This window comes from uncultured Massilia sp., from assembly GCF_913773735.1.
Lineage (GTDB): Bacteria > Pseudomonadota > Gammaproteobacteria > Burkholderiales > Burkholderiaceae_D > Telluria.
Window position 1 is genome coordinate 169,012 of sequence record NZ_CAJYEB010000037.1, and the last position, 86,577, is coordinate 255,588.

Consider the following 86,577-nt stretch of genomic DNA (forward strand, 5'->3'; position numbering starts at 1 on the left):
AAACCTTGACGGTGTAGGTACTGCCGTCCACGGGCGTCACGGCGAGGCTGCTGCCGGTGGGGCCGGTGACCGTGAAATCAGTCGCATCGACATTCTGCACCGTTTCGCTGAACGTCACCTTGTACACCAGTTCGTCGGCATTCGTCACGCCGGTCGCGGACGTCACATACTCGATCGACGCGACGGTCGGCTTGGTGGTGTCGCTCGGCGGCGTACCCGATGTCGCGATGGTGATGCGGTCGTAGAACAGCCACAGGTGTCCGTTGGCCCGGGTGGTATCGACCGCGCTGACGCGTACCTCGTCCACGTTCCCAAACACGTTCGACGGCAGGTCGGCGCTCGTCACCAGGCCGAAGGGGACATCGACATAGCCGACCAGCTGGCCATCCCGGTAGCCGGAAATGCGGGCCTCCGTGGCAGCCTCGGCGCCGTAGTCGCCCAACAATATCTGGGTGAACCCGAACTCTTTCCCGTCGCGTTCCTTGATGACGAAGGAGCCGTCGCCACCGTCGGGATCCAGGTCGGGGTCGGTGTTGTTCGGATTGCTCGTGTAGGTCTTGTAGTTGCCATACACGCCGCCGTTGCTTCCCGAATCGATATAACTCAGGTGATACCCGGTCGGCTGTCCGTTCATGTCGCCGCGATACATCTGGATGACCAGTCCCGCGACGTCGTCCGATCCGAACTCGCCGTCGGTGACCGTCGCCCCCATGTCGGTATAGTCGGGCGTGTTGAAATCGATGGTTGTCCCGGTCGCCGGCATGCCCAGCGTGCCCGCGTACGCCGCCAGCGCGCCGTCGCTGCCCAGCGCCGCCGTCTGGACATGGCCAACCGCCGCTTCCAGCGTCCAATCGCCGCCCAGCAGCGCGCTGCCGGTCAGGTCGGTCGACGCGGCCACGTCCGCCCCGGTCGCCGCGGCCAGCGCCGCGATGAAGGACTGGCCCTGCGCGCCCTGCGCCACGTCGCAGCCGTACAGCAGCACGTCGGCATCGGCGGCCAGCGCGGCGCGGATGGTGCCGAGCGCGTCGCCGTAGGCGCTCAGGTTGTCGAGCGTGACGTGGGCGTTGCCCAGGTCGAGCGCGCCGGCGCTGCCGTGGCTCAGGACGTGGATGGCGTCGACGCCGCTGCGCCCCGCCAGCACCTGCGCGATCTGCTGCAGGCCATCCTGGGACGCATCGAGCAGGACGACGTCGGTGCCAGCCTTGACGGCGGCCACCAGCTGCGCGAAGTCGGGAAGGGAACTGTCGATGAAGACGATCTCGTTCTTGGCGACAGCGCTATCGAGGGATGCGGCGGAATTGGAAACGGACACGTTGTGGACTCCAAGTGCGATAAATGAAATACAAGGCATCCATATTTATTTTGTTATCACAATGCCTTGCCAGCCAGAAACTTATAGACTATAAACCCGGGTCTTTTCTTCAGCAACACCAAGAGTTAAAAATCTTCGGAATCTGTCTTTTTTTCGGATTTTCCGCTTTCTTCCGCCACTACCTCACGACGTCGGCGTAGTTGAACGCCAACTTGCTGCCTTTCAAGTCATGCCGGCCGCTGCCAGATGCGCTTCGACCCGGCGTATCCGTTCCGGCTGCTCTCCTGTCAGCAGCACAAAAGGAATGCCGCGCTGCACCAGTACCGCCAGCAACTGCTCGTGCACACGCTGCCGTACTGCCTCGGACTCGCGCATCAATCCATCCGGCACCCAGGGCACGTCGGTCCCCGCCACGAAGGTCAGCGCATAGTCGTGCGCCGCCTCCAGCGCCAGCAGCGCGTCCGGCACGCGGCCCCAGTAGATGCGGCTGTACACGGCCGTCATCAGCGGCGTGGTGTCGCAGATCAGGACGCGGCGGGCGCGCGGCAGCAGCAGCCGCTCGCGTTCGCGCTGGGTGCGCGCGATGCCGAGCTGGTCGTCCTCGCGCGGCACGCGGCCGTGCGTGTCGACGAACTCGCGCAGGTATTCCGGCACCCACACGGTGCCCAGGCGCGCGGCCAGCGCCTGCGCCAGCGTCGACTTGCCGGTCGATTCCGCGCCCAGGATGGCGATGCGCGCGGCCGCCGTTCCCGCACCGGCCGCCATCAGCGCGCTCCCGCGCGCGCCGCCGCGCTCCAGGCGCGCAGGCCGAGCACGGCCAGGACCACGAACAGACCGTACAGCACGGCCGTCAGGTACAGCGACTTGTGCAGGTACAGGCCGACGTAGACGATGTCGACCAGGATCCAGACGTGCCAGTTCTCGACCTTCTTGCGCGCCGTGAGCAGCGTGCCGAGCAGGCTGCCCGCGGTCAGGAAGCCGTCCAGGTGCGGCACGTCGGTATCGGTGAAGTGCTTCAGGAAGGACGACAGCAGCACGAAGCCGGCCGCCCACCCCGCCAGCGACCAAGCCAGCGCGCCGCGCTCCAGGCGCGTGACCGCCAGCGGCGCGCCGTCGCCGCCGCGCCGCCACTGGAACCAGCCCCAGCCCGCCGTCGCGATGAACACGCCCTGCAGGCCGGCATCGCCGTACAGGCGCGCCTCGACGAACACGAACGCATACATGGCGGACGAGACGATCGCGAACAGCCAGGCCCAGTGGTTGCGGCGGATGTTCAGCACGACCGTCGCGATCGACAGCGCGAAGGAGAACAGTTCCAGCAGGGTCGTGGAAAAGCCGGCGAGGTCGATGGGGTCGTTCATTGCGGGTCCGGGGTCGAGGTCAGCCGGCGATTATCCGAGCAGTACCGGGTTTATGCAAGCCGCCCCCCTGTCCGGTTCCGGACAGTGCTGCCCGCCAGCGGGCACCGCGCCGGCCCCGCATGCGGGCATCCCACTGGGAGGATGGGGCTGGCACGGCGCTTGCAATACCCCCGTCATCGTCATTTCGTCGCGCATCATGGACCAAGCCATTTCCCTCGACATCCTGCGCCGCCGCCGCCACCTCCGCCTGGCCGCCGGCGCCCTGCTGCTCGCCTGCCTGGGCGCCGCGCTGTGGGGCATCAACCGCCTGGTGCGGCCCAGCGTGGCCGCCGCCGACCTCGTCATCGCCGAAGTGCGGCGCGGCAGCGTCGACAACACGATCGAGGCAGCCGGCGTCGTCATTCCCGTGCACGAGGAAGTCGTCACCAGTCCCGGCGCCAGCCGCGTGGCGCGCGTGCACGCCAAGCCGGGACAGCGGGTCGCGCAGGGCGACGTGCTGCTGGAACTGGACGACCGCGACATCCGCCTGGCGCTCGACGCGCTCCAGGAGCAACTGGCGCAGCAGGAAAACCGCATCGTCGGCCTGGCGCTGGAGCGCGACCAGAAGCTCAAGCAGACCAGGAGCGCCATCGAGCTGCTGGAAATCGACCTGCAGTCGGCGCGCGCGCGCCACGAGCGCAACCAGAAGCTGCGCAGCAGCGGCCTGGTGTCGGGCGAAGACCTGCTCACGGCCGAACTGAACGTGCGGCGCAACGAGATCCAGCTGCGCCAGCAGCGCGAGCTGGTGGAAGACACGCGGCGCAGCACCGCCAGCAGCATCGCCGCCGCCAACCTGCAGAAGGACATCCTGCAGAAGCAGATCGCCCAGCAGGAACGGCTGCTGGCGCAGACGAAGGTCGTGGCGCCCTTTTCCGGCATGCTGACCACGCTGGTCGAGGAAGAAGGCGCCAGCGTCGCCGCCGGCCAGCTCGTCGCGCGCGTCTCGGAACTGGACAACTGGCGCGTCGAGGCCACGCTGTCGGACTTCCACGCGCGCCAGCTGGCGCCCGGCCAGCCGGTGCGCGTGACCCAGAACGGCGACGCCGTGGACGGCAGGGTCCGCACCATCCTGCCCGAGATCCAGAACGGTTCCATCAAGCTGCTGGTCGACCTGGACCAGCCGCGCAATGCGCACCTGCGCAACAAGATGCGGGTCGACGTCAGCGTCGTCACCGCGCGCCGCGCCGATGTCCTGGTGATCGACGGCGGCCCCGCCTTCAACGGCATGGGACGCCAGCCGGCCTTCGCGGTGCGCGACGGCCACGCCGTGCGGACCACGCTGGACCTGGGCGCCAGCGACGGCAAGGTGGTCGAGGTGGTGGCCGGGGGGCGCGCGGGCGAACGCTTCGTCGTCGCCGGCACCGAGGCCTTCAAGGACCTGGACGACATCCGCATCTCCCCCTGATTCCAACGAGAGGACAACCATGATCAGACTGGACAAAGTCAGCAAGACCTACCGCACCGACAAGGTCGAGACGCTGGCGCTGAAGGACATCGACCTGCACGTGCGGCAGGGCGAATTCGTCGCCATGATGGGCCCGAGCGGCTGCGGCAAGAGCACCCTGCTCAACCTGATCGGCCTGCTGGACCGGCCGGGCCAGGGCACCATCGAGATCGGCGGCACGCCGCTCAAGCGCTACGCCGACCGCCAGCTGGCCAGGCTGCGCAACCGCACCTTCGGCTTCATCTTCCAGCGCTTCCACCTGATCCCGGACCTGCGCGTGATCGACAACGTCGAACTGCCCCTGCTCTACCGCAGCGTGAAAGGCGCCGAGCGCCGCGGCCTGGCGCAGGCGGCGCTGGAAAAGGTGGGCCTGGGCGCGCGCCTGGACCACTACCCGAACCAGCTGTCGGGCGGCCAGCAGCAGCGCGTGGCGATCGCGCGCGCCATCGTCGGGCAGCCGCAGGTGCTGCTGGCCGACGAGCCCACCGGCAACCTGGACAGCCGCATGGGCGCCGAGGTCATGGACATCCTGCTCAAGCTGAACGAGGAAGGCACCACCGTCGTGATGGTGACCCACGACGAGCAGGAAGCGCGCCGCGCCGACCGCATCGTGCGCGTGTTCGACGGCCAGCTGGTCGCGTGAGGAGGATGCCATGCTGAGGAATTACCTGCTGACGGCCTGGAAGGTGTTCATGCGCCGCAAGCTGTTCACGGCCATCAACCTGGCGTGCATCGTGCTGACGCTGGTGGTGCTGATGGTCGTCAGCGCCCTGCTGGAAACCGCGTTCTGGCCGAAGGGCGTGGAAGGCCGGAGCGAGCGCATGCTGCAGGTCTACTCGATGTACAGCGAAAGCGCCGACGGCAGCGCGACGCGCACCACGCATCCCGGCTGGAAGACCATCGACCGGTATTTCAAGACGATCCCCGGCATCGAACGGGTGTCCGCCTTCACCATCGCGTCCAAGGTATCGGTCTACCAGGACGGGAGGGTGAGCGAGGTGGACATGCGCCGCGTCGACGCCGACTACTGGCATATCCTCGACTTCAAGCTCCTCGCCGGCCGCCTGCCCGGCGTGGACGACGAACGCGCCGGCCGCATGGTGGCGGTGCTCAACGCGACCACGGCGCGCCGCCTGTTCGGCGACGGCGCGGCGCCGGGCCGGCGCATCGTCGTGGGCGGCCAGGCGTTCACCGTGATCGGCGTGGTGGCCGACGTGCTGCACATGAACGCCTACGCCGACATCTGGGCGCCGGTCGCGACTTTTCCCTCGAGTAACTACCTCAGCGAGGAAACGGGCAACTTCTCCGCCATGCTGCTGGCGAAGGATGCCGCCGACCTGCCGCGCATCCGGCGCGAGGTCGCGCGCATCGGCCAGAATTTCGTCAGCGACGACCCGGCCACCTGGAAGATCACCCGGTTCTGGGCCGACAGCAAGATCGACCTGTTCGCGCGCGAACTGCTCGGCAACCATCACCGGCCCGATTCGGGCGCCGGCGAGCTGCTGGCCTCGATTGCCGTCGCCATGCTGCTGTTCATGCTGCTGCCGGCGCTGAACCTGGTCAACCTGAACATGGGCCGCACGCTCGAGCGCAGCACCGAGATCGGCGTGCGCAAGGCCTTCGGCGCCACCGGCGTGCAGCTCGCCGGCCAGCTGGTGATCGAGAACATCCTGCTGTGCCTGGCCGGCGGCCTGCTCGGCCTGGCCTGCACGCAGGGCGCGCTGTGGCTGCTCGAACGATCGCGCCTGATCCCCTACCTCGACGTCGACGTCGACCTGGCGGTGTTCGGCTGGGGCCTGTTGCTGGCCTTCGTGTTCGGCCTGCTGTCCGGCCTCGTGCCCGCCTGGAAGATGTCGCGCCTCGATCCCGTCCATGCCCTGAAAGGAAATGCCTGATGCTGCGCCACCTGTTGACCCTGACCTGGAAGCGCAAGACCAGGAACCTGATGCTGAGCCTCGAGATCCTGCTCGCCTTCGCCATCGTGTTCGGCATCGCCGCCTTCGCGCTGCGCTACCTGCAGCTGTACCGCGAGCCGGTCGGCTTCGACGGCGCCGACGCCTGGTCGGTCACGCTGCGCACCGACGGCGGCGACGAGGCCATCCCCGCCGACATCTACGCCACGCTGCGCCGCGCGCTGCTGGAACTGCCGCAGGTGCGCGAGGTCGGGTTCGCCGCCTATGCCCCGTACACAAACGCGACCTGGACGACCAATTACACGTCCTCGCAGACGCAAGCCAGCGTGGCGACCAATCTGTTCGAGGCGAGCGACGGCGTGGCGGGCGCGCTCGGCATGCCGCTGCTGCGCGGACGCTGGTTCGGCGCCGAGGACGAGGGGGCCGCCGTGGCGCCCGTGGTCCTGAACCGACGCCTGGCGGCGGCCCTGTTTCCCGGCCAGGACGCCCTCGGCAAGCAGGTATCGCGGCGCGACGGTGGCGTCACGCACACGCTGCGGGTGGTCGGCATCGTCGACGAGTTCCGCAACAAGGGGCCGTTCATGACGCCGACGAACTTCATCATGACGCGCTTCGCGCCGCTCACCGGCAAGTCGCGCGTGCGCACGATCCTGCTGCGCGTCGCGCCCGGCACCCCGCGCGCCTTCGAGGCGGCGCTGAACGCGCGCCTGAAGCTGGTGCGCAACGACTGGACCTACGAGATCGCGCCGCTGGCGGCGCTGCGCGCCACGCAGATGAAGGAACAGCTCGTGCCGCTCGCGGTCGTCACGGTGATCGCCGGCTTCGTGCTGCTGATGGTGGCGTTCGGCCTGTTCGGCGTGCTGTGGCAGAACACCACCCAGCGCATCCCCGAGATCGGCCTGCGCCGCGCGATCGGCGCGCGTGCCGGCGACATCTACCGCCAGATCGTGGCCGAGCAGATGCTGCTCAGCTCCTTCGCGATGGCGCTCGGCCTGCTGCTGCTGGTGCAGCTGCCGCTCACCGGCGCGCTGGGCGCGAGCCTGGACTGGAGCGTGTTCCTGGCCGCGGCGGGGCTGTCGATGGCCGTGATCTATCTGCTATCCTTGCTTTGCTCGCTGTACCCGGGCTGGCGCGCGAGCCGCCTCAGTCCCACGCAAGCGCTGCACTACGAGTAACGGGAACGGAAGCGGATGCATCACATGGAATCACAACGCAGGCGGCGCATCCTCGTCGTCGACGACGACGGCGCGGTGCAGGTCTCGCTGGCCCTGCTGCTCAAGCAGGCCGGCTTCGACGCCGCCTGCGCCGACGACCCGCAGGCCGCGCTGGCGCAGCTGGCGGCCGGGCCCTTCGACCTGGTGCTGCAGGACATGAACTTCTCGCTGCAGACCAGCGGCGAGGAAGGCCTCGCCCTGCTGGCCCGCATCAAGGCGGCGCATCCCGGCCTGCCGGTGCTCCTGATGACGGCCTGGGGCTCGATCGCGCTGGCGGTCCGCGGCATCCAGGCCGGCGCCGCCAACTTCTTCACCAAGCCCTGGGACAATGCGCGGCTGGTCGAGCTGATCGAGGCCACGCTGCAACTGGCGCCCCCGGGCGACGGCGACGGCGCCGATGCGGGGGCCGCGCCGGCGCCGCGCCAGGCCCGCGCCGCGCTCGACGCGCGCTTCGACTTCGGCGCCATCGTCGGCGAGCACCCGAAACTGCTGAAGGTGCTGGAAACGGTCGGCCAGGTGGCGCGCACCCGCGCGCCGGTGCTGATCCTGGGCGAGAGCGGCACCGGCAAGGAGCTGGTGGCCGACGCCATCCACCGCAACAGCCCGCGCGCCGCCCGTCCCATCGTCAAGATCAACATGGGAGCGATCGCCTCGTCGCTGTTCGAGAGCGAGATGTTCGGCCACGTGCGCGGCGCCTTCACCGACGCGAAAAGCGACCGCAAGGGCCACATCGGCAGCGCCGACGGCGGCACCCTGTTCCTCGACGAGATCGGGGAACTCAACCGCGGCGACCAGGTCAAGCTGCTGCGCGTGCTGCAGGACCAGCGCTACCAGCCCGTCGGCGCCAGCGCCAGCCTGCAGGCCGACGTGCGCGTGGTGTCGGCGACCAACCGCGAGCTGGCCGAACTGGTGGCCGCCGGCGAGTTCCGCGAAGACCTGTTCTACCGGCTGAACCTGATCACGATCCGCATGCCGCCGCTGCGCGAGCGGCGCAGCGACATCCCGCTGCTGGCGCGCCACATCGCGGCCAGGGTCGCCGAGGGCTACGGCCTGGAGGACGTCGCGCTGGCGCCGCCGGCGCTGGACTGGCTGGCGGCGCAGCCCTGGCCGGGCAATATCCGGCAGCTCAAGCAGACGGTCGAGCGCACCCTGCTGCTGGCCGGCTCGGCGCGCCTGACCCAGGCCGACTTCCAGGCCACCAGCGCCGTCGACGAGGGCGCGCACGGCGGCCGGCTCGGCGTGGACGGCATGACGCTGGAACAGGTCGAGCGCCACATGATCGAACAGGCGCTGCAGCAGCACGACCGCAATATCTCGCGCGTGGCCAGGGCCCTCGGCCTGTCGCGCGCCGCGTTGTACCGGCGCCTGGAACGCCACGGCCTGGACGGTGGCGAGGACCGGAGCGAAGCGCGCGGCGATGACCGCAGCGATGACCGGGGCGATGACCGGGGCGATGACCGGGGCGGCGGGCGTGGCGAGGGCCGCGGCGCATGAGCCGGCCGCCCGCATGACGCTGCGCCACCGCCTCGCCGCCTACCTGGCGGCGCTGCACCTGCCGCTGTTCGGCTGCGCCGCCCTGCTGCTGCCCGACCATCCGGCCTGGTTCGTCGGCGCCGAGACACTGCTGCTGGCCAGCCTGGCGCTGGGCTGGCGCCTGCTGCGCCAGGCCCTGGCGCCGCTCGACTACACGCAGCGCTTCCACGACCTGCTGCAGGACCAGCAGTACGCCAGCCGCCTGGCGGCGCCGCGCCTGGGCGAACTGGATGGCCTGGTCGACACCTTCAACGCCATGCTGGCCGCGCTGCACCGCGAGCGCCTGGCCATCGGCGAGCAGCAGGGCTTCCTCGACCGCCTGCTGGAAGCCACGCCGCACGCGGTGCTGGTGTTCGACTTCGACGGCGCCATCAGCCTGCTCAACGCCGGCGCCGCGCGCCTGCTGGGCCTGGAGGCGCCGCTCGGCCGCCCGCTGGCGGCATGGGCCGCCGGCAGCGGCGGCTTCGACCCCGCGCTGGACGCCCGGGCGCGCGAGCGCAGCCGCGAACTGGTGGCCCAGCTCGACGCGCTGGCGCCGGGCGAGAGCCGGCTGCTGACCGACACCGGGGGCCGGCGCTACCGCGCCCAGCGCGGCCGCTTCTTCGACCGCGGCTTCGCGCGCGACTTCCTGATGATCGAGGAACTGACGGCGGAACTCGAGGATTCGGAGCGGGCCACCTATGCGCGCCTGATCCGCGTGCTGGCCCACGAGGTGAACAACACGGTGGCCGCTACCCGTTCGGTGCTCGATTCGCTGCTGACCTACCGCAGCCAGCTGGCCGAGCGCGACGCCGGCGACTTCGCCACGGCCATCGTCGCCGTCAAGCGCCGCAACGTCAGCCTGGGCGAATTCATCGAGCGCTTCACGACGGTGGTCAAGATGCCGGCGCCGGAACTGCGTCCGGCCAGCCTGCGCGCGGTGATGGACGACATCCTGTGGCTGAACCGGGACCAGTGCGCCGGGCGCGGCATCCGGCTCGCCTGGTCGCGCTGCGACGACGTGGCGCCGCTGGCGCTCGACGTCCAGCTGATCGAGCAGGCGCTGCTGAACATCGTCAAGAACGCGATCGAGGCGATCGACGCGCGCAACGCCGCCGACGGCACGCGCGGCGGCGCCATCCGCATCGAGCTGGCCGGCCGCGACGACCGCGGACGGGTGCGGCTGTCGGTGATCGACTCCGGCGGCCAGCTCGACGCGGCCGCCGCGCGGCGCCTGTTCACGCCCTTCTACACGACCCGCAAGGGCGGCCAGGGGATCGGGCTGATGTTCGTGCGCGAGGTGCTGGTGCGGCACGGCTGCGCGTACGCGCTGGCGCCCGGGGACGATGGGGAGACGCGCTTCGACATCTGGTTTCCCGCTGCCGTGACAATGTGAGATTTTCTCGTACGTACGCCTCGCTATACTGGTGTCGCCTTGTTGCGGATCGATAGCCGGAGACTTCCGATGCCATTGCGCGTTTCCTTGTCTTTTCCCGTTTCCTGCGCGCTCCTGCTGGCGACGCTTCCCCTGTGCGCCCGCGCCGCGCCGACGGTGCCGCTGGACGCCTTCGTCGGCCAGGAAATGTACTCGCGCCCGCGCCTGGCGCCGGACGGCAGGCACATCGCCGTGACCGTGCAGGTGCCGGCGGGCGAACGCACGGTGCCGGTACTGATGACCTATACCCTGCCCGACATGAAGGTCAGCGGCGCGATCCGGCTGCCGCTGTTCACGGTGCCGGTCGACTACCAGTGGGTCACCAACGAACGCCTGGTGGTTGCCAAGGGACTGGAGCTGGGCTCGCGCGAGAAGCCGGTGGCGAGCGGCGAACTGCTGGCCACGGACCTGGATGGCAAGCGCCAGGAATACCTGTTCGGCTACCGCATGTACGCCGCGTCCTCGCGCGGCACCCGCTACGGCGACGACGACGCGTTCAGCTATCTCGAGTTCATCCCGCGCGAACGCAACGGCCACGCGCTGGTCACCAGCCGGCTGTGGGATACCCGGCACTCGCTGCTGTACGATACCGACACGCGCAACGCCAAGCGCAAGCTGCTCGCGGACCTGCCGCTCGACGGCCTGGGCTTCCTGGTGCAGAACGACGGCACGCCGCGCTTCGCCTACGGCAGCGGTACCGACAACGAGCCGGTGCTGTTCCGCCGCGACGCCGCCGGCGGCGCCTGGGAGCGCATGCAGACGTCCGGCACGCGCTACCTGCCGCTGGCGTTCTCGCGCGACGACCGCCAGCTCATGGCCATGGTGTCGAAGGATGGCGAGCCCGATAGCGTGGTCCGCGAAGACCTCGCCACGGGCAAGCGCGTCACGCTGTTCGCCGACCCCGTCGCGGCGCCGCAGACCCTGCTGTTCGGCGCCGACTACGACCTGCCGTTCGGCGCCGTGTCCGGCACCGGCGTCCCGCGTGTCGTGTACTTCGATGCCGACGACGCGAACGCGCGCCTGCACAAGCTCCTCGCCCAGCAGTTCCCCGGCAGCCAGGTCGGATTCGATGGCTTCAGCGACGACGGCAGGCTGACGCTGTTCCACGTCTCCAGCGACCGCGATCCCGGCTCCTGGTACCTGTTCGACAAGACCAGCGGCAAGGCCGACCTGCTGTTCTCGTCGATGGAGGCGATCTATCCGGACGACATGGCGGAGCGCCGTCCGATCTCCCTGCGCGCCCGCGACGGCCTGGAACTGCACGGCTTCCTGACGATGCCCGCCCATGCTCCCGGCGTCCGGCCGCCCCTGGTGCTGCTGCCGCACGGCGGGCCGCACGGCGACCACGACACCTGGTTCTTCGACGTCGACGCGCAGTTCCTGGCCAGCCGCGGCTACGCGGTGCTGCAGGTGAACTACCGCGGCTCCTCCGGACGCGGCCCGGCCTTCCGCCAGGCCGGCTACCGCGAATGGGGCGGCAAGATCCAGGACGACCTGGTCGACGCGGTGCGCTGGGCGATCGCCCAGGGCGAGGTCGACGGGGAGCGCGTGTGCGCCTACGGTACCAGCTTCGGTGGCTATGCGGCGCTGATGCTGGCCGCGCGCGCGCCGGGACTGCTGCGCTGCGCGGTCGGCTACGCCGGCATCTACGACCTGAACCTGCTGGCACGTACCGACGAAGCCCGTGCCGACGAGCGCATGGCCAACGCCGTCGCGCGCTACGTGGGCACCGACAAGGCCGAACTGGACCGCTTCTCGCCCGTCGCGCAGGCGGCCCGCATCACGGTGCCGGTCCTGCTGGTCCACGGCGGCAAGGACAAGCGTGCCCCGCTCGCGCACGCCGAGGCGATGCGCGCGGCGCTGGCGCGCGAAGGCCGCCCGCCCGACTGGTTCCTGGCGCCGACCGAGGGCCACGGTTTCTACGACACGGCGAACCGGGCCGAGTTCTACCGCCGGCTGGAAGCCTTCCTCGGCAAGCACATCGGCAAGGCGAAATGAACGAGGCCGCACCGGGAAGCTTCCGGTGCGGCCTCGGCGGACACGCGGGGCTCAGGCCCCGTGGCGGCGGGCGTCAGTGCTTCGGATACTTGATCGTCATTTCCTTGAGCAGGTTGTCGGCATGGTCGACTTCCTTCATCACCCACAGCATGTAGCGGATGTCGACGTGGATCGCGCGCGTGATCACCGGGTCGAAGTACCAGTCCTTGGTGATCGACTCGTAGGTCGAATCGAAGTTCAGGCCCACCAGCTCGCCGCGCTTGTTCATCACCGCCGAACCCGAGTTGCCGCCCGTGGTGTCGGCGCTCGACAGGAAATTCACCGGCACGGTGCCCAGTACCGGATCCTTGAACTGGCCGTAGCGCTTCTCGCGGATCGCCTGCAGCAGCTTGGACGGCGCGTTGAACGGCTCCTTGTCGGTGGCCTTCTCGACGATGCCCTGGACGGTCGTGAACGGCCCCTTGACCAGGCCGTCGCGCGGCGAGTACGGCGCCACGGTGCCGTAGGTGACGCGCAGCGTCGAGTTGGCGTCCGGGTAGACCGGCTTGCCCTGCGACGTCTTCCAGGCGATCACGGCTTCCATGTACTGCGGGATCACGCGTTCCAGGTTGCCGTCGACTTCCTTGCGGTGGTTTTCGAGCGCCATGCCGGTGTCGTGCAGGCGCACGGCCAGCTGGATGAACGGGTCGCCCGACTTGCGGAAGGCGTCCGGATCCTTGCCGATCCAGGCCAGGCGCTTGCCCGTGTCGGCCAGCTCGGTCGCCTTGTACATGGCGCCAATCGCGTCCTGCTTCGGCAGCAGCGCGTCCAGGCCCTGCGGGTGCGCCCGGGCGTCGATCTTCGCGTAGCGGTTCAGCGCGGCCTGCCAGCGGGCCTGGTCGACGCTCGGCACGAACGACTGTTCCAGGCGGCTCAGGCGCGCCTTGATGAAGGACAGGTCGCGCTCCTGGTAGCCGCCTTCGCGCTGGGCGTCCGGCTTCTGGCGCTCCAGCGCCAGGCGGTACAGGGTGCGGGCGCTCTTGAGCAGGTCGCTGTGCGTGGCTTCGAGCCAGGCGGCTTCCTGCTGCGAACCGGCCATGTCGGCGCCGATGGCGGCGTCGAGGTCGGCCAGCAGCGTCTTCGCGCCGCTGCCGTGCTGCTGCTGCCAGGCGCGGAACTCGGCGTCCTGCACGTCCTTGATGGCGGCGATGTCCTTGCGCGCGAAGCCGTCCAGCAGGCCCTGGGTCTTCTTCAGCACGTTGTTCAGGCTTTTCGCCACGCTGGCGTAGCGCACGTCGTAGTTCGGGTTGCCCATCGTGGCGGCCGAGATCACCGACAGGTCGGCCGTGATCGACGCCACCTTGGCCGGGTAGTCGACGTCGCGCGCGAAGCGGATCTCGGACGGCAGCTTGTAGCGGCTGGTGCGGCCCGGGTAGCCGGCCAGCAGGATCGGATCGCCGTTCTTCAGGCCCTCGGCCGAGACGACGAGGAAGTCCTTCGACTTGTACGGCACGTTGTCCGGCGACGGGTCGGCCGGGCGGCCGTCCTTGCCGACGTAGGCGCGCAGGAACGAAAAGTCGCCGGCCTGGCGCGGGAATTCGTAGTTGTCGATGTCGCCGCCGAAGTTGCCGACGGCGTCGGCCGGCGCGTACACCAGGCGCACGTCGCGGATCATCAGCTGCTTGATGCGGTAGTACTCGCCGCCGCGGTGGAAGGCGGGGACCGAGCAGCGGTAGGCCTTGTCGCTTTCGCATTCGGCGACCAGGGCCTTGATGCGGCTCGCGACCTGTTCGTGGCGCTCCTTGCCGGACAGGTTGGGCGCCAGGCCCTTGAGGACGCGGTCGGTCACGTTTTCGACCTTCTCGGTCACGTAGACCAGCGAATTCGGGCCGCCCGGCAGTTCCTCGGCGCGGGTCCTGGCGAGGAAGCCGTTGACGATGTAATTGTGTTCCGGCGTGGCGTTGCGCTGGATCGCGCCATAGGCGCAGTGGTGGTTGGTGACCACCAGGCCGTCGGGCGAGACGAACGAGGCCGAGCAGCCGCCCAGCGAGACGATCGCGCTCATCGGATGCTTGGACAGGTCGGCCAGTTTCTCGGCCGGGATGGTGATGCCGATGCGCTTGAGCTCGGACTTCAGCTGCGGCAGCTGGTGCGGCTGCCACTGGCCCTCGTCGGCGCAGGCGGAGGCGATAACCCCCATTGCCGCCACGGGCAGGACGATGGATTTGAACAAGGTGGTCCCCAGGTTGAATGTGAAGCGAGCGGGGAGTATATCCGCCCTGCTTATAACTGGAAATAACTTTGTCACACAAAACCACGCGACCGGCGGCCAGCGGCGCCCTGCGGATCGCGCTAGAATAGCGGGTTCCGCCCCGCAGTCTCCCCATCCGCCATGCAACGTACGATCGAACGCACTTCCGCCCTCTTGCGCCGCCTGTCGGTGGACACCTTCACCCTGATGCTCCTGTGTACCGTGGCGCTGGCCAGCGTTCTGCCCTGCTCGGGGCCGACCGCGGTGGTGCTGGGCGACGTGACCACCGCGGCGATCGGCCTGCTGTTCTTCCTGCACGGCGCCAAGCTGTCGCGCGCCGCCCTGCTGTCCGGCCTGACGCACTGGCGCCTGCACCTGCTGGTGCTGGCCTCGACCTTCGTGATGTTCCCGCTGCTGGGCCTCGCCCTGAAACCCCTGTCCGGCACCATGCTGACGCCCGAGATGTACATCGGCGTGCTGTTCCTGTGCACCCTGCCCTCCACCGTGCAATCGTCGATCGCCTTCACTTCGATGGCGCGCGGGAACGTGGCGGCGGCCGTGTGCAGCGCCTCGGCCTCGAACTTCGTCGGCATCTTCGTCACGCCGCTGCTGGTGAGCGCCCTGATCGTGCGCGGCGCCGCGGACGGCTCCTCCTGGCACGCCATCGTCACCATCGTCGAACAACTGCTGCTGCCCTTCGTCGCCGGCCAGTTGCTGCGCCCGTGGATCGGCGCGTGGATCGACGGCCACAAGCCGATGCTGCGGATCGTCGACCAGGGTTCGATCCTGCTGGTGGTCTATACCGCGTTCAGCGAATCGGTGAACGAGGGCCTGTGGCACAAGCTGTCGCCCGCCGCCCTGCTGACGCTGGGCGTCGTGTGCGCCGCGATGCTGGCCCTGGCCCTGGCCGTCGCCACCTGGACCAGCCGCCGCCTGGGCTTTTCGCGCGAGGACGAAATCACCATCGTCTTCTGCGGCTCGAAAAAGAGCCTGGCCAGCGGCGTGCCGATGGCAAAAGTCCTGTTCGCCCCGAGCGCGCTGGGCATGGTCATCCTGCCGGTGATGCTGTTCCACCAGATCCAGCTGATGACCTGCGCCATCCTCGCCCAACGCTGGGCCCGTCGCCCCAACTGACCCACCGCAAACCGGGGTCAGAGCCGGGGTCAGAGCCCGATTTTTAGCAATATCTGTGGCGCCATTTCCAAAAACCGGGCTCTGACCCTGGCTCTGACCCCGGTTTGGGGTTTGTCAATTGGTGTGCCAGCCGCCGCCCAGGGACTGGATCAGGGCGATGGCCGTCGTCTGGCGGTCGGACTGGACCTGGATCAGCGAGCGGCGCGCGTTCAGCGCCGTGACCTGGGCCTGCACCACCTCCGAATAGCTCACCTGCCCCGCCCGGTAGCGGTTGGTCACCTGCTGCTCGACCTTGGCGGCGGCCTCGGATGCCTGGCGCCGCAGTTCCTGCTGCTGGGCCAGCACGCGGGTCGCGGCCAGCTGGTCTTCGACGTCGGCGAAGGCGTTCAGTACCGTCTGCCGGTAGTTCGCCACCGATTGCTCGTGGGCCGCGCGCGCGCCGGCCACGCGGGCGCGCGTGGCGCCGGCGTCGAACAGGGTCTGGGCGGCCGACAGGCCGAACGACCAGGCAGCCGCCGAGGCGTTGAACAGGTCGCCGACCCGGCTCGCCGCCGTGCCGTACGATGCGGTCAAGCCGATGTCCGGGAAGTAGGCGGAACGCGCGATGCCGATCTGTTCGTTGGCGGCGGCCACGCGGCGTTCGGCGCCGGCGATGTCCGGGCGCCGCTGCAGCAGCGTCGACGGCACGCCGACCGGCACGTCCGGGACGGTCACGTTCCACGGCGCCGGCGCCAGCGCGAACTCGGCGGGCGCCTTGCCGATCAGGACCGCGATCGCGTGCTCGAGCTGGGCGCGCTGGTTGTCCAGCGCCAGCAGGTCGCTGCGCGCGGTCGCCAGCTGCGTCTCGGCCTGGTAGACGTCCGAGTGCGGGATGATGCCGACGTCGTAGCGGTTCTGGGTGATGCGCAGCTCGCGCTCGTAGCCTTCGATGGTGGTGGCCAGCAGCTGGCGCTGGGCATCCGCCGAGCGCAGCGCCATGTAGTTGGCGGCGAGTTCGCCCTGCGCCGACAGGGTGGCCGCGGCCAGGTCGGCGGCGCTGGCCTGGGCGCTGGCGCCGGCCGCGGTCACGCCCGCGCGCAGGCGCCCCCACACGTCCGGCTCCCAGCTGCCGCCGAGCGACAGCCGGTAGTTGTTGGCGACGTTGCCGCCGCCCCCGCCGATGATGTTGCCGTTGGGGTCGACGGTGGCCGCGCGGCCGCCGTTGCGCGTGCCCGAGCGGGTGCCCGAGGCGCTCAGCGACACGGCCGGGAACAGCGTGGCGCGCTGTTCGGCCACCAGCGCGCGCGCCTGGGCGTAGGCGGCGACGGCCGCCGCCACGTTCTGGTTCGAGACCTCGACCTGGGCGGCCAATTCGTTCAGCACCGGGTCGTCGAACAGCGTCCACCACGGGCCGCGCTCGAGCGCGTCGGCCGGCGCCGCCGGCACCCACCCCTGCATCTCCTTGAAATTCGCCGGCGCCGGCGTGGCCGGCACCTGGTAGGCCGGACCGACCGCGCAGCCGGCCGCCAGCACGGCGGCCAGCAGCATGGCCAGGGTCGAACGGATCGGCGGGGTGTTGCGCTGGACTGCTTTCATGCTTGTCTTGTTCATGGCTGGGTAGTGAGCGAAGGCTGGTCGCCGGCCGGATGGCGCACCAGGTGGTGCTCGTCCGGGTTGCGGGTACGCAGCTTGTCGAGGTAGACGTAGACGACCGGCGTGGTGAGCAGCGTCAGCAACTGGCTGGCGACCAGGCCGCCGATGATGGCGATGCCCAGCGGCTGGCGCAGCTCCGAGCCCTCGCCGAAGCCGATCGCCAGCGGCAGCGCGCCGAGCGCCGCCGCCAGCGTCGTCATCAGGATCGGGCGGAAGCGCAGCAGGCAGGCTTCGCGCACCGCCTCGGTGGCGGACAGGCCGCGCGCGCGCTCGGCCTCGAGCGCGAAGTCGATGATCAGGATCGCGTTCTTCTTGACGATGCCGATCAGGAGGAACACGCCGATCAGCGCGATGATCGAGAACTCCATCTTGAACATCAGCAGGGCCAGCACGGCGCCCACGCCGGCCGAGGGCAGCGTGGACAGCACCGTCACCGGATGCACCAGGCTTTCGTACAGCACGCCCAGCACGATGTAGATGACGACGATGGCGGTCAGGATCAGCAGGGGTTGCTGCTGGTTCGATTCCTGCGCCTGCTTGGCCTGGCCCTGGAAGCTGCCGCGCACGTTGACCGGCATGCCGATGTCGGCCTCGGCCTGGCGCACGGCTTCCTGCGCCTGCGACAGCGAGAAGCCCTGGGCCAGGTTGAACGAGATCGTCGTGGCCAGCTCGCCGTCCTGGTGGTTGACGGAGCTGGGCGTCGAGCGCTCGGCGAAATGCGCGATGGCCGACAGCGGCACCATCGTGGTGGCGCTGGTCGACAGCGCGGCGCCGCTGGACGGGTCGCGCGCCGCCGTCAGGTTCGACGGGCTGGACGGCGTGCCGCCGCCAGCGCCGCTGCCGGACACCGGCGTGGTGGCGGCGCCCGCCGTGGCCGTGGCGCTGGCGCCGATGGCCGCGCCACCGGTGCCGGTCGCCGTGGCCGCCGTGGCCCCCGCTGCCGTCGTGCCGGACGTCGCGGCGGCGGTGCTGCCGGTGGCCGCCCTGGCCGGCACGTAGACGTCCTTCAGCGCCTCCGGCGACTGCGCGTACTTCTGCGCCACGCCCATGATCACGTGGTACTGGTTCAACTCGTCGTAGATGTTGGCGACCTGGCGCTGGCCGAAGGCGTTGTACAGCGCGTTGTCGACGTCGCGCGCGCTGATGCCCAGGCGCGCGGCGCTCTGCGTGTCGATCTGGACGTAGGTCTCGACGCCGTTCTCGGCCTGGTCGGTGTCGACGTCGGTGAGTGCCTTCTGCGTCTTCATCGCATCGGCCAGGCGCGCGGCCCACTGCTTGAGGTCGTTGCGGTTGTCGCTCTTGAGGGTGTACTGGTAGGTCGAATTGCTCTGGCGTCCGCCCATGCGCAAGTCCTGTACCGGGTTCAGGAACAGCTGCACGCCGGTCACCTTGGCCAGTTTCGGGCGCAGGCGCGCGATCACGGCCTGGCCGCTCTCGCCCTTGGCGCGCTCGCTGGCGGGCTTGAGGTTGAGGAACATGAAGCCGCCGCCGGCGCGCCCGCCGCCGGTGAAGCCGACCACCGTGTCGACCGCCGGGTCGCTCTTGATGATGTTCACGAGCTGGCGCAGCTTGCCCTGCATGGCCTGGAACGAGATGCTCTGGTCGGCGCGCATGCCGCCGTTGATCTGGCCGGTGTCCTGCTGCGGGAAGAAGCCCTTGGGCGCGGCCGCGAACAGGAACACGTTCAGGCCGACCACGAAGGCCAGGATCACCATCACCAGCCACTTCATGTCGAGTGCCCAGTCGAGCGCGTGCTCGTAGGCCTTCAGGGTGCGGTCGAAGCCGCGCTCGGACAGGCGCGCCAGCAGGCCCGGCTTGCGCTCGATCTTCTCGCCCGGCTTGAGCAGCAGCGCGCACAGCATCGGCGTGGTGGTCAGCGAGATCACCAGCGAGATCATCACCGCCACCGACAGCGTGACGGCGAATTCGCGGAACAGGCGGCCGACCTGGCCGCCCATGAACAGCAGCGGGATGAACACGGCCACCAGCGACAGGCTGATCGACAGCACCGTGAAGCCCACTTCCTGGGCGCCCAGCAGCGCGGCCTTGACCCGGTCCATCCCCGCCTCCACGTGCCGGCTGGTGTTTTCCAGCACCACGATGGCGTCGTCGACGACGAAGCCGGTGGCCACCGTGAGCGCCATCAGCGACAGGTTGTTGAGCGAGAATCCGATCATGTACATGACGCCGAAGGTGCCCAGCAAGGACACGACCGTGGCCACGGCGGGGACGACGGTGGCGCGCACGCTGCGCAGGAACACGCTGACCACCAGCACCACCAGCAGGATCGAGATCACCAGCGTCAGCTCGATCTCGTGCAGCGAGGAGCGGATCGAGTTGGTCCGGTCCGAGGCCACCCGCATGGTCACGTCCTGCGGCAGCTGCGCCTGCAGCGACGGCAGCAGCGCGCGCACGCCGTCGACGGTCTCGATGACGTTCGCACCCGGCTGGCTGGTCACCAGCACGATCACCGCCGGCTCGCCGTTGAACAGGCCGAGGGTGTTGATGTTCTCGACGCCGTCCTGCACGTCCGCGATGTCCTGCAGGCGGATCGCCGCGCCGTCGCGCCAGGCCACCACCAGGCCGCGGTAGTCGGCGGCCGTACGGCCGTTGGTCGGGGTGTTCGCCTGCGAATAGATCTGCAGGCGCATGCCGTTGCCTTCCAGCGCGCCTTTCGGGCGGTTCGGGTTGCTGGCCTGGATCGCCGCGCGCACGTCCTCGCTGGACAGGCCGTAGCGGTTCATCTGGTACGGCACCAGGTCGACGCGCACCGCCGGCAGCGAGCCGCCGCCGATCTCGACGTCGCCCACGCCCTTGACCTGGGCCAGCTTCTGCTGCACCAGGTTCGACACCTCGTCGTAGACCTGGCCGGGGCTGCGCGTCTTCGAGGTCAGCGCCAGGATGATCACCGGCGCGTCGGACGGATTGGCCTTGCGGTAGGTCGGGTTGCTGCGCAGCGTGGACGGCAGGTCGGCGCGCGACGCGCTGATCGCGGCCTGCACCTCGCGCGCGGCCGAATCGATCTGGCGGTTCAGCTCGAACTGCAGGCTGATGCGGGTGGAGCCGTTGCCGCTGTTCGAGGTGATCTCGTTGACGCCGGCGATGGTCGCCAGGCGCCGTTCCAGCGGCGTGGCCACCGAACTGGCCATCGTGTCGGGACTGGCGCCCGGCAGGTTGGCCGACACCGAGATCGCCGGGAAGTCGACCTGCGGCAGCGGCGACACCGGCAGCACGAAGAAGGCGCCGATGCCCGCCAGCGCCAGCCCGATGGTGAGCAGGATCGTCGCGATCGGGCGGCTGACGAACGGCTTCGAGAGGTTCATGCGCCGACCCCGCCGCCCGCCGGCTTGCCGCCGCCGGCGCCCGGGCCGGCCGGCCTGGCCGGTTCCTGGCCGCCCCAGCGCCGCGCCAGGCGGTCGAACACCAGGTAGATCACCGGGGTCGTGTACAGCGTGAGCATCTGGCTGACGATCAGGCCGCCGAAGATGGCCAGGCCCAGCGGCCGGCGCAGCTCGGCGCCCTCGCCCCAGCCGAACATCAGCGGGATGGCGGCGAACAGCGCCGCCAGCGTGGTCATGATGATCGGGCGGAAGCGCAGCATCGCGGCCTGGTGGATCGACGTGCGCGGGTCCTTGCCCTCGTCGCGCTCGGCCTCGATGGCGAAGTCGATCATCATGATCGCGTTCTTCTTGACGATGCCGATCAGGAGGATGATGCCGATGATGCCGATCACGCCCAGGCCCTGGCCGCTGATCATCAGCGCCAGCAGGGCGCCCACGCCCGCCGAGGGCAGCGTCGACAGGATGGTCAGCGGGTGGATGTAGCTCTCGTACAGCACGCCCAGCACGATGTACACGCAGACCACGGCCGCCAGGATCAGCCACAGCTGGTTCGACAGCGAGGCCTGGTAGGCGCCGGACGCGCCCAGGAAGGTCATGGTGACCGAGGCCGGCAGCTTGATCTCCTCGGCCGCCGCGCGGATCGCGGTGACGGCCGTGCCCAGCTTGACGCCGGAGGCGGTGTCGAAGCCGATCGTCGTGGCCGGGTACTGCGCCACGTGGGTGATCTGCAGCGGCGCGGCCTGCTCGGTGACGGTGGCGATGGCCGACAGCGGCGTCGGCGCGCCGGAACCGGTGCGCAGCTGCAGGTTCTCCAGCGCTTCCAGCGACATCTTCTGGTCCTGGCGCGCTTCCAGGATCACGCGGTACTGGTTGGTCTCGGTGAAGATGGTCGAGACGATGCGCTGGCCGAAGGCGCTGTACAGCGCGTCGTCGATGTTCGACGCCGTCACCGACAGGCGCGAGGCGCTGTCGCGGTCGATGTTGACGTAGGCCGCGGCGCCGGTGGCGCCGGCGTCCGTGACCACGTTGCGCAGCTCCTTGCGCCGGCCCATCGCCTGCGCCAGCTTGCGCGACCATTCGGTCACGGTGGCGGTGTCGGCGCCCTCGATCGACAGGCGGTACTGCGTGGGGCCGCTCTCCGCGTCGATGGTCAGGTCCTGGGTCGGCTGCAGGTACAGCGTGGCGCCGGCGACGTTGCGCGCCACCCGCGCGCGCAGGCGTTCCATCAGTTCCTCCTGGTCGTCGCGGTCCTTCTTCAGGTTGATCAGCATCGTGCCGGTATGCAGCATGGTGTTGTTGGCGGCGTCCACGCCCACGGTGGAGCTGAGCGAGGCGACGTCGGGATCGGCCAGCACCTCGCGCGCGACGGCCTGCTGCAGCTCGGCCATGGCGGCGTAGGAAATCGCCTGGCGCGCTTCCACGCGCGCCTGCAGCTGGCCGGTGTCCTGCGTCGGGAACAGGCTTTTCGGGATGAAGGTCCACAGCAGCGCCGTCAGCACCAGCGTGCCCAGCGCCACCAGCAGGGTCAGGCCCTGGCGCGCCAGCACCCAGGTCAGCGAGCGGTCGTAGTGGTGGATGATGAAGTCGAACTGCTTCTGGAACCAGCGCGCGAACCGGCTCTCGTGCGACTTGTCGTCGCTCTTGAGCCAGCGCGCCGACATCATCGGCACCAGCGTCAGCGAGACCACGGCCGAGATCAGGATCGTGATCGCCAGCGTGACGGCGAATTCGCGGAACAGGCGCCCGACCACGTCGCCCATGAACAGCAGCGGGATCAGCACGGCGATCAGCGACACCGTCAGCGAGATGATGGTGAAGCCGATCTGGGTGGCGCCCTTGAGCGCCGCGTCCATCGGCTTCTCGCCTTCCTCGATGTAGCGCGCGATGTTCTCGATCATGACGATGGCGTCGTCGACCACGAAGCCGGTGGCGATGGTCAGCGCCATCAGCGACAGGTTGTTCAGGCTGTAGCCCAGCAGGTACATCACGCCGAAGGTGCCCACCAGCGAGATCGGCACGGCCAGGCTGGCGATCACGGTGGCGCGCACGCTGTGCAGGAAGGCGAAGATCACCAGCACCACCAGCAGCACGGCCAGCACCAGCTCGATCTGCACGTGCTCGACGGAGGCGCGGATGCCGGTGGTGCGGTCGGACAGCACGTCCAGGTGCATGGCCTGCGGCAGGCTGGCCTGCAGCTCGGGCAGGCGCTCCTTGATGGCGTCGACGGTGGCGATCACGTTGGCGCCCGGCTGGCGCTGCACGTTCAGGATGATCGCCGGCTTCATGTTGGCCCAGGCGCCCAGCTTGACGTTCTCGGCGCTGTCGACCACCTGCGCCACCTCGGAGAGGCGCACCGGCGCGCCGTTGCGGTAGGCGACGATCAGGTTCTTGTAGTCCGGGACCGTCAGCAGCTGGTCGTTGGCGTTGATGGTGTAGGCGCGCGCGGGGCCGTCGAAGCTGCCCTTGGCGCTGTTGGCGTTGGCGTTGGTGATCGCGGTGCGCAGCGTGTCCAGGCCCAGGCCGTACGAGGCCAGCGCGTCGGTGTTGGCCTGGATGCGCACGGCCGGGCGCTGCCCGCCCTGCAGGGTGACCAGGCCCACGCCCGACACCTGGCTGATCTTCAGCGCCAGGCGCGTATTGACGAGGTTCTGCACCTCGGTCAGCGGCATGCTGTCGGAGGTGATGGCGAGCGTCAGCACCGGCGCGTCGGCCGGGTTGACCTTGGCGTACACCGGCGGCGCCGGCAGGTCGGTCGGCAGCAGCGAGCCGCCGGCGTTGATGGCGGCCTGCACTTCCTGTTCGGCCACGTCGAGCGTCTCGCCCAGCGTGAACTGCAGCGTGATGACCGAGACGCCGGCGGCGCTGGTGGAACTCATGCGCTGCAGGCCGGCCATCTGGCCGAACTGGCGCTCCAGCGGCGCGGTGACGGTGCGCGCCATCACTTCGGGACTGGCGCCCGGATACAGCGTCTGCACCTGGATGGTCGGGAAGTCGACCTGGGGCAGCGCCGACAGCGGCAGGAAGCGGTAGCCCACCAGGCCGGCCAGCACGATCGCCAGCATCAGCAGCGACGTGGCGACCGGACGGCGGATGAACGGGGCGGAGGGACTCATGCGGTCACCTCGCCATGCGCTCGCCGGGCACGCGCTTCCATCCGTCGCCCCCGCGCAGGCGGGGGTCCAATTTCCGCGCGCATCACGGCTGCGCATGCGAAATCGGGTCCCCGCCCGCGCGGGGACGACGTGGTTCCGGTACCTCTCATTGCGCGGCCCCTTCCTGCTGCTGGCGGCGGCGGTGCTGCTGCTGGCCCTGCTGGCCCTGCGCCCCCTGCGCGGCGGCGCCCTGCTGGCCCTGGCCGCGCGGACGGTCGCCCGGCAGCGTCACCTTGGCGCCGTCCTTGAGGCGGTCGGCGCCCTCGGTGATCACGGTCTCGCCGCCCTGCAGGCCCTCGACGACCTGCACGCGGTCCACGCCGGCCTGGCCGCGCTTGACGGTGCGCAGCTTGACGGTGCGGTCCTGCGGATTGAGCACGTAGACGAAGTCGCCGTTGGCGCCGTGGCGCAGCGCCGTCACCGGCACCGTGATCGCGTCCTTGATGACGTTCACCGTCAGGCGGATGTTGACGAACTGGCTCGGGAACAGCGTCGAGGCGTCGTTGGTGAAGCGGGCCTTGGCGCGCACGGTGCCGGTCTGGGTGTCGACCTGGTTGTCCAGCGCCATGAAGCGGCCGGTCGCCAGTTCTGTCGTGCGGGTGCGGTCCAGCGCCGTGGCCGGCAGCGTCGCGTTCGCGTTGATGCGCTGCTGCAGCGTCGGCAGGTGGTCCTGGGGGACGGCGAATTCGACGTCGATCGGCGACTGCTGGGTGATCACGGCGATGCCGTTGGCGTCGCCGCTGCCCACCAGGTTGCCGATGTCGACCGTGCGCAGGCCCACGCGGCCGCTGATCGGCGCGCGCACCTGGGTGTAGCCGAGGTTGATCTGCGCCACGCCCTCGGCCGCGCGGTCGGTCTTGACGGTGCCTTCGAGCTGCTTGACCAGCGCCGCCTGGGTGTCGACGTCCTGGCGCGCGATCGAGTCCTGCTCCAGCAGCGTCTTGTAGCGCGACAGCAGCAGCTTCGCGCTTTCCAGCTGGGCCTCGTCGCGCTGGCGCTGGCCGGTGGCCTGCAGCAGCGACATCTGGGCCGGGCGCTGGTCGATCTGCGCCAGCACCTGGCCTTCCTTGACGAGCTGGCCCTCGGTGAACAGGATCTTCTGCAGCACGCCCGAGATCTGCGGACGCACGGTGGCCACGGCCGCCGGCTTCACCGTGCCGAGCGCGTCGAGCAGGATCGGGATGTCGGTGCGCTCGGCCTTGCCCACGCCGACCGTGGTGGCCGGGAAGCCGCCGCGCCCGCCGCCCGGGCCGCCAGGACCGCCCGGCCCCGCCCCGGGTCCGCCGGCGCCCCGCCCTCCCGGACCGGCGCCGGGCGCCTGGTGCGTCAGCTTCCAGGCCAGCACGCCGAGGCCGACCATCGCCAGGATGGCGACGATGGTGCCGATCACGCGCTTGCGGCGCGTATGCGCGGGTTTGACGGGGGTCTTTTCCTTGTCCGGGGAAACGGTCGAATCCATTGAGTAGTCCTTGGCGGGCCGAATGTTCAAAAGCACAACAATTATTTCTGGAGAATGTAGCACGGGGCGCCCGGTATTTATGTTTCGTAACGTACCGATAGACCAGTCTTCCCGCCACGAAAACGGCGGGCGCCACGCCCTGCGAACAGCCTTCTTAACATCGATTTACACGGAAGCCGGCGACAAGCCGGCAGATCCATGCAAAAAGCGGGCGAGGATGCTTCCCTCGCCCGCCCGTCCGGCATGCTGGAACGTATGCATGCCGGCCAACATCCTGTTACAAACGCGAAGACGGCACGCGCGTCATGGCGCCTCGCACAGGCAGTGGGTCACGGCCGCGAACGGCTGGCGGCGGTCCGCCACGTCGGACAGCCAGCCCAGTTCCTTGCCGATGCCGGCCGCGGTCTTGCCGGACAGCGCGCTGGCGGCCAGGTCCGCCGGCAGCAGGCCCAGCTTGACCTGCACGTTCAGGGCCTGCACGTCCGAAAAGCCCATGCGTTCGAGGACGCGCTCGGCGAACGAGGTCGGGCGCTGCGCATAGGCGACGCGGAAGTCGTCGCCCAGGTTGGCGCGCTTGGCGGCCGAGCGCAGCGCGTCGCCGTAGCTGCCCAGGCGGTCCACCAGGCCGCGCTCCTTGGCCTGGGCGCCGGTCCAGACGCGGCCCTGCCCCACTTCGTCGATGCGCTCCGGCGTGGTCTTGCGCGCCGCGGCCGCCTTGGTGGTGAATTCGGCGTAGATGTGGTTGATGCTGGCCTGGACCAGCTGGCCGAAGCGCGGATCGAGCGGGCGCAGCGGGTTGTAGGCGTCGGCCAGCCAGGTGGTCGTCACGCCGGCCGTGTGGATGCCCAGCTTGTCGACCACCTTCTCGGCCGTCGGCAGGATCGCGAACACGCCGATCGACCCGGTGACCGTGGACGGGTCGGCGATGACCTCGTCGGACGCCATCGACATCCAGTAGCCGCCCGATGCCGCCACGTCGCCCATCGACACCACCACCGGCTTGCCGGCCGCGCGCGTCAGTTCCAGCTCGCGCCGGATCAGCTCCGAGCCGTAGGCGCTGCCGCCCGGCGAGTTCACGCGCAGCACCAGCGCCTTGATCTGGTTGTCCTCGCGCGCCGCGCGGATCAGGTTCGCCGTCGACAGGCCGCCGACCATGCCCGGGCCGCCGTTGCCGTCGGTGATGTCGCCGGCCGCGACCACCACGCCGACCGCGTCGCCGAAGGCCTTGTCCGGATGGCGCGCCACGTATTCCTGCCAGCCGACCTGGCGGAAGCTCTTGTAGCTTTCCTCGTAGACGCCGCGCTTGACCATCAGGTCGCGCACCTCGTCGCGGGTCTTGATGCCGTCGACCAGCTTCCAGTCCAGCGCCACCCTGGCCGCGTTGCCGTTGGCGTCCGCCATGCGCTGCGGCAGTTCCTCGATGCCCTTGGCGAGCGCGCCCGCCGGCAGCTTGCGCGCCTTCTCCACCTCGACCATGTAATTGGTCCACAGCGCGTTGTACAGGTAGCTGTCCGCCTCCTGGGCCGCCTGCGACGGGCCGTTGCCGATGTAGGGCTCGGCGAAGCTCTTGTAGGTGCCGACCTTCATCAGGTTGACGGTGACGCCGACCTTGTCGAGCGCGTCGCGGTAGTAGTTGCGGTGGCGTCCGAAGCCCTCGATCATCACCATGCCCATCGGGTGCACGTAGACTTCGCTGGCGTGCGCGGCCACCAGGTAGCGCTTCTGGTCGAAGCTGCCGCCCCAGGCCACCACGGTCTTGCCGGCCGCCTTCACACGCTCGACGGCGGCGCCGATCTCGCGCAGCGACGCCAGGCCGCCGCCGTCCATCTCGTCGAGCAGCAGCACGACGCTGTCGATGTTGGCGTCCCGGGCGGCGCTGTCGAGGGCGTTGAGCACGTCGCGCAGCTGCACCAGGCGGCGCGCGTTGCCGCTCACGCCGGCCACCAGCGAATCGCGCACGCTGCCGGCGCGCTCCTCGACCAGCTCGCCCTTCAGGTCGAGCACGAGGGCCGTCTTGGGCGACAGCGGCTTGATGCCGCCGCCGAACAGCGCCCACAGGATCGCGACCACGACCAGCAGGAACAGCAGGTTGAACAGGAAGCGGCGGGTCGCGTCCAGGCCGCGCCAGAACGCGCCGACGCCGCGGCGCAGGGCGGACTTGGGCTTGGTGGTAGTGGTGGTCATCGATTCTCCACGAGTGAACATACGGTTAGGCGGCAACTGGCGCCGGGCTGGCGCCGGCCCGGCGCGAGATCGCGAACAGCCCGGCGAATACCAGCGCGCCGTTGACGATCAGGAGTTCCAGGCCGAGCCGGTAGCTGCCCAGCAAATACGATTGATAATGTTCCAGCAAAGCGCAAAGGATGGGCGCACCGATGGTCACGAACGGCACCAGGCGGTCGTTCAGGGCGCGCTTCGTCGCCATGCCGAAGGCGAACAGGCCGAGCAGCGGGCCGTAGGTATATCCGGCCACCTTCAGCACCACGCCGATCATGCTCGGGTCGTCCAGCCACTTGAACACCATCACCATGACCAGGAACAGGAAGGCGAAGGCCAGGTGCACGTGGCGGCGCAGCCGGACCTGGCCGGCTTCCGACAGGTCGGCGCGACGCTTGATGCCGAGGATGTCGATGCAGAAGGTGGAGGTCAGCGCCGTGATCGCGCCGTCCGCGCTGGGGAACAGCGCCGAGATCAGGGCGATCAGGAACACGATCTGCACGGCGGCCGGCAGGTGGCCCATCACCACGGCCGGGAAGATCCGGTCGCCCGTGGCCGTCACGCCGGCCAGCGGCGCGTACAGGTACAGCAGGCCGCCCAGGAACAGGAAGGCCGACAGCACCACGACCAGCACGGCGGTCAGGCTCAGCAGGTTCTTCTGCGAGTCGCCCAGCGTCTTCACCGAGATCGTCTTCTGCATCATCTCCTGGTCCAGGCCCGTCATGGTGATGGTGATGAAGGCGCCGGCCACGATCTGCTTGAGCCAGAAGCCGGGCGCGTCGACGTCGGTGGTGAACACGTGCGCCAGCCCGCTTTCCTGCATCCGGCCCAGCGCCTGCGGGATCGACAGGTCCAGTTCGCCGAGCAGGAACCAGGCGCAGGCGAACAGGCCGAACAGCATGCAGGTGGTCTGCAGCGTGTCGGTCCAGACGATGGTCTTCACGCCGCCCTGGTAGGTGTACAGCAGGATCATGCCGAGGATGACGAACGTGGTCAGCCAGAACGGCACGCCCAGGCTGTCGAGGATGATCGACTGCAGCACCGCCACCACCAGGTACAGGCGCGCGGTGGCGCCGAACAGGCGCGACAGGATGAAGAAGCCGGCCCCGCTCTGGTAGGCGCGCCGGCCCAGGCGCACGTCGAGGTAGTGGTAGATCGAGGTCAGCTTCATGCGGTAGTACAGCGGCAGCAGCAGGTAGACGACGGCGATGTAGCCGATCACGTAGCCGATCAGCACCTGCAGGTAGCCGAAGCCGTCGCGCCCGACGGCGCCGGGCACGCTGACGAAGGTGACGCCGGACAGCGTGGTGCCGACCATGCCGAACGCGACCAGCATCCAGTTGCTGCTCTTGTTACCGATGAAGAAACTGTCGTTGTCGGCCTTGCGCGACGTGAGCCAGGCGACGCCCAGCAGCAGGGCGAAATAGGCGATGAGGATGCAGAACAGCAGAGCGGGGGACATGCGGGGAATCCATGGGACGTTGTCTTATCGCCCAGCAATATACACCGAAGACGCGGGTGCGACCACGCCAAAGGCCCGGCGCGCCGCCGGCGCCGTCAAATGCCCTGCGCCGGCGCCCGCTCGAACGGGCCGATGCAGGTTTCCAGCGTCTCGTCCTGGCACATCACGAAGCGCGCGCCGGACGGGTGGAAGCGGATGTAGTTGGTGGTGCGCGATCCCGGCCGCATGACCTCGCCGGCGCAATCCCGCTTGCCATTGTCCTTGACGACCCTGTCGTCGTACTTGTAGAAGCCCTTCGCGCTGGGCTGCTCGGCCACGGTGAACTCGCTTTCCGAGATCTCGGCCGCGCTGCGCACCAGGGTGGTGCCATCGCCGCGGAAGTGGTAGGTCTCGGCACAGCCCAGCTGCGGGATGCTCAGCATCCAGATGCCGAGCAGCGGGTGGGTGGCGGACGGGCCGGCCGGGGCGGCCCGGACAGGGGCTGCGCAGGCCAGCATGCAGGCGAGGATGGCGGCAAGCCTGCCGCGGGAAGATGAACCGGACCGCGTACGCATCATGGTTTCCTTCGCTGGGAACGACGGCGCCCCGTCGCCCCGGCCTGCGCCGGGGCGACGGTATTCGAGTTGTCATTATGGCACACGCCCCGGCGCGGGGCGCGCGCGACTTCCCGTCAGCCGTTTTCCGGCGGCGTCTTCGGCTTGGCCGGGCGGCGCGGGGCGCGCGCGGCCGGCTTGCGCGTCGGCGCCTTGTGCGGCGGGCGGGCCGATTTCTTGCGTGCCGGCTTGCCGGCCTGCGCGTCGTCGGCGTCCTCGCCTTCGCCGTTGCCCTCGCCTGCCGGCGGCGCCGCGGCCTCCTCGTCCGCCGCCGCTTCCGGCGTCGCGGTCATGCCCGGCGCTGGAGCGGGCGCGGGCGCGGGCGCAGCATCAGGGGCGGCGTCCGGGGCGGCCTCGGTCGGCGCGTCCACCACCGCGGCGGCATTCTTGCGCGCGGCCGGCTTGCGCGGCGCGCGCGGGGCACGGCGGCGTTCCTTCGCCGGGGCGGCCGGTTCCGCGGGCACTTCCGCGGGCACTTCCGCGGACGACTCCGCAGCCGATTCGGCAAGCGGTTCGGCCACGGCTTCCGGCCGGATGCCGGACGGTGCCGCGTCGGCGGGCGGGGCCGCCGGCACGACGGCTTCGGCGAGCGCCGCTGCCGCGGCTTCGTCGGCGCCGCCCGCCGCGGCCGGCGCCGGCTCCTCGGCCAGGTCCGGCGTCGGCGCCGGCCAGGTCGCCTGCGCCTCGTCACCGGCGGCCTGCTCGCGGCCCTTGCGGCCGCGCCCGCCGCGGCGGCGCGGTTCGCGGCCGCCCGGCGCGGCCGGTGCAGCCGCTGCGGTCGATGCGGCGGCCGGCGCGGCCAGGTCGGCCACGACGTCCAGCACGGTCTCCTCGGCGGGCGCCTCGGTGCTGTCCGCCACGGTCGGCTCCGGGGTCTCGGACTCGTTCGCCACGCCCAGCGCCTCGCCCGGGCGCGCATTGCTGCTGCGGTAGACGTAGGTGCCCGATTTTTCGTCGCGGCCGAATTCGAACAGGCCGCGCGTCTGCGCCTCCTCCAGCAGGTTGCCGAAGGTGCGGAAGCCGAAATAGGTCTCGTTGAAGTCCGGACGGCGGCGCTTGAGCGTGTCCTTCAGCAGCGACGCCCAGATCTTGCCGGTGTCGCCGCGCTCGGCGACCAGCGCGTCGAAGGTCTCGACCACCATTTCCAGCGCCTGCAGCTTGCGCGTTTCCATCTCTTCGCGCTTGCGGTTGTTCTCGTCCGACGGGCGGCGGTTCTGGGCCGGCTGCGCCTTGCGCTCGTCGCGCTTGGCGGCGGCGCGGCGGATCTCGCGCACCAGGTCGTCGTAGAAGATGAATTCGTCGCAGTTGGCCACCAGCAGGTCCGAGGTCGACTGCTTGACCCCGACGCCGATCACGCGCTTGGCGTTCTCGCGCAGCTTGGACACCAGCGGCGAGAAGTCGGAGTCGCCCGAGACGATGACGAAGGTGTCGACGTGCGACTTGGTGTAGCACAGGTCGAGCGCGTCGACGACCATGCGGATGTCGGCGGAATTCTTGCCGGACTGGCGCACGTGCGGGATCTCGATCAGTTCGAAGTTCGCTTCATGCATCGTGCCCTTGAAACTCTTGTAGCGGTCCCAGTCGCAATAGGCTTTCTTGACGACGATGCTGCCCTTGAGCAGCAGGCGTTCGAGGACGGGCTTGATGTCGAATTTTTCGTAATTCGCATCGCGCACGCCGAGCGCGACGTTCTCGAAGTCGCAGAACACCGCCATGCTGATGTTTTCTGAAGATGAAGCCATGATTGTTGTTGTGTAGTGATGGGTGGACAAGCTAGCCGGCGAATTATACGCAACAACGGCACCGGGGCCGTCGATACGAGGCGTGCGCGGCCATGCCGCCCCGCCGGGCCGCCGCCGCGCCCCCTGCCGCCGCCCGCGCGCGGGTCAGGCCAGCCGGTCCAGCGTGGCCTGGTCGGGCCGGCCGTCGAAGAAGCGGTCCAGGCATTCCTGGAACACCGCCTCGTCCGGCGCCACGTCGGCGAACAGCGTCATGCTGGAGTGGAATTTCAGGTCGTCCGGATGGCCGAAGATGGCGTCGACCGGTGCGCCGCCATGGCGCGCCACCGCCGCCGCGCAGGCGCGCAGGCGCCGCCCCAGCACCGGGTGGGCCAGGTAGGCGGCCGCCTCGTCGCCGCTCCCGATCGCATAGGCCTGCGCCATCGCGCTGCTGCCCAGGCCCGCGACCTGGGGAAAGATGAACCACATCCAGTGGGTGCGCTTGCGCCCGGCCTGCAGCTCGGCCAGCGCGGTCTCGTACACGCCGCGCTGGGCGGCGACGAAACGTTCGAGATCGAATCGGGTATCCATGCCAGTATCCTCCTGCGCCGCATCCTACCCCTGTTGCGGCGTCCATGTTCTTGCTACAGTGACGCGCCATGAGACCCGACCACCTGCAGCTCCTGCTGACCCGCGACATGCCGTTCGGCAAATACAAGGGCACGAAGATCGCCGCCCTGCCCGGCCACTACCTCGCCTGGTTCGCCCGCACGGGTTTTCCGAAGGGGGAACTCGGGGAATTGCTGGCCCTGATGTACGAACTCGACCATAACGCCCTGCGCGGGCTGCTCGATCCGCTGCGGCGCTGAGCCGCGACGATCGATTTTTTCGATCGCAAGCCGCAAAACAACTCGTTTTTCATCCCGCCGCGTCCCGCCTATACTGGCATCCATGGACAGCGACGAAGCGGCGGCAACCGGGCCGCGGCGATGTCGCAAAAAATCGAACACACACCAAGGAGCGCATCATGATGGAAGTACGCAGGAGCGAAGAACGGGGCGGCGCCCACCACGGCTGGCTGATGTCGAAACACAGCTTCTCGTTCGCCGACTACTACGACCCGCGCCACAACGGCTTCGGCCCGCTGCTGGTGATCAACGAGGACCGCGTCGCCCCCGGCGCCGGCTTCGGCACCCACGGCCACCGCGACATGGAGATCATCTCCTACGTGCTGGACGGCGCCCTCGAGCACAAGGACAGCATGGGCACCGGTTCCGTGCTGCACTATGGCGACGTGCAGCGCATGAGCGCCGGCAGCGGCGTGCGCCACAGCGAATTCAACGGTTCCAAGACCGAGCAGGTGCACTTCCTGCAGATCTGGATCCAGCCGAACGTCAAGGGCATCGCGCCGAGCTACGAGGAAAAGCACTTCTCGGCCGACAGCAAGAAGGGCCGGCTGCGCCTGATCGCGTCCGGCGACGGCCGCCAGGAGTCGGTGCTGATCCACCAGGACGCCGCCATCTACGCCGCCATCCTCGACGAAGGCGACAAGGTCGAGCACGCGCTGGAACCGGGACGCCTGGCCTATGTCCACGTGATCCGCGGCGACGTCAGCGTCAACGGCGTGCCGCTCAAGGACGGCGACGCGCTGAAGATCGGCGCCGAGAGCCGGATCGTGCTGGAGCACGCCGAGGCCGCCGAACTGCTGCTGTTCGACCTGCCGGGCGAATGAACCGGCAGTGCGCGGCGCTTGCGCAAACGATCGCCGCCGAAATGTGAAATCGCAAGGCGGGCGGATGGGTATAATGGGATTTTGACACCGCCCCCGCCCATCCCGCCATGCGTGCCCAACCCAGCGTCCTCGTCGTCGAAGACGACGTCCACATCGCCCACGTCCTGAGCTTCATGCTGGAGCGCCAGGGTTACCTGGTCACCCACGCGGCCGACGGCCGCGTCGCGGTGCAGCACGTCGTCTCGCAGCCGCCGCCGGACCTGGTGCTGCTCGACGTGATGCTGCCCTACGTGGACGGCTTCGAGATCGTCGGCCTGATCCGCGCGCAGGCCGGCTGGGAAGGCGTTCCCGTCATCATGCTGACCGCCAAGAACACCGAGCGCGACACCGTGCGCGCGCTCGACGCCGGCGCCAACGACTTCATCATCAAGCCCTTCCAGCCGCAGGAACTGCTGGCGCGGCTGCGCCGGTTCCTGAAACCGGAGGACTGACGTCCCGCGCCGCCCGCCGGCGCCCGGCCCGCGGCATCCTCGCGCCCCTCCTGCCGAGGAACTGCTAGTATGCATAAAAAACCGAAACTACGTATGCATACGGAACCGCAACGCGATACCCGCCACCGCGCTACGGAAGTCATACAGCGCCGCTTCGACGACCTGCTCGACCAGCTCCCGGCCGGCATCGTCGTGCACGATGCCGACGGCCGCGTCCTCGCGGCCAACCGGCTCGCCCTGCACCTGCTGGGGCGCGACCAGGACGCGGTCCTCGGCCTGCCGGCCCATGCGGCGACCTGGCGCTTCCTGCGCGCCGACGGCAGCCCGATGCCGCAGGAAGACTACCCCGTCAACCGCGTGCTGCGCGACGGCGGCAAGGTGTCCGACCTCGTGGTCGGCGTGCCCGGCGCCACCCCCGGCGACACCCGCTGGATGCTGGCCGGCGCCTATCCCGAGGTGGAGCAGGAGCGCGTGCGGGGCGTGGTCGTCAGCTTCACCGACTGCACGGCCCTCAAGCTCGCCGAACAGTCGCTGCAGAAGTCCGAGCAGCGCCTGCAGCTGGTCCTGCGCGGCTCCACCGACGCCCCCTGGGACTGGGACCTGGTCAGCGGCGAGACCTATTATTCGGAGCGCTGGTGGGAACTGGTGGGCTGGCGTCCGGGCGAGCTGGAACCCGACCCGTCGGCGTGGCTGCGCCTGATGCATCCGGACGACCAGCCGCGCGTCACCGCCTTCCTGGCCGAACTGCTGGCCACCGAGCGCCAGGGCTATGCGATCGAGTTCCGCCTGCGCCACCGCGACGGCCACGACGTGCCGGTGCTGGCGCGCGGCTACGTGCTGCGCGACGACACCGGCCGCGCGCTGCGCGTTTCCGGCACCACCACCGACCTCACCGAACGCAAGGACGCCGAACGGCGCATCTACGAACTGGCCTTTTTCGACCACCTCACGGGCCTGCCGAACCGCCGCTTCCTGGTCGAGGAGCTGGGCAAGATCCTGGCCAGGAGCGGCCGCTCGCGCCAGCTCGGCGCGCTGATGTTCCTCGACCTGGACAACTTCAAGCTGCTCAACGACACGATGGGCCACGACGTCGGCGACATGCTGCTGCGCCAGGTCGCCGCGCGGCTGCGCGGGGCCCTGCGCGACGCCGACCACCTGGCGCGCCTGGGCGGCGACGAATTCGTGGTGGTGCTGGAAAACCTGGGCACGACAGCGCCCGAGGCGGTGGCCGAGGCGCAGCGCGTGGGGCGGCGCATCCTCGACGCGCTGGCGCCGCCGTTCGACCTCGGCGCCTGCCGCTGCGCCAGCACGCCGAGCATCGGCGCGACGCTGTTCGACGACAACCGGACCGGCATCGACACGCTGCTGCGCCAGGCCGACCTGGCGATGTACCGCGCCAAGGCCGACGGCCGCAACACGCTGCGCTTCTTCGACCCGGGCATGCAGGAGGCGGCCGCGCGCCAGGCACTGCTGGACGGCCAGTTGCGCGACGGCGTCGCGCGGCGCCAGTTCGTGCTGCACTGCCAGCCGCAGTTCGCGCGCGACGGCCGCCTGGCCGGGGCCGAGGCGCTGGTGCGCTGGCAGCGCGACGACGCCGGCGACGGCGCCCCCGCGCTGCTGGGCGCCGGCGAATTCATCGGCCAGGCCGAGGCGTCGGGCCTGATCGTCCCGCTGGGCATGCAGGTGCTGGAAGACAGTTGCCGCCTGCTGGCGCGCTGGGCCGCCGACCCGTGGCTGGGCGCGCTGCGCCTGTCGGTCAACGTCAGCGCGCGCCAGCTGCGCGAGCCGGGCTTCGCCGACGCGCTGGCCGACCTGCTGGCGGACAGCGGCGCGCCGGCCCACCGGCTGACGCTGGAACTGAGCGAGGACGCTCTGGCCGCCAATCCGCCGGGCCTCGCGCCGCGCATGGCCAGGCTGGCCGAGCTGGGGGTGCAGTTCGCGCTGGACGGCTTCGGCAGCGGCGCCTCGCCGCTGGCGCGGCTGCGCCGCTGGCCGTTCGCGGCCCTGAAGATCGGCAGCCAGCTGACCGGCGGCGACCGGCCGCTGGTCGAGGCGATCGTCGCGCTGGCGCGCAAGCTGCGCCTCGGCATCGTCGCCGAGGGCGTGGAAGACGAGGCGCAGCGCATCTTCCTGGCCGAATGCGGCTGCGACCTGCTGCAGGGCTACCTGCTGGGGCGACCGGTGCCGGTGGCGGAGTTCGAGCGCCTGTACGGCGCCGGGCGCCAGCCCTGAGCGCAAGCCGTGCCGGACGGATTCCTAGCCCGCCGCCGGCAACTCGACCCAGAACGTGGTCCCCTGCCCCTCGACGCTGTCGAAGCCGATGGCGCCGCCGTGCTGCTCGACGATGGCCTTGCAGATCGACAGGCCCAGGCCGGTGCCGCCCTTGCGGCGCGAGTCGGCGCCGTCGGCCTGGGCGAAGCGCTGGAACACGCGGGCACGGAAGGCCGGCGGGATGCCCGGGCCCTGGTCGGCCACCGACAGGCGCACGCGCCCGTCCTGCGCGTCGAGCCGGGTCGTCACCGTGGTGCCGGCGCCGGAAAACTTGATCGCGTTCGACAGCAGGTTCGTCAGCACCTGGGTCATGCGGTCGCGGTCGACGGCGGCGCAGGCCTGCGCCGCGCCGGCACCGGCGGCGCACGCGAGCGTGACGCCGGCCGTGCCGGCCAGGCTGGCCATCGACGCCACCGCATCCTCGGCGACCGGCAGCACCGGCTGCACGCGGCGCTCGAGCGCCATGCCGCCGGCTTCCATCTTCTGGATGTCGAGCACGTCGCCGATCAGGCGCACCAGGCGCCCGGAACTGGCGTTGGCGATGTCGACCAGCTGCTTGGCGTCCGCGGGCAACTCGCCCGCGATGCCGTCGGCCAGCAGGGCCAGCGAGGCGCTGATCGAGGTCAGCGGCGTGCGCAGCTCGTGCGAGACCGTGGACACGAACTCGTTCTTCAGGCGCTCGACTTCCTTGCGCTGCGAGATATCGTGCATGAACACGCCGAAGAAGGCGTCGGTCTCGGCGCCGCCGCCGGCCAGCGTCATGGTCATCTCGGCCTCGATCTCGCGCCCGTCGCTGCGCAGCAGCGTGCGCTCGACGCGCTGGCCCAGCAGCTCGAGCTGCCCGGTCTCGCGGAAACGGCGCAGCAGCGCGCGCGAGCGGGCGCGGAAGCGCTCCGGCATGATCAGGTCGGCCGCGAGCCGGCCCAGCGCTTCCGCGCGGCCCCAGCCCAGCATCGCCTCGGCGGCCGAGTTCCAGTCGCAGATCCGGCCGTGCAGGTCGATGCCGATGAAGGCGTCCTGCGCCGCCTCGATGATGGAGACGATGCGCTGCTCGCTGGCGCGCACCGTGCCCAGCGCCTGCTCCAGCTCGTTGGTACGGCGCGCCACGCGCTGCTCCAGCGTCGCGTTCAGCTGCTCCAGTTCCTGGCCGCGCCGCACCAGGCCGGCCACCAGGCCGTTCAGCGTGCGCCCGAGCGCGCGCACCTCGCGGTAGCCGCGCGGCACCGCGATGCGGGCCGTCTCGCCGGCGCGGATGCGCTGCGCGGCGTCCGCCAGCTCGTCCAGCGGCCGCGTGATGCGGCGCGCCAGCGCCACCCCGGCCAGCGAGAACAGCGCCGCCAGCAGCACGCCGGCCGCCAGGCCGTACTCGCGCAGCCGGCGCACCGGCGCGTAGGCGTCCTGCTGGCTCTGGCGCACCAGTACCGTCCAGCCCAGGCCCGGGTAGTCGCCGTAGCCGCGCCCGCGCGCATAACCGACCAGGTAGGCATTGCCGTCGGGCCAGCGCTCTTCCACATAGCCCCAGCGTCCGGCCGCGCGCGCAGCGTCCAGGCTGCCCAGGGCGAGCTGCTTGCCGGCGGTGTCCGGCGGCCCCAGCAGCACCTTGCCGGCGGCGTCGACGATCAGGGCCTCGACCTGGCGGCGGCGGGCGATGCCGGCCATCATCGAGCGCTCGACGTCGCGCGCCCATTGCCACGACAGGTGCGCGCCGAGCACGCCGCGCACCGTGCCGTCGTCGTCGCGCACCGGGAAGGCCACGTCGACGAAGCGCCAGGGTTCGGCCTGCTTCGGCAGCAGCTTCGACAGCAGCACGGCCTCGTGCACGTCGCCGGCGTGGACGCCTTCGAGCGCGTTGCGGAACCAGGGCCGCTTCGACACGTCCGCGCCTTCCAGCAGGCCCTGCGCCGATGCCTGGACCAGGCCGTCCATGCCGGCCACGCCGATCCAGCTGTAGTAGTCGTAGCTGGCCTGCACGCGTTCCAGCGCGCGCCGGCGCAGCGCCTGCGGCGCGCCGGGGCGCAGTTCGCGCAGCTGGGCGATCAGGGCGACTTCGCGGTAGCGTTCGAACATGCCGCGGTCGAGCTTGTCGGACGTCTGCATCGCCAGTTCGGCCAGGCCGTTGCCGATGCTCGATTTCACCTGTTCGGTCGCCTTGCGCTCGATGACGGCGGTCAGCACCAGGGTCAGGACGATCGACATGGAGGTGAAGGCGAGCGCGAGCCAGGCGCCGAGGGCGCGCGGCGTCATGCGGCGCAACAGGGTCAGGGGTATCAGCATGGGAAGGCGGGATTGGAATCGGCGTCAGCCTAGCACAGCTTGATGCCCGGCGGAATCGTCGATCGGTCGATGCTGCATCGAATTTCCAAAATACAACTGTTGTAATTTCCCGATCGAAACCCATCTGCGTGGCAGGCGGACGCCCGCGGCCCGGCAGGACGGTCCGGGGCGCCGCCGCCGGAACCGCACGGCCATGTCCGATTTCCGGTAAACTCGCCATTTACGCCAGCCATCACGACAGTTCCAGGAATCGCCATGCAAGACAACGCCACCATGCCCGCCAGCCTCGTCGACTACGTCACCTCGTGCACCCTGCCGACCCCGTGGGCGCAGTTCACCCTGCACGCCTTCGTCGAGCATGCGACGGGCAAGGAGCACCTGGCCATGACCCTGGGCGACCTGTCGACCGGCGCGCCGCCGCTGGCGCGCATCCATTCGGAATGCCTGACGGGCGACGTGATGTTCTCGCAACGCTGCGACTGCGGCGCCCAGCTCGAGACGGCGCTGCAGCGCATCGCCGAGGAAGGCCGCGGCATCCTGTTGTACCTGCGCCAGGAGGGCCGCGGCATCGGCCTGGTCAACAAGATCCGCGCCTACCGCCTGCAGGAAGCCGGCGCCGACACGGTCGAGGCCAACCTGCAGCTCGGCTTCCAGGCCGACGCCCGCAGCTACGAACTGGTGCTGCCGATGCTGGAGCAGTTCGGCATCGAATCGGTGCGCCTGATGACCAACAACCCGCGCAAGATCGCCGCGCTGGGCAAGTTCGGCATCCGCGTCGCCGAGCGCGTGCCCCTGCTGGTCAACCGCAATGCCTTCAACAACAGTTACCTGAACACCAAGGAAGCCAAGCTGGGTCACATGATGACGCCGGCGGTGCCCACCGAAGCGACGCCGGTCGGCGAAGCGTAACGCCCGCCGCGGGCGAATCTGGCAGGATGGCTCCCATCTCCTGCCAGCACGAGGGATGGCATGCGCCCCGCCCTGTCCACGTTTGCGTTCGTCCTCGGTCTGGCCGCCCTCGCGGCCCCGGCGGCCGACGCCCCCTCCGCCCAGTCCGGCGAACCCGCCGCGCGGCCATCCGCGCAGGCACTGGTGACCCCGCCGGCCACGCCGCCCGCCACCACCCCGCCCGCGCCCGGCCCCGGCGAGACCGAGGGGCCGGCCGTGCTGCCGGCGCCGTCCTCGTCGGCCCAGCGACTGTATGCGGCCGCGCGCGGCGACCTGCTGCAGATCCGCATGCTGCTGCGCAACGGGCGCAGCCAGTCCAGCGTCGGCTCCGGCTTCCTGGTCTCCACCTCGGACCTGGTGCTGACCAACTACCACGTGGTGTCGCAGATGGCGCTCGATCCCGACGTCTACGTGGGCGAATACGTCGACGCCGACGGCCGTAGCGGCCCCGTCGAGCTGCTGGCCGTGGACGTGCTGCACGACCTGGCCGTGGTGCGCGTCGGCCGCAAGGGCAGCGGGGTCTTCGAGGTGCCGGCGCATCCGGTGGCGCTGGCCCAGGGCCAGTACCTGTACTCGCTCGGCAATCCGCTCGACCTGGGCTTCGCCATTTCCGAGGGATCGTACAACGGCGTCGTGCGGCGCAGCTTCTACGAGCAGCTGGTGTTCACCGGCCCGATCAACGCCGGCATGAGCGGCGGCCCGAGCGTGACGGCGTCCGGCATGGTGGCCGGCATCAACGTCGCCAAGCGCCGCGACGGCGAGCTGGTCAGCTTCCTCGTGCCGGTCGGGTATGCGCAGGACCTGCTGCGCAAGGTGGCCGCGCAGGCCCGTCCGCCGCGCGACTTCAATCCGCTGATCGGCCAGCAGCTGCTGGCGCACCAGCGCGAGATGGTCGACCGCCTGCTGGACGCGCCGCTGGCGATCGAGAGCATGGGGCCGTACCGCGTGCCGGTGCGCGAATCGCAGCAGTTGCGCTGCTGGGGACGCTCGAACTTCCGCGCCGAGGCCGCGTACACGCTCGACAGCGTCAGCTGCGCGATGGAGGCGGCGATCTACGTCTCGGACAGCCAGCAGACCGGCCACGTGTCGATGACCCACCAGTACCTGCGCTCGGCCAGCCTGCATCCGTTGCAGTTCGCCCTGCTGGCCAGCGAGCGCTTCCGCGTGGACCGCCTGGGCGCCAGCCGCGACACCCGCCTGACGCGCCCCTCCTGCACCGAATCCTTCGTGCACACGGCCACGCTGCCGCTGCGCGCCGTCGTCTGCGTGCGCGCCTACCGCAAGTTCGCCGGCCTGTACAACTTCACGCTGCTCACGGCCAGCACCGACGACGCCCGCGCCAGCCTGCAGAGCCGCCTCGACCTGGCCGGCGTGTCGTATGCCAACGGCGTGCGCGCCACGCGCGCCTTCCTGGCAGCGCTCGGGCGCGCGCACCGGCCGGCCGCGCCGCCATGACGGACGCCGCCGGGATGGACGGCCCCTGGTTCGTCGAACTGCTGGCCCGCAACGGCGACGTGCTGCAGCGCCAGCGCGTCGACGCCCTGCCGCTGCGCATCGGGCGCGGCTACGACAACGACCTGGTCCTCGACGACGACTACGCGGCCGCCCGCCACGCCGTGCTCGAACGCGACGACGCCGGCCGCCTGGTGCTGCGCGACCTGGGCAGCCGCAACGGCATCGTCGTCGCGGGCCGGCGCCGCCAGCACGTGGCGTTGTCCGGCGACACCGTCGCGCGCATCGGCCACACGGCGCTGCGCGTGCGCGCGGCCGGCTTCCCGGTACCGCCCGAGCTGCCCGACCGCACGCTGCACGCCTGGGAAGGCGCGCTGCCGGGAGCGGCCGGCATCGCCCTGGCGGCGGCGCTCGCGCTGCTGGCCGGCTGGCTCGGCGACACCCAGTACGACGCGGCCGCGCGCTACGTGGCGGCGCTGGCCCGGGGCGTCGGCGCGGCCCTGCTGTGGAGCGGCGCCTGGGCCTTCGCCAACCGCCTGTTCGGCCGCCACGCGCGGCTCGGACGCCACCTGTTCATCTGCGGCTGCGGCCTGGCGGCGCTGGCCGGCTACGCGCTGCTGGCCGGCACCCTCGGTTACGCGTTCTCGTTCGAGGGCTTCACCCGCCATGCCTCGCACGTGGCGACGCTGCTGGTGGCCGGCACGGTCTACTTCCACCTGTGTACGATCCTGCCGCGCGCGCGCCTGCGCCACCGCCTGCTGTGCGCCGGCCTGGCGCTGCTCGGCTCCGGCCTGATCCTGGTCGCCAACGTGCAGCGTAGCGGGCGCCTGGCCGACGAACTGTACATGTCGGTGCTGCTGCCGCCCGGCGTGCGCCTGAGCCGCGACCGCGGCGTCGACGAATTCATGCGCGACGTCGAGGCCATGCAGGCGCCGCTGCGGCGCGCGCGCGGGCAGGACGACGAGGACTAGGACGAGGACGAGGGCCAGGATCAGCGGCGGCCGGACGCGCCGGGGCCGCGGTCCTTGCCGGCGCTCCCGCCGTCGGGTCACGCCTGGCGCGGCAAGGTCACGACGAAGGTGCTGCCCTTGCCGTGCCCCGCGCTGTGCGCGTCCACCCTGCCGCCATGGCGTTCGACGAGCTGGCGGACCAGCGCCAGCCCCAGTCCCAGCCCGCCTTCGGCGCGGTCCGGCGCGCGCGCGCCCTGGGCGAACGCGTCGAAGACCGTCGGCAGCAGCTCGGGGCCGATGCCGATGCCGTCGTCGCGCACGCGGATCTCGACCGCGTCGCCGGCGTAGCGCAGCGCGACGTCGATCGCGCCGCCCGCAGGCGTGAACTTGGCGGCGTTGGCGAGCAGGTTCGCGACGACCTGCACGAGCCGCCGGTGGTCGCCCGCCACGTAGGCCGGCCCGTCCGGCAGGTCGGCGGTCAGGCGCTGGCGCCGCTGCGCCGCCTGCGGCGCCGACTGTTCCAGCGCGTCGCGCACCACGGCCAGCACGTCGACCGGCGCCATCTCCAGCACCAGCTGCCCGCGCCGCACGCGCGCCAGGTCGAGCAGGTCGTCGACGAGGTGCGTCATGTGCGTCACCTGGCGTCCGATGATGTCGCTGGTGCGGCGCAGCTGGACGGGGTCGCACTGTCCGCGCCGCAGCAGTTCGGCGGCGGCGCGCACCGGCGCCAGCGGATTGCGCAGTTCGTGCGCCAGCAGCGCCATGAAGTCGTCCTTGTTGGCGTCGGCCGCGCGCAGCGCCGCCAGCGTCGACTGGCGCAGCGCCTCGATCCGCTGCAGCATCAGGGCGACGTGCCAGCTCACCGCCGTGAACAACGCGATCGTGCCCCAGATCAGGCAGGCGATGACGGTCCCGGTATCCGCGACGTCCAGGCGCAGGGCCAGCACCGCCAGCGCGCCCAGCAGCAGCGGCATCGCCAGCACCGCCGCCAGCAGGCGGCGCACGGCCCGGATGCTCGGGTCCGCGCCGGTGACGGCCGACATGATGCCTTGCGCCGGCCGCAGCGCCAGCGCGCCCAGCGCGACCAGCGCGATGCACAGCGTCGTCGGGATCGACGTCCCCCTGCCGGGCAATACCTCGTACAGCAGCGTATCGTGAAAGACGTAGCCCGCCATGACCAGCAGGGCCAGCAGCAGCATGCCCAGCGCGATCCACTGCCCTTGCGCGACGAAGGCGGCATGGCCCAGGCACAGCAGGCAGGCCGCCCCCGCCAGGAAGGCCAGCGCGGTGAGCTGCGCCGACAGGCCGACCGTGGCCGCCAGCGGCGCGGGCATGGCGCCGGCCAGGCGCAGGCCCAGCGCCGCCGCGGCAAGCGCCGCCAGCAGGATGGCCGGCAGCCGGCCGGCCGCGCCGTGGGCCTGGCGCAGGATGGCGGCCGCCGCGAGTACGACCATCATGCCCGTCATCGGCACCATGGGCTGGAACCCCGGGACCGCCGTCGCCAGCGATTCGATGTGGACGAACCAGCCGAAGGCGCTGAGGCCGGCGATGAGGACGCAGGCGCGCGCGCAGGCAAGGGCGACGATGGCGTGGGGTTTGTCGATGCAGGACCTCGCTGGAAATATCCCGAGTCTACCGCCGCGCGGCGCCGGACGGCGCGCGCTTCCGGGCGCCGCGGCACGCCGGCGTCGGCGTCAGCCGGCGCGCACGCCGGCCAGCACGGACTGCAGCACGCCCAGGTCGAGCGGCTTGACGAGATGGTGGTCGAAGCCCGCCGCCGCCGAGCGCCGGCGGTCCTGCTCCTGCCCGTAGCCGGTGACCGCCACCAGCGTGAGCCGCGCGCCGCCGGGCGCGGCGCGCAGCCGGCGCGCCAGTGCGTTGCCGTCCATGCCGGGCAGTCCGATGTCGAGCAGGCAGGCGTCCGGCGCGAACGCGGCCGCGCGCGCCAGCGCCGCCTGCGGATCGTGCTCGACCGCGACCGCGTGGCCGTCCGCTTCCAGCAACAGGGCCAGCATCGTGGCCGCATCGACGTTGTCGTCCACGACCAGCACGCGCAGGGGGCCCGTGCCCGTGCCCGCCGCCGCATCCTGCGCGTCGGCGCCGCCGTCGTCCGCCTCCGATGGCGCGCGCGGCAGGCGCACGGTGAAGGTGCTGCCCCGGCCCGGCCCGTCGCTGCGGCAGCACACGGTGCCGCCGTGCAGCTCGACCAGGCTGCGCACCAGCGCCAGCCCGAGTCCGAGGCCGCCCATCGCGCGGTCGGACGTGCGCTCGCCCTGGGAAAACAGGTCGAAGGCGCGCGCCACCAGGGCGGGCGCCATGCCGATGCCGTCGTCGGCCACGGCGATCTCGATCTCGTGCGCGTGCACGGCGGTGCGCAGCACGATGTGTCCGCCCTCGTCGGTGTACTTGGCGGCATTGGTCAGCAGGTTGGTGAGCACCTGCACCAGCCGCTTCTTGTCGCCGACGACCAGCGCCGGCCCGGGGGCCTGCAGCACGGCCAGGTCGTGGCGGCGCGCCTGCACCAGCGGCGCCACCTGCTCGACGGCGTCGCCCACGATCCGGCCCACGTCGAGGCGCGCGCAGTCCAGCTCCACCAGGCCGCGGGTGACGCGCGAGACGTCCAGCAGGTCGTCGATCAGGTGCGTCATGTGCTCGACCTGGCGCCCGATGATGCGGCTGGTGCTGCGCAGACGCTCCGGGTCGAGGCGGCCGATCTGCAACAACTGCGCGGCGGCGCCGATCGGCGCCAGCGGGTTGCGCAGCTCGTGGGCCAGCATCGCCAGGAACTCGTCCTTGCGGCGGTCGGCCTCGCGCAGTCGTTCGGCCAGCTTGCGGTCGCCGATGTCGAGCACCACCGCCACCACGCTGCGCGGCGCGGCGCCGGCGTCGACCCGCACCGGCGCGACCGCCGTGCTGGCCCAGGCCGCCGCGCCGTCGTCGCGGCAATAGCGGTTCTCGACCGTGAACGGCGCGCCGTCCGCATCCAGCCGCGCGAGCCGGGCGCGCATGTCGTGCGCGTCGTCCGCGTGCACGAAGTCGAGCAGCGAACGGCCCAGCAGGGCCGCGCGCGCGTGGCCGACGATGCGGCAATAGCGGTCGTTGACGCGCACCAGGCGCCAGTCCATGTCCGCCTCGGCCACGCCGGCGGCGTCCTGCTCGAACAGCGAGGCGACGTGGGCCTGGCTCTCGCGCAGGGCCGCGCGCCCGCGCTCGGCCTCGATTTCCCCCTGCAGCGCCTGTTCGCGCGCCAGCGCCGCGCGGCGCTGGCGCGCCAGCGCGATCGCGCCGTCCACGCGCGCGCGCAGCTCGCGCGCGCTGAACGGCTTGACCATGTAGTCGTCGGCGCCGGCGTCCAGGCCCTCGACGCGCGCCTCCTCGCCGGCGCGCGCCGACAGCAGGATCACGACCACGGCGCGCGTGGCCGGATCGGCGCGCAGCGCCTGCAGCAGGGCGAAGCCGTCCAGCTCCGGCATCATCACGTCGCTCAGCACCAGGTCGGGCAGCGGGCCGGCGCGCACCGCCGCCAGCGCCGCGGCGCCGTTGCCGACGGCCCGCACGCGGTAGCCGGCGTCGGCCAGGATGCGCGTCACGTAGGCGCGCATGTCGGCGTTGTCGTCGGCCAGCAGGATGCTCGCGCCCGCGGCCATGGGCGCCAGCGCGCCGTGCGCGACGGCGTCGTCCTGCCCCACCCAGCCGAGCGCCTCCTCGATCCAGGCGGCGGCGTGCGCGGGCGCCGGCGCGGCGGGCGCGGCGTGGACCTTCTGGTCCGGCAGGTGGGCGTGGCCGAACGGGATCCGCACCGTGAAGACGGTGCCGCGGTCGACGGCGCTGCGCACGGCGATCGTACCGCCGTGCAGCTGCACCAGCTCGCGCACCAGCGACAGGCCGATCCCGGTTCCCTCGACCGAGCGTCCGCGCTGGCCCTCGATGCGGTGGAAGCGGTCGAAGACGCGCGCCAGCTCGTCCTGCGCAATGCCGACCCCGGTGTCCGTGACCGCCACTTCGGCGGCGCCGTCGCGCGCGCGCACGGCGACGCCGATGCGGCCCGCGAGGGTGAACTTGAACGCGTTCGACAGCAGGTTCAGCACGATCTTTTCCCACATCGCCCGGTCGACCCAGACCGGCTCCGGCAGCGGCGGGCAATCGACGTCCAGGCCGAGGCCCGCCTGCGCGCAGGCCGAGCGGAAATTGCTGGCCAGGTCCGCGCACAGGGCCGCCAGGTCGGTCGGCACGAAGCGCGCGTCGTCGCGCCCGGCCTCGATGCGGCTGAAGTCGAGCAGGCTGTTGACCAGCCGCAGCAGGCGCTGGCCATTGCGTTCGACCAGCCGCAGGCGCTCGCGCATGTCGTCGTCGGCCGTCTCCAGCAATTCGGCGAGCGGACCCAGCATCAGCGTCAGCGGGGTGCGCAGTTCGTGGCTGGCGTTCGAGAAGAACACGGTCTTGGCGCGGTCGATCTCGGCCAGCTTTTCCGCGCGGCGCTTTTCCACCGCATAGGCTTCGACGTTCACGAGCGCGGTGGCGATGTGCGCGGCGGCGCGCTCGAACAGGGTCGCGTAGTCGCGGTTCAGGCGCCGCCGCGGACTCAATCCCGCCACCAGGAAGCCGTACGGCGCGTCGCGGCGCGCGCTGAGGATCGGCACCACCAGCGCCTGGTCGACGGGTTCCGGCCAGGGCGTGCCCGGCCGCGGACCGCCGGGGCCGCGCGCCAGGCCGCTCACCGGCACCGGCGCGCCGCTGCGCAGCGCCGCGGCGAACGGCCACGGCCCGCCTTCCAGCGCGGCCTGCGGCGGCGCCAGGGCGGCGCCGGCGTCGCCACCCTGGCCCGCCAGCGCCAGCGTCCCGCTGGCGGCATCGAACAACCATGCCTGCGCGAACGGCGCTTCCTCCGGCATCGCGGCCAGCGTGGCGACGGCGACGGCGCAGGCGTCGCGCGCGTCGCGCACGTTCGACGTGTTCTCGGAGACCTGGCGCAGCAGGCGCTCGCGGCGCTCGGCCAGCACGCGGTCGGTGGTTTCGGTCACGGCCGTGAAGATGCCCTCGACCGTGCCGTCCTCGCCGCGCACCGGCGAATAGCTGTAGTAGAAGTAGCACTCCTCGACGTAGCCGTAGCGGTTCAGCGGCAGCAGCTGGTCCGCGGACCAGGTGGCCTCGCCGGTGTCCATCACGTGGTCGAACATCGGGCCGATGATGTCCCAGATTTCCGCCCAGACCTCGATGCCCGGCCGCCCCAGCGCCCACGGGTGCTTGCGTCCCGGCACCGGCGCCCAGGCGTCGTTGTAGATCAGCGCCCGCGTGGCGCCCCAGTACAGCACCATGGGGAAACGCGACCCCAGGCAGATGCTGACGGCGGAGCGCAGCGCCGGCGACCAGGCGTCGATCGGGCCGAACGGCGTGGCCGACCAGTCCTTGGCGCGGATGAGTGCGGCCATTTCGCCGGGAAAGTGCAGGAAAGGATAGCGGGAGGAAAAATCGTCTGCCATGGCGTCGTACGGTGGTTGCTGGGCGCGCTGCCAGTCGACAGCAAAGTCCGGACGAAACGTCGAGACAGCCGGTATTTTGTCATAACTCGTCGCGCCGGCAACCGCGGCGGGCCGCCGCCGCATTGACACCCTGCCGATCATTCGCCATGATCGAGCGATGTCCGCCCTGCGCCGCCACGCCATCCCCATCCTCGCCTGGATCCTGTTCTGGGCGCTGATGACATTGGTGGCCGTGCAGGACTACATCCGCAACGAGCATGGCACGGACTACTGGAAGCCGGTGCTGTGGGAAGGCTCGTCGGCCGTGGTCACCACGCTGCTCGCGCTGGCGCAGCTGCGCTTCTCGCGCGCCGACGACCGCCTGCTCGGCACGCCCCGGCGCTGGTTCGCGCGCCAGGCGCGCTGGCTGCCGCTGTACTGGATCGCGTTCGTGCCGCTGGCCTTCGGCATCCGCCATGGCGTGTACGCGCTGGTCGGCGCGACCTACCACCACGATCCGTTGCCGCGCCTGTTCCTGTACGAGTCGATGAAGATCTCGATCTTCGTCGGCCTGTTCACCGTGATCCGCTTCGGCATCCAGTCCTGGCGCGCGCTGCTCGACGCCAGGCTGCGCGCCGAGCAGGCCAGCGCCCTGCTGGCGCAGGCCCGGCTGGAGCGCCTGGGCCGGCAGATGCAGCCGCACTTCCTGTTCAACGCCCTCAACACGGTGTCCGCGCTGATGCATACCGACGTCGACAAGGCCGACGCCACGCTGGTGCAGCTGGCCGACGTGCTGCGCGCCACGCTCGCGCTGGGCGAGCGCCACCAGGCGCCGCTGGCCGACGAGCTGGCGCTGGCGCGCGGCTATGCCGGGGTGATGGCGGCGCGCTTCGCCGGGCGGGTCGAGCTGTCCTGGCACATCGACGACGCCCTGCTGGCGCGCCCGGTACCGGCCATGAGCCTGCAGCCGCTGCTCGAGAACGTGTTCAAGCACACGGTCGAACGGCGCCGCGGCCCGGTGCGCATCGCGGTGGCCGCGGCGCGCGACGGCGCCGACATCGTGCTCAGCGTGGAAGACGACGCGGGCACGCTGGCGGTCGCGCCCGCGGCCGCCGGCACGCAGCAGGCGGTGGCGGTGGCGGGCCATGCCGGCGGCATCGGCCTGTCCAACCTGCGCGCGCGCCTGCAGGCGCTGTACGGCGAGCGCGCCGGGCTGGCGCTGCGCGATCGTGCCGGCGGCGGCGTGCGCGCCGAGGTGCGGCTGCCATGCGCATCCTGATCGTCGACGACGAGGCGCCCGCGCGCGCCCGGCTGCGGCACCTGCTGGCGCAGCAGGACGGCATCGCGGCCGTCGACGAGGCGTGCGACGGCGTCGACGCGCTGGCGCGCATCGCGGCGTTCCGGCCGGACGCGCTCCTGCTCGACATCGAGATGCCGGAACTGTCCGGCATCGAACTGGCCGCCTCGCTGCCCGAGCCGGCGCCGCTGCTCGTGTTCGTGACGGCCTGGGACCGCTACGCCCTGCAAGCCTTCGACGCGCGCGCCATCGACTACCTGCTCAAGCCCTGCGACGGCGCGCGCCTGGGACGGGCGCTGGCGCGGCTGCGCGAGCGCCTGCGCGAACGCGCGGCGGCGCGCGACGCCGGTGCCGGCACGGCGGCGCGGCCGGACCTGCCGCGGCCGGACCTGCCGCTGCCGGACCTGCCGCTGCGCAAGCTGCTGGTCGGCGAACGCGGCGGCACGCGCATCGTCCCGGTCGCGGACATCGGCTGGATCGAGACCGCCGACAACTACGTCGCGCTGCACACGGCCGCCGGCAGTCCGCTGCTGCGCCAGACGCTGGCCGGCCTGCTCGACCGCCTGGGTCCCGGATTCGTGCGCTGCCACCGGCGCGCGGCCGTGCAGCTGGGCTGGATCGAACGGGTCGTGGCGCGCGACAAGGGCGACGGCGAATTGCTGCTGCGCGGCGGCGCGCGCGTGCCGTGCAGCCGGCAATACCGGGCGCTGGTGCTGGAGCGGCTGCGCGCCACGCAATCCGCTTGACGTCCGAATATGATGGCAATAATATGAGCGTCATCATATTTCATCGGACGCGCCCATGCCCACCGACGCCAGACAACACCGCCGCCACCAGTCGCATGCGCGGATCCTCGATGCCGCCGCGCAGGCGCTGCTGCGCGGCGGGGTGGCCGGGGTCGGCGTGGCCGACGTCATGCGCCAGGCCGGCCTGACCCATGGCGGCTTCTATGCCCATTTCGCCTCGCGCGAGGCGCTGCTGGCCGCAGCGCTCGAGCATGCCGGGCGCCAGGGCATGGAACGCATCCGCGAACGCATGCGCCAGCGCATGGCGGAGGGCGCGACACCGCTGCGCGCCCTGGTGGAGGAATACCTGTCCGACGCGCACGCCTGCGCCGACGGTGCCGGCTGCCCGGTGGCCGCGCTGGCTTCCGACATGACGCGCTGCGCCGACCCGCTGCGCGACGCCTCGGCGCGCAGCGTCCATGCCCTCGTCGCGCTGGCGCGGCAGGCGCTGCCGCCCGGCATGCAGTCCGGCGCCGCCGCCGTCGCGGCCGCGCTCAGCGGCGCGCTGCAGATGGCGCGCGTGCTCGGCCAGGACGGCGGCGGGCCGGCGCTGCTGAGCGACTGCCGCGCCGCCCTGCTCCTGCAATACGAAGGCGCCACGCCCGCATCCTGAAGTCGTTCGCCCGGCCGGCACGGCTGCCGGCCCTGTTTTCACCCCAAAATATGACACCCGTCATATTTTTTAACCCACTTCCGTTTTAAGGAACTGCACCATGAAACTCGAACATGCCGTCGTCTTCGTCACCGGCGCCAACCGCGGCCTGGGCCTGGAATTCGCGCGCCAGGCGCTGGCCCGCGGCGCCCGCAAGGTCTATGCCGGCGCGCGCGATCCCGCCACCGTTACCCTGCCCGGCGTCGTGCCGGTGCGCGTCGACATCACCGACCCGGCCCAGGTGGCGCAGGCGGCCGCCGACTGCGCCGACGTCACGCTGGTGGTCAACAATGCGGGCATCGCGCTGATGGGCGGCAGCCTGCTCGACGCGGCCGGCAACGACGGCCTGCGCCGCATGCTCGACACCAATGTGTTCGGCCTGCTGAACGTCAGCCAGGCCTTCGCGCCGGTGCTGGCCGCGAACGGCGGCGGCGCCCTGCTGAACGTGCTGTCGGTGGCAAGCTGGATCAGCACGCCGGCCCTGGCCGCCTACGCGGCGACCAAGTCGGCGGCCTGGAGCGTCACCAACGGCCTGCGCATCGCGCTGCAGGAGCAGCGCACGCAGGTGCTGGGCCTGCACGTCGGCTTCGTCGATACGGACCTGACCCGTGGCATCGACCTGCCCAAGCTGGCGCCGGCCGAAGTGGTGGACAAGGGGTATGCGGCGCTGGAAGCCGGCGCCAGCGAGGTGCTGGTCGACGAGCTGTCGCGCAACGTCAAGCGCGGCCTGTCGGCCGAGCCCGGTATCTACCTCGACGCCGTGCGCCGCCCCGAGTGAGGGTGGAGGAACGTGCGCGCCGGTGGCGCGCACGCCGGGCGGACATGCCCGCCCGGCCTGGCGCCGGCGCTTACTTGGCGGCGTCCTGGATTTTCTCGCCGGCGCGCTCGATGCCGCGGCCGGTCGCCTCGGTGGCGTTGCGTGCGCCTTCCTTGACGTTGGCGGCGGCTTCGCGCGATTCCTGGCGCACTTCGGCGCCGGCCTGGTCCATCTTTTCGCCGGCACGCTCGGCGGCGGCGTCGATCTTCGCGCCGGCACGGTCGGTGGCGGCATCGATGCGCTCGCCCGCGCGGTCGGCGGCGGCGTTGGCGTTGGCGGCGGCTTCGCGCGATTCGGCCGCGACTTTCGCGCCGGCGTCGTCGACGGCCTTGCCCGCTTCCTGGGCCGGACCCATGCCGTTATTGTTGTTGTCGGCCTTGTGGCAACCCGCCGTCAGGGCGGCGACGGCCAGCAGCATGCCGGCGATGGTGGTCTTGGTCATGGTCTTGGTCATGGTGTGGTGGATGGTGGTGGCGTTCATGATGTTCTCCTTGAAGAATGTTGTAATTTAGATTACACCTTTTTAAAAAAACGCGGCTCACGATTTGCGCGCCACCCGTCACGGCCGGCGCGCCGCGCCGGCCGTGCCCCGCCGTCAGTGCGTCGCCGCGTTGTGCTGCGCCTGCTGGTCGCCCGGTACCGCCGCCGCCCGGCCCGCCTGCATGCGGGTCGCCTCATGGTCTTCGCCATTGCCGGCGCGCTGGAACGGGTCGGCGGCGCGGCGCGGCGCTTCCGGCTCGGTGCGGATGGCGCGCTCGCCGTCCGGGGCGGCGCTGCGCGCGACTTCGTCGGCCACGGCGCGCGCCGTGCGCGTGGTCTGCTGCACGTGCTGCTCGGCGACGCGCGCCAGGTCGACCTGGGCGTCCGCGGCCAGGCGCGACACGTGCTGCTGGTAGGCGCGCAGCCGGTCGGTGGCCGGCTGGGTGCGCGCCGCGGCGGCGCTCAGCAGTTCGTCCTGGCGTTCGGCCGCGAGCATCGTCTGGCCGGCCAGCGCGGTGTCTTCGAGCATGCCCTGCATCAGCTGGATGTTCAGGTCGCACATCTGCTGGAAGGACTTGAACACGGACTTCGACATGTCGTTGAAGAAGGCGGTCTGGGCGTCCAGGTGGGTACGCACGGCCGGCGTCATGGATTGCGGAAACGGGTACATGGTGCCTCGTCGATGGTGGTGGAAACGGTGGATGGGCCGCGGCCCGCGCCGATCGGCCGGGTGCGGAAACGAGCTCACAGCCTAAGGGCGCACGGGGGTCGTCCCTTGATCTGGACTAATCGTGCCGGGTACTGGCGTGATCCTTGCATGGGGTAAAGCACCTGAACTCGTCCGGGAGCCCCCGATGTTTTTGCCTAACGATGTGATTCAGTATGTCGCCCCGGTGCGCACGATCCGGGTGCTGTGGATCGACCGCCAGCGCGCCCTGGCCTATACCTTCGAACTGGGCCTGCCGCACAGCCAGCCGCGCACGGTGGCGCTGGCCGCGCTGGTCGAGGACGTGCAGCAGCAACGCGCGCGCCTGCTGCTGCAGGATCCCTATGCGGCCCCGCCGCCGCCGCCGCTGCTGCCGCAGAAGCACCGCGACCTGCAGGCCCGCGCCTGGGACATCGTCAGCGCGCTGCAGGCCCAGGCGCCGCAGCTCTACCAGCCGCGCGAGCGCGCCCTGATGGTGGCCCGCTGCGCCGAGGAGCACGGCATGTCGCGCCCCAGCGTGCTGCGCTACCTGCGCCGCTTCTGGGAACGCGGCCAGACGATCGACGCCCTGCTGCCCGACTACGGCAACTCGGGCGCGCGCGGCAAGACGCGCGGCGCCAGCGCCGGCGTCAAGCGCGGGCGGCCGCGCAAGTCGGGCGACCATCCTGGCCTGAACGCCGATGCCGACATGCGCGCGACCTTCCGGGCCGCCGTGGCGCGCTATGCCGCAATGCACCAGAAATTTTCCCGGCGCGCCGCCTACCGCCAGATGATCGCCGAGTTCTACCGCGACCACGCGCCCGGCGCCGTCCCCACGTTCGGCCAGTTCAGCTACTGGCTGGACAAGGACGGCCCCCAGCAAGCCCCGTCCAGGCCGGACCAGCGCCCGGCCGCGGCGGTGCACGACGTCATCGCGCTGTAACTTTCCAGTGCGCGCCGGCCCAGGATGGTGCGCTGCCACAAAACACGGTCGGCGCCGGCGTTTGCGTATCGAGATTGCATGGGTTCCACCCGTCATACATGACGGTGGCGCGCCGGAAAAAACAAAGTCCGCCGCCGAAAACAAAGTATGTACGCGGCAGTCGGATGATTCCCATCATCCTGCCACACGGCATGCCCCAAAAAAAACAAACTTTATTTGCATTTTTAGCCTTACTCAAAACTTACAATAGATTTTCTACATAAATACTTTATTTTTCACGAAGATTTAGCCTTTCCACCGCACACTCCCTGGCACACCTATTGCTGAAACACAAAGGAACGAAGAAGGTTCCTGCAATAACCAGCTGAGGTGCGGATGAAACGTTTGACCAGGTCGCTGACGCGACGCGAATTCCTCCACCGTGCCGCCGCAGTCGGCGGTTCGGCCCTGTTACTCAACACCATGAACGCCTGGGGCATGGGCATCGCGTCCCGCGTGTCCGCCCCGCCGCAACTGTCCGGCAGCGGCAAGGGCAAGAAAGTGGTCATCCTCGGGGCCGGGCTGGCCGGCATGACGGCGGCCTACGAACTGTCCAGGCTCGGCTACGGCGTCGAGGTGCTCGAAGCGCGCGGCTTCGCCGGCGGCCGCTGCCAGACGGCGCGCAAGGGCTTCGAACTGCAGGAACTGGGCGGCGACAAGCAGGTCTGCCGCTTCGACGACGGCCACTACATCAACCACGGCCCCTGGCGCATCCCGCTCGACCACCAGTCGACGCTGTACTACACCAAGCAGTTCGACATCCCGCTCGAGGTGATGGTCAACGAGAACGACCATGCCTGGGTCTACATGGAGGATGCCGGCCCGCTGTCGAAGCAGCGCCTGCGCGCCGAGCAGGTCAAGGCGGACATGCGCGGCCACGTGGCCGAGCTGCTGGCCAAGTCGGTGAAGGCGAAGATGCTCGACACCGCGCTGACGCGCGACGACCAGATGCTGCTGCTCGACTACCTGGCGCACGAGGGCGCGCTGGAAAAGACCGACCTCGCCTACCGCGGGCGCAACGGCCGCGGCTGGGCGGTGCCGCCGGGCGCCGGGCTGAATCCGGGCAAGCCGTCCGACCCCCTCGCCTTCGACACGCTGCTCGCGTCCAAGGTCGGCAAGGTCTACAGCGCGGTGCAGGAATTCCCGATGCACGCGACCATGTTCCAGCCGGTGGGCGGCATGGACCGCATCGCCCAGGGTTTCGCCAGGCGCCTGGGCGGGAAGATCCGCTACGGCGCCGAGGTGCAGACGATCCGCCAGTCGCCCGACGGCGTGACGATCGCCGTCAAGGACACGAAGAGCGGCAAGGTGTCCCAGGTCAAGGCCGACTGGTGCATCTGCGCGGTGCCGCTGTCCGTGCTGCGCACCATCGACAGCGATTTCTCGGACGGCTTCAAGGCCGCGATGAAGTCGGTGTCCTATGCCCCGGTCGGCAAGATCGGCCTGCAGATGAAGCGCCGCTTCTGGGAAGAGGACGACCAGATCTATGGCGGCCACGTGATGACCGACATGAAGGGCATCAACACCATCTCGCTGCCCTCGTCCGGCTGGCAGCAGAAGAAGGGCGTGGTGCTCGGCTACTACCACTATGCGCTCGACGCCATCGAGGTCAGCGCGCTCAGCCCGCAGGAGCGCGCGGAATTCGCCGTCGCCGCGGGAGAGAAGATCTTCCCGGCCTACCGCGATTCGTACGAGAACGCGTTCTCGGTGGCCTGGCACCGCGTCCAGTACAACCTGGGCGGCTGGGCCGAATGGGACCAGGCCGGCCGCGAGAAGGCCTATCCGACGCTGCTGGCGGGCGAAGGCCGGATCCTGCTGGCCGGCGAACACCTGAGCTACCTGACCGGCTGGCAGGCCGGCGCCATCGAATCGGCATGGCAGCAGATCGAACAACTCCACAAGAAAGCCAGCGCATGATGTTCCGGCACACCTATCCCCTCGCCTTCATGGCGGCGATCGCCCTGCTGGCCGGCACCGACGCCTTCGCCCAGGCCGCCGACGGCAAGACCCTGTTCGCCAAGAACTGCGCCGCCTGCCACCAGGCCAACGGCAAGGGCATCCCCGGCGCCTTCCCCGCGCTGGCCGGCAACGCCTTCGTGCAGGGCGCGCCGGGCGACGTGGCCACCGTGCTGCTCAAGGGGCGCGGCGGCATGCCCGACTTCTCGGGCAGCCTGAACGACGCCGACATCGCCCAGGTGCTGAGCTACGTGCGCTCCAACTGGGGCAACGGCGCGGCCGCGATCAGCGAGCAGGAAGTCGGCGCCCAGCGCGGCGCGCTCGGCGTCCCCCCGGCCTCGAGCGCCCGCTTCAGCAACAAGCACTGAACGCATACCGCATCCACCGCATCTTCACCACCGAGAGGCTTCATGAAACCACTGCACACCGTCGCCCTGCTGCTGGCCGCCCTTCCTGCCGTCGCCGGCGCCCAGGACATCGTCCGCCACAAGATCCCGAACTCGGATTTCCCGATCGCCCAGGCCGTCACCCTGCCGCCGAACGCCACCATCCACTTCATCAGCGGCCAGGTGCCGCCGGTCGTCGACAAGGGCGCCGATCCGAATTCGCTGGCCGCCTTCGGCGACACGAAGACCCAGACCACGGGCGTGCTCACGCGCATCCAGGACATCCTGAAAGGCATGGGCCTGGCGATGGGCGACGTGGTCAAGATGCAGGTGTTCCTCGTCGGCGACCCGGCCAAGGGCGGCAAGGCCGACGTGGCCGGCTTCATGCAGGGCTACACCCAGTTCTTCGGCGGTCCGCAGCCGAACCTGCCGGCGCGCGCCGTGGTCCAGGTGGCGGCCCTGTCGAACCCCGGCTGGCTGGTCGAGATCGAGGTGGTCGCCGCCAAGAAATAACCGATCCGCCGCGCCCTTGCCGCATCGCCGTCTTCGCACCAAGCCGTCCCGCATCGCAACGTAGTCCAATAATAAAGGGGTTAATCCATGAAGAAGACCATCCTCCACGCCAGCGTCGCCGCCGCCCTCCTCGCCTGGAGCCTGGGCCCGGCGCAAGCCGCCGACGACAAGCCCGCGGCCGACGCCGCCGCACCCGCGGCGGCCGACACGCCGTCGCCGCCCGCCGACGCGGTGCCCAGCAGCGGCGTCGTGATCGTGACCGGCACGCGCGCCACCGGCCTGAAGGCCGAGAACAGCGCCTCGCCGATCCAGGTGCTGGATGCGACCTCGCTGGCGCGCACGGGCCAGCCGGACCTGATCCAGGCGCTGTCGCAGAACCTGCCGTCGCTGAACGCCCAGGCCTTCGGCGGCGACATGGCCAACATGACGCTGTCGGCGCGCCTGCGCGGCCTGTCCCCGAACAATACGCTGGTGCTGGTCAACGGCAAGCGGCGCCACGGCACCTCGAACCTGGCCGTGCTGGGCGGCCCGTACCAGGGCGGCGCGGCGGCGGACCTGAACTACATCCCGGTCGCGGCCATCGACCACATCGAGGTGCTGCAGGACGGCGCCGCCGCGGTGTACGGCACCGACGCGATCGCCGGCGTGGTCAACATCATCCTCAAGCAGAACTACAAGGGCGTGAGCGGCAACGTCAACGGCGGCGGCTACGGCGACGGCGGCGGCCACACCGGCGACGCCACCGCCAACATCGGCCTGACGCCGTTCACCGACGCCTTCCTGAGCCTGACGGCGGAAACCAAGTACCACGGCTTCTCGGACCGCGGCGGCATCGACCCGCGCGTGAACGACCCGGCCAACCTGGCCGCCATGCCGCAGTTGCAGAACCATCCCGGCTACCCGTACGTGAACCACATTTCCGGCGACGCCCAGTACCGCCAGCACATCGTCGCCGCCAACTTCGGCGCCGACCTGTCCGACAACGTCACCCTGTACAGCTTCGCCACCTACGGCAAGAAGAAGGCGCGCGCCTTCGAGAACTACCGTACCCCGGACCGCCTGCCGAAGATCTACCCGACCGGCTTCTCGCCGCAGGAAGTCTTCGACGAGGAAGACTGGGCCTTCACGGCCGGCGTCAAGGGCCACCTGGCGGGCGGCTGGAACTGGGACCTGTCGAGCACCTACGGCAAGGACACCGCCAAGCTGGGCGTGGCGCACTCGGGCAACGTCTCGCTGTTCAACGACACGGGCGCCACGCCGACCGAGTTCTACGCCGGCAAGTTCGTCGCCAGCCAATGGACCAACAACCTGGACGTCAACCGCGAATTCGACGTCGGCTGGGCGCGTCCGCTGACCTTCGCGCTGGGCCTGGAGCACCGCCGCGACGAATACGAGATCGGCGCCGGCGACGCCGCCTCGCGCTACAAGGAAGGCTCGCAATCGTTCCCGGGCTTCTCGCTGACCGACGCCGGCACCCACAGCCGCAACAGCAAGGCCGGCTACATCAACTTCTCGTCGCAGCCGATCGCCGGCTGGACCGTCGACCTGGCCGGCCGCTACGAGCACTTCAGCGACTTCGGCAGCGCCAAGGTCGGCAAGCTGACCAGCCGCTACGACATCAGCCCGACGGTCGGCATCCGCGGCACCTACTCGAACGGCTTCCGCGCGCCGACGCTGGCCGAGTCCTACTACTCGGCCACCAACGTCGGCCCGCGCACGGCCTTCGTCCAGCTGCCGCCGAACTCGCCCGGCGCGCGCCTGGTGGGCGTGAACGGCCTGCGTCCGGAAGCCTCGACCAACGTCAGCGCCGGCATCGTCGTGAACCCGGCATCGAACGTGTCGATCACGGCGGACGCCTACCAGATCACGATCCGCGACCGCATCGTCGGTTCCGGCTCGCTGTACGGCTCGGGCGGCTCGGTGAACTCGCCGGCCGTCACCGCCGCGATCCTGGCCAACGGCAACGTGCTCGACCCGAGCGTGGTCCAGACCGGCATCAACATCTTCTCGAACGCCGTCAACACCCGCACGCGCGGCCTGGAATTCGTCGCCACCCTGAACAGCAACTACGGGGCCGCCGGCCGCGTCGACTGGTCGCTGGCGGCGAACTACAACAAGACCCAGGTCATCAAGATCAACCAGGCCCCGGCCGAGCTGCAGCCGCAGACCCTGCTCGACAAGACCGCGATCTCGGACCTGGAAACGGCCTCCCCGCGCGTGCGCGTGAACCTGGGCGCGCTCTGGAAGACCGGCAACTGGACCGTGAACCTGCGCGAGAACTTCTACGGCAAGTCCTCGGAACTGCAATCGTCGGACGGCGCGACCTACTACGAGACCGAGGTCAAGCCGACCGCGATCACGGACCTCGAGGTCACCTACCAGGTCAACAAGGCGTGGACGGTGTCGGTGGGTGCGAACAACCTGTTCAACCAGTACCCGGACCACATCAACGGCGCCCTGCTGGCCGAGCAGCGGGCCAACCTGGACAACGCCGCGGTGACGGTGTACCCGAGCTTCTCGCCGTTCGGGATCAACGGCGGGTACTACTACGCGCGCGTGGGCTTCAAGTTCTAGGCGGGTTCGCGCGGCTGCGGCGCCAGCACGGCGCCGCAGTCCTTGCAGAACCTGGCCGTGGCCTCGTGGCCGCCGCTGCCGCAGGCGGCGCACTGGCGCGGCGGCCGTGGCCGGCGCAGCGGCCCCAGGCGCCGGTCGCCGCGGCGCATCGTCATCTCGGCCGTGACGATCCCCGTGGGCACGGCCAGGATGCCCCAGCCGAGCAGCATCATGAACGAGGCGATCGCCTTGCCCAGGTGGGTGTGCGGGGTGATGTCGCCGTAGCCGACCGTCGTCATGGTGACGGTGGCCCAGTACATCGAGACGGGGATGCTGGTGTAGCCGTTTTCCGGCCCCTCGACCACGTACATGACGGTGCCCAGGATCAGGATCGCCATCAGCACCACCGACAGGAACACCATGATCTTGCGCCGGCTCGCGGCCAGCGCCTCGCCCAGGCGCGTGGTCTCCTCGATGTACAGCGTCAGCTTGAAGATGCGGAACACGCGCAGCAGGCGCAGGATGCGGATGTCGAGCAGCACCGCGCTGCCCGGCACCAGCAGCGAAAAATAGGTGGGCAGCACCGCCAGCAGGTCGATGATGCCGTAGAAGCCGCTGACGTAGCGCCAGGGGTGCTGCACGGCGGCGATGCGCGCGACGTATTCGACGGTGAACAGCAGCGTGAACATCCATTCGAGCAGGTGCAGCGCGGCGCCGTAGTCGGCGTGCAGGCGCGGCACGCTGTCCAGCACCACCACCAGGATGCTGAGCAGGATCGCGCACACCAGCGCGATGTCGAACCGGCGCCCCGCGGGGGTATCGGCCTCGAAGATGACGTCGTACATGTGCCGCCGCCAGCCGGGAGGCGGCTTGCCGTAGGACGGCGGCGCCTGCGGCACGTAGGCGCCGCTGCCTGCGTCTTCCTTCATGCGCGGGTCGCCATGCGCACGATTCAGTCGGCGTGGCGCTCGACCCAGGTCGCGTAGCATTCCATGAACTGCTGCAGGAAGCTGCGCAGGCCGTCGTCCTTCAGCTGGTCGCCGTCGAACTTGTCGGCGATGCCGCCGATGTAGGCCTCGGGCGACTGCATGCACGGCATGTTCAGGAACACCAGCGTCTGGCGCACGGCGTGGTTGGCGCCGAAGCCGCCCAGCGCGCCCGGCGAGTTGCTGACGACGGCGCAGGGCTTGCCGGTCCAGGCGGCCTTGCCGTAGGGGCGGGAGCCGACGTCGATCGCGTTCTTCAGCACGCCGGGCAGCGACCGGTTGTACTCGGGCGTGCAGAACAGGATGGCGTCGGCGTCGCGGATGCGGTCGCGGAACTCGGTCCAGGACGGCGGCGGCGCGTCCGTCTCGTCGTCCTGGTTGTACATCGGCAGCTGGCCGATCTCGACGATCTCGAGTTCGAGCGTGGGCGGGGCCACGAGCATCAGGGTCTTCGCCAGCTTGCGGCTGAACGATTCCTTGCGCATGCTGCCGATGAGTACTGCGATCTTCCGGGTTGCCATGGCGGTCCTTTCGGTGGGCTGTCGGTATCGATGGGTGCTGGCTAGAGTGTAGCGAGTTTGCCGGCCGATGGGCGGTACGGTTCGCCCCAGGCCCGGAAGGCGCGCTGGATCAGCAGCGTCTCGCGCTCGTCCACCAGCGTGTCGGCGTGCACGATGTCGAGCATCGCCTTCATCGTGCTCATGCGCAGCTGCGGGCTGGCGACGTCGGCCAGCAGCGCGTCGAGCAGCTTCACGTCGATCTCGACCTCGCCGCTGCCGCGCTGGTGCGCCGTGGCCAGCAGGTCTTCGCACAGGCCGCGCACCACGTCGTCGAAGCCGTCCTCGTCGATCTGCACGTGGCGCAGGATGCGCGACGCGTGCATTGCCTCCAGCTCGGACGGCGCCAGGTGGCCGTCGACGATCATGGCCAGCGCCAGCAGGCGGCACACGGCCTGGGGACTGTCGGTTGCATAGATTCGCATGGGGTTCCTCACAATGAAATGGCGATGTGGGTAGCGTAAAGCCGCGCGCATGCAAAGTAAAATCGAATTATCTTTTGCAATCCTCAAGTTTTTTGGAGCTGTTTCTTGATCAACTACAAGCACCTTCAGTATTTTTATACGGTGGCGACGAGCGGCACCGTCGCGGCGGCGGCCCGGCGCCTGCACGTGACGCCGCAGGCCATCAGCGGCCAGCTGCAGCTGCTGGAGGCGCAGTTCGGCCAGGCGCTGCTGCGCAAGCAGGGGCGCGTGCTGGAACTGACCGAAGCCGGCAAGACGGTGCTGCTGTATGCGGAGCGCATCTTCGACCTCGGCAACGAACTGGAGCAGACGGTGCGGCGCGGCCTGGTGCGCGCGCCCGAGACGCTGCGCGTGGGCGTGGTCGACATGATCCCGAAGACGCTGGCGTTCCGCCTGCTGCAGCCGGCGCGCGAGGCCGCGCCGGCGCTGCGCCTCGTGTGCCGCGAGGGCCGCCTGGACGCGCTGCTGCAGGAGCTCGCCGCGCACCGCCTCGACCTGGTGCTGGCCGACCGCGGCCTGCCGCCGGGCGGCGCCGTGCGCGGCCACACCCACCTGCTCGGAACGAGCACGCAGGCGGTGCTGGGCCACCCCGACCTGGCGGCGCGCTGGCCCGGCGCCTTCCCGCGCCGGCTGCGCGGGGCGCCGTTCCTGCTGCCGGGCTTCGATACGGCCCTGCACAGCCAGGTGCAGGCCTGGTTCGAGCTGCAGGACCTGGCGCCGATCGTGGCGGGCGAATTCGACGACGGCGCCCTGTTGATGTCGTTCGCGCGCGAAGGCGCCGGCTTCGTGCTCGCCCCCACCGTGCTGGCGCCGACGATCTGCCGCGAGTACGGCCTGGAAGCGCTGGGCGAGATCGGCACGATCGCCGAGCAGTTCCACGCGGTGACGGTGCAGCGCCGGATCGACCACCCGGCCGTGCGCCGCATCCTGGAACGGGCCGGGACGCTGTTCGCGGGATCGGCGCGCTGACTCCGCGGCACGGACCGCTTCGATGACGCACCGCAGAGGCCCCGCGGACGGGCTGGCTACAGTAGGGGTATTTGTCCGGGGCCCACCATGCAGGAATACGTCACCGCCGGCGGCAGGTCGCGCCATGCCCGGCTCAGGCTGATGGGGTACTACGTCCAGCGCGCCGTCACCAGCCGCCGCGTCCGGCGCCTGGCGGCGCGCATCGCCGTGGCCGTGCTGGCCGCGCTGCATGGCCGGCCGGCGCGCGCTTGCGGCGCCACGCCGGGCCTGGACGCGCTGCGCGCGGACGGCGTGGCGCGGCTGGGCCGGCTGCTGTCCGCGCGCCAGTGCGCCGAGGCCCTGGACTGGCTGCGCGGGCGCCACATGCGCGCCACCCGCGGCGACGGCCGCGCGTTCCGCCTGGACGCCGCGCCGCCCGGCACCCCGTTCGGCGACTTCCCGCTCGACACCGTGGTCCACTGCCCGCACGTGCTGGCGCTGGCGAACCATCCGGACGTCCTGCGCCTGGCCGCCGACTACCTCGGCTACACGCCCACGATCACCCTGATGGGCCTGCGCTGGTCGTTCCCGGCGGCCGCGCCGGACGGCGTGCAGGCCTTCCACCGCGACGCCGAGCCGGGCAGCATCAAGCTGCTGGTGTACCTGACCGACGTCGACGAGCACGCCGGGCCGCACCACTACGTGGCCGGCAGCCACCGCGCGCGCATGCCGCTGCGCCTGCGCCGCCACACGGACGCCGAGGTGGCGCGCGACCACGGTGGCGCGGTCCTCGTCACCGGTCCGGCCGGCAGCGCGTGCATGATCGACACCCGGGGCATCCACAAGGGCGCCCCGCCGGCGCGCCGTCCGCGCCTGCTGCTGGTGGTGCAGTATTCGCTGCTGCCCTGCCTGCTGTACGACTATGCGCCGGTGCACTGGCGCGGCGACGGGCACGTCGATCCGTACGTCAACCGCCTGGTGGTCGCGCCGCGGCCGCCGCTCAGTGCGTGGTGACGAACTTCAGGCCGACGATGCCCGCCCCGATCAGCCCGATGCACGCCAGCCGCGCCGGCGTGGCCGCCTCGCCCAGGAAGACGATGCCGGCGATCGCCGTGCCGACCGCGCCGATGCCGGTCCAGACCGCGTAGGCGGTGCCGACCGGCAGTGTCTTCAATGCATGGCCGAGCAGCACGACGCTCAGCACCATCGCCGCCAGCGTGCCGACGCTGGGCCACAGGCGGGTGAAGCCCTCGCTGTATTTCAGGCCGATGGCCCAGGCGACTTCGAACAGCCCCGCGACGAACAGGATCAGCCAGGTCATGATGGTTCCTTCGTGATGTACGATGGCCGCCATCATATGTGCTCGTTCGTGATATAAAAAGTCGGGAGATATCAAGAAAACTGAAAGATGGCCTTCGACCACGACAACCTCAGGATGTTCATCGCCGCCGTCGACCACGGCTCGTTCTCGGCCGCGGCGCGCGCGCTGCGCCGGGTGCCGTCGGCGGTCAGCATGGCGATCGCCAACCTGGAGGCGGAACTCGGCCTGGCGCTGTTCGACCGCGGCGGGCGCGAGCCGAAGCCGACCGCGCACGCGCTGGCCCTGCTGCCGCAGGCGCGCCTGCTGCTGGAACAGTTTCGGCGCCTGGACCTGCACGCGCTGGCGCTGACGCAGGGACTGGAGACCTCGCTGACGCTGGCGCTGGTGCCTGAACTGCTGGCCACCGCCCCCTGGCAGGACGCGCTGCGCACGCTGGCGCAGGACTATCCGTCGCTGGCCGTCGAGGTGCTGACGGCGCCGCAGGCCGATGCCCTGGCCATGGTCCAGGCCGGGCGCGCCCAGCTGGCGCTGGTGTTCGAGCGCTACGGCGTGGAGCCGCACGAGGCGTTCCAGGAGGTGGCGCAGGAGACCCTGGTCGCCGTGATCGCGCCCGGCCATCCGCTGCTGGCGCGCCTGCCCGCGGGCACGGTGCGCGACGCCGACCTGTTCCCCGAGCGCCAGATCGTCGTGGCCGGCCGCGAGGACGTGCGGGTCGACAAGCGCATCGCCATCTCGCGCCTGCAGTGGCGCACCGACAGCCCGGCCGCCGCGCTGGACATGGTGGCCGCGGGCCTGGGCTGGGCCTGGCTGCCGTCGGGCCTGGTGCACAAGCCGCTGCGCGACGGGCTGCTGGTGGAGATCCCGCTGCAGAACCTGACGAACGTCCTGCGCTTCTTCGTCGACGTGGTCTGGGCCGCCGAGCGGCCGCAGGGCCTGGCGGCGCGGCGCTTCGTCGCCCTGATGAACCAGTGGCGCCTGCGGACGGCGGCGCCGGCGCCCTGAGCGCCGCCCGCGCCTTTGCGGCCGTCCGTCGGTTAGTTGCAGTCTTGGGCGCGGAGCGAGCTGGCTCCCGGCCTCAGATGCGCCGCCGCCGGTACTCGTCCAGGAAGGACGCCGCCTCGCGCGCCGTCAGCACCCGGACCGGATCGCCATGCCAGGCATACAGGTAGGGCGCGCCGCCTGCGCGGTCGGTGAGCTTGGCGCGGATCAGGAAGCGCGTGCCGGGCGGATGGCGGGCCGGGTCGCGCAGCGCCTGCGCGCACTGCACGCGCATCGACGTGGCGTAGGCCTGCCCCGCCACCGGCTTGATGCGCAGCCGGCCCGTGGCCGGGTCGAGCACGGACTCGACCGCCACGTCGCGGTAGGCCCACGGGTCGCGGGCCATCAGGCGCGCCCCGCGCGCACCGGCAGGCGCGCGCCGCGCGGGCCGGCCGCGGCGCAGGTAACGGACGTGGCGGCCGGGCTGCCGTGCGCCGTCGACGGTCGCGCGCAGCCGGTCCGCCGGCGAGCCGGCGCCACCGCCTCAGCCGTCCGCGCGCACCAGCAGCGCGGTCGCCTGCGCCGCCATGCCCTCTTCGCGGCCCAGGAAGCCCAGCTTCTCGTTGGTCTTGGCCTTGATGTTCACCTGCTGCGGCGCGACGCCAATGTCCTCGGCGATGCGCGAGACCATCTGCGGGATGTGCGGTCCCATCTTCGGCTGCTGGGCGATGATGGTGGCGTCGATGTTGCCGATGGTGTAGCCGGTGGCGACCACGCGGTGCGCGACCTCGCGCAGCAGCGTGCGCGAATCGGCGCCGGCGAACATGGGGTCGGTGTCGGGGAAGTGCTTGCCGATGTCGCCGAGGCCGGCGGCGCCGAGCATGGCGTCGATGATGGCGTGCAGCAGCACGTCGGCATCGGAGTGGCCCAGCAGGCCCAGGCGGTGCGGGATGGTGACGCCGCCGACGATCAGTTTGCGGCCTTCCACCAGCGCGTGGCAGTCATAGCCGGTTCCGATGCGAAACGGCGGGGTCGGGTTGTACGATGCAAGTGCCATGATGACGATTCAGACTCCAACGATTAAACGAATTCGGGTTGCGACACCGCCAGGTACATCTCGGCGATGCGGATGTCTTCCGGCAGCGTGACCTTCAGGTTGCGCGGATGGCCTTCCACCAATCTTGGGCTCAATCCGAGCGCTTCAACCGCACTGGCGTCGTCGGTAATCGCGTTCGGGTCGGTGGCGGCGTTCAGGGCGTCGCGCAGCAGCTGGAAGCGGAACATCTGCGGCGTCTGGGCCAGCCACAGGCCGCTGCGCGGCACGGTGCCGGCCGCTTCGCCGTCGATGCAGCGCTTGACCGTGTCCACCACCGGCAGCGCGAGCAGGCCGCCGGCTTCGTGGTCGCCGGTGCCGGCGATCAGCTTCTCGATCAGTTCGGCGGTCAGGCCGGGACGCGCCGCGTCGTGCACCAGCACCCAGTCGGTCGGGGCCAGCGTGTTGGCCAGCACGGCCAGGCCGTTGCGCACCGACTCCATGCGGCTGGCGCCGCCGCAGCGCAGCACGGTGACGCCGTGGCTCGGGGCCACCGCGTCGATGTAGGGATCGTCGGGGCCGACGACGACGAAGGTGTGGGCGACCAGCTCGCTCGACAGGAACGCGTCGAGCGTATGGCGGAGCATGGGCTTGCCGCCGATCTTGAGATACTGCTTCGGATTGCCGGCGCCCATGCGGGAACCGACGCCGGCGGCAGGGATCAAAGCGAAATAACGTGGAGCCTGGTTCATTGATTCAGTCGTTGATGATGCGGGGAGGTCTTGTCGATCCAATAATCGACTGTACCTCACCTTGGCAAACTTTGCTGAGACGCGCATATTCCCGCGGGGTGTCGATCGCCGCCTGCAGCGTTTCGACGCGCAGCATCTCCGCGCGGATCACGGGCATCCAGTTGCGGTCGATGTCGCTTTGCAGCAAGGCACGACCCTCGCCGCGCCGCGCGTACAGCGGCTTGCCGGCGAAACGGCGGCCGAGGCGGACGCGCACCCGCTCTTCCACTTTCGGCAGCCAGTCCAGGTAGGTCTTGAGATGGCGCATTTCATGCGCAAGTATTTCGCGATACGCGCAGGTGCCGGGCGCGAACTCGCTGCCGACGTAGACGGTCATGGGCGGATAGAACAGCACCACGTCCACCTGCGGGACCAGGCATTCGAAGACGCCGTCCGCATCCTCCAGGCGCGCGCCGTCGACGCGGACCGAGACGCGCGACTCGGCGCGTGTCAGGCCGAGCACGAGGCCGTTGCCGACGCCGCGCTTCATCGTCGTCAGCGTGCGCCACGACAGGCCGTTGTCGACACGGTAGCCTTCGGCGCGCGAGGAGAAACCGGCGCGCGCGCCCAGCGCCGCTTCCTCGCAGCGCGCCTGGAACGGCGTGCGCGCGGGTGCCGGCGGCGGCGCCGCGGCGCCCCCCGCCGGCGGCAGCAGTAACAGTAGCAGCGGCAGCAGTGGCAGCGGCGCCAGCCGCCCCCTGGCCACTCAGGCGGGCTTCCAGGTGCCGGCCGCGAACTTCTCGAGCCAGAAGGTGCCGATGACGGTCTTGACGTCGGTGATCTCGCCGCGCCTCACCATCTCCAGCATCTCGGGCACGGTCGCCGTGAAGGTGTCGAGGAATTCGCCGTCGTCCAGCCTGGCCTCGCCCGCCGTCAGGCCGCGCGCCAGGAACAGATCGAGGTGCTCGTCCGAATAGGCGATGGCGTTGTGGATGGTGGCGACGAAGTGCCATTCGCTGGCCGTGTAGCCGGTCTCTTCTTCGAGCTCGCGCTTGGCGGTGGCAAGGGATTCCTCGCCCGGGTCGATCTTCCCGGCCGGGAACTCGATGAAGACGCGGTCGTTCGGATAGCGGTACTGGCGCTCGAGCAGCACGCGGCCGTCGTCGAACACGGGCAGGATCACCACGGCGCCCGGATGGCGGATGAATTCGCGCGCCGACTCCTTGCCGTCGGGGAGCCTGATGCGGTCGCGGCTGACTTTCAGGAAGTGCCCGTCGTAGGCGAGTTCACCGTCGATGCGGGTTTCGCGCAGGTGGGAATCGTCGGGGGAGTCGGAAGGTGCGGGATGATCCAAGGCTGCTCCGGTGGAATCGTTGATCGATCCGCCGGAGCGCTCTGGTCTCCGGCGTCATGGGCGGCGCTTGCGCAGGTAACGTGCGACGAAACCCGGAAACGCCAGCACGACGAACAGGCAACCGGTGATTGCGTAGAACTCCCAGGTCTGGGTAAACACGTTACCGATCCGGGATTCCAGCAGGCGGGCCAGCGCGCCGACGACGAAGTATAAGACAAACAACTCGAGCAGGCGCACGGCGAAGTATTTCGCGTGCGCCTTGCCGAGCGCCGGCTTCATCGCGATGAAGCCGAACACGCGCTCATTGACGAAAGGCAGGTTGGCGAACGCGATCGCGACCGCGATCACCAGCCAGCTTGCGAGCGAGGCGTCCACGGCGTCTTACGAGCCGAGGGTCTTGGTCATCGCGCTGAAGCAGGCCGCCAGCAGGCCGCCCGGCGCCACGCCCAGCAGCACCACCAGCACGCCGTTGAGCGACAGGACGACGCGCATGTCCATCGGGGTCGCGATCGGGGCGACGTCGGCCGCCTCGTCGAACCAGATGGTCTTGACCACGCGCAGGTAGTAGAACGCGCCGATCAGCGAGAACAGCACGGCCACGATGGCGAGCCACAGCTGGCCGGTGGCGACCACGGCCTGCAGCACCGCCCACTTGGCCATGAAGCCCATCATCGGCGGCACGCCGGCCAGCGAGAACATCAGCACGGTCATGACGATCGCGTACCACGGGCTGCGCTTGGCCAGGCCCTTGAAGTCGGCGATCTCCTCGGCTTCGAAGCCCGAGCGCGCCAGCATCATGATCAGGCCGAAGGTGCCGAGGGTGGTCAGCACGTAGGTGATCGTGTAGTACATCGAGGCGCTGTAGGCGGTCGCCGTGTTGGCGGCATTGCCGCCGACCACGCCGGCCATCATGCCCAGCAGGACGAAGCCCAGCTGCGCGATGGTCGAGTAGGCCAGCATGCGCTTCAGGTTGGTCTGCGCGATCGCGGTCAGGTTGCCGATGGCCAGCGACAGCACGGCCAGCACCAGCAGCATCTGCTGCCAGTCGAACGCCAGCGGCAGCATGCCTTCGACCAGGATGCGGACCATCATCGCGAACGAGGCCAGCTTCGGCGCGGCGCCCAGCAGCAGCGTGACGGCGGTCGGCGAACCCTGGTAGACGTCCGGCACCCACATGTGGAACGGCACGGCGCCCAGCTTGAAGGCCATGCCGGCCACGATGAACACGAGGCCGAACACCAGGATGGCGTGGTTGGCCTGGTTGGCGGCGATGGCGCGGGCGATCGCCTGGATGTCCAGCGAGCCGGTGGCGCCGTAGACCATCGAGATACCGTAGAGCATGAAGCCCGAGGCCAGCGAACCCAGGATGAAGTACTTCATCGAGGCTTCGGTCGAGGTGGCGTGGTCGCGGCGGATGGCCACCAGCGCGTACAGCGACAGCGACATCATTTCCAGGCCCAGGTAGATCGGCAGCATGTTATTGCCGGAGATCATGATCATCTGGCCCAGCGTGGTGAACAGGGCGAGCACGTAGAACTCGCCGCCCATGTTACCGGACATCATGCCGCGGTCTTCGGCGTACTGGCGCGAATACACCAGCGTGACGCCGACGGCCAGGTAGGTGAACAGCTTGAGCAGGTTGGCCATCGGGTCCGACACGAACATGTTGTGGAACGTGTAGGCGGTGGCGCCGCTGCTGAAGTCGGCGTAGGTGAAGCCCGCGCAGACCACGAGGGTCAGCAGCGTCAGGACATAGGTCAGGTTACGCTTGCTATCCTTCTTCTGGAACATGTCGATCAGAAGGATGGCGCAAGACGCGATGACCAGGAAGATCTCGGCGTGGAGCGGCCCGAAATCGTAGGCCGCCGTCGCAACAGTAGTGTCAATCATCGGATTCATATTCTTGGTTGGTCCCGCTTACTTATTGGGGCAGCTTGCTGACCGACACGTGCTGCAGCAGGTCCGCGACCGACACTTGCAGCGGGTCGGTGAACGGTGCCGGATACAGGCCCATGTAGATGGTCAGGATGGCGAGCACGCCCAGCATGAAGAACTCGCGGCCGTTCAGGTCGGTCAGCTCGGCGACGTGCTTGTTGCCGATCTTGCCGAACACGACGCGCTTGACCATCCACAGCGAGTAGGCGGCGCCCAGGATCAGGGCGGTCGCGGCCAGCAGGCCGGTCCAGAAGTTGAACTGGACGGCGCCCAGGATGACCATGAATTCGCCCACGAAGCCCGAGGTCGCCGGCAGGCCGCAGTTCGCCATGGCGAACAGGACCGAGAACGCGGCGAACTTCGGCATCGTGTTGACGACGCCGCCGTAGTCGGCGATCTGGCGCGAGTGCATGCGGTCGTACAGCACGCCGATGCACAGGAACATGGCGCCCGACACGAAGCCGTGCGAGATCATCTGCACGATGCCGCCCTGCACGCCGATCTCGTTGAAGATGAAGAAGCCCAGCGTGACGAAGCCCATGTGGGCGATCGACGAGTAGGCCACCAGTTTCTTCATGTCGGCCTGCACCATCGCGACCAGGCCGACGTAGATCACGGCGACCAGCGACAGCACGATGATCAGCGGCGCCAGGTAGTGCGAGGCGTCCGGGGCGATCGGCAGCGAGAAACGCAGGAAGCCGTAGCCGCCCAGTTTCAGCATGATCGCGGCCAGCACGACGGAACCGCCGGTCGGCGCTTCGACGTGGGCGTCCGGCAGCCAGGTGTGCACCGGCCACATCGGGACCTTGACGCCGAAGGCCATCAGGAAGGCGAGGAAGATCAGGACCTGCTCGGTCATGTCCAGGCGCGTGGCGTGCCACGACAGGATGTCGAAGGTGCCGCCCGACTTGTTGTACAGGTAGATGATCGCGATCAGCGTCAGCAGCGAACCCATGAACGTGTACAGGAAGAACTTGAATGCCGCGTACACGCGGTTCGGGCCGCCGAACACGCCGATGATGATGAACATCGGGATCAGGGTGGCTTCGAAGAAGAAGTAGAACAGCAGGCCGTCGAGCGCGACGAACACGCCGATCATCAGGCCCGACAGCAGCAGGAACGACCCCATGTACTGGGCCACGCGTTCCTGGATCACTTCCCAGGCCGAGATGATCACGATGATCGTGATGAAGGCGGTCAGCGGCACGAACCACAGCGACAGGCCGTCGATGCCCAGGTAGTACTGGATGTTGAAGCGCTCGATCCAGGCGGCCTTCTCCACGAACTGCGGTCCGTGGGCGGCCTTGTCGAAGTGCGTGAACAGCGGGATCGTCGGCAGGAAGCTGACGATCGCGCCGACCAGCGCCAGCACGCGGGTGAAGCCGGCGCGGCTGTCGCGGCCGGCGGCCAGGACGATCAGGCCGCAGACGATCGGCAGCCAGACCGACAGGCTAAGGTATGGAGGAAAGGTTGAAATCGTGGACTGCATTGTTTTTCTCTCTCTTAAGCGCGCCAGAACGGGAAGAAGTACAGCAGCGTACCCAGCACGCCCAGGATCATCACGAACGCATAGTGGTAGATGTAACCAGTCTGGAACGTACGGACGATGGTCGAGAACCAGCCGACCAGCTTGGCGCTGCCGTTGACGACGAAACCGTCGATCAGCGCGCGATCGCCCACCTGCCACAGGCCCTTGCCCAGCAGGCGTGCGCCGCCGGCGAACACGACTTCATTGAACTTGTCCATGTAGTACTTGTTGTCCAGCAGCGTGTGGATCGGCTTCAGGGCCTTGTAGAAGGCCGCCGGCACGCGCGGATTGATCATGTAGCAGTAGTAGGCGGCGACGACGCCGGCCAGGGCGAGCCAGAACGGCGCGGTGGTGAACGCGTGCACGCCCATGGCGGCGGCGCCGTGGAACTCGTGCGCCAGCTCTTCCATCGCCGGGTGGTTCTCGCCGATGAAGATGACGCCCTTGAAGAAGTCGCCGAACAGCATCGGGCCGATCGCCAGGAAGCCGATGATCACCGACGGGATCGCCAGCAGGATCAGCGGCAGCGTGACCACCAGCGGCGACTCGTGCGGCTTCTGGCCCGGGGCCAGGCCGTGGTGGCCGTGGTCGTCTTCTTCCTCCTCGTGGTGCGCGTCCGAATCGTGCAGGGCGTGCGCGTCGTGGCCGTGGGCCGCCTTGGCCTGGTCGTGCGCGTCGTGCGCATGCGCGTGGGCGTCGTGGCCATGGTCATGCGCCTTGCCGAAACGCTCTTCGCCGTGGAACACCAGGAAGTACATGCGGAACGAGTAGAACGCCGTGATGAACACGCCGGCGGTCACCGAGAACGCGGCGAAGCCCGAACCCCACAGGTGGGAAGCGTGCACCGCCTCGATGATCGAGTCCTTCGAGTAGAAGCCCGAGAAGAACGGCGTGCCGATCAGGGCCAGCGAGCCGAGCAGCGAGGTGATCCAGGTGATCGGCATGTACTTGCGCAGGCCGCCCATGTTGCGCATGTCCTGGTCGTGGTGCATGCCGATGATGACCGAACCCGCGCCGAGGAACAGCAGCGCCTTGAAGAAGGCGTGGGTCATCAGGTGGAACACGGCCACGTTGTAGGCCGACACGCCCAGCGCGACGGTCATGTAGCCCAGCTGCGACAGCGTCGAGTAAGCGACCACGCGCTTGATGTCGTTCTGGATGATGCCCAGGAAGCCCATGAACAGCGCGGTGATCGAGCCGATGACGATGATGAAGGACAGCGCGGTGTCCGACAGCTCGAACAGCGGCGACATGCGCGACACCATGAAGATGCCGGCGGTAACCATGGTCGCGGCGTGGATCAGCGCCGAGATCGGGGTCGGGCCTTCCATCGAGTCCGGCAGCCAGACGTGCAGCGGGAACTGCGCGGATTTGCCCATCGCGCCGATGAACAGGCAGATGCAGGCGGCGGTCAAGAGCGGCCAGCCCAGGCCCGGCACGGTCATCGAGGCCAGCTGGTCGGCCTTGGCGAAGGTCTCGCCGTAGTGCATGGTGCCGGTGGCCGCCAGCAGCAGGCCGATGCCGAGGATGAAGCCGAAGTCGCCGACGCGGTTCACCAGGAACGCCTTCATGTTCGCGAAGATCGCGGTCGGGCGGGTGTACCAGAAGCCGATCAGGAGGTAGGAAACCAGGCCCACCGCTTCCCAGCCGAAGAACAGCTGCAGGAAGTTGTTGGACATGACCAGCATCAGCATCGAGAACGTGAACAGCGAGATGTACGAGAAGAAGCGGTTGTAGCCGTCGTCCTCGGCCATGTAGCCGATCGTGTAGATGTGCACCATCAGCGAGACCGAGGTCACCACGCACATCATCATCGCGGACAGCGCGTCGATCTGGAAGCCGACGGCCATCTTCAGCGTGCCGATCGTCATCCAGGTGTAGACGTCGCCGTTGAAGGTGGCGCCGCCCATCACGTCGCGCAGCGTCATGATCGAGATGACCAGGGCGACGAACACGCCCAGGATGGTGGCCGTGTGGGAGACCTTGCGGCCGACCACGTTGCCGAAGAACTTGGTGCCGAGCAGGCCGGCGATCGCCGAGCCCACGAGCGGCGCCAATGGCACCGCCAGCAAGAGGTTAGGGTTAATTTGCCCCGCCATATTGAACCTTTGTCTTATTTATCAGGAGGTTGACAGACAAACCGCTTAGCCCTTCAGGCTGTCGAGGTCTTCCACGTTGATCGTGTCCAGGTTACGGAACAGGACCACCAGGATCGCCAGGCCGATCGCCGATTCGGCGGCCGCGACAGTCAGGATGAAGAACACGAAGATCTGCCCTGCCGCGTCTCCCAGATAGTGCGAGAACGCCACAAAGTTCAGGTTCACTGCCAGCAGCATCAGTTCGATGGCCATCAGCAGGATGATGATGTTCTTCCGGTTCAGGAAAATACCGACCACCGAGATCGCGAACAGGATCGCGCCCAGGATCAGGTAATGAGCGAGCGATACGGTCATGGCGTCTCCTTCTTGTCGGCCTGGGTTGCTGCTGCGGCGGCGGCCGCTGCGATTGCGGCGTCGTCGATCGCCTTCTGGTTCACCGCCTGCATCTTGACGATCTTCAGGCGGTCGTTGCGCTTGACGCGGACGGCGACGCCCGGGTCGATGGCCTTGCTGTCCTTGCGCTTGCGCAGGGTCAGCGCGACGGCGGCGATGATCGCCACCAGCAGGATCAGGCCGGCGATCTCGAAGCCGTAGATGTACTGGGTGTAGATCAGCTTGCCCAGCTCGCGGGTGCCGCCGATGTGGCCGACGGCCGCCTCGGTGGGCGCCGCGGCGGTGCCGATGAAGCCGCGCCACAGGACGGCGGCCATTTCCAGGACGATCAGGGCGCCGATGACCGAGGCCAGCGGCAGGTAGCCCCAGAAGCCTTCGCGCAGGCGGTCGACGTTAATGTCGAGCATCATCACGACGAACAGGAACAGCACCATGACGGCGCCGACGTAGACCAGCACCAGCACGATGGCCAGGAACTCGGCCTTCAGCAGCATCCAGATGCCGGCAGCGTTGAAGAACGCGAGCACCAGGAACAGCGCGGCGTGGACCGGGTTCCTGGCGGTGATGACGCGCAACCCGGCCAGTACCATGACGGCCGAGAACACGTAGAAAAGAACGGTAGTGAAATCCATGGGTTACGCTTGTGCCCTCTTGTTGTTAGCGGTACTTGGCATCGGCTTCGCGCGCGGCGGCGATGTCGTTCTCGTAGCGGTCGCCCACGGCCAGCAGCATTTCCTTGGTGTAGTACAAGTCGCCGCGTTTCTCGCCGTGGTATTCCAGCACCTGGGTCTCGACGATCGAGTCGACCGGGCAGGACTCTTCGCAGAAACCGCAGAAGATGCACTTGGTCAGGTCGATGTCGTAGCGCGTCGTGCGGCGGGTGCCGTCGTCGCGCTGCGCCGATTCGATCGTGATGGCCATGGCCGGGCAGACCGCTTCGCACAGCTTGCAGGCGATGCAGCGCTCTTCGCCGTTGGGGTAGCGGCGCAGCGCATGCAGGCCGCGGAAGCGCGGCGAGATGGGGGTCTTTTCTTCCGGGTACTGGACCGTGATCTTGCGCGAGAACGCGTAGCGCCCGGTCAGGGCCAGCCCCTTCAGCAGCTCGGTCAGCATCAGGCTGCCGAGAATCTCTTTTACTCGAGTCATTTTTTGTGCTTCCTTACTTCCAGATGTTCCACGGCGATTGCATCCAGCCTGCAACCAGCACGAGCCAGATCAGGGTCAGCGGGATGAACACTTTCCAGCCCAGGCGCATGATCTGGTCGTAGCGGTAGCGCGGCCAGCTGCCACGGACCCAGACGAACAGCGAGACGACCAGGAAGGTCTTCAGGAACAGCCAGAAGAAGCCGCCGAAGCCGCCGCCGATGTCGAGGAAGCTGAACGGCGCGGACCAGCCGCCCAGGAACATGATCGATGCCAGCACGCCGACCAGGATCATGTTGGCGTACTCGGCCAGCATGAACATGGCGTAGGACATGCCCGAGTATTCGACCATGTGGCCGGCCACGATCTCGGATTCGCCTTCCACCACGTCGAACGGGTGGCGGTTGCACTCGGCCAGGCCGGAGGTGATGTAGATGACGAACAGCGGCAGCAGCGGCAGCCAGTTCCACGACAGGATGTTCACGCCGTGCTCGGCGAACATGCCGCGGGTCTGGCCGGCGACGATGTCCGAGAAGTTCAGGCTGCCCGACACCATCAGCACGACGACCATCACGAAGCCCATCGGGATCTCGTACGAAATCATCTGGGCCGAGGCGCGCATCGCGCCCATGAACGAGTACTTCGAGTTGGCGGACCAGCCGGCGATGATGATGCCGTACACTTCCATCGAGGTGATCGCCAGCAGCAGCAGCAGGCCGGCGTTGACGTTCGCCAGCGCCACTTCCGGGCCGAACGGCACGACCGACCAGGCGGCCAGCGCCGGCATGATGGTCATCAGGGGGCCGATGACGAACAGGCTCGGGGTGGCCTTGGCCGGCACCACGATTTCCTTCAGCAGCAGCTTCAGGGCGTCGGCGATCGGCTGCAGCAGGCCCATCGGGCCCACGCGGTTCGGACCCACGCGGATGTGGATCCAGCCGATCAGCTTGCGCTCCCACAGCACCAGGTAGGCCACCAGGCCCATCAGCGGCAGCAGCACGCAGACGATCTTCAGCAGCGTCCACGCCACCGGCCACACGGTCGGGCCGAGCAGGTTGGCGCCGCCGGCGTTCAGGTTGTTGATCAGATCAGGCACCGACATTATTGGCCCTCCCCTGCTTTAGTGACATTGATGGGACCAAACATGTCGCCCAGGACCGACGTCAGCTCGTGGGCCGCGGCCACGCGCACGACGTTCGCCGGCAGGCGGGTGTCGACGTTGGCTGCCAGCACGACGCTGCCCGCGCCCTGCGCGACCTTGACCAGGTCGCCGGTGTTCACGCCCAGCTGTTCGGCCAGTTGCGCCGAGATGGTCGCCAGCGGCGCCTGGGCGTCGGCCGTGCGCAGCAGCGGTTCGGAACGGCGCGCGATGGCGTCGGCGAAATAGATCGGCACGTCGGCCAGGCGCTCCAGCTGCTGGCCGTCGCCGTAGGCGGCGGCGGTCGGGGCCAGTTTGGCCACGTTGTTCAGCTTGGCGGACAGGTCGGTGTTGCCCTTGCCCAGCGCTTCGTCGCGGATCGATTCCGAGTTCTCGTAGTCGAAGCCCGACAGGCCCAGCAGGTTGCCCAGCACGCGCAGCACCTTCCAGGCCGGACGGGTCTCGCCCAGCGGCTTGACGGTGCCGTTGAAGCTCTGCGCGCGGCCTTCGCAGTTGACGAAGGTGCCGGCGGTCTCGCTGAACGGCGAGATCGGCAGCAGCACGTCGGCGTAGTCCATGCCGTGCTTGAACGCGGACATCGCGACGACCATCTCGGCGCCCTGCAGCGCCTTGACGGCCTGCTGCGGGTTGGCGGCGTCCAGTTGCGGCTCGGCGTTCAGCAGCACGTAGGCTTTCTTCGGCTCGGCGAACAGCGCCGCGGCATGCTTCGAGGTCGCATTGACCAGGTAGCCGCCGACGGTGTTGGCGGCTTCGACGAAGTAGCCGAATTTGGCGTCGGTCTGCTCGGCGATCCACTGGGCGACGGCGTGCAGCTTCGATGCCTGCGGGTGGTTCGCGGCGGCATTGCCCAGCAGGACGGCGCCCGGCAGGTCGGCGGCGTTGTCGACGACCAGCGTCGCGGCGATGGCCTTGGCGACGTCGCCCGCTTCGATCGCGTCGAAACCGGCGGGTGCGGCGATGCCCTTGGCGGCGGCGACGGCGACGGCGATTTCCGACAGCGCGGCCAGCCAGTCGCTCGGGGCGGCGATCAGGCGGTTGGCGGTCGGGATCAGGTTGTCGTCGGCGGAACCGTGGACGATCGACAGCCTGGCGCCCGACTTGACGGCGGCGCGCAGGCGCAGCGCGGCCAGCGGGTGGTCCTTGCGCAGGAACGAGCCGACCACCAGCACGCGCTGCAGGTTGGTCAGTTCGGCGATCGGCATGCCCAGCGACGGGACGACCTGGCCGTCCAGCGCGAAGTCGGCCTGGCGCAGGCGGAAATCGACGTGCTCGATGCCGAAGCCGCGCATGGCCTTCTGCAGCAGGTACAGCTCTTCCACCGTCGAGTGGGCGGTGCCGATGGCGGCGATGCTGTCGGCGCCGTGCTCGTGACGGATGTTGCGCAGGCCGTGGGCGACGTACTCCAGGGCGGTCTGCCAGTCGGTCTCGACCCACTTGTTGTCCTGCTTGACCATCGGGACGGTCAGGCGCGAGGCATTGTCCAGCGCCTCGTACGAGAAGCGGTCCTTGTCCGACAGCCAGCATTCGTTGACGTGCTCGTTTTCCAGCGGCAGCACGCGCATGACCTTGCCGCCCTTGACCTGGACGATCAGGTTCGAACCGAGCGAGTCGTGCGGCGACACCGAGCGGCGGCGCTGCAGTTCCCACGGACGGGCCGAGTAGCGGAACGGCTTGGACGTCAGCGCGCCGACCGGGCACAGGTCGATCATGTTGCCCGACACTTCGGAGTCGACGGTCTTGCCGACGAAGGTGGTGATCTCCGAGTGCTCGCCGCGGCCGACCATGCCGAATTCCATCACGCCGGCCACTTCCTGGCCGAAGCGCACGCAGCGGGTGCACTGGATGCAGCGCGACATCTCTTCCATCGAGATCAGCGGACCGGCTTCCTTCGGCGCCACGACGCGCTTCTCTTCCTGGTAGCGCGAGCCGCTCTTGCCGTAGCCGACCGCGAGGTCCTGCAGCTGGCATTCGCCGCCCTGGTCGCAGATCGGGCAATCCAGCGGGTGGTTAATCAAGAGGAATTCCATCACCGACTTCTGCGCGTGCACCGCCTTGTCGCTGTGGGTGCGCACGATCATGCCCGGCGAGACCGGGGTGGCGCAGGCCGGCAGCGGCTTCGGTGCCTTCTCGACTTCCACGAGGCACATGCGGCAGTTGGCCGCAATCGACAGCTTCTTGTGGTAGCAGAAATGCGGGATGTAGGTTCCCAGTTTGTTTGCGGCGTCCATCACCATCGAACCCGGTGGGACTTCGACTTTCTTGCCGTCTAATTCGATTTCAACCATTTGATCTTTGCCTGACCTGGTTAGAGGTAAGTCGGCACCAAGCAGTGCTTGTGCTCGATGTGATATTCAAACTCCTCGCGGAAGTTGCGGATCATGCCTTCGACCGGCATCGCGGCGGCGTCGCCCAGGGCGCAGATGGTGCGGCCCTTGATGTTGCCTGCGATATTGTTCAGCATGTCCATGTCTTCCGGACGGCCCTGGCCGTTCTCGATGCGGTGCACCATGCGGTACAGCCAGCCGGTGCCTTCGCGGCACGGCGTGCACTGGCCGCACGATTCCTCGTAGTAGAAGTACGACAGGCGCAGCAGCGACTTGACCATGCAGCGGGTCTCGTCCATGACGATCACGGCGCCCGAGCCCAGCATCGAACCGGCCTTGGCGATCGAGTCGTAGTCCAGGTCGGTGTCCATCATGACCTCGCCGCGCACGACCGGCGCCGACGAACCGCCCGGGATCACGGCCTTGATCTTCTTGCCGCCGCGCATGCCGCCGGCCAGCTCCATCAGCTTGGCGAACGGGGTGCCCAGCGGGACTTCGTAGTTGCCCGGACGCTCGACGTCGCCCGAGATCGAGAAGATCTTGGTGCCGCCGTTGTTCGGCTTGCCCAGCGCCATGTATTCGGCGGCGCCCATGTTCAGGATGAACGGAACGGCCGCGAAGGTCTCGGTGTTGTTGATCGTGGTCGGCTTGCCGTACAGGCCGAACGAGGCCGGGAACGGCGGCTTGAAGCGCGGCTGGCCCTTCTTGCCTTCGAGCGACTCCAGCAGCGCGGTTTCCTCGCCGCAGATGTAGGCGCCGTAGCCGTGGTGGGCGTGCAGCTGGAACGAGAAGTTCGAGCCCATGATCTTGTCGCCCAGGAAGCCGGCGGCGCGCGCCTCTTCCAGCGCTTCCTCGAAGCGCAGGTAGTCCTGGAAGATTTCGCCGTGGATGTAGTTGTAGCCCACGGTGATGCCCATCGCGAACGCGCCGATGGCCATGCCTTCGATCAGCGCATGCGGGTTGTAGCGGATGATGTCGCGGTCCTTGAACGTGCCCGGCTCGCCTTCGTCGGTATTGCAGACGAGGTATTTCTGGCCCGGGAACTGGCGCGGCATGAAGCTCCACTTCAGGCCGGTCGGGAAACCGGCGCCGCCGCGGCCGCGCAGGCCGGAGGTCTTCAGGTCGGCGATGATGGTTTCCGGCGTGATCCCCTCTTCCAGGATGCGGCGCAGCGCCGAATAGCCGCCGCGCTTGACGTAGTCGGCCAGGCGCCAGTTGTCGCCGTTCAGGTCCTTCAGGATCAGCGGATTGATGTGACGGTCGTGCAGGCTGGTCATTTGTTCAGTTCCTCCAGCAGGGCGTCGATCTTCTCGTCCGACATGAACGAGCACATGCGGTGGTTGTTCACCAGCATGACGGGTGCGTCGCCGCAGGCGCCCATGCATTCGCCCTCGACCAGCGTGAACTGGCCATCCTCGGTGGTTTCGCGGTAGTCGATGCCCAGGGCATCCTTGATGCGCTGGCCGGCGCGCTCGCCGCCCGACAGGGCGCACGGCAGGTTGGTGCACACGGTGATCTTGTGCTTGCCGACCGGCTTGATGTTGTACATATTGTAGAAGGTGGCCACTTCCTGGACGGCGATGGCGGGAATGCCGATGTAGTCGGCGACTTCCTGCATCGTTTCCGGCGACAGCCATCCCTTTTCGACCTGCGCATGGGCCAGCGCGGCCATCACGGCCGACTGGCGCTGGTCGGCCGGGTACTTGGCCAGTTCGCGGTCGATTTTTTTATAGCACTGCTCAGATAACATGATATCTCTCTGCCTTTCTTACCGGTCGATCGAGCCGAACACGATGTCCTGCGTGCCGATGATGGTGACGGCGTCGGCGATCATGTGGCCGCGCGCCATTTCGTCCAGGCTCTGCAGGTGGGTGTAGTCCGGGGTGCGGATCTTCAGGCGATACGGCTTGTTGGCGCCGTCCGACACGATGTAGATGCCGAACTCGCCCTTCGGGTGCTCGACCGCCGCATAGGCCTCGCCCGGCGGGACGTGGAAGCCTTCGGTGAACAGCTTGAAGTGGTGGATCAGCGATTCCATATTGGTCTTCATGTCCACGCGCGACGGCGGGGCGACCTTGTTATTGCTGGTCATGACCGGGCCCGGGTTCGCGCGCAGCCAGGTGATGCACTGCTTGATGATGCGGTTGGCCTGGCGCAGCTCTTCCACGCGGACCAGGTAGCGGTCGTAGGAGTCGCCGTTGGTGCCGACCGGGATGTCGAAGTCGAGCTGGTCGTAGACCGCGTACGGCTGCTTCTTGCGCAGGTCCCAGGCGACGCCCGAGCCGCGCAGCATCGCGCCCGAGAAGCCCATCGCCATCGCGTCTTCCGGCGAGACGACGCCGATGCCGACCGTGCGCTGTTTCCAGATGCGGTTGTCGGTCAGCAGGGTCTCGTACTCGTCGACGTAGCCGTCGAAGCGTTGGGTGAAGGACTCGATGAAGTCGAGCACCGAACCCTGGCGGGTCTCGTTCAGCTCGTCCACCGCGCGCTGGCTGCGCATCAGGGACGGCTTGTGCTGCGGCATGCGGTCCGGCAGGTCGCGGTACACGCCGCCCGGGCGGTAGTAGGCCGCGTGCATGCGCGCGCCCGAGACGGCCTCGTAGACGTCGAACAGGTCTTCGCGGTCGCGGAACGCGTACAGGAACGGGCCCATGGCGCCGATGTCCAGCGCGTGCGCGCCCAGCCACATCAGGTGGTTCAGGATGCGGGTGATCTCGTCGAACATCACGCGGATGTACTGCGCGCGCACCGGCACGTCCACGCCCAGCAGCTTCTCGATGGCCAGCACGTAGCCGTGCTCGTTGCACATCATCGAGACGTAGTCGAGGCGGTCCATGTACGGCACGGACTGCAGGTAGGTGCGGGTTTCCGCCAGCTTCTCGGTGCCGCGGTGCAGCAGGCCGATGTGGGGGTCGGCGCGCTGGATCACTTCGCCGTCCAGCTCCAGCACCAGGCGCAGCACGCCGTGCGCCGCCGGGTGCTGCGGACCGAAGTTCAGGGTGTAATTCTTAAGCTCTGCCATTATTTCATCCCGTAGGTTTCTTCGCGGATCACGCGCGGAATGTTCTCGCGCGGTTCGATCGTGACCGGTTGGTAGATCACGCGCTTCTGTTCGGGGTCGTAGCGCATCTCGACGTAGCCCGAGATCGGGAAGTCCTTGCGGAACGGATGGCCGATGAAGCCATAGTCGGTGAGGATGCGGCGCAGGTCGCCGTGGCCTTCGAACAGGATGCCGAACAGGTCGAACGCTTCGCGCTCCGGCCAGTTCGAGGAACGCCAGATGCCGGTGACCGAGTCGACCATGGGCATGTCGTCGTCCGGGCAGAACACGCGCACGCGCACGCGCCAGTTGTGCGTGATCGACAGCAGCTGCGAGACGACCGCGAAACGCAGGCCATCCCAGGTGCCTTCGCCGTAGGACTGGTAGTCCACGCCGCACAGGTCGATCAGTTCTTCGAAACGGAGCTGCGGGTCGTCGCGCAGGGTCTTCATCGCCGCCAGGTAGTCGGCGGCCTTGACCACCACGGTCACTTCGCCGAGCGCCGAGGTAATGGCTGCGCGCTCGCCCAGCGCATTCTTCAGGGCGAGTTCGAGGGCTTCGAGTTTTGTCGTCATTGTGGGAACCAGCTTGGATTAACGCGCGATCGTGTTGGTGCGCTTGATCTTGTTCTGCAGTTGGATGATGCCGTACAACAGGGCCTCGGCCGTCGGCGGGCAGCCCGGCACGTAGACGTCGACCGGGACGATGCGGTCGCAGCCGCGCACCACCGAGTACGAGTAGTGGTAGTAGCCGCCGCCGTTGGCGCACGAGCCCATGGAGATGACCCAGCGCGGCTCGGCCATCTGGTCGTAGACCTTGCGCAGCGCCGGCGCCATCTTGTTGCACAGGGTGCCGGCCACGATCATCACGTCGGACTGGCGCGGCGACGGGCGGAACACGACGCCGAAGCGGTCGAGGTCATAACGGGCGGCGCCCGCATGCATCATCTCGACCGCGCAGCAAGCCAGGCCGAACGTCATCGGCCACATCGAGCCGGTGCGCGCCCAGTTGATCAGCTTGTCGGCTGTGGTGGTAACAAAACCTTCGTTTAAAACGCCTTCAATAGCCATGGCTTATTCCCAATCAAGGGCACCTTTCTTCCAGATGTACCAGAAACCGACGACGAATTCGGCGATGAAGACCATCATCGTGACGAACCCGGCCCAGCCCAGCTCGCGCATCGAGATGCCCCAGGGGAAGAAGAATGCCGTTTCCAAGTCAAACAAAATAAACAGGATCGCGACCAGGTAATACCGGACGTCGAACTTCATGCGCGCGTCTTCGAAGGCTTCGAAGCCGCATTCATACGGAGAGAGCTTGGCCGCATCGGGACGGTGCGGACCGACCAGGCGGCCGAGGAGCTGCGACGCGACACCGACGACGGTGCCGATCACGATGAAGAGCAGGACGGGGAAATAATTCTCGAGGTTCACGGTGAAGCCTTCTTGAACGATCGGTTGATAAAACACTGCATTGACAGCAGTACCGCATCGCGCAACCCTGGCTTCGAGCCTTCCACCAGGATCGTACGACTTGGAGACCACGAATCACTCAGCTCGCGTTGCCGTACCGACCCTAAAGGCTCGCCGTATCTTGCATACGGCCGGGCTTCTCGGGCCTGAACCGCCATCGCTTGCGATGGTGCTTCGAAGCCTCCGACAGATCCTCGTAAAAAAGCCAGCTGAGGCAAGGAGCGGAGCTCTGCGCCCTAGCTGGCTTTCTGTATCTTGGTGCCGACGGCGAGACTCGAACTCGCACAGCTTGCGCCACTACCCCCTCAAGATAGCGTGTCTACCAATTTCACCACGTCGGCTGGAGACCAGTATTCTACCCTGTCTTAGCCGCATTTTTCAATGCTCAAATTGACCTAGTACAAGGAAAAATACTATTTTTCCCAACAATTTTAGAACTGTATTCACAATCCAGCGGAATGCGGGAACCGCTACGACACACGATGGCGGCTACCCGCCATGGATACTACCCGTTCCGGCCAGACGGGCGCGCACGTGCGCCCGTCCGCGGCCGGAATGTAAAAATACTACGGCTTACTTGGCCGGAGCGGCCGGGGCGGCCGGAGCGGCCGGGACGTCCTGGGTCGACGGCGCGGCCGGCACGGCGGCCGGGGCGGCCTGCGGCACGGTGGCCGGGACGGCGTCGCCGGCCGACGGCGCCTTGGCCGGGGCGGCCGGCACGCGGTCCATCACGCCGCCGCCGACGGCGGCCGCATGCGGGCGGTTGCTGCCGAAATAGGCCAGCGCGAGGGTCGAAGCGAAGAACACGGCGGCGGCGACGGCGGTCGACTTCGACAGGAAGTTCGAGGAGCCGCTGGCGCCGAACAGGCTGCCGGAAGCGCCGGAACCGAAGGCCGCGCCCATGTCGGCGCCCTTGCCGTGCTGGACCAGCACCAGGCCGATGATGGCCAGCGCGGAGATGACCTGTACGATGACGATCAGATTGAACAACACGTTCATTATTTATTCCATTCCAAGGTTGACTACTACGTTGCTGATTCTTCGCTTCGGACTACGGATACTGCCGACCTGCCTGTTGCACACCTGATGCGTCGCCCCGGCCTGCGCCGGGGCGACGGTTTGACTGCCACTTCCCCGGTCACGCCGCGTGGATGATGGCCAGGAAATCCTGCGCCTTCAACGCCGCCCCACCGATCAGCCCGCCGTCGATGTCCGGCCGGGCCAGCAATTCCCGCGCATTCTCCGGCTTCATGCTGCCGCCGTACAGGATGCGCACGCCGGGCGCCGCGTCCGCGTTGCGCGCGGCGAGCTGGGCGCGCAGGCCGGCGTGGACGTCCTGCGCCACGTCCGGCGTCGCGTTCCTGCCGGTGCCGATCGCCCATACGGGCTCATAGGCCACGACGATCCGCGCCACCTGCTCCGGCGCGAGCAGCTCGAGCACGGCGCCCAGCTGGCCGCCGACCACCTGCATCGTCTCGCCCGCCTCGCGCTGCGCCAGCGTCTCGCCGACGCAGACGATCGGCGTCATGCCTTCGGCCAGCACCGCCTGGGCCTTGCGCGCCACCAGGTCGCTGTCCTCGCGGTGGTAGGCGCGGCGCTCGGAGTGGCCCACGATCACGTAGCGGCAGTCGAACTCGGCCAGCATGCTGGCGCAGATCTCCCCCGTGTACGCGCCGCAGGCGTGCATCGACACGTCCTGCGCGCCCCAGGCCACCGGCGTGCCCGCCAGCGCGTCCTGGCATTGCTGCAGGTAGGGCGCCGGCACGCATACCGCGGCCTCGGCGCGGGCATCGTCCAGTCCGGCGACGATGCCCTCGAGCAGCGCCGCATTCGCCGCGCGGCTGCCATTCATTTTCCAGTTGCCTACGATGAGTTTCGTGCGCATCAGACCCCCATCGTCAAATAACCCGTTATTCTAACGGTCGCGGTAGAGCCGGTCAAACGCCGGCCGCTCGCCAGGATATGCGCCATGACGCCTCCTCACGCCGACGCGACGTCGAGCACGATCTTGCCCACGTGCGCGCTGCTTTCCATCAGCGCGTGGGCCTGGGCGGCCTGCGCGAGCGGGAAGACCTGGTGGATCACCGGCTTGATGCGGCCGGCCGCCAGTAGCGGCCAGACGGTCTCGCGCAATTCCTTCGCCACCTGCGCCTTGAACGCCACCGGGCGCGGGCGCAGCGTGGAGCCGGTGATGGTCAGGCGCCGGCGCAGCACCTGGCCGAGGTCGACGTTGGCCTTGGCGCCGCCCAGCAGCGCGATGATGACGATGCGGCCGTCGTCGGCCAGGCACGCCACTTCGCGCGCGACGTAGTCGCCGCCGACCATGTCCAGCACCACGTCGACACCCTTGCCGCCCGTGATCTCCTTGACGACGGCGGCGAAATCCTCCGTCTTGTAGTCGATCGCGCGCTCGGCGCCGAGTTCCTCGCAGGCGCGGCACTTGTCGGCGCTGCCCGCCGTGGCGAACACGCGGTGGCCCAGCGCCGTCGCCACCTGGATCGCGGTGGTGCCGATGCCCGAGCTGCCGCCCTGCACCAGCAGCGTCTCGCCGTCCTTCAGGCCGGCGCGCTGGAACACATTGCTCCAGACGGTGAAGAAGGTCTCGGGCAGCGCGGCCGCCTCGACCATCGACAGGCCGTCCGGCACCGGCAGGCACTGCGCCAGCGGCGCCGCGCAGTATTCGGCATAGCCGCCGCCCTGGACCAGCGCGCAGACCTTGTCGCCCTTGCGCAGGCCGCTGCCGGCCAGGTCGCCGTCGACGATCTCGCCGGCGACTTCCAGGCCCGGCAGGTCGGACGCGCCCGGCGGCACCGGGTACTGGCCGAGGCGCTGGAACACGTCGGGCCGGTTGATGCCGGCCGCGTGGACCTTGATGAGGATTTCCCCGGGCTTGAGCTCGGGGAGCGGCCGCTCGCACGGCTGGAGGACCTCGGGTCCGCCGTACTGCGTAATCTCGATAGCACGCATATCACACCTTACTTAGTTAAATAAAGAGCAATTGTACGCGAGCGGTCGGCGAGGTCCAAGGGGATAGCGTGGCGGAACATTGCTGATAACGCTACCAATGCGCAATGTCATGCCCCGCGGGTGGGGCGGAAAGCAAAACCGCCAGCAGGCTGGCGGTGTCGTCCATGTGCCGCGTCCGCGGTCCCGGGACGCCGGTGGGCACGATGCGAGGTCGCCGCCGTTGCGGCGCACGCTGCCCGGGGCCGGCGTCCGCGGTCACCGTGGCAAGCTTATTTCTTGTCGTTCTTGTGGCTCTGCGCGCCGGCCTTGGCGTGCTGTTCCGGCGTGCCCCCGCGCGTGCCGCCGCCGGCCTGCCGGTTGCCGCCCTGGTTCTGGCTCTGCTGGCTGCCGCCGTCGTTCTTGTGGCTCATCGCGCCGGCCCGCCGCGCTTCTTCCGAATTGAATTCGTGGGCGTTGCCGGATGCATGGGCGGCCTTGCCGCCCTCCGATGCGATCTCGCGCTGCTTCTGCGGATCCATCGATGCGAAACCGCGGTTGCTGGTGTCGCCGCCCTGCTTGTTGCCTTGGTTTGCCATGATTGCCTCCAGTGGTTGATGCTCCCGCAGTCCGTTGGCACGGACCGGGAATCGACCATGCTAGACCCGAACCATGTCCCCGGCCATGGCAGACCGACAACCCGCTGTAGGACGGGCGCCAGCCGCGCTGTCGGCGACCTCCTTGCGCCGACCTCCTCGCGGCGGCCGGCGGCGCGGCCCGGTCAGGCGCCGCCGCCCCCGGTGCGCGACTGCGCCGGCAGCGGCGTGCCCGGCTTCCAGTTGCGCGACAGCGCCTGCGCTTCCTCCAGCTGCTCCTGCGTCATCTGGCGCGCGAGGCTGGCGCGCTGCTCGATGGCGTTGCGGTGGCCGTTGGCGGCGGCCAGGTTCCACAGCATGTAGGCGATCACGACGTCCTGCGGCATGCCCGCCACGTGGTAGCGGTACATCAGGCCGAGCGCGTGCTGGGCGTCGGGATGGTCCTGCTCGGCCGCCTTGCGGAACCACTGGACGGCCAGCTTCTGGTCCTGGGGCACCGAGTTGCCGGTGTAGTACATGGCGCCGATCACGTATTGGGCGTCGGCCTTGCCCTGCAGCGCCGCCTTGTAGTGCCAGGCGAACGCCTGCTTGTAGTCGCGCGCGACGCCGCGGCCCATGTAGTACATCAGGCCCAGCAGGTGCTGGGCGTCCGCGTTGCCGGCCCTGGCCAGCGGCGTGATTTCCTTCAGGGCCAGCGCATAGTTGCGGGCATTGTAGGCATTGGCGCCTTCGGTGAAGCCCGCCGTCGCGCTACCGTGCAGGCCCAGCGCGAACAGGATCGCAATGGTCAGTTTTCTCATCGTCTCGTTCGGAGCGGATCGCCCTCGCGGGCGTTTTCTTGTTCTGCCAATCGTGGCGGAGGTCCGGCCTGCTGCCAGCCGGCGCCGTCTTATTTCCAGCTCACCTTGCCCAGCCCGTCGACCGCGACCTTGCGGTTCAGGGGCTTGCCGTACACGGTGACCGAACCCAGGCCGGACAGGTTCAGGTTGACGCTCTGGTGCGCCGTGACGCTGGCATTGCCCAGGCCGGACAGGTCGATGTCGACCGTGTCGGCGCTGAAGCCCTGCGCGTCCAGGTTGCCCAGGCCGCCGAGGTCGGCCTTGAGCCATGTGGCGCGTCCGCTCAGCGCCACGTAGCCGGCGCCGCCCAGGTTCAGCGCCACGCCCTCCCCGCTCAGGCCCTGTAGCTGCATGCTGCCGATCCCGCCCAGGCTGGCCGTCACCAGGCGGTAGTTGCCCGACACCTTCATCGAACCGGCGCCGTCCAGCGTCAGCTCGAGTTCGTCGCCCGAGAAGCCGGACACCTCGGTCGCGCCTAGGCTCTCGGACGTCACCGCGCGCAGCGCCGGCAGCACCAGTTCGGCATGCAGCGCCCCGCGGCGCAGGCGCCCCTGCACGTCGGTGTCGATGCTCAGCGTGTCGCCGCTTTCCACGATCGTGGTCCTGGCCAGCCAGCGCGGGTCGCCCGTGAGCGTCAGCACCGGCGGATTGCCCTGGCGCACCCGCAGGTCGACCGCACCGTCGAGCTTGACGCGCACCACGCGCGCATCGACCTGGCGCGTCTCGGTGCCGACACCGTCGGACGCCGCCTGCGCGCTCCCGAGCGCCGTGCACAGGCCCGCAAGCGCCAGTCCGAGCGAAAACACATTGTTCATCCACATCTCCCGCATGCCGTTGCCGTTTCCAGAAAGTCCATGCAGATACATTAACGTCAAGGTCCATCCA

General features: G+C 69.2%; 75 protein-coding genes and 1 tRNA gene (1 of these 76 only partly in view). 27 read left to right on the top strand and 49 right to left on the bottom strand.

All coding sequences use genetic code 11. From position 1 onward, the window contains the following. The 3 genes from QZ749_RS19605 to pnuC form a co-directional block, all read right to left on the bottom strand. Nucleotides 1-1,312, bottom strand: partial view of a SwmB domain-containing protein gene (locus tag QZ749_RS19605; protein ID WP_296950096.1) — the 5' end (the start) only. 7,715 nt of this gene lie to the left of the window's left edge; only the first 1,312 of its 9,027 coding nucleotides appear in the window; its start codon is at nucleotides 1,310-1,312; the stop codon falls past the left edge of the window. Nucleotides 1,313-1,534: 222 nt separating this feature from the next. Then, nucleotides 1,535-2,077 carry an ATP-binding protein gene (locus tag QZ749_RS19610; protein ID WP_296950097.1) on the bottom strand — a complete coding sequence of 181 codons (543 nt, stop codon included), beginning with the start codon at nucleotides 2,075-2,077 and terminating at the stop codon, nucleotides 1,535-1,537. Then, nucleotides 2,077-2,673, bottom strand: a complete 597-nt coding sequence (gene pnuC / locus QZ749_RS19615; RefSeq protein WP_296950098.1) for a nicotinamide riboside transporter PnuC — start codon at nucleotides 2,671-2,673, stop codon at nucleotides 2,077-2,079. The genes QZ749_RS19610 and pnuC overlap by 1 nt, the downstream gene beginning before the upstream one ends. A 196-nt stretch (nucleotides 2,674-2,869) precedes the next feature. Here pnuC and QZ749_RS19620 point away from each other — a divergent pair, with 196 nt between their 5' ends. The 7 genes from QZ749_RS19620 to QZ749_RS19650 all read left to right on the top strand — a co-directional run bounded on the left by QZ749_RS19620 (nucleotide 2,870) and on the right by QZ749_RS19650 (nucleotide 12,228). Continuing rightward, complete coding sequence (locus QZ749_RS19620; RefSeq protein WP_296950100.1) at nucleotides 2,870-4,117, top strand: efflux RND transporter periplasmic adaptor subunit; 1,248 nt, start codon at nucleotides 2,870-2,872, stop codon at nucleotides 4,115-4,117. A 19-nt stretch (nucleotides 4,118-4,136) separates the two neighbouring features. Continuing rightward, nucleotides 4,137-4,799, top strand: coding sequence for an ABC transporter ATP-binding protein (locus QZ749_RS19625; RefSeq protein WP_296950102.1), 663 nt, complete (start codon nucleotides 4,137-4,139; stop codon nucleotides 4,797-4,799). Between the two features lie 10 nt (nucleotides 4,800-4,809). Next, on the top strand, nucleotides 4,810-6,051 hold the full coding sequence (locus tag QZ749_RS19630) for an ABC transporter permease (protein ID WP_296950104.1): 1,242 nt from the start codon (nucleotides 4,810-4,812) through the stop codon (nucleotides 6,049-6,051). Next, complete coding sequence (locus tag QZ749_RS19635) at nucleotides 6,051-7,244, top strand: ABC transporter permease (protein ID WP_296950106.1); 1,194 nt, start codon at nucleotides 6,051-6,053, stop codon at nucleotides 7,242-7,244. The genes QZ749_RS19630 and QZ749_RS19635 overlap by 1 nt, the downstream gene beginning before the upstream one ends. Before the next feature lie 24 nt (nucleotides 7,245-7,268). After that, nucleotides 7,269-8,777, top strand: a complete 1,509-nt coding sequence (locus QZ749_RS19640; protein WP_296950108.1) for a sigma-54 dependent transcriptional regulator — start codon at nucleotides 7,269-7,271, stop codon at nucleotides 8,775-8,777. Continuing rightward, on the top strand, nucleotides 8,701-10,191 hold the full coding sequence (locus QZ749_RS19645) for a PAS domain-containing sensor histidine kinase (RefSeq protein ID WP_296950109.1): 1,491 nt from the start codon (nucleotides 8,701-8,703) through the stop codon (nucleotides 10,189-10,191). The genes QZ749_RS19640 and QZ749_RS19645 overlap by 77 nt, the downstream gene beginning before the upstream one ends. A gap of 69 nt (nucleotides 10,192-10,260) precedes the next feature. After that, nucleotides 10,261-12,228: a S9 family peptidase gene (locus QZ749_RS19650; RefSeq protein WP_296950111.1), complete on the top strand. Its 1,968-nt coding sequence runs from the start codon at nucleotides 10,261-10,263 to the stop codon at nucleotides 12,226-12,228. 73 nt (nucleotides 12,229-12,301) lie between these two features. Here the strand turns inward: QZ749_RS19650 and QZ749_RS19655 are convergent, their stop codons facing one another. Then, nucleotides 12,302-14,440, bottom strand: coding sequence for a S46 family peptidase (locus QZ749_RS19655; protein WP_373896840.1), 2,139 nt, complete (start codon nucleotides 14,438-14,440; stop codon nucleotides 12,302-12,304). 159 nt (nucleotides 14,441-14,599) lie between these two features. Between QZ749_RS19655 and QZ749_RS19660 the strand changes: the two genes are divergently transcribed. Continuing rightward, nucleotides 14,600-15,592 carry a bile acid:sodium symporter family protein gene (locus QZ749_RS19660; protein WP_296950113.1) on the top strand — a complete coding sequence of 331 codons (993 nt, stop codon included), beginning with the start codon at nucleotides 14,600-14,602 and terminating at the stop codon, nucleotides 15,590-15,592. Between the two features lie 114 nt (nucleotides 15,593-15,706). On the opposite strand, the gene QZ749_RS19665 is transcribed toward QZ749_RS19660, so the two are convergent. The 9 genes from QZ749_RS19665 to QZ749_RS19705 form a co-directional block, all read right to left on the bottom strand. After that, nucleotides 15,707-17,167, bottom strand: coding sequence for an efflux transporter outer membrane subunit (locus QZ749_RS19665; RefSeq protein WP_296950115.1), 1,461 nt, complete (start codon nucleotides 17,165-17,167; stop codon nucleotides 15,707-15,709). An 11-nt stretch (nucleotides 17,168-17,178) separates the two neighbouring features. After that, complete coding sequence (locus QZ749_RS19670; protein ID WP_296950117.1) at nucleotides 17,179-20,547, bottom strand: efflux RND transporter permease subunit; 3,369 nt, start codon at nucleotides 20,545-20,547, stop codon at nucleotides 17,179-17,181. After that, nucleotides 20,544-23,678, bottom strand: a complete 3,135-nt coding sequence (locus tag QZ749_RS19675) for an efflux RND transporter permease subunit (protein ID WP_296950119.1) — start codon at nucleotides 23,676-23,678, stop codon at nucleotides 20,544-20,546. Before QZ749_RS19675 ends, QZ749_RS19670 begins: the two co-directional genes overlap by 4 nt. Before the next feature lie 145 nt (nucleotides 23,679-23,823). Next, nucleotides 23,824-25,176 (bottom strand): efflux RND transporter periplasmic adaptor subunit, encoded by a 1,353-nt coding sequence (locus QZ749_RS19680; protein WP_296950121.1) that lies wholly within the window; start codon nucleotides 25,174-25,176, stop codon nucleotides 23,824-23,826. Nucleotides 25,177-25,479: 303 nt separating this feature from the next. After that, nucleotides 25,480-27,360, bottom strand: coding sequence for a signal peptide peptidase SppA (sppA, locus tag QZ749_RS19685; RefSeq protein WP_296950124.1), 1,881 nt, complete (start codon nucleotides 27,358-27,360; stop codon nucleotides 25,480-25,482). 25 nt (nucleotides 27,361-27,385) lie between these two features. Next, a complete protein-coding gene (locus QZ749_RS19690; RefSeq protein ID WP_296950127.1) occupies nucleotides 27,386-28,855 on the bottom strand; it encodes a sodium:solute symporter in 1,470 nt (489 codons plus the stop codon). A gap of 95 nt (nucleotides 28,856-28,950) precedes the next feature. Continuing rightward, a complete protein-coding gene (locus QZ749_RS19695; protein WP_296950128.1) occupies nucleotides 28,951-29,412 on the bottom strand; it encodes a hypothetical protein in 462 nt (153 codons plus the stop codon). 113 nt (nucleotides 29,413-29,525) lie between these two features. Then, a complete protein-coding gene (locus tag QZ749_RS19700; RefSeq protein WP_296950131.1) occupies nucleotides 29,526-31,190 on the bottom strand; it encodes an NYN domain-containing protein in 1,665 nt (554 codons plus the stop codon). 144 nt (nucleotides 31,191-31,334) lie between these two features. Continuing rightward, complete coding sequence (locus QZ749_RS19705; RefSeq protein ID WP_296950133.1) at nucleotides 31,335-31,757, bottom strand: DUF1810 domain-containing protein; 423 nt, start codon at nucleotides 31,755-31,757, stop codon at nucleotides 31,335-31,337. A gap of 68 nt (nucleotides 31,758-31,825) precedes the next feature. On the opposite strand from QZ749_RS19705, the gene QZ749_RS19710 reads away from it, so the two are divergent. From QZ749_RS19710 to QZ749_RS19725, 4 genes are all read left to right on the top strand, one after another. Next, complete coding sequence (locus QZ749_RS19710) at nucleotides 31,826-32,035, top strand: DUF3820 family protein (protein WP_296950136.1); 210 nt, start codon at nucleotides 31,826-31,828, stop codon at nucleotides 32,033-32,035. 158 nt (nucleotides 32,036-32,193) lie between these two features. Beyond that, complete coding sequence (locus QZ749_RS19715) at nucleotides 32,194-32,898, top strand: pirin family protein (protein ID WP_296950138.1); 705 nt, start codon at nucleotides 32,194-32,196, stop codon at nucleotides 32,896-32,898. Nucleotides 32,899-33,005: 107 nt separating this feature from the next. Continuing rightward, a complete protein-coding gene (locus QZ749_RS19720) occupies nucleotides 33,006-33,389 on the top strand; it encodes a response regulator transcription factor (RefSeq protein ID WP_296950144.1) in 384 nt (127 codons plus the stop codon). Nucleotides 33,390-33,482: 93 nt separating this feature from the next. After that, entirely contained in the window at nucleotides 33,483-35,621 is a 2,139-nt protein-coding gene (locus tag QZ749_RS19725) for a bifunctional diguanylate cyclase/phosphodiesterase (RefSeq protein ID WP_296950146.1), read from the top strand. 24 nt (nucleotides 35,622-35,645) lie between these two features. Here the strand turns inward: QZ749_RS19725 and QZ749_RS19730 are convergent, their stop codons facing one another. Next, on the bottom strand, nucleotides 35,646-37,934 hold the full coding sequence (locus QZ749_RS19730) for an ATP-binding protein (protein ID WP_296950149.1): 2,289 nt from the start codon (nucleotides 37,932-37,934) through the stop codon (nucleotides 35,646-35,648). Between the two features lie 255 nt (nucleotides 37,935-38,189). Here QZ749_RS19730 and ribA point away from each other — a divergent pair, with 255 nt between their 5' ends. The 3 genes from ribA to QZ749_RS19745 are packed head-to-tail and all read left to right on the top strand — an operon-like array spanning nucleotide 38,190 to nucleotide 41,305. Then, nucleotides 38,190-38,843 (top strand): GTP cyclohydrolase II, encoded by a 654-nt coding sequence (ribA, locus tag QZ749_RS19735; protein WP_296950151.1) that lies wholly within the window; start codon nucleotides 38,190-38,192, stop codon nucleotides 38,841-38,843. Between the two features lie 60 nt (nucleotides 38,844-38,903). Then, nucleotides 38,904-40,337: a serine protease gene (locus tag QZ749_RS19740; RefSeq protein ID WP_296950154.1), complete on the top strand. Its 1,434-nt coding sequence runs from the start codon at nucleotides 38,904-38,906 to the stop codon at nucleotides 40,335-40,337. Continuing rightward, nucleotides 40,334-41,305, top strand: a complete 972-nt coding sequence (locus QZ749_RS19745; protein WP_296950159.1) for an FHA domain-containing protein — start codon at nucleotides 40,334-40,336, stop codon at nucleotides 41,303-41,305. Before QZ749_RS19740 ends, QZ749_RS19745 begins: the two co-directional genes overlap by 4 nt. Nucleotides 41,306-41,382: 77 nt before the next feature. Here the strand turns inward: QZ749_RS19745 and QZ749_RS19750 are convergent, their stop codons facing one another. Further along, on the bottom strand, nucleotides 41,383-42,741 hold the full coding sequence (locus QZ749_RS19750) for a sensor histidine kinase KdpD (RefSeq protein WP_296950162.1): 1,359 nt from the start codon (nucleotides 42,739-42,741) through the stop codon (nucleotides 41,383-41,385). Nucleotides 42,742-42,978: 237 nt separating this feature from the next. Continuing rightward, nucleotides 42,979-46,713: an ATP-binding protein gene (locus QZ749_RS19755; RefSeq protein ID WP_296950172.1), complete on the bottom strand. Its 3,735-nt coding sequence runs from the start codon at nucleotides 46,711-46,713 to the stop codon at nucleotides 42,979-42,981. A gap of 208 nt (nucleotides 46,714-46,921) precedes the next feature. Between QZ749_RS19755 and QZ749_RS19760 the strand changes: the two genes are divergently transcribed. The 4 genes from QZ749_RS19760 to QZ749_RS19775 all read left to right on the top strand — a co-directional run bounded on the left by QZ749_RS19760 (nucleotide 46,922) and on the right by QZ749_RS19775 (nucleotide 50,255). After that, nucleotides 46,922-48,022, top strand: a complete 1,101-nt coding sequence (locus QZ749_RS19760) for a sensor histidine kinase (RefSeq protein ID WP_296950175.1) — start codon at nucleotides 46,922-46,924, stop codon at nucleotides 48,020-48,022. After that, nucleotides 48,010-48,786, top strand: coding sequence for a LytTR family DNA-binding domain-containing protein (locus QZ749_RS19765; protein WP_296950178.1), 777 nt, complete (start codon nucleotides 48,010-48,012; stop codon nucleotides 48,784-48,786). The genes QZ749_RS19760 and QZ749_RS19765 overlap by 13 nt, the downstream gene beginning before the upstream one ends. Before the next feature lie 55 nt (nucleotides 48,787-48,841). Next, entirely contained in the window at nucleotides 48,842-49,438 is a 597-nt protein-coding gene (locus QZ749_RS19770) for a TetR/AcrR family transcriptional regulator (protein ID WP_296950181.1), read from the top strand. Between the two features lie 100 nt (nucleotides 49,439-49,538). Further along, entirely contained in the window at nucleotides 49,539-50,255 is a 717-nt protein-coding gene (locus QZ749_RS19775; RefSeq protein WP_296950183.1) for an SDR family oxidoreductase, read from the top strand. 70 nt (nucleotides 50,256-50,325) lie between these two features. Here QZ749_RS19775 and QZ749_RS19780 read toward each other — a convergent pair whose 3' ends face one another. After that, on the bottom strand, nucleotides 50,326-50,775 hold the full coding sequence (locus tag QZ749_RS19780) for a hypothetical protein (RefSeq protein ID WP_296950186.1): 450 nt from the start codon (nucleotides 50,773-50,775) through the stop codon (nucleotides 50,326-50,328). A 114-nt stretch (nucleotides 50,776-50,889) separates the two neighbouring features. Next, nucleotides 50,890-51,444: a phasin family protein gene (locus QZ749_RS19785; RefSeq protein ID WP_296950188.1), complete on the bottom strand. Its 555-nt coding sequence runs from the start codon at nucleotides 51,442-51,444 to the stop codon at nucleotides 50,890-50,892. Between the two features lie 202 nt (nucleotides 51,445-51,646). Here QZ749_RS19785 and QZ749_RS19790 point away from each other — a divergent pair, with 202 nt between their 5' ends. From QZ749_RS19790 to QZ749_RS19810, 5 genes are all read left to right on the top strand, one after another. Beyond that, nucleotides 51,647-52,402, top strand: a complete 756-nt coding sequence (locus QZ749_RS19790; protein ID WP_296950190.1) for a hypothetical protein — start codon at nucleotides 51,647-51,649, stop codon at nucleotides 52,400-52,402. Between the two features lie 375 nt (nucleotides 52,403-52,777). Continuing rightward, nucleotides 52,778-54,358: a flavin monoamine oxidase family protein gene (locus QZ749_RS19795; protein WP_296950194.1), complete on the top strand. Its 1,581-nt coding sequence runs from the start codon at nucleotides 52,778-52,780 to the stop codon at nucleotides 54,356-54,358. Continuing rightward, on the top strand, nucleotides 54,355-54,765 hold the full coding sequence (locus QZ749_RS19800; protein WP_296950197.1) for a cytochrome c: 411 nt from the start codon (nucleotides 54,355-54,357) through the stop codon (nucleotides 54,763-54,765). Before QZ749_RS19795 ends, QZ749_RS19800 begins: the two co-directional genes overlap by 4 nt. A 42-nt stretch (nucleotides 54,766-54,807) precedes the next feature. Continuing rightward, on the top strand, nucleotides 54,808-55,296 hold the full coding sequence (locus QZ749_RS19805; RefSeq protein WP_296950199.1) for a RidA family protein: 489 nt from the start codon (nucleotides 54,808-54,810) through the stop codon (nucleotides 55,294-55,296). A gap of 87 nt (nucleotides 55,297-55,383) precedes the next feature. Next, nucleotides 55,384-57,870 (top strand): TonB-dependent siderophore receptor, encoded by a 2,487-nt coding sequence (locus tag QZ749_RS19810; protein WP_296950202.1) that lies wholly within the window; start codon nucleotides 55,384-55,386, stop codon nucleotides 57,868-57,870. Here the strand turns inward: QZ749_RS19810 and QZ749_RS19815 are convergent. From QZ749_RS19815 to QZ749_RS19825, 3 genes are read right to left on the bottom strand one after another with little or no spacing between them, the layout of a single operon-like run. After that, complete coding sequence (locus QZ749_RS19815; protein WP_296950205.1) at nucleotides 57,867-58,778, bottom strand: ion transporter; 912 nt, start codon at nucleotides 58,776-58,778, stop codon at nucleotides 57,867-57,869. The two genes, QZ749_RS19810 and QZ749_RS19815, sit on opposite strands and share 4 nt — an antisense overlap. Before the next feature lie 23 nt (nucleotides 58,779-58,801). Beyond that, complete coding sequence (locus QZ749_RS19820) at nucleotides 58,802-59,356, bottom strand: NADPH-dependent FMN reductase (RefSeq protein ID WP_296950207.1); 555 nt, start codon at nucleotides 59,354-59,356, stop codon at nucleotides 58,802-58,804. A gap of 41 nt (nucleotides 59,357-59,397) precedes the next feature. Further along, entirely contained in the window at nucleotides 59,398-59,817 is a 420-nt protein-coding gene (locus QZ749_RS19825) for a TerB family tellurite resistance protein (protein WP_296950210.1), read from the bottom strand. A gap of 105 nt (nucleotides 59,818-59,922) precedes the next feature. Between QZ749_RS19825 and QZ749_RS19830 the strand changes: the two genes are divergently transcribed. Both QZ749_RS19830 and QZ749_RS19835 read left to right on the top strand, forming a co-directional pair. Then, nucleotides 59,923-60,825, top strand: coding sequence for a LysR family transcriptional regulator (locus QZ749_RS19830; protein ID WP_296950214.1), 903 nt, complete (start codon nucleotides 59,923-59,925; stop codon nucleotides 60,823-60,825). A gap of 87 nt (nucleotides 60,826-60,912) precedes the next feature. Beyond that, nucleotides 60,913-61,818: a phytanoyl-CoA dioxygenase family protein gene (locus QZ749_RS19835; RefSeq protein WP_296950218.1), complete on the top strand. Its 906-nt coding sequence runs from the start codon at nucleotides 60,913-60,915 to the stop codon at nucleotides 61,816-61,818. Here QZ749_RS19835 and sugE read toward each other — a convergent pair. After that, nucleotides 61,805-62,125 carry a quaternary ammonium compound efflux SMR transporter SugE gene (sugE, locus tag QZ749_RS19840; RefSeq protein ID WP_296950221.1) on the bottom strand — a complete coding sequence of 107 codons (321 nt, stop codon included), beginning with the start codon at nucleotides 62,123-62,125 and terminating at the stop codon, nucleotides 61,805-61,807. The two genes, QZ749_RS19835 and sugE, sit on opposite strands and share 14 nt — an antisense overlap. Before the next feature lie 87 nt (nucleotides 62,126-62,212). On the opposite strand from sugE, the gene QZ749_RS19845 reads away from it, so the two are divergent. Then, nucleotides 62,213-63,127 (top strand): LysR family transcriptional regulator, encoded by a 915-nt coding sequence (locus QZ749_RS19845; protein ID WP_296950224.1) that lies wholly within the window; start codon nucleotides 62,213-62,215, stop codon nucleotides 63,125-63,127. Nucleotides 63,128-63,200: 73 nt separating this feature from the next. Here QZ749_RS19845 and QZ749_RS19850 read toward each other — a convergent pair whose 3' ends face one another. The 27 genes from QZ749_RS19850 to QZ749_RS19980 form a co-directional block, all read right to left on the bottom strand. After that, nucleotides 63,201-63,509 (bottom strand): hypothetical protein, encoded by a 309-nt coding sequence (locus QZ749_RS19850; RefSeq protein ID WP_296950227.1) that lies wholly within the window; start codon nucleotides 63,507-63,509, stop codon nucleotides 63,201-63,203. A gap of 138 nt (nucleotides 63,510-63,647) precedes the next feature. Then, a complete protein-coding gene (gene ispF, locus QZ749_RS19855; RefSeq protein ID WP_296950229.1) occupies nucleotides 63,648-64,160 on the bottom strand; it encodes a 2-C-methyl-D-erythritol 2,4-cyclodiphosphate synthase in 513 nt (170 codons plus the stop codon). Nucleotides 64,161-64,183: 23 nt separating this feature from the next. Further along, complete coding sequence (gene ispD / locus QZ749_RS19860; protein WP_296950232.1) at nucleotides 64,184-64,888, bottom strand: 2-C-methyl-D-erythritol 4-phosphate cytidylyltransferase; 705 nt, start codon at nucleotides 64,886-64,888, stop codon at nucleotides 64,184-64,186. A 4-nt stretch (nucleotides 64,889-64,892) separates the two neighbouring features. Beyond that, nucleotides 64,893-65,633, bottom strand: a complete 741-nt coding sequence (locus tag QZ749_RS19865) for a hypothetical protein (protein ID WP_296950234.1) — start codon at nucleotides 65,631-65,633, stop codon at nucleotides 64,893-64,895. Then, a complete protein-coding gene (locus tag QZ749_RS19870) occupies nucleotides 65,634-66,221 on the bottom strand; it encodes an NUDIX domain-containing protein (protein WP_296950237.1) in 588 nt (195 codons plus the stop codon). Between the two features lie 54 nt (nucleotides 66,222-66,275). Continuing rightward, a complete protein-coding gene (locus QZ749_RS19875) occupies nucleotides 66,276-66,596 on the bottom strand; it encodes a DUF2818 family protein (RefSeq protein WP_296950240.1) in 321 nt (106 codons plus the stop codon). Nucleotides 66,597-66,602: 6 nt separating this feature from the next. Then, a complete protein-coding gene (gene nuoN / locus QZ749_RS19880; protein WP_296950242.1) occupies nucleotides 66,603-68,120 on the bottom strand; it encodes an NADH-quinone oxidoreductase subunit NuoN in 1,518 nt (505 codons plus the stop codon). 22 nt (nucleotides 68,121-68,142) lie between these two features. Then, nucleotides 68,143-69,645, bottom strand: coding sequence for an NADH-quinone oxidoreductase subunit M (locus QZ749_RS19885; protein WP_296950245.1), 1,503 nt, complete (start codon nucleotides 69,643-69,645; stop codon nucleotides 68,143-68,145). A 14-nt stretch (nucleotides 69,646-69,659) separates the two neighbouring features. Next, nucleotides 69,660-71,783 carry an NADH-quinone oxidoreductase subunit L gene (nuoL, locus tag QZ749_RS19890; protein WP_296950248.1) on the bottom strand — a complete coding sequence of 708 codons (2,124 nt, stop codon included), beginning with the start codon at nucleotides 71,781-71,783 and terminating at the stop codon, nucleotides 69,660-69,662. Between the two features lie 45 nt (nucleotides 71,784-71,828). Further along, nucleotides 71,829-72,137 (bottom strand): NADH-quinone oxidoreductase subunit NuoK, encoded by a 309-nt coding sequence (gene nuoK, locus QZ749_RS19895; protein ID WP_170203380.1) that lies wholly within the window; start codon nucleotides 72,135-72,137, stop codon nucleotides 71,829-71,831. After that, the gene (locus tag QZ749_RS19900; protein WP_296950259.1) at nucleotides 72,134-72,808 is read right to left on the bottom strand and encodes an NADH-quinone oxidoreductase subunit J; all 675 of its coding nucleotides are present in this window, start codon (nucleotides 72,806-72,808) and stop codon (nucleotides 72,134-72,136) included. Before QZ749_RS19900 ends, nuoK begins: the two co-directional genes overlap by 4 nt. 25 nt (nucleotides 72,809-72,833) lie before the next feature. Continuing rightward, a complete protein-coding gene (nuoI, locus tag QZ749_RS19905) occupies nucleotides 72,834-73,322 on the bottom strand; it encodes an NADH-quinone oxidoreductase subunit NuoI (protein WP_296950263.1) in 489 nt (162 codons plus the stop codon). A gap of 13 nt (nucleotides 73,323-73,335) precedes the next feature. Then, complete coding sequence (gene nuoH, locus QZ749_RS19910; RefSeq protein ID WP_296950265.1) at nucleotides 73,336-74,421, bottom strand: NADH-quinone oxidoreductase subunit NuoH; 1,086 nt, start codon at nucleotides 74,419-74,421, stop codon at nucleotides 73,336-73,338. Continuing rightward, nucleotides 74,421-76,763 (bottom strand): NADH-quinone oxidoreductase subunit NuoG, encoded by a 2,343-nt coding sequence (gene nuoG, locus QZ749_RS19915; protein ID WP_296950267.1) that lies wholly within the window; start codon nucleotides 76,761-76,763, stop codon nucleotides 74,421-74,423. The genes nuoH and nuoG overlap by 1 nt, the downstream gene beginning before the upstream one ends. A 20-nt stretch (nucleotides 76,764-76,783) precedes the next feature. After that, a complete protein-coding gene (gene nuoF, locus QZ749_RS19920) occupies nucleotides 76,784-78,079 on the bottom strand; it encodes an NADH-quinone oxidoreductase subunit NuoF (protein WP_296950270.1) in 1,296 nt (431 codons plus the stop codon). After that, nucleotides 78,076-78,552, bottom strand: coding sequence for an NADH-quinone oxidoreductase subunit NuoE (nuoE, locus tag QZ749_RS19925; RefSeq protein ID WP_296950272.1), 477 nt, complete (start codon nucleotides 78,550-78,552; stop codon nucleotides 78,076-78,078). Before nuoE ends, nuoF begins: the two co-directional genes overlap by 4 nt. A gap of 18 nt (nucleotides 78,553-78,570) precedes the next feature. After that, nucleotides 78,571-79,824, bottom strand: a complete 1,254-nt coding sequence (locus tag QZ749_RS19930) for an NADH-quinone oxidoreductase subunit D (RefSeq protein ID WP_296950274.1) — start codon at nucleotides 79,822-79,824, stop codon at nucleotides 78,571-78,573. Further along, nucleotides 79,824-80,417 (bottom strand): NADH-quinone oxidoreductase subunit C, encoded by a 594-nt coding sequence (locus tag QZ749_RS19935; protein WP_296950276.1) that lies wholly within the window; start codon nucleotides 80,415-80,417, stop codon nucleotides 79,824-79,826. Before QZ749_RS19935 ends, QZ749_RS19930 begins: the two co-directional genes overlap by 1 nt. 18 nt (nucleotides 80,418-80,435) lie before the next feature. Further along, nucleotides 80,436-80,912: an NADH-quinone oxidoreductase subunit B family protein gene (locus QZ749_RS19940; protein ID WP_135190173.1), complete on the bottom strand. Its 477-nt coding sequence runs from the start codon at nucleotides 80,910-80,912 to the stop codon at nucleotides 80,436-80,438. Between the two features lie 3 nt (nucleotides 80,913-80,915). Beyond that, nucleotides 80,916-81,275, bottom strand: coding sequence for an NADH-quinone oxidoreductase subunit A (locus tag QZ749_RS19945; protein WP_296950328.1), 360 nt, complete (start codon nucleotides 81,273-81,275; stop codon nucleotides 80,916-80,918). Between the two features lie 295 nt (nucleotides 81,276-81,570). After that, nucleotides 81,571-81,655, bottom strand: a tRNA-Leu gene (locus QZ749_RS19950). 232 nt (nucleotides 81,656-81,887) lie between these two features. Then, nucleotides 81,888-82,313 (bottom strand): preprotein translocase subunit SecG, encoded by a 426-nt coding sequence (secG, locus tag QZ749_RS19955; RefSeq protein ID WP_296950283.1) that lies wholly within the window; start codon nucleotides 82,311-82,313, stop codon nucleotides 81,888-81,890. A gap of 139 nt (nucleotides 82,314-82,452) precedes the next feature. Then, nucleotides 82,453-83,199: a triose-phosphate isomerase gene (tpiA, locus tag QZ749_RS19960; RefSeq protein ID WP_296950286.1), complete on the bottom strand. Its 747-nt coding sequence runs from the start codon at nucleotides 83,197-83,199 to the stop codon at nucleotides 82,453-82,455. A 95-nt stretch (nucleotides 83,200-83,294) separates the two neighbouring features. Next, on the bottom strand, nucleotides 83,295-84,281 hold the full coding sequence (locus QZ749_RS19965; protein WP_296950289.1) for an NAD(P)H-quinone oxidoreductase: 987 nt from the start codon (nucleotides 84,279-84,281) through the stop codon (nucleotides 83,295-83,297). A gap of 269 nt (nucleotides 84,282-84,550) precedes the next feature. Beyond that, the gene (locus tag QZ749_RS19970; protein WP_296950293.1) at nucleotides 84,551-84,856 is read right to left on the bottom strand and encodes a KGG domain-containing protein; all 306 of its coding nucleotides are present in this window, start codon (nucleotides 84,854-84,856) and stop codon (nucleotides 84,551-84,553) included. Between the two features lie 182 nt (nucleotides 84,857-85,038). Beyond that, on the bottom strand, nucleotides 85,039-85,653 hold the full coding sequence (locus QZ749_RS19975; RefSeq protein WP_296950295.1) for a tetratricopeptide repeat protein: 615 nt from the start codon (nucleotides 85,651-85,653) through the stop codon (nucleotides 85,039-85,041). Between the two features lie 89 nt (nucleotides 85,654-85,742). Next, complete coding sequence (locus tag QZ749_RS19980; protein ID WP_296950299.1) at nucleotides 85,743-86,507, bottom strand: GIN domain-containing protein; 765 nt, start codon at nucleotides 86,505-86,507, stop codon at nucleotides 85,743-85,745. Between the last annotated feature and the right edge of the window lie 70 nt (nucleotides 86,508-86,577).

Coding starts and splice junctions, on each gene's coding strand:
- QZ749_RS19610 (WP_296950097.1), bottom strand. CDS start 2,077: ATGGCGGCCGGTGCGGGAACGGCGGCCGCGCGCATCGCCATCCTGGGC.
- pnuC (WP_296950098.1), bottom strand. CDS start 2,673: ATGAACGACCCCATCGACCTCGCCGGCTTTTCCACGACCCTGCTGGAA.
- QZ749_RS19620 (WP_296950100.1), top strand. CDS start 2,870: ATGGACCAAGCCATTTCCCTCGACATCCTGCGCCGCCGCCGCCACCTC.
- QZ749_RS19625 (WP_296950102.1), top strand. CDS start 4,137: ATGATCAGACTGGACAAAGTCAGCAAGACCTACCGCACCGACAAGGTC.
- QZ749_RS19630 (WP_296950104.1), top strand. CDS start 4,810: ATGCTGAGGAATTACCTGCTGACGGCCTGGAAGGTGTTCATGCGCCGC.
- QZ749_RS19635 (WP_296950106.1), top strand. CDS start 6,051: ATGCTGCGCCACCTGTTGACCCTGACCTGGAAGCGCAAGACCAGGAAC.
- QZ749_RS19640 (WP_296950108.1), top strand. CDS start 7,269: ATGGAATCACAACGCAGGCGGCGCATCCTCGTCGTCGACGACGACGGC.
- QZ749_RS19645 (WP_296950109.1), top strand. CDS start 8,701: ATGACCGCAGCGATGACCGGGGCGATGACCGGGGCGATGACCGGGGCG.
- QZ749_RS19650 (WP_296950111.1), top strand. CDS start 10,261: ATGCCATTGCGCGTTTCCTTGTCTTTTCCCGTTTCCTGCGCGCTCCTG.
- QZ749_RS19660 (WP_296950113.1), top strand. CDS start 14,600: ATGCAACGTACGATCGAACGCACTTCCGCCCTCTTGCGCCGCCTGTCG.
- QZ749_RS19665 (WP_296950115.1), bottom strand. CDS start 17,167: ATGAAAGCAGTCCAGCGCAACACCCCGCCGATCCGTTCGACCCTGGCC.
- QZ749_RS19670 (WP_296950117.1), bottom strand. CDS start 20,547: ATGAACCTCTCGAAGCCGTTCGTCAGCCGCCCGATCGCGACGATCCTG.
- QZ749_RS19675 (WP_296950119.1), bottom strand. CDS start 23,678: ATGAGTCCCTCCGCCCCGTTCATCCGCCGTCCGGTCGCCACGTCGCTG.
- QZ749_RS19680 (WP_296950121.1), bottom strand. CDS start 25,176: ATGGATTCGACCGTTTCCCCGGACAAGGAAAAGACCCCCGTCAAACCC.
- sppA (WP_296950124.1), bottom strand. CDS start 27,360: ATGACCACCACTACCACCAAGCCCAAGTCCGCCCTGCGCCGCGGCGTC.
- QZ749_RS19690 (WP_296950127.1), bottom strand. CDS start 28,855: ATGTCCCCCGCTCTGCTGTTCTGCATCCTCATCGCCTATTTCGCCCTG.
- QZ749_RS19695 (WP_296950128.1), bottom strand. CDS start 29,412: ATGATGCGTACGCGGTCCGGTTCATCTTCCCGCGGCAGGCTTGCCGCC.
- QZ749_RS19700 (WP_296950131.1), bottom strand. CDS start 31,190: ATGGCTTCATCTTCAGAAAACATCAGCATGGCGGTGTTCTGCGACTTC.
- QZ749_RS19705 (WP_296950133.1), bottom strand. CDS start 31,757: ATGGATACCCGATTCGATCTCGAACGTTTCGTCGCCGCCCAGCGCGGC.
- QZ749_RS19710 (WP_296950136.1), top strand. CDS start 31,826: ATGAGACCCGACCACCTGCAGCTCCTGCTGACCCGCGACATGCCGTTC.
- QZ749_RS19715 (WP_296950138.1), top strand. CDS start 32,194: ATGATGGAAGTACGCAGGAGCGAAGAACGGGGCGGCGCCCACCACGGC.
- QZ749_RS19720 (WP_296950144.1), top strand. CDS start 33,006: ATGCGTGCCCAACCCAGCGTCCTCGTCGTCGAAGACGACGTCCACATC.
- QZ749_RS19725 (WP_296950146.1), top strand. CDS start 33,483: ATGCATACGGAACCGCAACGCGATACCCGCCACCGCGCTACGGAAGTC.
- QZ749_RS19730 (WP_296950149.1), bottom strand. CDS start 37,934: ATGCTGATACCCCTGACCCTGTTGCGCCGCATGACGCCGCGCGCCCTC.
- ribA (WP_296950151.1), top strand. CDS start 38,190: ATGCAAGACAACGCCACCATGCCCGCCAGCCTCGTCGACTACGTCACC.
- QZ749_RS19740 (WP_296950154.1), top strand. CDS start 38,904: ATGCGCCCCGCCCTGTCCACGTTTGCGTTCGTCCTCGGTCTGGCCGCC.
- QZ749_RS19745 (WP_296950159.1), top strand. CDS start 40,334: ATGACGGACGCCGCCGGGATGGACGGCCCCTGGTTCGTCGAACTGCTG.
- QZ749_RS19750 (WP_296950162.1), bottom strand. CDS start 42,741: ATGATGGTCGTACTCGCGGCGGCCGCCATCCTGCGCCAGGCCCACGGC.
- QZ749_RS19755 (WP_296950172.1), bottom strand. CDS start 46,713: ATGGCCGCACTCATCCGCGCCAAGGACTGGTCGGCCACGCCGTTCGGC.
- QZ749_RS19760 (WP_296950175.1), top strand. CDS start 46,922: ATGTCCGCCCTGCGCCGCCACGCCATCCCCATCCTCGCCTGGATCCTG.
- QZ749_RS19765 (WP_296950178.1), top strand. CDS start 48,010: ATGCGCATCCTGATCGTCGACGACGAGGCGCCCGCGCGCGCCCGGCTG.
- QZ749_RS19770 (WP_296950181.1), top strand. CDS start 48,842: ATGCCCACCGACGCCAGACAACACCGCCGCCACCAGTCGCATGCGCGG.
- QZ749_RS19775 (WP_296950183.1), top strand. CDS start 49,539: ATGAAACTCGAACATGCCGTCGTCTTCGTCACCGGCGCCAACCGCGGC.
- QZ749_RS19780 (WP_296950186.1), bottom strand. CDS start 50,775: ATGAACGCCACCACCATCCACCACACCATGACCAAGACCATGACCAAG.
- QZ749_RS19785 (WP_296950188.1), bottom strand. CDS start 51,444: ATGTACCCGTTTCCGCAATCCATGACGCCGGCCGTGCGTACCCACCTG.
- QZ749_RS19795 (WP_296950194.1), top strand. CDS start 52,778: ATGAAACGTTTGACCAGGTCGCTGACGCGACGCGAATTCCTCCACCGT.
- QZ749_RS19800 (WP_296950197.1), top strand. CDS start 54,355: ATGATGTTCCGGCACACCTATCCCCTCGCCTTCATGGCGGCGATCGCC.
- QZ749_RS19805 (WP_296950199.1), top strand. CDS start 54,808: ATGAAACCACTGCACACCGTCGCCCTGCTGCTGGCCGCCCTTCCTGCC.
- QZ749_RS19810 (WP_296950202.1), top strand. CDS start 55,384: ATGAAGAAGACCATCCTCCACGCCAGCGTCGCCGCCGCCCTCCTCGCC.
- QZ749_RS19815 (WP_296950205.1), bottom strand. CDS start 58,778: ATGAAGGAAGACGCAGGCAGCGGCGCCTACGTGCCGCAGGCGCCGCCG.
- QZ749_RS19820 (WP_296950207.1), bottom strand. CDS start 59,356: ATGGCAACCCGGAAGATCGCAGTACTCATCGGCAGCATGCGCAAGGAA.
- QZ749_RS19825 (WP_296950210.1), bottom strand. CDS start 59,817: ATGCGAATCTATGCAACCGACAGTCCCCAGGCCGTGTGCCGCCTGCTG.
- QZ749_RS19835 (WP_296950218.1), top strand. CDS start 60,913: ATGCAGGAATACGTCACCGCCGGCGGCAGGTCGCGCCATGCCCGGCTC.
- sugE (WP_296950221.1), bottom strand. CDS start 62,125: ATGACCTGGCTGATCCTGTTCGTCGCGGGGCTGTTCGAAGTCGCCTGG.
- QZ749_RS19845 (WP_296950224.1), top strand. CDS start 62,213: ATGGCCTTCGACCACGACAACCTCAGGATGTTCATCGCCGCCGTCGAC.
- QZ749_RS19850 (WP_296950227.1), bottom strand. CDS start 63,509: ATGGCCCGCGACCCGTGGGCCTACCGCGACGTGGCGGTCGAGTCCGTG.
- ispF (WP_296950229.1), bottom strand. CDS start 64,160: ATGGCACTTGCATCGTACAACCCGACCCCGCCGTTTCGCATCGGAACC.
- ispD (WP_296950232.1), bottom strand. CDS start 64,888: ATGAACCAGGCTCCACGTTATTTCGCTTTGATCCCTGCCGCCGGCGTC.
- nuoN (WP_296950242.1), bottom strand. CDS start 68,120: ATGAATCCGATGATTGACACTACTGTTGCGACGGCGGCCTACGATTTC.
- QZ749_RS19885 (WP_296950245.1), bottom strand. CDS start 69,645: ATGCAGTCCACGATTTCAACCTTTCCTCCATACCTTAGCCTGTCGGTC.
- nuoL (WP_296950248.1), bottom strand. CDS start 71,783: ATGGCGGGGCAAATTAACCCTAACCTCTTGCTGGCGGTGCCATTGGCG.
- nuoK (WP_170203380.1), bottom strand. CDS start 72,137: ATGACCGTATCGCTCGCTCATTACCTGATCCTGGGCGCGATCCTGTTC.
- QZ749_RS19900 (WP_296950259.1), bottom strand. CDS start 72,808: ATGGATTTCACTACCGTTCTTTTCTACGTGTTCTCGGCCGTCATGGTA.
- nuoI (WP_296950263.1), bottom strand. CDS start 73,322: ATGACTCGAGTAAAAGAGATTCTCGGCAGCCTGATGCTGACCGAGCTG.
- nuoH (WP_296950265.1), bottom strand. CDS start 74,421: ATGTCGGTGCCTGATCTGATCAACAACCTGAACGCCGGCGGCGCCAAC.
- nuoG (WP_296950267.1), bottom strand. CDS start 76,763: ATGGTTGAAATCGAATTAGACGGCAAGAAAGTCGAAGTCCCACCGGGT.
- nuoF (WP_296950270.1), bottom strand. CDS start 78,079: ATGACCAGCCTGCACGACCGTCACATCAATCCGCTGATCCTGAAGGAC.
- nuoE (WP_296950272.1), bottom strand. CDS start 78,552: ATGTTATCTGAGCAGTGCTATAAAAAAATCGACCGCGAACTGGCCAAG.
- QZ749_RS19930 (WP_296950274.1), bottom strand. CDS start 79,824: ATGGCAGAGCTTAAGAATTACACCCTGAACTTCGGTCCGCAGCACCCG.
- QZ749_RS19935 (WP_296950276.1), bottom strand. CDS start 80,417: ATGACGACAAAACTCGAAGCCCTCGAACTCGCCCTGAAGAATGCGCTG.
- QZ749_RS19940 (WP_135190173.1), bottom strand. CDS start 80,912: ATGGCTATTGAAGGCGTTTTAAACGAAGGTTTTGTTACCACCACAGCC.
- secG (WP_296950283.1), bottom strand. CDS start 82,313: ATGAACGTGTTGTTCAATCTGATCGTCATCGTACAGGTCATCTCCGCG.
- tpiA (WP_296950286.1), bottom strand. CDS start 83,199: ATGCGCACGAAACTCATCGTAGGCAACTGGAAAATGAATGGCAGCCGC.
- QZ749_RS19965 (WP_296950289.1), bottom strand. CDS start 84,281: ATGCGTGCTATCGAGATTACGCAGTACGGCGGACCCGAGGTCCTCCAG.
- QZ749_RS19970 (WP_296950293.1), bottom strand. CDS start 84,856: ATGGCAAACCAAGGCAACAAGCAGGGCGGCGACACCAGCAACCGCGGT.
- QZ749_RS19975 (WP_296950295.1), bottom strand. CDS start 85,653: ATGAGAAAACTGACCATTGCGATCCTGTTCGCGCTGGGCCTGCACGGT.
- QZ749_RS19980 (WP_296950299.1), bottom strand. CDS start 86,507: ATGAACAATGTGTTTTCGCTCGGACTGGCGCTTGCGGGCCTGTGCACG.